Below are 113813 nucleotides of genomic sequence, written 5' to 3'. Positions count from 1 at the left end.
ACCCGATCGACGTGTCTGCATTCCGTCGTCCAGGCGCCGAGATCAAGGAAGGCCTGATCCCGGTCAACATGTTCTACGTGTCTCAGAGCCTGACCGACAATCTGTCGGCCGAAGCCTTCTATCAGCTGGAATGGGACCAGACCGTTGTCGATAACTGCGGCACCTTCTTTTCGCAGCCGGACATTGTCGCCGACGGTTGCAACGACAACCTGCGCGTGCTGAACAAGCGTTCGACTATTCCAGCCGTTGCACTGGGGCCGTTGGCCGCCAACGGCGTCGATGTCAATCAGGAAGGCGTTCTGGTGCGCCGTGGTCCGGATCGCGATGCCCGTGACAGCGGTCAGTGGGGCGCGTCCCTGAAGTACATGTTCGAGCCTCTGGATACCGAGTTCGGCGCGTACTTCATGAACTACCACAGCCGTGCGCCGATCTTCAGCGCAACCGGTGCGCCGCGCTCGGTCTACAACACTGCAGCCGGTCTGCCCGGGCCGTTCGCAGCTCTCGCACCACTGCTGGTGGCGGGCAACTCGAATTACTTTATTGAATACCCTGAGGACATTCGCCTCTACGGCCTGAGCTTCTCTACCACCCTGCCTACCGGTACGGCGTGGAGCGGTGAGATCAGCTATCGCCCGAATGCACCCGTACAACTGAACTCCACCGACATCCTGTTCGCCGGTGTTCGTCCGCTGGGCGGCGCACTGACCAACGCCTCGCTGCTAAATGGCGTTCCTGGTCAGGATCTGCACGGCTATGAGCGCAAGGAAATCACCCAACTGCAGACGACCTTCACGCACTTCTTCGATCAGGTCATGGGCGCCAGCCGTCTGACCCTCGTGGGTGAAGCGGGCATGACCTACGTGGGCGGTCTGGAAAGCCGTTCCGACAAGCGTTATGGCCGGGATCCGGTTTATGGTCCGGGTGAGTTGCCGGCCACTGGCGGTATCAATACCTGCGCCAACATTCTCAACGCCAGCACCATCAATGGTGCAGGGCCGGGTTCGCCGCAGAACAACCGCAGCCGCAATTGCGACAACGACGGCTTCACCACATCGATGTCGTGGGGCTATCGCGGTCGGGCCATCTGGGATTACAACGACGTCTTCGCCGGTGTGAACCTCAAGCCGAACGTAGCCTGGTCCCATGACGTCAGCGGCTACTCGCCTGGCCCTGGCGGCAACTTCGAGGAAGGTCGCAAAGCGGTCAGTCTGGGCGTCGATGCCGAGTACCAGAACACCTACACCGCGAGCCTGGCCTACACCAACTTCTTCGACGGCAAGTACACCACCGTGGATGACCGCGACTTCGTTGCGCTCAGCTTCGGCGTGAACTTCTAAGCACTGCATTTCAGGACGAACGAATTTATGAAAATAACAAAAAGTCTGTTCCACGCCGGTGTTCTGGGTCTGTCGCTGCTGGCGACCGGCGTCATGGCCGCAGTGCCTGCTGGCGAAGCGGACAAGCTGGGCAAGAGCCTGACCCCGATGGGCGCAGAAATGGCGGGTAACGCCGATGGCTCGATCCCGGCCTGGAAGCCGTTGCCGAAGAATGCCGGTGCGGTCGATGCGCGTGGTTTCCTGTCCAACCCTTACGCCAGTGAGCAACCGTTGTTCACCATCACCGCCAAGGATGTCGACAAGTACAAGGACAAACTTGCGCCGGGCCAGTACGCGATGTTCAAGCGCTACCCGGAAACCTTCAAGATGCCGGTCTATCCATCGCATCGCGGCGCTACCGTGCCGGATGAGGTGTTCGCCTCCATCAAGAAAAACGCCACTACCACCACGCTGGTGTCGGGCGGCAACGGTCTGGAAAACTTCGAAACGGCTGTGCCGTTCCCGATTCCTAAAACCGGCGTCGAAGTCATCTGGAACCACATCACCCGCTATCGTGGCGGCAGTGTGACGCGTCTGGTGACCCAGGCCACGCCGCAACCGAACGGCTCGTACAGCCTGGTGTATTTCCAGGATCAGTTCGTGTTCCGCGACAAGATGAAAGACTACGATCCGGCGAACCCAGGCAACATCCTGTTCTACTTCAAGCAGAAAGTGACTGCGCCGGCACGTCTGGCCGGTGGTGTGCTGCTGGTGCACGAAACCCTCGACCAGGTTAAAGAGCCACGTTCGGCGTGGGTCTACAACGCCGGTCAGCGCCGTGTGCGCCGCGCACCGCAAGTGTCCTATGACGGCCCGGGTACTGCGGCGGACGGTCTGCGTACCTCCGACAACCTGGACATGTTCAACGGCGCGCCGGATCGCTACGACTGGAAGCTCGAAGGCAAGAAAGAGATGTACATCGCCTCCGACAGCTACAAGCTCGACGATCCGAAACTGAAATACGCCGACATCATCAAGGCCGGCCACATCAACCAGGATCTGGCGCGTTACGAGCTGCGCCGGGTCTGGCACGTGGTTGCGACCCTGAAGGAAGGTCAGCGCCACATCTACGCCAAACGTGACTTCTATATCGACGAGGACACCTGGCAAGCAGCGGTTATCGACCATTACGACGGTCGTGGTCAGCTGTGGCGTGTGGCCGAGGCGCATGCCGAGAACTACTACGACAAACAAGTGCCGTGGTATGCCCTGGAAACCCTCTACGATCTGCAATCCGGCCGCTACCTGGCGCTGGGCATGAAGAACGAAGAGAAGAGTGCGTATGACTTCGGCTTCACCGCGACCACCAGCGACTTCACCCCGGCCGCTCTGCGTCAGGAAGGTGTTCGTTAAACCGCTGTAAACCCGAGGCCGCATCCTCGTGAAAACGCCCCGACTGGTTCGGGGCGTTTTTTTTTGATCATTTTTGTACCGCCTTGTGTAGGCGCTACCGCAGGCTGTGATCTTTGATCCTGCTTTGGATTCAGAAACATTCTCGTCAAAAGATTGCAGCCTTCGGCAGCGCCTACAGGATTTGGCGTGCAGGTCGTTGTAGCCTTTTTGTAGCCATTTGTAGCAACTACCTTCATAACCGGTTCGTTTAAGGCTAGTCTGCGGACATCTGCAACGCCGCCAACAGCAATTCGAACAAGAGCCGGCCATGACTGATCTGTCCCCACTTCCGGGTCCCGCAAGCGTTGCCGTCGCGGCACTGGACGGGCGTTTTTTTCGCCCGCCGCTGCCTGACGGACACGTATTGCGACCGCGCCTTTGCGAGCGCCTGCAAGCAGGACTCGGTGGGCGGCTGTTGCTGGTCAGCGCCCCCGCAGGCTTCGGCAAGAGTTCGCTGGCCGTGGAGTTTTGCCAAAGTCTGCCGGCGCATTGGCAAAGTCTCTGGCTGGGCCTGAGCCCTCGGGACAGCGACCCCGGTCGCTTTCTCGAGCGCTTGCTCGAAGGCCTGCAAGACTATTTCCCCGAACTGGGCAGCCGCGCGCTCGGCCTGCTGAAGATGCGTCAACGCCACCAGCCGTTTGCCTTTGAAGAATGGCTCGACGGTCTGCTCGACGAGCTGGCGCAGCACCTTGATCCGGCGACACCCTTGTTGCTGGTGCTCGACGACTATCATCTCGCTCAAGGGCCGGTGCTCGACCGTTGCCTGCAGTTTTTCCTCAACCACTTGCCCGAGGGTTTGCTGGTGATGGTCACCAGTCGGCAGCGCCCTGACTGGCACCTGGCGCGCTTGCGACTGTCGCGGCAATTGCTGGAACTGCACGAGCAGGATTTACGCCTGACCCACGACGAAGCCCTGACATTGCTCGATCGCCACAGCACTTCATTGCGCGGCGAAGCGTTGGAAAACCTCATCCAGCGCAGCGAAGGCTGGGTCGCCGGGCTGCGTTTCTGGCTGCTGGCAGCATCCGAAGCCGGCAGTGAAGCCGCATTGCCGCAAGCGCTGAACGGCGGGGAAGGGCTGATCCGCGACTATCTGCTTGAAGAAGTCATCGATTGCCTGCCCATCGAAGTGCAATCGTTTCTCTACGACACCGCACCGCAGGAGCGCTTTTGCAGCGAACTGTGCGATGCCGTGCGCGAAGCCCATGACAGTGCCGAGATCCTGCGTTTCCTGCAGGCGCATCAAGTATTTCTGGTGCCGCTGGATGAACACGGGCACTGGTATCGCTATCACCATTTATTTTCCGACTTGTTGCGCAGTCGCCCGGTTGCACAGGCCATGGTGCCCACCGGAACGCTGCATTTGCGCGCCTGTCGCTGGTTCAATGCTCAGGGTTTACTCGATGAGGCCGTGGAGCAGGCGTTGCGTGCCGGCCACCTCGACGTCGCGGCGAATCTGGTGCAGAACCTGTCGGAGGAGCAACTGCTGGCCGAGCAGAATGTCGGCATGCTGCTGCGCTGGAAAATGGACTTGCCCGACAGCCTGTTGATCAGCACGCCGCGCTTGATCGTGCTGTACAGCTGGGCGCTGGGGCTGGCGTGTCAGCTCGATGCGGCCGAAGAATTGTCCAGCCATCTGAGCCGCTTCCTGCCGGCGCCATCGGCCACGGCGCAAAAGTCGATGCTGGCGCAATGGCTGGCGTTGAGCGGGATCATCGCGCGCGGACGCGGTCATCGCGAGTTGACGCTCAAATACTGCAGCGAAGCGCTCGAAAGTCTGCCGGCCAAGCGCTACGGCCAGCGGCTGATGTGCTTGTCGACGTTATCCAACCTGGCGATTGCCGACGGTGATCTGTGGCGCGCGCGGGGATTGAATCGTGAGTCCCTTGAGTTGGCGCAACGCGTTGGTAACCCGTTATTTGAAGCACTGGCGCATTATGATCGCGCCCGCGTTTTGCAGGCTCGCGGTGAAATTCTGCGTTCGCTCGATGAAGTCCATCAGGGCCTGGAACGGTTGCGCGGACTTTCCCCACAGCGCCTGTATGCCGTGCGCGCGCGGCTGACGTTGTACGAAGGTTTTCTGTTGGCGATGCGCTTGCAGCCGCAGCTCGCACGCGTGCGGTTATTGGCCGGGCTCGGTGAAGCACGGGCCTGTCGCGACATCAGCGTGTTGATCGGTCACTGCGTGATCGCGCGTCTGGATGGCGCCAGCGGTGAGTTCGCCAAAGCCTTCGCCGAACTCGCTGAAGCCGAACGGCTGATGCACATCTGGGACGTGCCGCCGATCTACTATCTGGCGATGATCACCCTGGTCAAATGTGAACTGTGGCTGGCCCAGGGCCGCACCGATCTGGCCGAAGCATGGCTGGCGCGGTTGGGCCAGACTTATACGGGCGAACGTGCGGCGGCGCCTCCGGAATTTCATCCACAACTGCCTTTGCATGTCGAACTGCAACAGGCACTGCTCGATGTGATTCAAGGGCAACCGATGCTCGCCGAAGGGCGCTTGAACGTATTGCACGAAAACGGCCAGCAAACCGGGCGTCAGTTGCTCAGCGTGATGGCGTTGACACAGAAGGTGGCGTTGCTGTTGGCGAGCGGGCGCGAAGCGGAGGCGCGCAAAGCGCTGAATCAGGCGTTGGAGGCAGCGGCCGGGGGCGTGCTGCAACCGTTCGAGGCTTTGGTCAAGGGACACGTGGACTGGTTGCGCGGACAATTGCTGACGTCGCCAACGCTGGCAGGACAGCAATTGCTGCAACACTTTCCGCCAGCCGCGCCCCGTCCGGCCGTGGAATCGAGTGCTACCGAACAGCTCAGCAGTCGCGAACTGGCGGTACTGCGGTTGATTGCTCAGGGCTGCTCGAATCAGGAAATCAGCGAGCAGTTGTTCATCTCGCTGCATACCGTGAAGACTCATGCCAGCCATATCAACAGCAAACTTGGGGTTGAGCGGCGTACGCAGGCAGTGGCGCGGGCTAAAGAGTTGGGGGTGTTGCAGTGACCGCCGTTTGACGCCTCTGGAGCAAGGAGAAACTTGAACCAGAGTTTGTCGTTCACTCTGTTCCGGCAAAGTCCGTGCGTTTTATCGAATTCTCACGCTGGAGAATTGAAATCAGCCCCAAGGCGCAATCATCTGCAGTTTCGCTGGCGATGGACTGTTGCAGGTGCTCGCTCAAAACAGCCTTGAATTTTTTTCCCGGCAACGTTGCATTCCACTCCAGCAGTTTTTGCACTGCCGGTGCGGGAACGCCGCTGGACTTTTGGTAAAGGCTTTCTGCTGTGCCGGCACTCATGATCGCCAAACCCGTCGGCGCTAAGACTGTCCCGCGGTACAGCCTGAGCTTCGATATCGCTTTAGGGTCATTCAGCAACGAGGTGGTATTGGTGAGCTCGTCATTTTCTGGAGGCGAAAGGGTCTCGAGTTGCCCGTCCGGATCAATCAGTGCAATGACGCCGACTCCCAAGTTGCCCGCCATATAGCGACCTTGTGAGTAAGCGACGAACGACAGAGTGCAGGCCAGATCGTTGATCTCGCAGCCGAGCTTAGCGGATTTGCGTCTGAACGCGTCCAGGCAACGATTGATCAGGCGCTGGGCTGCCTTGGCGTTGTGCTTTTCCATGTTCTGCCAAAGGCTTTCAAAGTTTTTGCAGACGTAGGCGAGTGTCGCGGTTACTGCGACTTGGGCGCCGATGTCCGAGCGGGCTCTGGAGCCAGCGCCGTCGGCCAAGGCAATGCATGTCACAGCGTTCGACTCTCTTGCCGCGACGTAGTCCTGGCAAGGTGCTTGAGTTTCCAGATGCGAGCGTCCTGCCACAGACGCGAAAGCGGTTTTACAGGTGAAGTCCAGCGTGAGGTCAGACATGGTGTCCTTAAGGGAAGGCGTCCATAAGAGGGCGCTTTTATCGACGAGCACGTGTTCCATTGGGTAGGGATTGACTACCTGCCGTCTTGTTTAGCAATTGGCTGGGCGCGAGGATAACCTATCGATTTTGCGGATCACAACCGCAGCGGCACGCCTTGGTATCAGGATCAAAATTATGCAAACCCCGAACACAGCCCTTATCCGCGAAACCTTCCCGGTCGGCCCTTTGCAATGCAACTGCACGATCATCGGCGATCCGATCACAAAAAAAGCCATCGTCGTCGACCCGGGTGGCAATCCCGACTTGATCATGGCCCGCCTCGATGCGCTGGGCCTGAAAGTGGTCAGCATCATCCATACCCACGCGCACCTCGATCACTTCCTCGCCTCAGGGCAGATGAAAGAAAAAACCGGCGCGACGCTGCATCTGCACAAGGAAGATCAGTTCCTCTGGGACAACCTCGAGATGCAATGCCAGATGTTCGGCGTGCCCTACGTTCCGGTGCCATCACCGGATCGCTGGTTGTCGGACGATGAGGAGCTGGCTTGCGGTTGCGGGGTGGCACTGCATACGCCGGGTCATACGCCCGGTTCCATGAGCTTTTGGTTTTCCGAGGCTAAGCTGTTGATTGCCGGCGACACACTTTTTCGTCGCGGGGTAGGGCGCACGGATTTATGGGGTGGCGATCAGGCGACCATCGTGCGATCGATCAAGCAACGGCTGTACACCCTGGACGAAGATGCAACGGTGGTTACCGGGCATGGTCCGGATACGCGTCTGGGTGATGAAATGCGCGAAAACCCTTTTGTGCGGGCGTAAATATTTTGTCATGGGTGGGCGGCGGAATTTTTGTCCATTGTCATGATCCAACGCCCGCAGAGGTTTATTGCCAACCGGCCGCTGCACCTCAGAATGCAGAAAAGTAGGAGCTCTTCATGTTCACCAAGCGTCGTTTGATTATTGTCGCTACTGCCGTGGCCTTGTTGTCCGGCTGCGCCTCGCCTAACCCTTATGACAATCAGGGCCAGGCCGACGGCGGCTCCCAAGGCATGAGCAAAACCGCCAAGTACGGCGGCCTCGGCGCTCTGGCCGGTGCACTGGCTGGTGCCGCTATCGGTCACGATAACCGTGGCAAGGGTGCCTTGATTGGTGCTGCCGTGGTGGGTGCTTCGGCGGCCGGTTACGGTTACTACGCCGATCAGCAAGAGAAGAAACTGCGTGCCAGCATGGCCAATACCGGGGTTGAAGTGCAGCGTCAGGGCGATCAGATCAAACTGATCATGCCAGGTAACATCACGTTCGCCACCGATTCGGCGAATATCGCCTCCAGCTTCTATCAGCCATTGAACAATCTCGCCGGCTCCCTGAAGGAGTTCAGCCAGAACCAGATCGAAATCGTCGGCTATACCGACAGCACCGGCAGCCGCCAGCACAATATGGACCTGTCCCAGCGTCGTGCGCAGAGCGTGGCGACCTACCTGACGTCGCAAGGTGTCAGCGGTGCCAACCTGTCGGCCCGTGGCGCCGGTCCGGATAATCCGATTGCCAGCAACGGCGACGTCAATGGTCGGGCACAGAACCGTCGCGTTGAGGTCAACCTGAAGGCGATTCCGGGCCAGCAGTATGGTGCTCAGCAACAGCCGGGCACGGTTCAGCAGTATCCGTAACTGATTGCCTGAATGAAAAAATGCCCGATCCTGTGATCGGGCATTTTTTTGTGGCCGGTGCTGGCTCCATCGCGGGCAAGCCCGCTCCCACAGGGTTATGTGTGGAACACGGATTTTGTGTACACCAAAGAAACCTTTGGGAGCGGGCTTGCCCGCGATGGGGCCGGTGCATTCACCGTAAAATCCTCAGGCACAAAAAAGCCCCCGGACAACGGAATTGTCCGGGGGCTTTTGCTTGTCGCTGCGACTTATTACTTCTTCAAACCATAATGCTCATCAAGCATGCCTGGCGCGTTCGGAGTCTTCGGCGCGTAATCGCGTGGCGGCTCCTGATCGCGCGGTGGCGTCAGACGCTCGCGCGGGGCCTGCACCGATTCAGAGTGCAACGAGGCGAGCAAGCGCTGGCGAGTCTGCTCGTCCAGGGCCAGACGATTGGCACCCTCGGCGAGATGATCCTGCACTTCCTGATAGCTTTGGGTCAGTTTCTTGACCAGCATCGCGGTGCTGTTGAAGTGGGTGACCACTTCGTTTTGATAACTGTCGAAACGCTCCTGGATATCATCCAGTTGACGCTGCGTACGGCTCGGCGCAGCGTTCGGCGCAACGCGCGCGATCAGGAATCCAATGGCGACACCCACAACCAGGGCAAGAGTCGGTAACAACCAAACTAAGAGCGAGTGTTCCACGAGTCCTTCCTCTATAAACGGCTTTGCTTTACGTTAACGGCTCGAACCTGCGCTGTATACCGCGATTCACTCGCAATAGATTGGCACAGACAATTTGCTAGACGAGTCGACCCGATTCGAGGTCACGGAGTTCCTTCCTTGCTGATGCGTGAAACCCCTGTAGTGATTGATGGCCCAGTCGGCCAAATTGAAGCTCTTTACCTGGATAACGAGCAGCCGCGCGGCATCGCGCTGATCTGCCATCCGAACCCGGTGCAGGGCGGCACCATGCTCAACAAGGTCGTCTCGACCCTGCAGCGCACGGCCCGCGACGCCGGTCTGATCACCCTGCGCTTCAATTATCGCGGCGTCGGCGCCAGCGAAGGTAGCCACGACATGGGCACCGGTGAGGTCGACGATGCTCAAGCCGCCGCCGCATGGCTGTTGGAAAAACACCCGAATCTGCCACTGACACTGTTCGGTTTCTCCTTCGGCGGATTTGTTGCAGCAAGTCTCGGCGGCCGTCTCGAAGCCCAGGGCGTGCAACTCAAGCACCTGTTCATGGTTGCGCCGGCGGTGATGCGTCTGGGCGAGCAGGATCAACTGCCAGCGCATGTCGAGTTGACCGTGATCCAGCCGGAAACCGACGAAGTCATCGATCCGCAATTGGTCTATGACTGGTCGGACGAACTCCAGCGCCCCCATGAGCTGCTGAAAGTGGCAGAATGCGGACACTTTTTTCATGGCAAGTTGACCGATCTCAAGGATCTGATCCTGCCGCGTCTCTCGAATTGATTGCAGTCTGACAAGCGATTACCCATGACGAACCGTACCCGCATCCTCACCGGCATCACCACCACCGGCACGCCACACCTTGGCAACTACGCCGGCGCCATCCGTCCGGCGATCCTCGCCAGCCGCGACAGCAATGCCGATTCGTTCTACTTCCTGGCCGACTACCACGCCCTGATCAAATGCGATGACCCGCTGCGCATCCAGCGCTCGCGTCTGGAAATCGCTGCGACCTGGCTGGCCGGTGGCCTGGATGTCGACCGCGTGACCTTCTACCGTCAGTCGGATATCCCGGAAATCCCCGAGCTGACCTGGCTGCTGACCTGCGTCGCCGCCAAGGGCTTGCTCAATCGTGCGCACGCCTACAAGGCCTCGGTGGACAAGAACGTCGAAACCGGTGAAGACCCGGATGCCGGCATCACCATGGGCCTCTACAGCTACCCTGTGCTGATGGCCGCGGACATCCTGATGTTCAACGCGCACAAGGTGCCGGTCGGTCGTGACCAGATCCAGCACGTGGAAATGGCCCGCGACATCGGCCAGCGTTTCAACCACCTGTTTGGTCAGGGCAAAGAATTCTTCACCATGCCTGAAGCACTGATCGAAGAAAGCGTGGCGACGTTGCCTGGCCTCGACGGTCGCAAGATGTCGAAGAGCTACGACAACACCATTCCGTTGTTCTCCAGCGCCAAAGAGATGAAGGACGCGATCTCGCGGATCGTCACTGACTCCAAAGCGCCAGGCGAAGCCAAGGACCCGGACAACTCGCACCTGTTCACTCTGTTTCAGGCCTTCGCTACTCCAGCACAGGCTGACGAATTCCGCAGTGAACTGCTCGGTGGCCTGGGTTGGGGCGAGGCGAAGAACCGCCTGTTCCAGTTGCTCGATAACGAATTGGGCGAGGCGCGCGACAAGTATCACCAGTTGATCGAGCGTCCGGCGGATCTGGAAGACATCCTGCAGATAGGCGCGAAAAAGGCCCGTGCCGTGGCAACGCCGTTCCTCAACGAACTGCGTGAAGCCGTGGGCCTGCGTTCGTTCGTCAATCAGGTTCAGGTGGCTGCGACCACCAAGAAGAAAGCCGTAAAAGCCGCACGTTTCGTCAGTTTCCGCGAGGACGACGGCAGTTTCCGTTTCCGTCTGCTGGCGGCCGATGGCGAGCAATTGCTGCTGTCGCGCAACTTCGCTGATGGCAAAACCGCTGGCCAGGTGACCAAGCAACTGCAATCCGGTCAGTCTCTGGACGTGCGCAGCGAAGACTTGAGCTTCAGCGTGTGGCTGGAAGGCGAGTGCATCGGCGACAGCCCGGCATTCGCTGACAGCACGGCGCGGGACGCGGCCATCGAGGCCCTGCGCATCGCGTTGACCCCGGTACAGGAATAATCAGCGGCTCGGCCCGACCAAGGGCTGATTGCCATTCCCATGGGCCGTCGCTACAGTGACGGCCCGTTTTTGTTGCCTTGCTAACGAATTATGACGCCCCTAGAACGATACCAAGCTGATCTGAAACGCCCGGACTTCTTCCATGACGCCGCGCAGGAAACTGCTGTGCGTCATTTGCAGCGCCTGTACGAGGATCTGATCGCCGCCGATCAGAACAAGCCGGGTCTTTTGAGCAAGCTGTTTGGCAAAAAGGATCAGACGCCGGTCAAGGGTCTGTACTTCTGGGGCGGCGTGGGTCGCGGCAAGACTTACCTGGTCGACACCTTCTTCGAAGCGCTGCCGTTCAAGGAAAAGACCCGCACGCACTTCCACCGCTTCATGAAGCGTGTGCACGAAGAGATGAAAACGCTCGGCGGCGAGAAAAACCCGCTGACCATCATCGCCAAGCGTTTTGCGACTGAGTCGCGGGTCATCTGCTTCGATGAATTCTTTGTCTCCGACATCACTGATGCAATGATCCTCGGCACGCTGATGGAAGAGTTGTTCAAGAACGGCGTGACCCTGGTCGCGACCTCGAACATCGTTCCCGATGGTCTGTACAAGGACGGCCTGCAACGCGCGCGCTTCCTGCCGGCCATTGCGCTGATCAAGCAGCACACCGAAATCGTCAACGTCGACAGCGGCGTCGACTATCGTTTGCGTCACCTCGAGCAGGCGGAACTGTTCCACTATCCGCTCGACGAAGCCGCTCACGAAAGCCTGCGCAAGAGCTTCAAGGCACTGACACCGGAATGCACGGCGGCGGTGGAAAACGACGTGCTGATCATTGAAAATCGCGAGATCCGCGCCCTGCGCACGTGTGATGACGTGGCCTGGTTCGACTTCCGCGAACTGTGCGACGGCCCGCGCAGCCAGAACGACTACATCGAACTGGGCAAAATCTTCCACGCCGTGCTGCTCAGCGGTGTCGAGCAGATGAGCGTCACCACCGACGACATCGCTCGCCGCTTCATCAACATGGTCGACGAGTTCTACGACCGTAACGTGAAGCTGATCATCTCTGCTGAAGTCGAATTGAAGGATCTGTACACCGGCGGGCGCCTGAACTTCGAGTTCCAGCGCACGCTGAGTCGCCTGCTGGAGATGCAGTCGCACGAATTCCTGTCGCGGGCCCATAAGCCTTAAGCAGATCTCGAATTCAGAAAAAGGGCCTGCAATTGCAGGCCCTTTTTTTTGCGCGTTTGGTTAACCGGTTTGATCGAGGTAAGACGCCAGATGCTCTTGCTGTCGGCACCCGACCAGCAGCCAGAGCAAAATCCTCGCTTTGCGCGGGCAGGTGAACCCTGCCATCACAGCACCCTTGCGCTGCAAATCGATTTCGCTGCCCTCAAAGCCGTAGGTTGACCGTGCCGTGGAGCCACAGCCGGTGCGTGTCGCGATGATTACCGGAATGTGTCGGGCGATGGTTTCGATGACTTTGGCCCAGTGTGCGGACACATGTCCGGCACCGAATCCGGCGATCACCAGCCCGTCATAGCCCAGCTCGACGACATTTTCCAGCAGCAGACTGTCCGCAGAGAGCGACGCTTCCAGCAAGGCGATCGTCTGGTTGGTGGTTTGCGGCAGGGGCAAGACCTGACGTGCAACAGGCGGCTGCAAATAACGCACAACGCCTTCCATTAGAATGCCGGCCGGACCGGTCACAGGCGATGCGAACGCGTGCAGCGCCATGGAATCGACTTTGCGCACGGCGCTCGCCCGGTGAATCTGCCCGTGGATAACCACTTGGGCGCCGCGTCCCCGACTGCTTTGCGCCAGTGCGACGCGGCCGGCATCCAACAGGTTTGCCGGGCCATCGGCACCCGCCTGTGCCGCCGAACGCATGGCGCCAGTCAGCACCAGCGGTTCGTCGTGGTCCCACAGATAATCAAAAAAAGTGGCGGATTCCTCTAGCGTGTCCGTGCCTTGAACAATGATGACGCCTGCCGCACCTTGATTGATCTGAAAGTTCGCCCAGCACAACACGCTCAGCAGATATTCGAAATCAAGTGAGGCGCCGGGCAATAGTCCGAGCGTCTCTACAGTCAACTGCGCAAGTGTTTTCAGTTCCGGCACCGTGTTCAGGAGCGCCTCGCCTGACACCGATGGAACGACGCCTTCGCCGCTTTGAAGCGATTGCATGCTGACAGTACCGCCGAGTGCGGCAATCGCCAGTTTGGGCAAGTCCATGTGATACCTCGCAAAGGAAACCGGCGGCTCCTGAATCGAATTCAAGCGCCAGCCGGGAAGGGGGACGTCAGTGGCTTGCCAGCCAGCCGACGAGCGGAAGGATCAGCAGCGTGCTGATGGCCATGGACAACACATTCCCAATGAAACCGTGCATGTGCCCCGGCACTCGTTGCGCAAGGGCGCAAGCCAGCGGTGGGGCGATCAGGGCACCGAGCAATGCGCTTGAGACAATCACTTGCCAGTCGCCGCCGTAGGTCAAAATAGCTGCCGGAACGACTGAGACCAGCGGCACATAGGTCGGGTACCAGCCTCGGGCTATCCATTGTTTGCGCCAGATCAGCACGCCCAGTGCCGAGGTCAATGCCTGGCCCGCCAGTAGTTGTGGCAACAAACCGGTGCCATAGACAGGGCTCATCGGGTTCAGGGTAAACGCCAGCAATGCGCCGACGATCAGCCCGAGACTGGCCCATTCATTGCCGAAAAAAGGCGCTTCGGAGAAGTCCGCCAAGACCCGGCGAATGCTCCAGACCACACCATAATCGGGAGCCTTGGCGGTCACCGGGATGCTGGCCTCCTCGGCGACCTGTTCGGGCGCCGCGGATGTCACCAGACTCGGTATGTAGCGGCAGAGTACGAAGGCGCCGATGCTGGCGATTGCCATGCCCGATACATTGCCGATCACCACGGGCAGGCCGAGGGGGTTGCAGACGTAATTCACAATCAGCATGCACATGGGCGTCACGAAAAGGGCTCCCATGATTGCGCCATTGATCGCGACCTTCCAGCCACCCCCAAACATCAGAACCATGGCCGCGGGCAACGACACAAATGCTGCAAACGTTGGCTGCCAGCTTGTGGCGGTGACGGTCCAGCCCCACACGAGATTGCTCAGTACCAGGCCAAGCAAAGAGCTGGTAACGAGCCACGGCCATAGTCCGCTGCCATAACAGATGGTAAAGCCTTGCCAGGATTTTCCCGTTCGATTCGCCCAGTACCCCAGATAAGCACCTGCCAGAAGGCCAATGGATGCGAACTCGTGTTTATAAAATGCCACCTCACTGATATCTCCCAACACCCAGCGCAGCCAGGCGGTCGGCTCGGGAAGATTCGAGACCATGTGGCCGTAATCCGGCCAGCGTGCTGACCAAAGTGAGTGATTGTTCATCGAGAGCCAGAAAATCAGCGCTGTAGCACTCAGCAGCAACCCAATGATCATGCTGTCGAGCATTGTTCTGGCGGCGACTTGTTTCCGTGGTTTTGCGTGGATAGTTCCCATTGCTTGGCCCCCCGGTTAGCGCGGAAGGCACGGATGCTCGGTGTAGCCGAGCATTCGGTCGTAGACATCGCAGCGACGATCCCGATGGAGGTCGTTCAAGTCATTCCAGATAGGCGCGCTGCGAGCGCTGGTCAGGTCAATATCGGCGTAGAGAATTTCCTGCTGGTCGGCAGATGCCACGCGGCCGATCGGCCAGCCGTTGGTGCCGGCGATCAACGAACATCCAAGGTATCGAGCGCCGCGCTCTTCGCCGATTCGACTCGCCGCCGCGATAAACACATTGTTGACATGCGCGGCGGTCATGGTCAGATACGAGGCCATGCATTTGCCGGCATCATCGAACAACGGTGGCGGAGTCCAGACCCAATTGTTGAGGCTGCAAATGATGTCTGCGCCTTGCTGGCTCAGGATCCTCGGGACCTCGGGAAACCAGATGTCCCAACAGATCAGCAATCCAATGCGACCGATAGGCGTGTCAAAGACCGGGAATCCCGAGTCGCCGGCAGTGAACCAGAGCTTTTCCAGGTTCCAGAGATGAGCCTTGCGGTACTTGCCGATAAACCCGTCAGGTCCCACTAGCACGCCAGTGTTGTAAAGCCTCGATCCCTCGCGCTCGGTCAGCCCGGCTACCAGATAAACCTGATGATGACGGGCGAAATCTTCCCAACTGCCAACACTCGGCCCGTCTGGAACCGCTTCGGCATGGTCAAACGCATCCTGCCGGTTCTGAAAGAAATAACCGGTGTTGGTCAGCTCGGGCAAAACGATAAGGTTTGCACCGTTATTAACCGCTTCCAGCGCCAACTCCAGGCTGGTACTCAAGTTTGCCGCGCGGTTTTGCGTGCCGACCTGCGGATCGAATTGCACGACCGCAACACGAACGGGGCTTGTGGACTCACTCATTTTTCATGACCTCTTATTATTGTTTTCACGCCGTTGAATGGCGGGGTCATAAGAGTCGAGTCGGGAGCAAAGCGTAAGTCGGCGGTTTCCGGTTAAGTTGTAGGCCTTCTCCTAGGAAGCGTAGTCCTGCGTTAACGCAAGGTCCTCGGCCTGCTGCCGGGACCCTTCGTGAACAGTGGATGGCGTGCTCAGAAAGTCAGGTGGCGTGGTGAAAATGCGGGTAGTCATCCATGGTGAAGCCGCCGTTGAAACGCGCATCGGTCTTGTCGCAAATATGAATGACTGCATCGACGGCACCGCGAAAGCAGGGCTCGGTCCAACCGGCATCAACCGAAAATGACTCCCCCGATAGATACAGGCCCGAAGCCTTTGAATAGTCTCGGTTGTATTTCAGCAGGCGGACGGCATCGTGGTAAGTCCCGGGACGGTAAAGCTTGGCGCACCCCAACGAATTTTTATCGGTCATCCAGCGCTGTACGACGGCTTGTTGCAGGCCAATGTACGGGGAAATACGTTGTTGAATATTGCTGGAGTTCATGAGGATTCTGTCCAGTTCTTCTGCGCACTTTGCGATCAGTTCTTTGTCGCTGAAGCAGGAAAGTTTGGTTGCGTCGTCCTCCCAGGTGTAACTCAAAAGAATGCAGTCGTAGCTGTAGTTCTCGTTGTAGCGGTAGGTATAAACGTCATGGATAAAGCTGTCCGTGACAATCGCTTGGGGAATGTTGGTATTGCCCGACAGAAAGGATTTTTTCAGCGGTGCGAAGACCTTGCAGCTGGTTTCCCAGTGCGCGGTTTTGTACGCGTTAATCGTTTCGAACGGCAGCATCTGAGGCGTGAAGTCTTCCAGCTTGACTCGGGTCTCGATCAACCATGAGGGTAGCGTCATGATCACTGAATCAAAGTCATTGAAGTGTTCCTGGGCCAACTCGGGCTGGCTATGTTTGCGGTTGAAATAGACGCGGATTTTTCCGCTGCCGAGTTTTTTCAATCTGCTGACGGCGCAGTCGGTCAACAGGCCTTCACTGCTTTGCTGGCAGTGCTCATAAAACGATTGGGTGGACTCGTCGGGCTTCATGAACATCAGGCATTCACTCAGCGCAGCGAGCCCCAGATAGCGTGGTTTATCAAACTGCAGGCCAGTCGAATCGAAAACCGCATTGCTGTTCACAAGGGGTGAGTCAGGCAGCGGGTCGCCTTGTTCATCCACTCGGCCATGCACTAATTGCAAATGGCTGCTGAAACCAAATATGGCGGTGCGCATAGGATATAACGCGCACACGTCATAGAAGGCTCCCCAGCTACCGTCGCCAATCCCGATGGCATAGAAAATGGCCGACTCCTTTGCCGACATGCCCATCCCGCCAAAGTCACCGGGGGCGTCGCGATTCCAGCGCTGCAAGGCAGGCATGCCAACCAGTTCGCGGAAGGATACGGCGTGGTATTTTTCGACGATAGCGGCCCAGGCGGCTTCCCAGTCCTCGCCCGCGTACATTTCGGCGACATGCCGGGTCATGCGGTCGGCGAAAGCTCTCCACTTGGCGTGCACCGCTTGCAGTTCATCGCTGGGAGGCGGCGTCTGGCCGTCGGTATTTTTCCAGATCAGCATTTGCGGTGCAGCTTCGGTCGCCAGACGGCCCTCGCGCAGGTAAATGCCGGTTGATTTGACCCATTGGCTGCCAGGGTTGGCGAATTCCGACAGCGACAAGTCAAAGGTCTTCGCGTAGTAGGCCATGAGCGATCGACCCTCAGTCGGCAACTCGCCTTCGCGGTTGAACAGAGGCATGCGCATCGCGCCCATTTCAAACGGGGTATGACTCGCGCTGGATTGAGGGCTTCCCGGAACGGTCAGGTGTCTGCCGCCTATGCGGGAGGATTGTTCGATCAGCGTGATATGCCTGAAGCCGCAGCGCAGCAACTCTCGGGCGGCTGTGAGACCGGTGACGCCAGCGCCAATGATGCAGATCCGGTGTTGTGGGTCAGTGGCGCGAGCGATGCCGTTTTTTTGCTCGACCAATGCGCGATAGTCAAAGCACAAGTCAGGAGGATTGGGAAAGCGGGGCTTCCATTTGGATGGCGTTGAGCGTTTTTTGCGAACCTCAACGCCAGCGGCTTGTGATGGGTAGTTGTAACTGGATCCGATGGTCACTGTTCATCTTCCTTGATGCGATGTGCATGTGAAGGAGTCTGTACGGCGAACCTATGTATGGACAGTCGTAAAAAAGGTCGGAAAGCCGATCTGTTTTCGCTGGTTTATGTGGGAAAAAACACGCCAGGAGCCGTCCATGTGAAAGGGCTACTCGCACATGGACGTCTGTCTGATTGTGTTTATGCAGCCTGCTGAAACTGCTGCCGATACTGGTTTGGCGACAATTCGGTGTGCTGGCGGAATAGTCGCGCGAAGAAGCTCGCATCGTCATAACCGACTTCATAACTGATGGTCTTGATGCTCTTGCGGCTGGCGGACAACAAGCCCTTTGCCGTTTCGATGCGCAGGCGTTGCAGATAGTGCAGGGGTTTGTCGCCGGTGGCGGTCTGGAAGCGGCGCATGAAATTGCGGATGCTCATGCCGTGCTCGCGCGCGACGTCCTCGAAACGAAACTTGTCGGCGAAGTGCTCTTCGAGCCAGTGCTGAATCTGCAGGATGATCACGTCCTGATGCAGCTTCTGCCCGCCAAAACCGATGCGGCCCGGCGAGTAGCTGCGCTGCACTTCGTAGAGGATGTCACGCGCTACAGCCTGTGCGACGTTGGCGCCGCAGAAGCGCTCGATCAAGTAGATGTAGAGGTCGCAGGCCGAGGTGGTACCGCCGGCACAGTAGAGATTGTCTGCGTCGGTCAGGTGTTTGTCCTGATTGAGGTAGACCTTCGGGAAGCGCTCGGTGAAAGCGTTGAAAAAACGCCAGTAGGTCGTAGCTTCCTTGCCATCGAGCAGGCCTGCCTCGGCCAGCCAGAACACCCCGGTGGCTTCGCCGCACAGGACGGCACCGCGAGCATGTTGCTCACGCAGCCACGGCAGGACTTGCGGGTAGCGGGTGCACAGCGTGTCGAAATCGTCCCAGAACGCCGGGAGGATGATGATATCGGTATTTTCCAGGCCGCCGTCCACTGGCATGACCACATTACTGAAGCTTTTCACCGGCTTGCCATCGGGGCTGACCAGACGGGTTTCGAACGCCGGAGTCAGGCCTTGGCCCAGTTGTTTGCCGTAACGCAGGCTCGCCACATGGAAGAAGTCCTTGGCTTGCATGAGTGTGTAGGCGAAAACCTGGTCGATCGCCAGGATGCTGACGCGCCGCAAGGGCGTGGAGACGTGCTTGGACATAATTCAACTTTTGTTTTGTTTTTATAAGGGAAAGTGGTCACCAGACGGCTGGATCGTCTTATTTTTTGTCGGATGTGTCCAGTGTCCTCTATCGGAGGGGAGGCTTAGTCTCTGAAGGACACAGCCCTCCAACAAGAAAGAAAGGTGCCGCATGATCCCCAGAACCTTGTTCAGTTCCGAGCACGAATTGTTCCGCGACAGCGTACGAACCTTCCTCGAAAAAGAGGCCGTGCCGTTTCACGGGCAATGGGAGAAACAAGGCCACATCGACCGTAAACTCTGGAACAAGGCAGGGGAGGCGGGGATGCTCTGCTCGCATCTGCCGGAAGAGTACGGTGGCTTGGGGGCGGACTTTCTTTACAGTGCGGTGGTGATCGAAGAGGTTGGGCGATTGGGCCTGACCGGCATCGGTTTTTCGTTACATTCAGACATTGTTGCGCCGTACATCCTGCATTACGGCAGCGAAGCGCTGAAGCATAAATACCTGCCGAAACTGGTGTCGGGCGAGATGGTCACGGCCATTGCCATGACTGAGCCCGGCGCGGGTTCCGACCTGCAAGGCGTCAAGACCACCGCCGTGCTGGACGGTGACGAGTACGTGATCAACGGCTCCAAGACCTTTATCACCAACGGCTTTCTCGCTGATCTGGTGATTGTCGTCGCCAAGACCGATCCAAAGGCCGGCGCCAAGGGCACGAGTCTGTTTCTGGTGGAGGCGAATACGCCGGGCTTCGAGAAGGGCAAACGCCTGGAGAAGGTCGGAATGAAGGCCCAGGATACGTCGGAATTATTCTTCCAGGACGTACGCGTGCCGAAGGAAAATTTACTGGGGCAGGCCGGGGCAGGGTTTGCTTACCTGATGCAGGAATTGCCGCAAGAGCGTTTGACCGTGGCGATTGGTGGTCTCGCTTCGGCAGAAGCAGCGTTGCAATGGACAATCGATTACACCCGTGATCGCAAGGCATTCGGCAAGGCGATTGCCGATTTCCAGAACACCCGCTTCAAACTGGCGGAAATGGCCACGGAAATTCAGATCGGTCGTGTGTTCGTTGATCGCTGTCTTGAGCTGCATCTGCAAGGCAAGCTCGACGTGCCGACGGCGGCGATGGCCAAGTACTGGGGCACTGACCTGCAATGCAAGGTGCTCGATGAATGCGTGCAGTTGCACGGCGGTTACGGGTTCATGTGGGAATACCCGGTGGCTCGGGCGTGGGCGGATGCGCGGGTGCAGCGGATTTATGCCGGCACCAATGAAATCATGAAGGAGATCATTGCGCGGTCGCTTTGAGTTTTGCAGTGAGTTGACAGGCCCCTTCGCGAGCAGGCTCGCTCCCACAGGTACGGTGATCTCCTGTGGGAGCGAGCTTGCTCGCGAAGGCGGTGCATCAGAAGATTACGGCGCAGGGTTCGGATGATCCTTGTGAATCGCCTCGATCCCCGCCAGCACTTCATCCGACAGTTTCAGATCGAAACTGGCGATGTTGCTTTCCAGCTGCTCCAGCGTCGTCGCGCCAATGATGTTGCTGGTGACGAACGGCTGCTGAGTCACGAACGCCAAGGCCATTTGCGCCGGATCCAGACCGTGTTCACGGGCCAGTGCGACATAGCGGCTGCACGCCGCTTCCGATTGCGCGTTGAAATAGCGGCTGAAGCGGCTGTAGAGGCTCAGACGACCTTTTGGTGGGCGCGCGCCACCTTCGTACTTGCCGGACAGGAAACCGAACGCCAGCGGCGAATAGGCGAGCAAGCCGCATTGTTCGCGGATGGCGATTTCTGCCAGGCCAATTTCAAAGCTGCGGTTGAGCAGGTTGTACGGGTTCTGGATCGACACGGCACGCGGCCACCCCCGTGCTTCGGCCAGGGCGAGGAAGCGCATGGTGCCCCACGGCGTTTCGTTGGACAGGCCGATGTGGCGGATTTTGCCGGCCTTCACTTGCTCGTCGAGTGCTTCGAGGGTGTCTTCAAGTGGGGTCAGGTTGGCTTCGATCTTGTGTTTGTAGCCCAGTTGTCCAAAAAAGTTGGTGCTGCGCTCCGGCCAGTGCAGTTGGTAGAGGTCGATGTAATCGGTCTGCAGACGCTTGAGGCTGGCATCCACCGCTTCCGTGATGTGTTGGCGGTTGTGGCGCAGGTTTTTGTCGCGGATGTAGTCGATGGTGTTGCCGGGGCCGGCGATCTTGCTGGCCAGGATCCAGTCGGCGCGATCACCACGGCTTTTGAAGTAATTGCCGATATAACGCTCGGTGGTGGCGTAGGTTTCGGCTTTCGGCGGTACCGGATACATCTCGGCGGTGTCGATGAAATTGATCCCGGCCTCTTTGGCCCGTTCGATCTGGGCGAAGGCTTCAGCTTCAGTGTTTTGCTCGCCCCAGGTCATGGTGCCGAGGCAGATTGCACTCACGTTCAGGTCGGTACGGCCTAGCTGGCGATAGTCCATCGGGTGCTCCTTGGGCAAAACAATCATAAAAGCAGGTTGAAATATTTTTCGCAATCTGCATAATTGCCGACCTCTTTCTGCAGTGGAAGTGATGCGCCGCCGCCGAAGAATCTTGCCGTTGAACGGACGCGCCGACCCGAGCCCCCGAAAGCGTCTGTATCCGGCTGCCTTTGACTTGTCAAAGTACGCACTATTCAGTAAGATCCGCCGTCTAATTTACAGGGCGGCCCCTGAGGCTATAAAGAATGAAAACTTTTACTGCTAAACCAGAAACAGTAAAGCGCGACTGGTTTGTCGTCGACGCTGCTGGTCAGACCCTGGGTCGTCTGGCCACCGAAATCGCGAGCCGTCTGCGTGGCAAGCACAAGCCTGAGTACACTCCTCACGTTGATACCGGCGACTACATCGTCGTAATCAATGCTGAGCAGATTCGTGTTACCGGTGCTAAAACCACTGACAAAATGTACTACTCCCACTCCGGTTTCCCGGGCGGCATCAAGTCGATCAACTTTGAAAAGCTGATCGCTAAAGCCCCTGAGCGCGTGATCGAGACCGCGGTTAAAGGCATGCTGCCTAAAAACCCGCTGGGTCGCGACATGTACCGTAAGCTGAAAGTCTATGCGGGCGCTGCACACCCACATACTGCTCAGCAGCCCCAAGAACTGAAGTTTTAACGGAATAGTACATTATGTCGGCGACTCAAAATTACGGCACTGGCCGTCGCAAGACCGCAACCGCACGCGTTTTCCTGCGTCCGGGTACTGGTAATATCTCCATCAACAACCGTTCGCTGGAAAACTTCTTCGGCCGCGAAACTGCCCGCATGGTAGTTCGTCAGCCGCTGGAGCTGACTGAGACTGTCGAGAAGTTCGACATCTACGTCACCGTGATCGGTGGTGGTGTAAGTGGTCAGGCTGGCGCAATCCGCCACGGCATCACTCGCGCTCTGATGGACTACGACGAAACCCTGCGTGGCGCTCTGCGCAAAGCTGGCTTCGTTACTCGCGACGCCCGTGAAGTTGAACGTAAGAAAGTTGGTCTGCGTAAAGCGCGTAAGCGTCCGCAGTACTCGAAGCGTTAATTCCGCTTCCGCGTTCAAAGAACGCCCGCCTCCTCACGGAAGCGGGCGTTTTTTTATGCCTGCGATTTATCAAAAGAATTGCGCTGTGACAACTTGCCACATTCGTAGAGCCCCTATACTGCAAGGCTTGAGGGTGAGAGCTCCGGGTAATTCCCTTGTCAGAATTGGGGCTTTTCATTACCATTCGGCAAAATTTTTATAAGTAACATTGATTTATTTAGTAGATGCCTGATTTAACAGGCCACAAAAGCTGATGGGAGAGGACTGAATGAGCAATGACGGCGTGAATGCAGGCCGGCGTCGCTTCTTGGTAGCAGCCACATCCGTGGTGGGTGCTGCAGGAGCGGTGGGGGCTGCGGTCCCGTTCGTGGGGTCATGGTTTCCCAGTGCCAAGGCGAAAGCCGCTGGTGCACCGGTGAAAGTGAATGTCAGCAAAATCGAGCCAGGACAGCAGATGATTGCTGAGTGGCGCGGCCAGCCGGTGTTCATTGTCCGCCGTACCGAGGAAATCCTGGGGAATCTTAAAAAGATCGAGGGGCAACTCTCCGATCCGACCTCCAAAAACTCCACGCAACCCACCTATGTCGACCCTGAAGTGCGTTCGATCAAGCCGGAAATTCTCCTGCTGATCGGGATTTGCACACACTTGGGTTGCTCACCGACCTTCCGTCCCGAAGTGGCACCTGCGGATCTGGGTAAAGACTGGGTAGGCGGTTATTTCTGCCCTTGCCACGGTTCCCACTACGATCTGGCTGGCCGCGTCTACAAGTCGCAACCCGCGCCTTTGAACCTGCCAGTTCCCCCGCATTCCTATGAGACCGATGACCTGATTGTCATTGGCGTCGATACGGAGAAAGCGTGATGAGCAAGTTCATGGATTGGGTAGATGCGCGCTTCCCTGCCACAAAAATGTGGGAAGACCATCTCAGCAAGTATTACGCTCCAAAAAACTTCAACTTCTTCTACTTTTTCGGCTCGCTGGCGCTTCTGGTTCTGGTTAACCAGATCGTCACCGGTGTCTGGCTGACGATGAGCTACACCCCATCGGCAGAAGAAGCGTTCGCTTCCGTTGAATACATCATGCGCGACGTCGAGTACGGCTCGATCCTGCGTCTGCTGCACTCCACTGGCGCTTCGGCGTTCTTCATCGTGGTCTATCTGCACATGTTCCGTGGTTTGCTCTACGGTTCGTACCAGAAACCGCGTGAGCTGGTCTGGGTGTTCGGCATGCTGATCTACCTGGCGCTGATGGCCGAAGCCTTCATGGGTTATTTACTGCCGTGGGGTCAGATGTCCTACTGGGGTGCGCAGGTGATCATCTCGCTGTTCGGTGCGATTCCGCTGATCGGCGACGACCTGACCCAGTGGATTCGTGGTGACTATCTGATCTCCGGAATCACCCTGAACCGCTTCTTCGCCTTGCACGTTGTGGCCTTGCCGATCGTGATTCTCGGTCTGGTGGTGCTGCACATTCTGGCGCTGCATGAAGTGGGTTCGAACAACCCTGACGGCGTCGATATCAAGAAGCACAAAGACGAGAACGGCATCCCGCTGGATGGCATTCCTTTCCATCCGTACTACACCGTGAAAGACATTGTCGGTGTTGTGGTGTTCTTGTTCATCTTCTGCTTTATCGTGTTCTTCTTCCCGGAAATGGGTGGCTATTTCCTCGAAAAGCCGAACTTTGAACCGGCCAACCCGTTCAAGACGCCAGAGCACATTGCGCCGGTTTGGTACTTCACGCCGTACTACGCGATCCTGCGGGCGATCCCGGACAAACTCATGGGTGTTATCGCCATGGGTGCGGCCATTGCAGTGCTGTTCGTCTTGCCATGGCTCGATCGCAGTCCGGTCAAGTCGATGCGCTATAAAGGCTGGATGAGCAAAATCTGGCTGGTGGTGTTCTGCATTTCGTTCGTGATCCTCGGCATTCTCGGCGTTCTGGCGCCAACCCCGGGTCGTACGTTGCTATCGCAGGTCTGCACCTTCCTGTACTTCGCCTACTTCATTCTGATGCCGTTCTACACCAGGCTCGAGAAGACCAAACCGGTTCCGGAAAGGGTGACTGGCTGATGAAAAAGTTATTTTTTGCTCTGATTTTTGCTGCTTTGCCTGTCCTGTCTTTCGCGGCACCGCACGGTGGTCCGGAACTGGAAAAAGTCGACATTGACGTCGGCGACAAGGCTGCTCTGCAGGATGGTGCGCGTACCTTTGCCAACTATTGCATGGGTTGCCACAGTGCCAAGTTTCAGCGTTACGAGCGGGTTGCCGATGATCTTGGCGTACCCCACGAACTGATGCTGGAGAAGCTGGTGTTCACTGGCGCCAAGATCGGTGACCACATGAACATCGGCATGCAGCCGGCCGACGCCAAGACCTGGTTCGGCGCAGCGCCGCCGGATCTGACGCTGGTGGCTCGCGTTCGTGGCACTGACTGGCTCTACGGTTACCTGAAGTCGTTCTACGAAGACCCTGCACGTCCATGGGGCGTGAACAACACGGTCTTCCCGAATGTCGGCATGCCTAACGTGCTGGTCGGCCTGCAAGGTCGTCAGGTCGTAGGTTGCAAACAGGTGCAGATCGTCGAGGACGGCAAGAAGCAATATGATCCGCTGACCGGTACGCCTCTGACTCACGAAGCGTGCGATCAACTGACCATCGTGCCGAAATCCGGTGCTCTGAATGAAGAGCAGTTCGATGAGAAGGTCAAGAATCTGGTAACCTTCCTGGCTTACTCGGCTAACCCGGTTAAGCTGCAACATCAGCGCATCGGTACTTACGTTTTGCTGTACCTGGCGTTCTTCTTTGTGTTCGCCTATTTGCTCAAGCGTGAATACTGGAAAGACGTGCACTGATACGCTTCAAGCATTGCTGTTAATCGCGCGCGCCCAAGGGCGCCTCCGACATCGTAGCGCCTGGTAAGCCAGGTGTTGCGGGAGGCGCCCTCTGGGCGCGCGCGTTTTTCCGGTTCCGATAATTTCAACAAGCGAGGAGGATCGCCATGGGCGTGACCAATCGGTTGGCCTGCTACTCCGACCCCGCCGACCACTATTCCCACCGAGTGCGCATCGTGCTTGCAGAGAAGGGTGTCAGCGCCGAAATCATTTATGTGGAAGCTGGTCGCCAGCCGCCTAAACTGATTGAGGTGAACCCTTACGGAAGTCTGCCGACGCTGGTCGATCGTGACCTGGCGTTGTGGGAGTCGACCGTGGTGATGGAGTATTTGGATGAGCGTTACCCGCACCCGCCGTTGCTGCCGGTTTACCCGGTGGCACGTGCCAACAGCCGACTGCTGATTCATCGCATTCAGCGTGACTGGTGTGGTCTAGTGGATCTGATTCTGGATCCTAAAAGCAAGGAGGCCGCGCGCGTCGTGGCGCGCAAGGAATTGCGCGAAAGCCTGACTGGCGTGTCGCCGCTGTTTGCCGACAAGCCGTTTTTCCTCAGTGAGGAACAAAGTCTGGTGGATTGCTGCCTATTGCCAATACTCTGGCGTTTGCCGATTCTGGGTATTGAACTGCCGCGGCCTGCCAAGCCGTTGCTTGATTACATGGAGCGCTCGTTTGCGCGTGAGGCTTTCCAGGCGAGTCTGTCTGGTGTCGAACGCGACATGCGCTAAGGCTTAAGGAGCCGCTATGAACTCCAGTCGACCTTATCTGGTCCGCGCGCTCTACGAGTGGATTGTGGATAACGATTGCACCCCGCACATGCTGGTTAACTCCGAGTATCCAGCCGTGCAGGTGCCGCAGGGTTTCGCCAGTGACGGGCAGATTGTTCTGAACATCTCGCCAAGTGCTGTGCGTCATTTGCACATGGACAACGACGTGGTGACCTTTGAAGGTCGCTTTGGTGGTGTCCCGCACAGTCTGTACGTGCCGATCAGCGCCATCCTGGGCATTTATGCCCGGGAGAACGGTCAGGGCATGGTGTTCGATATCGAGTCGCCGATGGGTGACGAAGACGATATCGAGCAGGACGATGACCAGCCGCCACCGGACAGCGAGCCACCGCGCCCAAGCGGCCGGCCAAGTCTGAAGGTAGTGAAGTAATAAAAAAGGCGATCCGGATGGATCGCCTTTTTTATTGCCTGCTTTAAACCTGTAAGAGCTGCCGAAGGCTGCTCCTACCAGGAAGAAGTCAGTCGATGTACTCGAACAGCTTCACAATCTTCTGCACGCCCGATACGCCCTGCACCAGGTTGGTCGCCTGAGCGGCTTCCTGCTTGGTCAGCAGACCCAGCAGATAGACGATGCCATTCTCGGTCACGACCTTGATGCGCGAGCCGGGGATGCTGGCGTCGGTGAGCATCTGGGTCTTGATCTTGGTGGTCAGCCACGTGTCGTTCTGACGCGCCAGCAGGGAGGAGGGTGGCAGCACTTGCAGCTCGTTGTGCACCTTCTTCACGCGCTGAACGTTGGCAGCGGCCTGTTCGGCCTTGGCCTTGAGGTCTGCGCGCGGTGTCTGGCCAGCCAGCAGCACGACGCCGTTGAAACTGGTGACGACCACGTGCGAGTCGTTGTCCAGCGCCGGGTCGGCCTTGGCCACGTTAACGCCCACTTTGGTTTCGATCAGCGAGTCATCGATCTTGCTGCCGAAGGTGCGAGTGCCGCGGTCGTCATCAATCGGCGCTTCACGGCTGGCATTCACCACCGAAGTGCAGCCGCTGATGCCGAGGCACAGAGTCAAGGCCAGAAGGCCAAGGCGATTAGGGGTCATTCTTCACTCCCGAACAGTTGGCTGTCGATCAGATCGCAAAGGCAATGGATCGCCAGCAAGTGGACTTCTTGAATACGTGCAGTGACGTTGGCCGGTACGCGAATCTCGACGTCCTCGGGCAACAGCAGTGACGCCATGCCGCCGCCATCGCGTCCGGTCAAAGCTACGACAATCATTTCGCGATCATGTGCGGCCTGGATCGCTTGAATAATGTTCGCCGAGTTACCGCTGGTCGAAATCGCCAGCAAAACATCGCCTGGCTGACCGAGTGCACGGATCTGCTTGGAGAACACTTCGTTGTAGCTGTAGTCGTTGGCGATCGAGGTGATCGTCGACGTATCGGTGGTCAGGGCGATGGCCGGCAGGCTCGGGCGCTCGCGCTCGAAGCGGTTGAGCAGTTCCGAGGAGAAATGCTGGGCGTCGCCGGCAGAACCACCGTTGCCGCACGAAAGCATTTTGCCTTCGTTGAGCAGGGCGTTGACCATGATCTGGCTGGCTTGCTCGATGTGCGGTGCAAGTACGTCCATCGCCTGTTGCTTGGTGTCGATACTGGCCTGAAAAAGCTGGCGAATTCGCGATTGCATGTCCATCTGTGTGACCTTAAGTAGCGCGGCTGTTCGGCACATGAATGTGCAGCCCGCAAAGCAAAGAGCAAAAGTTGTCGGGTGGAAATATCCGGGTTGGCGGCAGGCAATCAACTGTCGAAAGCATTCTGCAACCAGTTCAGCTGACTCGGATGGCTGTCGATGGCCACCACGTCGAAGCGGCAGGGGGAATTGGCCCAACGCGACTCGCGCTGAAGAAAATACTGTGCAGCGAAAATCAGTTTCTGCTGCTTGCGCCCATCGATGCTAGCGAGCGCACCACCCCATTGAGTGTTTTTTCTGTAGCGAACTTCAACGAATACTACTGTATCGCCATCAAGCATGACCAGATCAAGCTCGCCGCGTTTACATAACCAGTTCTGCGCCAGCAGGCGCAGCCCCTGATTTTGTAGATGTTCGAGCGCCTGGCGCTCGGCATCCTTACCGCTTTGCGAGCGTGACCTGTCAGGCATTAGCGCTGGGTGTCCGGCAGGCGCTGAACCTGGCCGCTGACGAACTGAGCCCAAGGCAGCTGACGCACAATACGCTGAGTCTGGGTCATGCTGAGGCTGCCCGACTGACCTTCGATGCGGCTGTCCGGCAGGGCTTTGAGTTGGCCCAGACGCGGTGCCAGACGATAGGCATCGGCGCCCATGGCGTACAGGCGCCCAAGGCTGCCGGCGGCTTGTGGCCACTGCGCGGTGACTTGCTGGCGCAGCGGATCGCTGGTTTCCAGCAGCCAAGGCGTTTCGCAGAAGCGGATGCCGTTCATGTCGTTGTACTGGTTCACATCGCCGCTGGCGCTGTAAACGTGCGAGGTCGCATAGACAGGGACGTCACCGGCGTACTGGAAATTCAGGGTCGGCTTGATCTGCTGCGCCTGTTGCGGAGTCGCGGCGAGGAAGATGAATTCGATGTCCTGACGGCGCGATGGCTGAGCGGCAACGTTGGTGCCTGCAGCATTTTGCAGGCTCTTGGCGCGGGCTTCGCTCTGGCGCAGTTGGAACATGTCGGCAATTTGCTGGGCCAGTTGCACTGGCTGGTCGACACGCTCGGTGGCAACGATGCTGCCGCCATTGGCTTGCCAATCCTGGCTGAACGCGCGCAGGACGCGGTCGCCCCATTCGCCTTTCGGCACCATGATCGCGGCGCGTTGCAGGCCGTCGGCGCGGGCGCGGCGGGATACTTCGCGGGCTTCGTCTTCAGCGGCAAGGCCAAACTGGAACAGCTGCGCCGGACCTTGATCGCCTTCGCTGTAGTTCAGTGCGAGGGTGGTGATCGGCAGTTGCGGGCGGGTGCTCAGTTGTTTGACCAGCGTTTTTTCCAGTGGGCCGACGACCAGTTGCACGCCGTCGGCTTGAGCCTTGCGGTAGAACTCGTCCATGGAGGTCAGTTTCGAGCTGTCATAGAACTCGATCGCTGGTGGCTTCTGCCCGGCCTGTTGGGCCTGGTAGTGCGCAGCCATGAAACCTTCTCGCAGTGCTTTGCCGACCGACGCCAGTTGGCCGTCCTGTGGTAGTAGCAGGGCGATTTTGCTCAGCGGCTGGCTGGCCAGTTCCTTGAGCTTGGTCAGCGGCAGCGGCAGATTGATTGCAGCCGGGTGCTTTGGATTCTGCGCGCGCCAGGTATCGATTGCGGCTTGTTGCTGTTCGAGCGTGCCGGCGGTTTTCACGGCCAGCGCCAGACCCATCCAGCCGCCGAGGTCATCGGTGGTGTTCGGTTGCAGTTGATCGGTCGGCAGCGAGGCGATCAAAGTCCAGATCGCTTCATGGTTCTTGCTCGCAGCTTCGTCTTTCAGCATCGGCGCAATGAAGATGCGCTCGCGGGCGGCAGCCAGGGTCTGGCCATCGGCTTCGAGGGCGCGAGCATGAACGGTGCCGGTGCGGACTTGTTGCTCTTCCGGCATTTCACCCAGTTTCTGCAGGCTTGGATGGCTCAGGGCGGTCAGCGCCGCTTTCGGCTGATTACGCGTCATCGCGAGTTCGGCGGACAGTGTATTGGCAAAAATCTGCTGGCCCGGCTTGAGTTGCTCCACCGGCACTTGTTGCAGGATCTGCGCAGACTGCCCGGCATTGCCTTGGCGATAGGCCAGGTCTGCTGCGCTCAGGCGCAACAGGGCGGCTTTTTCCGGGGTTTTAGCCTGGGAAGCCTGTTCGAGCAGTTGCTCGATGCTGGCGTCCGGAGTCCGTGGAAGTTCGCCAAGGCTGGAGGAAGGGGAACTGGCGCAAGCCGCCAAAAGGGCAGCGAGGCAGAGGGCAGTGAACAGCCGCAGGCAAGCGATCATGTAAGTGTTCCTGATACTCGATCAAATTAGCGTGGAATTGTACCCAAGCACTGGCCGGGGCGCGATGTTGCTGGCGTGAATCGGTCAATTTAGCTGAAGTAAATGTTGCGGCGTCGCAGGACTGCGCGCAAAAACCGCAGGCCAGCAGAGGACGTCGCAAGCCTCGTGACGCGTTACAATGCCGGTTTTTACCGATCATGAGGTGTGCGCTTTGACTGCTCCAGGTTCCCTGAATTCCGCTGCCGGCTCGCTTTATGTGGTGGCGACGCCCATCGGCAACCTGGACGACATCAGCGCCCGGGCACTGAAAATCCTCCGTGAAGTGGCGCTGATCGCTGCTGAAGATACGCGTCACTCGCAACGACTGATGCAGCACTTCGGTATTTCGACGCCGTTGGCCGCTTGCCACGAACATAACGAACGAGATGAAGGTAGCCGCTTTATTACCCGTCTGCTGGCGGGAGATAGCGTCGCGCTGATTTCCGACGCGGGCACGCCGCTGATTTCCGATCCGGGCTATCACCTGGTGCGTCAGGCTCGCGCTGCCGGGATCAATGTGGTGCCGGTGCCGGGTGCCTGCGCGTTGATCGCAGCATTGTCGGCAGCGGGCCTGCCGTCTGATCGATTCATCTTCGAAGGTTTCCTGCCGGCCAAGTCGGTTGGGCGCAAGGCGCGACTCGAAGCAGTCAAGGAAGAGCCGCGTACACTGATTTTCTACGAAGCCCCGCACCGCATTCTGGAATGTCTACAGGACATGGAAGCAGTGTTCGGTGGCGAACGGCTGGCACTGCTGGCCCGTGAAATCACCAAGACCTTTGAAACGCTCAAAGGGCTGCCACTGGCTGAATTGCGCGCATTCGTCGAGTCCGACAGCAATCAGCAGCGCGGCGAATGCGTGGTGTTGGTTGCCGGCTGGTCGGCCCCTGAGAGCGAGGACGCGGTCAGCAGCGAAGCCATGCGCATCCTCAATCTGTTGCTCGAAGAGATGCCGCTCAAGCGTGCCGCCGCGCTGGCAGCGCAGATCACCGGTGAGCGTAAAAACGTCCTTTATCAGATCGCGCTGGATAAACAGAAAGACGTGTAAGCCGTCGCCCATAGCGGTCTTGAGGCTTTTAGCGCTTGTTCTTCGCTCGCTCTGCCGTTAACCTTCGCGGCGGAGAGTCGATCGGACAGTCGCTGCCCTCTATGAGAATTAGGGGGGGGAGGAAAGTCCGGGCTCCATAGGGCGAAGTGCCAGGTAATGCCTGGGAGGCGTGAGCCTACGGAAAGTGCCACAGAAAATAACCGCCTAAGCGCTTCGGCGCCGGTAAGGGTGAAAAGGTGCGGTAAGAGCGCACCGCGCGTCTGGCAACAGTTCGTGGCTAGGTAAACCCCACTTGGAGCAAGACCAAATAGGGTCCCAAGGCGTGGCCCGCGCTGGGACCGGGTAGGTTGCTAAAGATGTCCAGTGATGGCCATCGTAGACGAATGACTGTTCAAGACAGAACCCGGCTTACAGATCGACTCTCCACCTTTTTCTTTCCCTGCTTGAATCAATGGCATCGGGGCTGTGTAATATCAGCAGGCCTGCTCTGAAAGTTCGGCAGCGGCAATTGCAGTAATAGCCTTTTCCCACCTTGCTTCAATCAACAGCAGAAGCGCTTTTGTAATACCGAAAAAATCTTACTCTTAACAAATTACTTTAACTTTCGAGCGCAGCTTTCAGTGCTGCATCAAGTTATGGGTCAAAAGTCTCCGTCAGATTCTCGTTACTCCTCCTTTTATGCTCCTAAATCTCCGTTCTGTAAGGCTTTTCCTTTAATCCGCGCCTTGACGGTGTGGTGGCCGCATTCCTATAGTGTGCACAAGTGGCGGAAAGTGGCATGAAGTGGGTTTTTTGAGCTCAAAACGATAAAAATTGGAGAAACGCAGACGTGTTTCGCGGAGCTAACGCTATCAGTCTCGATGCAAAGGGCCGTCTCGCTATGCCGAGCCGGTACCGTGACGAGCTGGATTCGCGTAGTTCCGGCCAATTGATCGTCACCATTGATGCCGTTGATCCGTGTCTTTGTGTCTACCCGCTCGACGAGTGGGAAATTATTGAAACCAAGTTGCGCGCGCTCCCTTCGCTTCGTGAAGAGAACCGCCGCTTGCAGCGTTTATTGATTGGTAATGCCGTCGACCTCGAACTCGATGGCAGTGGTCGTTTTCTGGTTCCACCGCGTCTGCGCGAATACGCAAAGCTTGATAAGAAAGCGATGCTGGTGGGCCAACTGAACAAGTTCCAATTGTGGGACGAGGATGCATGGAACGCGGTATCTGCCGCTGACCTTGCTGCCATTCAACAACCGGGCGCGATGCCTGATGAACTGCGTGATTTGATCCTGTGACTATTGATAGCGGCTTTAACCACATCACCGTACTGCTTGACGAAGCCGTCGAGGCTCTCGCCGTACGTCCTGATGGCTGCTATCTGGACGGTACGTTCGGGCGCGGCGGACACAGTCGGTTGATCCTCAGCCAGCTCGGGCCGGACGGTCGACTCATCGGATTCGACAAGGATCCTCAAGCGATTGCCACCGGGCAAACGCTAGCGGCCGAAGACGGCCGCTTTGTCGTTGTGCAGCGCAGCTTTGCCGAGCTCGGTTCGGAAATCGCCGAGCGCGGTCTGGCCGGCAAGGTCAGCGGTATTCTGCTCGACCTGGGCGTGTCCTCGCCGCAGCTCGATGACGCTGAGCGCGGTTTCAGTTTCCTCAACGACGGTCCGCTGGACATGCGCATGGATCCGTCCCGCGGCATCAGCGCTGCTGAATTCGTCAACACCGCGCCGGCTGAAGAAATCGCCCGGGTGTTCAAGGAATACGGTGAAGAGCGTTTCTCCGGCCGCATGGCACGTGCCGTCGCCGAGCGTCGCGATATCAAACCTTTCGAGCGTACCGCCGATCTGGCCGAAGTGCTCAAGGTTGCCAACCCGGCATGGGAAAAGGGCAAGAATCCGGCCACCCGTGCGTTCCAGGGTTTGCGCATTCACGTCAACAACGAATTGGGCGATCTGGAAGCCGGCCTCGAAGCGGCGCTGGAAGCCCTGGAAGTGGGTGGCCGTCTGGTCGTGATCAGCTTCCATTCGCTGGAAGACCGTATTGTCAAATTGTTCATGCGCAAGCTGGTGAAAGGCGAAGCCGATAACCTGCCGCGCAACCTGCCGGTTCGCCATGTGGCGTTCGAGCCGAAAATCAAAGTCCATGGCAAAGCGCAGACGGCCTCCGACGCCGAACTCAAAGCCAACCCACGTTCCCGTAGCGCCGTCATGCGCGTCGCGGAGAAATTGCGTTGAGCAAGCTTTTCGCCAAGCCACTGCCCGGCGGCAGCTTTTTCATGCTGCTGCTGTTTGTTGCCGTGCTCGTGTCGGCCATCGCGGTGTCTTACAGCGCGCACTGGAACCGCCAGCTGCTCAACAATCTTTACAACGAACTCAGCGTGCGCGACAAGGCGCAGGCCGAGTGGGGCCGCTTGATTCTCGAGCAAAGCACCTGGACCGCACACAGCCGGATCGAAGTGCTGGCCACCGAACAACTGAAAATGCATATCCCTGGCGCGGCTGACGTGAAGATGGTGGCGCCATGATGAAACTTGAAGGCGCACTGTTCCCGTGGCGCTTCCGCCTGATGGTGACGCTGCTCGGTTTGATGGTGGCTGCGATCTGCTGGCGCATCATTGACCTGCAAGTGGTTGACCGTGACTTCCTCAAAGGTCAGGGCGATGCACGCAGTCTTCGTCACATCCCGATTCCTGCTCACCGTGGTCTGATCACCGACCGTAACGGCGAGCCTTTGGCCGTCAGTACCCCGGTGACCACCCTGTGGGCCAACGCCAAGGAAATGCAGACGGCCAAAGAGAAGTGGCCAGCACTGGCCGCCGCGCTGGGTCAGGACCCGAAAGCCCTGACCGAACGCCTTGAGGCGCAGGCCAACAAAGAATTCATTTATCTGGTGCGCGGGCTAACCCCTGAGCAGGGCCAGTCCGTGCTCGACCTGAAAGTGCCGGGCGTTTACGGCATCGAAGAATTCCGCCGGTTCTACCCTGCCGGTGAGGTCACCGCGCACATGGTCGGCTTTACCGACATCGATGATCACGGGCGCGAAGGCGTCGAACTGGCCTATGACGAATGGCTGGCCGGCGTGCCGGGCAAGCGACAAGTCATCAAGGATCGGCGCGGTCGGCTGATCAAGGATGTCCAGGTCACCAAAAACGCCAAGGCCGGCAAGCCCTTGGCGTTGTCCATTGACCTGCGCCTGCAATATCTGGCCAACCGCGAGCTGCGTAACGCGATCATCGAGAACGGCGCCAAGGCTGGCAGCCTGGTGATCGTGGACGTGAAGACCGGCGAGATCCTCGCGATGGTCAACCAGCCGACCTACAACCCGAACAACCGTCGCAACCTGCAACCGGCGATGATGCGTAACCGCGCGATGATCGACGTGTTCGAACCGGGTTCGACCATGAAAGCCATCTCGATGGCCGCCGCGATCGAAACCGGTCGCTGGAAACCGAGCGATACCGTCGAGGTTTACCCAGGCACGCTGCAGATCGGCAAATACACCATCAAGGACGTTTCGAGGTCCGAAGGTCCGGTGCTCGACCTGACCGGCATCCTGATCAATTCCAGTAACGTCGGCATGAGTAAGGTCGCGTTCGATATCGGCGGTGAAACGATTTTCCGCCTGGCGCAGAAAGTCGGTCTCGGCCAGGACACCGGCCTCGGCTTCCCGGGCGAGCGTGTCGGTAACCTGCCGAACTACCGCGAATGGCGCAAGGCAGAGACGGCGACGCTGTCCTACGGTTACGGTATTTCCGTCACTGCGATTCAACTGGTTCACGCCTTCTCGGCGCTGGCCAACAACGGTCGCCTCGCACCACTGACGCTGATCAAAACCGACAAAATGCCGCAAACCACACAAGTGCTGCCGGAAGCTGTCGCGAAAACCATGCAGGGCATGTTGACCCAAGTGATCGAAGCCCCGCGCGGTGTGTTCCGTGCGCAGGTGCCGGCGTATCACGTGGCGGGCAAATCGGGTACGGCGCGCAAGACCTCGGTGGGCACCAAGGGCTACGCCGAAAACTCCTACCGTTCGCTGTTCGCCGGCTTCGGCCCGATGAGCGATCCGCGTTACGCCATCGTTGTGGTGATCGATGAACCAAGCAAGGCCGGTTACTTCGGTGGTCTGGTTTCCGCGCCGGTCTTCAGCCGCGTGATGTCCGGCACCCTGCGCTTGATGAACGTGACCCCGGATAACCTGCCGACCCCACAACAGGCCAACACGACCCCGGTCGTTCCGCTGAAAGCCAATGGAGGGCGCGGCTGATGTCATTAAGTCTGAACAAGATATTCCCCCACGCCGGCCACGATCTCTTGATTCGTGAATTGGCGCTGGATAGCCGTAACGTACGTGCGGGCGACCTGTTCCTCGCGGTGCCGGGCGGCAAATTCGATGGGCGTGCGCACATTGCCGATGCCTTGCAACGTGGCGCCGCTGCTGTGGCCTATGAAGTGGAAGGCGCCACTGTGCTGCCAATCACCGATGTGCCGCTGATTCCGGTCAAGGGCCTGGCAGCGCAGCTGTCGGACATTGCCGGGCGTTTTTACGGTGAGCCAAGCCATCACCTGAACCTGGTGGGGGTGACGGGCACCAACGGTAAAACCAGCGTGACCCAACTGGTTGCGCAGGCGCTGGATCTGCTCGGCCAGCATTGCGGAATTGTCGGCACCCTCGGTTCCGGCTTCTATGGCGCATTGCAAAGCGGCCTGCACACCACGCCGAATCCGATCGCCGTGCAAGCGACTCTGGGCGACCTGAAAAAGGCTGGCGCCAAAGCCGTGGCCATGGAAGTGTCGTCCCACGGTCTGGATCAGGGGCGCGTCACCGCGCTGGCGTTCGACGTCGCCGTGATGACCAACCTGTCCCGCGATCATCTGGATTATCACGGCACTATGGAGGCTTACGCGCAGGCCAAGGCCAAGCTGTTCGCCTGGAATGATCTGAAGTGCCGTGTGGTCAACCTCGACGACGATTTCGGCCGGCAACTGGCCGCCGAAAAACGCGAGTCGCGTTTGATCACCTACAGCCTGCTCGACAGCAGCGCTTACCTGTACTGCCGCGAAGCGCAGTTTGACGATCATGGCGTGCGCGCCACCTTGGTCACGCCGCAGGGCGAGCATCATCTGCGCAGCACGCTGCTCGGCCGTTTCAACCTGAGCAACGTATTGGCAGCCGTTGGCGCCTTGCTCGGCCTGGATTACGCGCTCGACGAAATTCTCAAGGTACTGCCGAAACTCGAAGGCCCGGCCGGACGCATGCAGCGTCTTGGCGGCGGCACTCAGCCGTTGGTGGTGGTCGATTACGCGCACACCCCGGATGCTCTGGAAAAAGTCCTGACGGCTTTGCGCCCGCACGTCAAAGGTCAGTTGCTGTGCCTGTTCGGCTGTGGCGGTGATCGTGATCGCGGCAAGCGTCCGTTGATGGCTGAAGTGGTCGAGCGTCTGGCCGATCAAGTGCTTGTCACCGATGACAATCCGCGCACCGAAGACCCGGCAGTGATTTTCGATGACATCCGCGCCGGTTTCACGGCTGTGGATAAAGTCACCTTCGTCTCCGGTCGTGGTCAGGCAATCGCGCAATTGATTGCCGAGGCTTCGGCGGATGACGTGATCGTTCTGGCCGGTAAAGGTCACGAGGACTATCAGGAAATCAACGGCGAGCGTCATGCCTTCTCCGACCTGGTCGAAGCCGATCACGCGCTGACCGCTTGGGAGGTGGCCCATGCTTAAGGCCCTGACACTCAGCGAGCTGACCAACGCGCTCGATGCACGCCTGATCGGCGCCGATGCCAGTTTCGACGGCGTGAGCATCGACAGCCGCGGGATCAAACCCGGCCAACTGTTTATTGCCCTGACTGGCCCGCGTTTCGACGGTCATGATTATCTGAACGACGTCGCCGGCAAAGGCGCCGTTGCTGCATTGGTCGAGCGCGAAGTCGCCGACAGCACCTTGCCGCAATTGCTGGTCAAGGACACCCGTCAGGCCTTGGGCCAGTTGGGTGCCTTGAACCGTGCCGCGTTCACTCAGCCAGTGGCTGCCGTCACCGGTTCCAGCGGCAAGACCACGGTCAAGGAAATGCTCGCCAGCATCCTGCGTACGCGCGGTCCGGTGCTGGCAACACGCGGCAACCTGAACAACGACCTCGGTGTTCCGCTAACCCTGATCGAGCTCGCGCCGGAACACACCTCCGCCGTGATCGAACTGGGCGCCTCGCGTCTGGGCGAAATCGCCTACACCGTCGGGCTGACCAAGCCGCACGTAGCGATCCTGAACAATGCCGGTACCGCTCACGTTGGTGAGTTCGGTGGCCCGGAAAAAATCGTCGAAGCCAAAGGCGAAATCATCGAAGGGCTGGCGGCCGATGGCATCGCCGTGCTCAACCTCGACGACAAGGCCTTTGGTATCTGGAAGACCCGCGCTGCCGGTCGCAAAGTGCTGACCTTCGCGCTGAGCAACACTCAAGCGGACTTCTACGCCAGCGACCTGAGCACTGATGCACGCGGTTGCCCGGCCTTCAATCTGCACACGCCCGAAGGTAGCGAGCGCGTTCAACTGAACCTGCTCGGCACCCATAACGTTGCCAACGCCATGGCCGCCGCCGCTGCTGCCCACGCTTTGGGTGTGTCGCTGTTCGGCATCGCCACTGGCCTTGGCGCGGTGCAACCGGTCAAGGGCCGCACCGTCGCGCAATTGGCAAAAAACGGCATGCGCGTGATTGATGACACTTACAACGCAAACCCCACCTCGATGTGCGCGGCCGTTGATATACTCGCCGGCTTTTCCGGCCGCACCGTCCTGGTGCTCGGAGATATCGGCGAGTTGGGCGATTGGGCGGAGCAGGGGCACCGCGACGTGGGCGAATACGCCCGGGGCAAGGTTTGCGCGCTGTACGCAGTCGGGCCGAACATGGTTCACGCCGTCAACGCATTCGGTGAGCAGGCGCATCACTTCGGTACACAGGCCGAACTGATCCAGGCCCTGGACGCCGAGCAGGACACAAACACCACCATTTTGATCAAGGGTTCGCGCAGTGCAGCGATGGAAAACATCGTTGCGGCTCTGTGTGGGTCCAGTCTGGAGAAACATTAATGCTGCTGCTGCTAGCGGAGTATCTGCAACAGTTCCACAAAGGCTTCGCGGTCTTTCAGTACCTGACCCTGCGCGGGATCCTCGGTGTGCTGACCGCGCTGGTTTTGTCGCTGTGCTATGGCCCGTGGATGATCCGCACTCTGCAGAACCGTCAGATCGGCCAGTCCGTTCGTAACGACGGTCCGCAATCGCACCTGTCCAAGTCGGGTACCCCGACCATGGGCGGCGCACTGATTCTGTCGTCCATCGGCGTCAGTACTTTGCTCTGGGCTGACCTGAGCAACCGCTATGTCTGGACTGTGTTGCTGGTGACTCTGTTGTTCGGCGCCATCGGCTGGGTCGACGATTACCGCAAAGTCATCGAGAAGAATTCGCGTGGCTTGCCAAGCCGCTGGAAGTATTTCTGGCAGTCGGTGTTTGGTCTGGGCGCGGCGATCTTCCTTTATATGACCGCTTCGACGCCGGTGGAAACCACGCTGATCCTGCCGATGCTCAAGGATTACAGCATTCCGCTGGGCTTCGGCTTCATCGTGCTGACCTATTTCGTGATCGTCGGTTCGAGCAACGCGGTCAACCTCACCGACGGCCTCGACGGTCTGGCGATCATGCCAACCGTGATGGTCGGCGGTGGTCTCGGCATCTTCTGCTACCTGTCGGGTAACGTGAAATTCGCTGAATACCTGTTGATCCCGTATGTGCCGGGCGCAGGTGAACTGATTGTGTTCTGCGGCGCGCTGATCGGTGCCGGTCTGGGTTTCCTCTGGTTCAACACCTATCCGGCCCAAGTCTTCATGGGCGACGTCGGCGCACTGGCGCTGGGTGCTGCACTGGGCACCATCGCGGTGATCGTCCGTCAGGAAATCGTCCTGTTCATCATGGGCGGCGTGTTCGTGATGGAAACCCTGTCGGTGGTCATCCAGGTTGCATCCTTCAAGCTGACCGGTCGCCGCGTATTCCGCATGGCACCGATACACCACCACTTTGAACTCAAGGGCTGGCCCGAGCCGCGCGTGATCGTCCGTTTCTGGATCATCACCGTGATTCTCGTGCTGGTTGGCCTTGCCACCCTGAAGCTGAGGTAGAACGAGTGTCTCTGATCGCTTCTGACCACTTCCGCATCGTTGTCGGCCTCGGCAAGAGCGGCATGTCCCTGGTTCGCTTCCTGGCGAACCGGGGCACGTCGTTTGCCGTGGCCGATACGCGGGAGAATCCACCGGAACTGGCCACGCTCAAGCGTGACTATCCGCACGTGGAAGTGCGTTGTGGCGAGCTGGACGTTGAATTCCTCTGCCGTGCCGACGAGCTCTACGTGAGCCCCGGCCTGGCGCTGGCGACCCCGGCCCTGCAAGCCGCTGCGGCCCGTGGCGTGAAACTGTCCGGTGACATCGAGCTGTTTGCGCGTAACGCGAAGGCGCCGATTGTGGCCATCAGCGGTTCCAACGCGAAAAGCACCGTTACCACCCTGGTCGGCGAGATGGCGGCTGCGGCCGGCAAACGTGTGGCGGTGGGCGGCAATCTCGGTACCCCGGCGCTGGATCTGCTCAGCGACGACGTCGAGTTGTACGTGATGGAGCTGTCGAGCTTTCAGCTGGAAACCACCGATCAGCTCAACGCTGAAGTGGCTACCGTGCTGAACATCAGCGAAGACCACATGGATCGCTACAGTGGTCTGCCGGCGTACCACCTGGCCAAACACCGGATCTTCCGTGGTGCCAAGCAGTTCGTTGTCAACCGTCAGGATGCACTGACCCGTCCACTGATGGGCGAGGGCCAGCCATGCTGGACGTTCGGCCTGACCAAACCTGATTTCAAGGCATTCGGTATCCGCGAAGAAGAGGGCGAGAAGTATCTGGCCTTCGAATTCCAGAACCTGATGCCGGTCCGCGAGCTGAAAATTCGTGGCGCGCACAACCAGTCCAACGCACTGGCCGCGCTGGCACTCGGCCATGCGGTCGGCCTGCCATTCGACGCAATGCTTGCGGCCCTGCGCACCTTCGCCGGCCTCGAACATCGCTGCCAGTGGGTGCGTGATCTGGACGGTGTCGCTTACTACAACGATTCCAAAGCCACCAACGTTGGCGCCTCACTGGCGGCCATCGAAGGCCTGGGTGCGGACATCGACGGCAAGGTCATTCTGATCGCCGGTGGTGATGGCAAAGGTGCCGAGTTCAACGACCTGCGTGATCCGGTGGCAGCCAACTGCCGCGCCGTGATCCTGATGGGCCGCGACTCCGACAAGATCGGCGCGGCCATCGGCGATGGCGTGCCACTGATTCGCGCAACCTCCCTGGTTGATGCTGTCGCGCAATGCCGCGCCGCCGCCCAACCGGGTGATGTGGTGCTGCTGTCGCCGGCCTGTGCCAGTTTCGACATGTTCAAGAATTACGAAGACCGTGGTCACCAGTTCGTCCGCGCCGTGGAGGAATTGGCATGAACCTGAGAAATATCATCAAGCCTTACCCGTCGCCGCTGATTACCGGGCGCGGTATCGATCTCGACTTCCCGATGCTCGCCGGTTGCCTGGCGCTGCTCGGCCTGGGCCTGATCATGATCGCTTCGGCCTCCACCGAAGTGGCAGCCGCGCAGTCGGGCAGTCCGCTGTATTACATGATCCGCCACCTTATCTATGTGGTGCTGGGGTTGGGCGCGTGCATCATCACCATGATGATTCCGATCGCCACCTGGCAACGCCTTGGCTGGTTGATGCTGCTGGGTGCGTTCGGCCTGCTGATCATGGTGATCATCCCGGGGATCGGCCGTGAGGTTAACGGTTCGATGCGCTGGATCGGTTTCAGCTTCTTCAACGTGCAGCCCTCGGAGATCGCCAAGGTATTCGTGGTGATTTACCTCGCCGGATATCTGGTGCGTCGCCAGAAAGAAGTGCGCGAGAGCTGGATGGGTTTCTTCAAGCCGTTCATCGTGCTGCTGCCAATGGCCGGCCTGTTGCTGATGGAGCCGGACTTCGGTGCCACCGTCGTAATGATGGGGGCTGCGGCGGCGATGCTGTTCCTTGGCGGGGTGGGCTTGTTCCGCTTCTCGCTGATGGTGGTGCTGGCGGTCGGGGCCGTGGTCCTGCTGATTCAGATGCAGCCCTACCGGATGGCGCGTCTGACCAACTTCGCCGACCCGTGGGCCGACCAGTTCGGCGCCGGTTATCAGTTGTCGCAAGCGCTGATCGCGTTCGGTCGTGGTGAATGGCTGGGCGTGGGCCTGGGCAACAGCGTGCAAAAGCAGTTTTACCTGCCGGAAGCGCACACCGACTTCGTGTTCTCGGTACTCGCCGAAGAGCTTGGCGCGGTGGGTTCGCTGTGCACCGTGGCCCTGTTCGTCTTCGTGTGTATCCGCGGCATGTACATCGGTCTGTGGGCCGAGAAAGCCAAGCAGTTCTTCGCTGCTTATGTGGCATACGGCCTGTCATTCCTGTGGATTGGTCAGTTCCTGATCAACATCGGTGTGAACGTCGGCCTGCTGCCAACCAAGGGGCTGACCTTGCCGTTCCTCAGTTACGGCGGCAGCTCGCTGGTGATCTGCTGTGCCTGCCTTGGCCTGTTGCTGAGGATCGAGTGGGAGAGTCGAACCCATTTGGGCAGTGAAGAGATGGAATTCCATGAGAGCGACTTCGCCGAGGAGCCGAATCATGGGCGCTAACGTATTGATCATGGCCGGCGGAACCGGCGGCCACGTATTCCCGGCGCTGGCCTGTGCCCGCGAGTTTCAGGCGCGCGGCTACACCGTGCACTGGCTCGGCACGCCACGCGGGATCGAGAACGAACTGGTACCGGCCGCAGGGCTGGAACTGCACCGCATCAACGCCAGTGGCCTGCGCGGCAAGGGCAAGCTGTCGCTGCTCAAGGCGCCGTTCATGCTGCTCAAATCGGTCTGGCAGGCGCGGGCGATCATTCGTCGGCTGCGTCCGGTGTGTGTGGTCGGCTTTGGTGGCTACGTGACCGGCCCCGGCGGTCTCGCGGCGAAACTGGCCGGTGTGCCGGTGATCGTTCACGAGCAAAACGCCGTCGCCGGCACCGCCAATCGGTTGCTGGTGCCGTTCGCCGCCCGAGTGTGTGAAGCGTTCCCCGACACCTTTACTCTGTCGGACAGCCGCCGTACCACCGGTAACCCGGTGCGCAGCGAGCTGTTCCTCGAAACACCGCGACCTGCTCTGGCCGGTCGCAAAGCGCGTTTGCTGATCCTGGGCGGAAGCCTTGGCGCAGAGCCGTTGAACAAGTTGCTGCCTGAAGCGCTGGCGCAAGTCGCTGCCGATTTGCGTCCGGAAGTGTTCCATCAGGCCGGCAAAAACCACGATGAAGTGACTGCAGAGCGCTACCGCGCCGCCGGCGTGGAAGCGCAGGTGCAGCCGTTCATCAAAGACATGGCCCAGGCCTATGGCTGGGCTGACCTGGTGGTGTGCCGTGCAGGCGCGTTGACCATCAGTGAGCTGGCTGCCGCCGGTCTGCCCTCGATGCTGGTGCCTTTGCCCCACGCGATCGACGATCACCAGACCCGCAACGCCGATTATTTGGCCCGTGAAGGCGCTGCCTTCCTGATGCCGCAAAGAACGACTGGTGCCGCGGACCTTGCCGCGCGCCTGACAGAGGTCTTGATGCAACCGCAACGACTCGAAGAAATGGCCCAAGCGGCCCGCCGTCTGGCGAAACCCGATGCCACCCGTAGCGTGGTCGATACCTGTCTGGAGGTGGTCCATGGTTGAGAATCAGAAAGCCATGCCGCAACCGGAAATGCGCCGCATCCGTCGCATCCACTTCGTCGGTATCGGCGGCGTGGGCATGTGCGGCATCGCCGAAGTGTTGTTGAACCTGGGCTATGAAGTGTCCGGTTCCGACCTGAAAGCCTCGCCGGTCACCGAGCGTCTGGAATCGTTCGGCGCCAAGATCTTCATCGGCCACCGTGCCGAGAACGCTGCTGCCGCCGATGTGTTGGTGGTGTCGAGCGCCGTCAACACCTCCAACCCGGAAGTGGCGACTGCACTGGAGCGCCGCATCCCGGTGGTGCCGCGTGCCGAAATGCTGGCTGAGCTGATGCGCTATCGCCACGGCATCGCCGTTGCCGGTACCCACGGTAAAACCACCACGACCAGCCTGATTGCTTCCGTGTTCGCCGCCGGTGGTCTCGATCCGACGTTCGTTATCGGTGGGCGTCTGAACGCTGCCGGCACCAACGCGCAACTCGGCACCAGTCGTTACCTGATCGCCGAAGCCGATGAAAGCGACGCGAGCTTCCTGCACTTGCAGCCGCTGGTGGCCGTGGTCACCAACATCGACGCCGATCACATGGCGACCTACGGCGGTGACTTCAACAAACTGAAGAAAACCTTCGTCGAATTCCTGCACAACCTGCCGTTCTACGGTTTGGCGGTGATGTGCCTGGACGACCCGGTCGTGCGCGAAATCCTGCCACTGGTCAAACGTCCGACCGTGACTTACGGCTTCAGTGAAGATGCCGACATTCGTGCGATCAACGTGCGTCAGCAAGGCATGCAGACCTTCTTCACCGTGCTGCGCCCTGATCGCGAGCCGCTGGATGTATCGGTGAACATGCCGGGTAACCACAACGTGCTCAATTCGCTGGCAACCATCTGCATCGCCACTGACGAGGGCGTCAGCGATGAAGCCATCGTTCAGGGCCTGTCGGGCTTCCAGGGTGTTGGTCGACGTTTCCAGGTCTACGGCGAACTGCCGGTGGACGGCGGCAGCGTGATGCTGGTCGACGACTACGGCCACCATCCGACCGAAGTCGCTGCCGTGATCAAAGCCGTGCGGGGTGGTTGGCCGGAGCGCCGGCTGGTGATGGTTTACCAGCCGCACCGCTACAGCCGCACCCGCGATCTGTACGACGACTTCGTCAATGTACTGGCTGACGCCAACGTGTTGCTGCTGATGGAAGTCTATCCGGCCGGTGAAGAACCGATCCCGGGCGCCGACAGCCGCAAGCTGTGCAACAGCATCCGGCAGCGCGGTGCGCTCGACCCGATCTACATCGAGCGTGGCGTCGATCTGGCGCCGCTGGTCAAGCCGCTGTTGCGCGCCGGCGACATCCTGCTGTGCCAGGGCGCTGGTGATATCGGCGGTCTCGCGCCGAAGCTGTTGAAAAGTGAATTGTTCGCTGGCGCCGTGGCCGCGCCGGTCGAGGGGAAGTTGAAATGACTGCTGCCTACGCCAATCTGTTCTCCACCATCGCGCCGAAAGACTTCGGCCGCGTCGCCGTGCTGTTCGGTGGCTTGAGTGCCGAGCGTGAGGTTTCGTTGAAATCCGGTAACGCCGTGCTCGAGGCGCTGCAGAGCGCTGGCGTGGACGCGTTCGGCATCGACGTCGGCGACGATATTCTGCAGCGTCTGCTGAGCGAAAAAATCGACCGCGCCTTCATCATTCTCCACGGTCGTGGCGGTGAAGACGGCTCCATGCAGGGCCTGCTCGAGGTCGCCGGCATTCCATACACCGGCAGCGGCATTCTGGCTTCGGCACTGGCGATGGACAAACTGCGCACCAAGCAGGTCTGGCACAGCCTCGGGATTCCGACGCCGCGTCACGCCGTGCTGTGCAGCGAAGCCGATTGTATTTCGGCAGCGACGGAACTGGGCTTCCCTTTGATCGTCAAACCGGCGCATGAAGGTTCAAGTATCGGGATGGCCAAAGTGAGTTCTGCGTCCGAGTTGATCGACGCATGGAAAGCGGCCAGTACCTACGATTCGCAAGTGTTGGTCGAGCAATGGATTCAAGGTCCGGAGTTCACCATCGCCACCCTGCGTGACCAGGTGTTGCCTCCAATCGCCCTGGGTACACCGCACACGTTCTACGACTACGACGCCAAGTACATCGCCAACGATACCCAGTACCGCATTCCGTGCGGGCTGGATGCCGCCAAGGAAAAAGAACTCATGGATCTCACGGCCAAGGCCTGTGAGGCGCTGGGTATCGCCGGTTGGGGCAGGGCAGATGTGATGCAGGACGCCGACGGGCAGTTCTGGTTCCTGGAAGTGAACACCGCACCGGGCATGACCGATCACAGTCTGGTGCCGATGGCGGCCCGTGCTGCCGGTCTGGATTTCCAGCAACTGGTACTGGCCATTCTGGCTGCCAGCGTAGAAGAGGCGCGAGGTTAAGACGATGCAAGGCGCACAGCTCAGACATCAGCCACCCGCACCCGGCCGCAAGCCGGTGCCGCGGGGTGCCAGCCGAATGGTGGCCAAAGAGCCGATGTCCGCGCGCCTGCCAAAAGCCAACTTCGGTTTTGTGAAAAGCCTGTTCTGGCCAGTGCTGCTGGTGGTGCTCGGGTTCGGTACTTACGAAGGTGCGCAGCGGTTGCTGCCTTACGCCGACCGGCCGATCGCCAAAATCGCGGTGCAGGGCGACCTGAGCTACATCAGCCAGCAAGCGGTGCAGCAGCGAATCGCCCCGTTCGTCGCGTCGAGCTTCTTCACCATCGACCTGGCCAGCATGCGCAAAGAGCTTGAGCAAATGCCCTGGATTGCCCACGCCGAAGTGCGTCGGGTGTGGCCGGATCAAGTGGTGATCCGCCTCGAAGAGCAACTGCCGATAGCGCGTTGGGGCGACGAGTCATTGCTCAACAACCAGGGCCAGGCGTTTACGCCCAGGGAGCTGGCGAACTACGAACACCTGCCACAACTGTTCGGCCCACAACGGGCTCAGCTGCAAGTGATGCAGCAATACCAGGTGCTGAGCCAGATGCTCCGGCCTATGGGCTTCTCGATTGCACGCCTTGAATTGCGTGAGCGAGGTAGCTGGTTCCTGACCACCGGTGCCGGCAGTTCCGGCCCCGGCATCGAGTTGCTGCTGGGACGCGGCAACCTCGTGGAAAAGATGCGCCGCTTTATCGCCATCTATGACAAGACGCTTAAAGAACAGATTACGAACATTGCGCGCATCGATCTGCGCTACGCCAACGGCCTTGCTGTTGGCTGGCGGGAACCAGTAGCGCCGACGGCAGCCCAACCCGCTGTCGCAAAGAATTAAGAAGAGGCAGGACCCATGGCAAACGTGCAAAGCGGCAAAATGATCGTCGGTCTGGATATCGGCACCTCCAAGGTGGTGGCGCTGGTAGGCGAGGTCTCGGACGACGGCACGCTGGAAATCGTCGGTATCGGTACACATCCGTCCCGCGGCCTGAAAAAAGGCGTGGTGGTGAATATCGAGTCCACCGTGCAATCGATCCAGCGCGCGATCGAAGAAGCCCAACTGATGGCGGGCTGCCGCATTCACTCGGCGTTCGTCGGCGTGGCGGGTAATCACATCCGCAGCCTGAACTCCCACGGCATCGTTGCGATTCGTGATCGCGAAGTCAGCTCGGCCGACCTTGAGCGTGTGCTCGACGCCGCCCAGGCTGTGGCGATCCCGGCTGATCAGCGTGTGCTGCATACCCTGCCGCAAGATTACGTGATCGATAACCAGGAAGGCGTTCGCGAACCTCTGGGCATGTCCGGCGTACGTCTGGAAGCCAAGGTTCACGTGGTCACCTGCGCCGTCAACGCCGCACAGAACATTGAAAAATGCGTGCGCCGCTGCGGTCTGGAAATCGACGACATCATTCTGGAGCAACTGGCGTCCGCGTATTCGGTGCTGACCGATGACGAGAAAGAGCTGGGCGTGTGCCTGGTCGACATCGGCGGCGGTACCACCGACATCGCGATCTTCACCGAGGGCGCTATCCGCCACACGGCCGTGATCCCGATTGCCGGTGATCAGGTGACCAACGACATCGCCATGGCGTTGCGCACCCCGACCCAGTACGCCGAAGAGATCAAGATCCGTTACGCCTGCGCCCTGGCCAAACTGGCTGGCGCCGGCGAAACCATCAAAGTGCCAAGCGTTGGCGACCGTCCCCCGCGTGAACTGTCGCGTCAGGCCCTGGCCGAAGTGGTCGAGCCGCGTTACGACGAACTGTTCACCCTGATCCAGGCCGAACTGCGCCGCAGCGGCTACGAAGACCTGATCCCGGCCGGCATCGTCCTGACCGGCGGTACGTCGAAGATGGAAGGCGCCACCGAGCTGGCCGAAGAAATCTTCCACATGCCGGTACGCCTCGGTGTCCCGCATGGTGTGAAAGGTCTGGATGACGTGGTGCGCAACCCGATTTATTCCACTGGCGTTGGCTTGTTGATGTACGGCCTGCAAAAGCAGTCCGACGGAGTGTCGTTCTCCGGCATCGGCAGCCGCGACAGCTACAGCAGCGAAGAGCCTCAGGCGCCGCTGCTCGACCGACTGAAAAAGTGGGTCCAGGGCAATTTTTAAAAGCAGCGCGAAGCGACAAGCTTCAAGCGGCAAGCAACAGCAGTAGATACACCGCAACAAACAGCAGTAGGCGAAAAAACTAGAGAATGTAAGGAGAGGGAAAATGTTCGAACTCGTAGACAACATCCCCGCAAGCCCGGTAATCAAAGTTATCGGTGTTGGCGGTGGCGGCGGCAACGCTGTCAATCACATGGTCAAGAGCAACATCGAAGGCGTTGAATTCATCTGCGCCAACACTGATGCTCAAGCGCTGAAATCCATCGGCGCGCGGACCATCCTGCAACTGGGCACCGGCGTGACCAAAGGTCTCGGCGCTGGCGCCAACCCTGAAGTAGGTCGTCAGGCCGCTCTCGAAGACCGTGAGCGCATTGCCGAAGTCCTGCAGGGCACAAACATGGTGTTCATCACCACGGGCATGGGCGGTGGTACCGGTACCGGTGCTGCGCCGATCATCGCCGAAGTGGCCAAGGAAATGGGCATTCTGACCGTTGCGGTCGTGACTCGTCCGTTCCCGTTCGAAGGCCGCAAGCGCATGCAGATCGCCGACGAAGGTATCCGTCTGCTGTCGGAAAGCGTTGACTCGTTGATCACCATTCCCAACGAGAAGCTGCTGACCATCCTCGGTAAAGACGCGAGCCTGCTGTCGGCTTTTGCCAAGGCCGACGATGTACTGGCCGGTGCCGTTCGCGGTATCTCCGACATCATCAAGCGTCCGGGCATGATCAACGTCGACTTCGCCGACGTACGTACCGTGATGAGCGAAATGGGCATGGCGATGATGGGCACTGGCTGCGCCAGCGGTCCTAACCGTGCACGTGAAGCCACCGAAGCGGCGATTCGCAACCCGCTGCTCGAAGACGTGAACCTGCAAGGCGCACGCGGCATTCTGGTGAACATCACCGCCGGTCCTGACCTGTCCCTGGGTGAGTACTCCGACGTGGGTAGCATCATCGAAGCCTTCGCATCCGAACACGCCATGGTCAAGGTCGGTACCGTTATCGATCCGGACATGCGTGACGAGCTGCACGTCACCGTCGTTGCCACCGGTCTGGGCGCGAAAATCGAGAAGCCTGTCAAGGTCATCGACAACACCGTTCACACGTCCATGGCAGCTTCTCAGGTTCAGCAACCGGCTCCGTCCCGTCAGGAAGCACCTGCGGTGAACTACCGTGATCTGGACCGTCCGACCGTCATGCGCAACCAGGCTCAGGCCGGTGCTGCGGCTGCCGCGAAGATGAATCCGCAAGATGACCTGGACTACCTGGACATCCCGGCTTTCCTGCGTCGTCAGGCCGATTGATGGAATGTATCAGGGCTATGAAGGTGATTGGTGTTCAGCAAAGGCTCGGTCTGCTATTATCGCCAGCCTTTGTTGATACCAGTTCGCAATTTGCGCTGAAGCGGCCCAAGCCATGATTAAACAACGCACACTGAAAAATATTATCCGTGCCACAGGTGTAGGCCTGCACTCCGGTGAGAAGGTCTATCTGACCCTCAAGCCTGCGCCTGTCGACACTGGCATTGTGTTTTGTCGCGCTGACCTCGACCCTGTGGTGCAGATTCCTGCCCGCGCGGAAAACGTCGGTGAAACCACTATGTCGACGACGCTGGTAAACGGCGACGTCAAAGTGGACACGGTAGAGCACTTGCTCTCGGCCATGGCTGGCCTGGGCATCGATAACGCCTACGTCGAGCTCTCCGCGTCCGAAGTCCCGATCATGGATGGCAGCGCTGGACCCTTCGTATTCCTGATTCAATCGGCTGGCCTGGAAGAACAGGACGCCGCCAAGAAATTCATCCGCATCCTGCGTGAAGTGACAGTGGAAGACGGCGACAAGCGCGCCACTTTCGTCCCTTTCGAAGGGTTCAAGGTGAGCTTCGAGATCGATTTCGATCACCCGGTTTTCCGGGACCGCACCCAAAGTGCAAGCGTGGATTTTTCCAGCACTTCGTTCGTAAAAGAAGTCAGCCGCGCCCGTACTTTCGGTTTCATGAGTGATATCGAGTACCTGCGCAAGCACAACCTCGCACTCGGCGGCAGCGTTGAAAACGCAATCGTGGTCGATGCCGATGGCGTACTGAACGAAGACGGCCTTCGCTATGAAGACGAATTCGTGAAGCACAAAATCCTCGATGCCATTGGCGATCTGTACCTGCTGGGCAATAGCCTGATTGGTGAGTTCAAGGGCTTCAAGTCCGGTCATGCACTGAACAACCAGCTGCTGCGCAAATTGATTGAGCAGACAGATGCCTGGGAAGTGGTGACGTTCGAAGACGCCAGTACCGCACCAATCTCTTACATGCGCCCTGTTGCGGCGGTGTAAGTAAAAAACCTCTCTAGTTTTTTGAAGGCCATCCTCGGATGGCCTTTTTTTATGCCTGGTGTTTTTGTGTTGCCTGAGCTGACCTCATCGCTGGCAAGCCAGCTCCCACAAGGATTTGTGGTGTGCCGGAAATTTGTATCTCATCCATAAACCTGTGGAAGCTGGCAAGCCAGCTCCCACAAGGATTTGAGGTGTGCTAGAGATTTGTGTTTCATCCATAAACCTGTGGGAGCTGGCTTGCCAGCGATGGGGCCGGTAAGGGCAAAGCATTAATCAGGCAGCCACCACCACCCGATTGCGCCCACCTTCCTTGGCCTGATACAACGCCTTGTCCGCCGCGAACAGCAACTGCTCCAGCGTCATCTCGCTCGCCGTCGTCCACGAAGCGATGCCGATACTCACCGTCATCGGCGACTCAGCCCCTGCGACCAACGGCAATTGTTCCACCGCCACCCGAATATGCTCGGCAATCTGCTGCGCACCCGCACTGTCGGTCTCGGCAAGAATCACCGAAAACTCCTCGCCGCCGTAACGCGCCACCAGGTCCGTCGGTCGTCGCACATTCGCCGTGATCACTTTGGCCAATTCGCGCAATGCCCGATCCCCTGCCTGATGCCCATGCCGGTCGTTGAACGCCTTGAAGTGATCGGCGTCGATCATCATCACCGACAGCGGTTTGCCCGAGCGCTGGGCACGAAACCATTCATGGCGTAGCGACTGATCGAGCATCCGTCGGTTGGCCACCCCGGTAAGCGCATCGGTGGCGGCCAATTGCGCCAGTTCGTGTTCGGCGCGGTGACGCAGGCGCAGTTCACGGACAAGCAGCCAGGTCAGCCAGAGCAGGCCTAGGCACAGCACGCCGGTGGCGCCACTGATCAGTATTGCGGTGCGGCGCCAGGCGGCGAATACCTCGTCGCTGGACAACGCGACGATCACCGTCAGCGGCAGGTTACCGACCCGCGAATAGGTGTAGAGCCGCTGCTGATAATCCATGCTCGACGTGCTGGTAAAACTGCCGTTGCCACTTCTGTCGTTCAGAATCCGCACCACATTGGGTCGATTGCCGAAACTTTTACCGACGGAGTCGCTTTGCAGGTACGGCTTCTGCGCCAGCAACACGCCATCGTTGTCGATGATGTTCAGTGTGCTGCCATTGCCGATGTCGAGGCTGTTGAATAATTGGTCGAAATAATCGAGCTTCAACGATGCCACGGCCACGCCGACGAACTCGCCGGTGTCCGAGGAAATACGTCGACTGAAGCTGAGGCGCCATTGATTGGCCTCGTCGCAGTCGCAACGGGTCTTGAACGGCCGGCTGATAAACATGCCGACATCGCGGTTGAAAGCATGGGCGAGAAAGTAATCGCGGTCAGCGAAGTTGCCCGGCTTCGGCACGAGCTGCGATGAGTCGGCAACCACATTGCCGAGCTTGTCGAGCAACAGGATATCGCCCTTGAAGCGTGCAGTGGCCGAGCGGTCGAACAGCGCCAGATGGAGGATCTGCGGGGGCAGGTCACGCAGGTCATCACGCTGCGACGTGGCGATCAGGCCTTGCAGCGTCAGGTCGTACAACTCGACGGTGCGCAGTACGTCGGCGTCGATCAACTGGGCGATGGTGGCGGCGCTGCGGGTGCCTGACTCCTGAGCGCTGGCGTGCTCACGAATCAACAGGAACGTGACAATGCACACGATCGCGATCACGCTCAGCAGGCTGCCGAAAATCAATAGCCGCTCGGGGCGTCCGGTCTTGCCCGCAACAGGTGGGGTACGGCTCGCGATCATGGTGGGGTTATCGGTTGGGGAGTCTTATAAGCGTAGTAGGACATACACAGCAGCCAAAGCCAGAAACGATTCCCAATGTGGGAGCGAGCCTGCTCGCGAAAGCGATGTGTCATTCAACCGGATGTCGATTGGAAGACCGCTTTCGCGAGCAGGCTCGCTCCCACAGTGTGCATCATTAAATTCTAGACTGTGTTTGTCGCGCCGATCTTAGAAGACGTTGATCGGGTAGTCGACGATCACGCGGTATTCATCGGTGTCCGAATCAATTACGCCATAACCGTTGCCAACGCGATGGGTGGCCCACTGCAGGCGCACCGCCAGGTCTTTCGCCTGACCGCTTTGTACGACGTACTTCAAATCGAGATCGCGTTCCCAATGCTTGGCGTTGCGGCCGTCGGCGCTGTACCAATTGGAATACCCCACGCTGCTCGGGTCAGCCTTGGTCAAGTCAACCATCCCCCGCGAGTAGGACACTGCCGAGGTCAGCCCCGGTACGCCGACACCGGCAAAGTCGTAGGCGTACTTGAGTTTCCACGAACGCTCGTTCGGGCCGTTGAAGTCCGAGTATTGCTGGGAGTTGTCGAGGTAAACGCTGTCGCCCTGGCTGATGTAGTCGAATGGCGTGTTGCCGTTGACCCGTTGGTAAGCGGCGGTGACGCTATGGCTGCCGATGCCGACAGTGAAATGCAGGCTGTAGGTGTTGTTGTCGATGTTGCCGAGCAGCGCATCGCCGGTGTCCTGGGTGTGATAGAAGTGCAGGCCCGGGTTGAGGCTGACCAGGTCATTCAACTGCCAGGTGTAATCCAGGTCGTAGTAATACTGGTTCCAGATGTCCTTGAGCTCGGACGCATACAGGCTGCTGGTCAAGCCTTCGACACCGCTCCAGGCCACACCGGCCCAGTTCAGGTGTCGGCTTTCGTCACCCTCGGCCAGCGTGCCGTACGAAGTGCCGATGCGCTGGTGACCACTTTGGTTGTAAGGCTTGGTGAAACTGGCCTGGCCACCTTCGATCAACCAGCCATCGAAACTGTGGTTGGTCAGGCTGACGCCACGGAACGTCTGCGGCAGCATGCGCGTGTCGCCGCCGGCAATCACCGGGTTGGTGAGGAACAAGTCACCAGCCTTCAATTCGGTGTCGAACGCACGCATTTTCAAAGTACCGCCGGCTGTCGAAAACGAGCCTGGTGCCTTGCCGTTGCCATCGCTGATCGGCAGGATGCTGGAGCCATCCGTGCCGCCACCGCCGTCGAGTTTCAGCCCGAGCATGGCGTGGGCATCAATGCCAAAGCCGACTGTGCCTTGGGTGTAGCCCGACTGGAATACCCCGAGAAAACCCTGGCCCCACTCGATGTTGTCGTCCGCCTTCTGCAGGCGGTTGCGATTCATGTAGTAGTTGCGGGCGTTGAGGTTGAGGCTCGAGCCTTCGATAAAACCTTCTGGCGCGGGCTCGTCAGCGTGAACGGTGGGGGCAATCGTTGCGGCAATTGCAATGAACAGTGGAGTGAAACGGACTGGGTAACGCACGTGCGGTAAAGCTCCTTGGGTCAACGGCACCTCAATGTTCCGAGGCGCGAAATGTTTCTTGTTGTAAAAGACGCACCAAACAGCTTTCAGACCACAACGAAAAAAGGCCGCTGAAAGGCAGCGGCCTGGAATGACGACGGTTGAACGGGAAGAGCCAAACAACCGCGTCGAGGGAAACGTAGCGATGTGCGACTCAGCTGTCTTTTTCGGAGGCTTGAGCCTGGGTTGCTGCAGCCTGAGGCGTCTGCGTCGCGTCTTTGGCCTTGGCCATCATTTCTGTCTGATGCTGATCGTACGCCTGGGCCCGAGCGCTGTTGTGCGCAACGAACGCCTGGGACTCTTCAGCCATCGCCATCGGCGACAGGATCAATGAGGACAAAACGAAAGCGCTGGCAATACCCATACTGTTGGACATCTTGAAAACCTTCTTGCTTGGCAAGTGCTGTTTGGTGCGGGCAAAGATAAGGTTGCCGGGGCTTGGGAAACAGCGTGATTTTCATAAATGACTATTGCGCAGTAGGTAAAAATTGAAGATTGCGGTGAGGCCAAGAGCTATCCCCTCAGCCCAGCCCTCTCCACCAAGGGGGGCGAGGGGGAAAGGGAGCAGATCGGGGGCTTTTCAAACCGGCAAACAAATCCCAAAGGTATTCATCCCCCGATCACTGCGCACAAACACATCCCCGCCATGCATCAGCGCAATCGCTTTCACGATCGCCAGTCCCAATCCATGGTTATTCCCACTGTTGCTGCGCGAAGCATCCACCCGATAAAAGCGCTCGAACAACCGTGGCAGATGCTCGCTGGCAATCGGCGAACCGGGGTTGGTTACGCCGATGCTGACTAGATGTTCTTCTACCTCAATTCGCACCACGATCACCTGACCCGGCCCGGTGTGTTGCACTGCGTTGCTCAATAGATTGATCAACGCCCGACGCAAATGCGCGACCTCTATCTGCACCTGCGCATCGCCGCTGACCTGCACCTGAACCTGCGCGTCTTCGAGAATGAAATCCAGATACTCCAGCGTGGTTGCCACTTCATCGGCCAACGATGCCGACGTCAGTTTGTTCGCCTTGTTGCCCTGATCCGCACTGGCCAGAAATAACATGTCGTTGATGATCGAACGCAGTCGCTCCAGCTCTTCGAGGTTGGATTGCAGCACTTCGAAGTAATGTTCGGCTGAACGTCCGCGCGTCAATGCCACCTGGGTCTGGCCGATGAGATTGGTCAGCGGCGAACGCAGTTCGTGCGCCACGTCGGCGTTGAACGACTCCAGTCGCGAATAGGCCATTTCGACCCGCTCCAGCGTCGAGTTGAACGAGTCGACGAACTGTTCCAGCTCCGGTGGCAATGGCGACAATCGCAAGCGACCGGCTCGCAGCGGCGGGGTCAGGCGTTGGGCTTCGTGGGACAGTTTGATCAGCGGCTTGAGGCCGATCCGCGCCACCCAATACCCCAGCGCCGAGGCCAGCAGCACGCCGACAATCGCCAGGCTGATCAAGGCGATCAGCAACTGATGCTGGGTCTGGTGAAAGGTCTCGGTATCGATGCCGATCATAAAGCGCAGCGGCGGACGCTGATCCTTGGCCGGCAATTCAGTCAACAGCACTTTCAGTGGATAAGTACGGTCCGGCAGCTGCAAGTCATGCATCCCCAGCGGCCCTTGGGCGAAGGCGCGGATCCGTGAGTCCGGCGTACCGTATTCGTAACCCGGATCACCACTCACCACCCAGAAACGAATGCGCTTGTCCTCTTCGCCGAGCAGTTTCAACTTGGCGTTGATCTTCACCCAATGCTCCGGGGTACCGAAGCGATTGAGTGCCGATTCGAGCACGCTGTACCGCGCATCCAGCTCGGCTTCCGGTAACAAGCCCAAACCTTTATCGACCTGCTGATACAGCGCGCCGCCGATCAACAGAAACACCAGCAGCGCCACCAGCGTGAACATGCCGCTCAGGCGCAGGGCTATCGAGTTACTGGACACCACGACTCTCCAGCACATAACCCATGCCACGAATGGTGTGCAGCAGTTTCTCGTCGAATGGCCCGTCGAGCTTGGCGCGCAGGCGTTTGATCGCCACCTCGACGACGTTGGCATCGCTGTCGAAATTGATGTCCCAGACCATTTCGGCGATGGCGGTTTTCGAGAGGATTTCACCTTGGCGGCGGGCGAGGACACTGAGCAACGAGAACTCCTTGGCGGTCAGGTCCAGGCGCGTGCCGGCGCGAGTCGCCTTGCGGCTGATCAGGTCTATCCACAGGTCGGCGATGCTCACCTGCACCGGCTCATGCCCGCCACTGCGCCGGGTCAGCGCTTGCAGACGCGCGACCAGTTCGAGGAAGGAAAACGGTTTGCCGAGGTAATCGTCGGCACCGTCGCGCAAGCCCTTGATCCGGTCTTCAACCCGCTCGCGGGCGGTGAGCATGATCACCGGGGTTTGCTTGCGCGCACGCAATGCGCGCAGCACGCCGAAGCCGTCGAGGCCCGGCAACATGACGTCGAGGACGATCACCGCGTAGTCGCTTTCCAGCGCCAGGTGCAGGCCTTCGACGCCGTCGCGGGCCAGGTCCACGGTGTAACCCTGTTCCGTCAGGCCGCGGTGCAGATAGTCCGCGGTTTTATCCTCGTCTTCGATAATCAGAACGCGCATGACCCGCCTCAGTCTGTGGTCGCCAACGCCGGTACGGGCGCAGGTTTGGGTCTATGGAAAAGTCGCTCAAGCCACAAGTATATGACCGGCGTGGTAAACAGCGTCAGCATCTGGCTGACCAGCAAGCCGCCCACTACCGCGATCCCCAGCGGTTGGCGCAGTTCGGCGCCGGTGCCGTAGCCGAGCATCAGCGGCAAGGCACCGAGCAGCGCGGCGAGAGTGGTCATGATGATTGGCCGGAACCGAGTGATGCACGCTTCGAAAATCGCATCCTCTGGTGACATCCCGCGTTGACGTTGGGCTTCGAGGGCGAAGTCGATCATCAGGATGCCGTTCTTCTTCACAATGCCGATCAGCAAGACCAGCCCGATCAGCGCCATGATCGAAAAATCCTGGCCGCAGATCCACAACATCATCACCGCGCCCAAACCCGCTGCCGGCAAGGTCGAAATGATCGTCAGCGGATGCACGAAGCTCTCATAAAGCACACCGAGAATGATGTACACCGCCACCAGCGCCGCGAGAATCAGCCACGGCTGACTGGCCAGCGAACTCTGGAACGCCTGCGCCGCACCCTGGAAGTCGCCGCTGATCGCGGTCGGCATGCCGATTTCGGCCTTGGCCTGATTGAGCAGAATCACCGCATCGCCCAGCGCCACGCCGGGCGCCAGGTTGAACGACATGTTGGCGGCCGGAAACATGCCGTCATGGGCAATCGACAGTGGGCCAATGGTCGGTGCATCGAATCTGGCCAGCGCCGACAGCGGCACCATTTCCCCGCTCAGCGGCGAGCGCAGGTAGAAATAGTTGAGGCTTTCGGCCTTGCCGCGCTGCTTGGTGTCCAGCTCCAGAATCACGTTGTACTGGTTGACCTGAGTCTGGAACTCGTTGATCTGGCGTTGGCCGAACGCATCGTAGAGCGCCTCGTCGACATCACTGGCAGTCAGACCGAAACGCGCTGCCGCGCTGCGGTCGATGCTGATGTGAGTGATGCTGCCGCCCAGTTGCAGGTCGTTGGAAATGTCGCGAAACGCCGGGTTGCTGCGCAGTTTTTCGGTCAGGCGCTGGGTCCAGGTGGCGAGGGTCGCGCCGTCGTTGCTCTTGAGTACGTATTGGTACTGCGCGCGACTTGGGCCGGAGCTGAGGTTGATGTCCTGGCCGGCACGCAGGTAGAGCACGATGCCGGGGACTTTCATCAGTTGCGGACGAATCCGGTCGATGAACTGGCTGGCGCTGACGTCACGGTCGCCGCGTTTCTTCAGGGCGATCCAGAAGCGCCCGTTGGCGATGGTCTGGTTACTGCCGGAAACACCCACCGAGTGGGAAAACGCCTGCACCGCCGGGTCGGCGGCGACGATTTCGGCCATGGCCAAGTGTTTTTTCACCATGTCGCCGTAGGAAATGTCCGCAGCGGCTTCAGTCGTACCGAGCACGAAGCCAGTGTCCTGCACCGGGAAGAAACCCTTGGGGATAAAGATGTAGCCGGCGACGGCCAATGCGAGGGACAAGCCGAACACGCCGATCATCAATTTCTGGTGGGCGAGGGCGCGGCGCAGGCCTTTCTCGTACCAGCCAAGCAAGCGTTCACTAAAGCCCGGTTTCGCGTGGGCGTGATGTACCGGTTTGCGCATGAACAGCGCCGCAAGGGTCGGCGCCAACGTCAGCGAAACCACCACGGAAATCATGATGGTCGAGGTCGCGGTCAGGGCAAACTCCTTGAACAGTCGCCCGACCACGCCGCCCATGAACAACAGCGGAATAAACGCCGCCACCAGCGAGAAACTGATCGAGACCACGGTGAAGCCGATCTCGCCTGCGCCTTTGATCGCCGCCTCGCGCATATCGTCGCCGGCCTCCAGGTGCCGGTGAATGTTTTCCACCACCACAATCGCATCGTCGACCACAAATCCCACGGCCACCACGATGGCTACCAGCGTCAGGTTGTTCAGGCTGAAGCCGAGGATATACATCAGTGCGAAGCTGGCGATCAGCGACACACCGAGCACTGCCGAGACAATCAACGTCGCCGACAACTGACGCAAAAACAGCGCCATCACCGCCACCACCAGCAGGATCGCGATCAACAAAGTGATCTCGACCTCGTGCAGCGAGGCGCGGATGGTCTGAGTGCGGTCGATCAGAACGTCGACCTGCACAGAGGCCGGCAGCATGGCTTCGAGGCCGGGCAGGGCGGCTTGAATCCGGTCCACGGTTTCGACGATGTTGGCGCCCGGCTGGCGCGAGATCACCAGGTTTACCCCCGGTCGATCTCCCGCCCACGCTTGCACATAATCATCTTCCGAACCGTTAACAACGTTGGCGACATCTCTTAGGTGAACCGGGGCGCCGTCCTTGTAGGAAACGATGAGTTGGCTGTATTCCTCGGGATGGAATAACTGGTCGTTGGTCGACAGCGTGGAAATACTCGACTCGCCGTACAGCGCACCTTTGGCCAGGTTGAGGCTGGTTTGCTGAATCGCCAGACGAATGTCGGCGAGGGTCAGACCGATGGCCGCGAGTTTATCCGCCGAAGCCTGAACGCGAATCGCCGGACGTTGCTGACCGGTAATGTTGATTTGGCCTACACCGTCGATCTGACTGATCTGACGGGACAGCAGGGTTTCCACCAGATCGCTGAGCTCGGTGCCAGGCATCTGCGTCGAGCTGACACTCAGGATCAGCACAGGACTGTCGGCCGGGTTGACCTTCCTCCAGGTCGGCAGCGTCGGCATGTCCTTGGGCAGCTTGCCGGCGGCGGTGTTGATCGCCGCCTGAACTTCCTGCGCGGCCGTGTCGATGCTTTTGTCGAGGCTGAACTGCAGGGTCAGCAGGGTTGAGCCCAAGGCACTGCTGGAAGTCATCTGGGTCATGCCGGGAATGGCGCTGAATTGCACCTCCAGCGGCGTGGCCACGGACGAGGCCATGGTATCGGGGTTGGCGCCGGGCAATTTCGCGGACACCTGAATCGTAGGAAATTCCGCTTCCGGCAGTGGGGCAATTGGCAAACGCGGGAAGGCAATGATGCCGACCAGCACCAGTGCGAGGGTCAGCAAAATGGTCGCCACCGGGTGATCAATGCACCACGTCGAAATCCCTTTGTGCGCCTTCATGGTTTCGGCTCCGCCTGCACTACTTGCGGTGGCTCGGTCATGACTTGCACCGTCGAGCCGGGTTTGAGCCGCGACTGGCCATCGGTTACCAGCACGTCACCGGCCTTCACATCTTTGATGATGTCCTGACCGCTGCCCTGATAAACCATCTGCACTTGCACGGCTTCAACCTTGTCGCCGTTCACTCGGTAAACGAAGTGTTGGTCGAGACCGCGTTGTACGACGGTGGGCGGTACGACCAGCGCATTTTTGTCGAGGGCCGTCTGAATTTTTACCGTCACCAGCAGGCCCGGCCAGAGCTTCTGGCTGGCATTGGCGAATTCGGCTTTGGCGCGGATGGTGCCGGTGTTGGCGTTGATCTGGTTGTCGATCAGGGTCAGGTGACCTTCGCCGAGCAGGTTACCGGTTTCGCCGTCGGTGTCGGCGCCGATGTAAGCCTTGACCTGTGCGTGTTGCGGGTCGTTGATCAGGCCTTGCAGGGTCGGCAGCATTTGTTGTGGCAGGGAGAACTCCACGGCAATCGGGTCGATCTGGGTAACGGTGAACAGGCCTTGGGTGTCGGTCATGCGCAGGAAGTTGCCCTCATCGACTGTGCGAATACCGACACGGCCAGTGACCGGGGAGCGAATCTGCGTGTAGGAAAGTTGTACCTGCGCTGCATCAATCGACGCTTGATTGCCTTGGGCACTGGCCTTCAGTTGGTTGACCAAGGCCTGTTGCTGGTCGTAGGTCTGCTTGGAAACCCCGTCATCGACGCTGAGCAGTTTGTAGCGTTTGAGGTTGACCTGGGCGACTTGCAGTTGGGCCTGACTCTCGCCGAGTTGGGCGCGGGCCTGGTCGAGGCTGGCGCGGATCGAGCGGTCGTCGATGGTGGCGAGCAAGTCGCCTGCTTTGACCAGTTGACCTTCTTTGACGAGGATTTTGGTGAGGGTACCGTCGATTTGGGGGCGTATGACCACGCTGTGCAGGGACAGCACCGAGCCGATGCCGCTGGTGTAGCGGGGGACGTCTTTTTCGCTGACGGCGATCACTCGCACCGGGATGGCGGTAGGGGTGGCGAGTTTGGTAGGGGCAGGTCGGGTTGCAAACCACAGGCCTGCGGCAGCCAGGGCGATCAATAGGGTGGCTAGCAGGGCTTTGTGCTTTTGGATTCGCATGCTTTTTGGGCGCCGAGGTTTGGAGTTTGGGCAGATTGGGTAGGTTATAAACCAGTGTGGGGGTCAGGAGGGTGACGGCTAGCTGTCCTGGCTGTCAGTTTCGGACTTACGTGGATAGCCGTTCCTGAGCGAAGCCTGCCGATGCGCGTTTCTGATCAGGATCAAGGGCTGCAGCCGGGCTTGCGCTGATCCTGTTGAGCGGTGGGGGGGGGGGTGAAGGGGCTTGGTCATTTCTTAATCTGAACTCCCGTTCACCGTTCTAAAGATCCGCTCCCGCCAGCGGATACAAGTTGTATACCCCAGCCATTATCGTTGCGGGTCTCTTCGGGAGTGTCTTGCAATGAACCTCAAAACTGTCATCTCCAGTGTGCTTGTTTTACTTCCGCTAACGGTCTGCGCCGCGCCTCAGCCCCTCTCGGGCGAGATCCGTTTCACCGGGCAAATCGTCGATTCCGGATGTGAAGTCGGGCGAGTGGGTGCGCTGGTGACCAGCGAGTCCCGGCAGATCGAACTCAAGCCAGGGGTGAAGGTTGATGTAGACACTTACCGCAACGCTTGCAGCCGTGGGGCGTTGCCGTTTTCGATGACCTATGAGCCGCTGAAAACCTCCACCGACAATGGCATCGTGACCATCAATTACCTGTAAGCCGTTCGGCGTGCGGTGCAAATCTTCAGGTGCCGAGCCACGGCGCGCAGGTATACTGCGCGCCTTCGCGGCTCACTTACCGGGCGCGACTTTTTGTTTTGCGGAGCTTTCATGACTTCCCCGATCCAACCGCCGGTTGACGACGCTGTGAGCGATGTCCCGGCCGATATGGCCGACGCCAGCGATTCCAAAGCCGAGATCCCGGCATTCAAGTTCCCGTTCAAACCGGGCGAATTGGCAGGCGCCAAAGGCTCCAACCAGCCGTGGTACAAGAACGGCGCCAAGAACGGCCACACCAAGAGCCCAGGCATGGCGCCGCCGGGCACCCGTCGTTCGATGGGCAAGCGCTGAGTTTTCCTTCGGGGAATTGCATTTGGTTGCGCGGGTTTTTGAGGGCGGCGACAGATTTGGGATTGTGGTCGCCTTCACTGGCCCCATCGCTGACAAGCCAGCTCCCACAGGTTTTCCGGTTGTTCACTTAGTTGATGTACGACGCAAGACCCTGTGGGAGCTGGCTTGCCAGCGATGGGGCCCGAACAGCCACTCGAGTATCTGTATCAAGCCGCCCGCAACGAAATAAACGCGTAGGTCAGCGCCGGCTCCGTCACCACCCGCGCCCCCGCCGCCCGCACTTGCCCGGCCACATCATCCCCGGACAAATGAAACAGCCATTCACTGGCCACTTCACCCAGTGGCTGCGCGTTCACCTGGTCAATTACCTTCGCAAAAGCGTCCATATTCGGCAAATACGCGGTAAACCCGTCGCCCTTGAGCGCGGTGGTCCGGATGCCCAGCGCAGCGCAGATGGCATCCTTTGTCCGAATGTCATCACGATCAGCCTGACGCGAACGCTGGATCAGCTCGATCAGTTCCTGATCGACCAGCTCGCCACCGACGATCAACACCGGCCCCTGTTCCCACGACTCTGGCGGGCAATCCTTGGCGGCAGGATTGAGCGGAATGTGCGGATTGATCTCCGCCGGATAAATCCGACACACCAACGGTCGACGCTCGTAGATGCGGCACAGCTTGTCATCGTCAAGATTCCGACAAGGTCCGACATTGTACGCGGCGAAAGTGATGGCCACGTGCACCGCCGATTCACCGCTGCGCACCGCGACCGACCGCCGTTCGGCATGTTCACGCTGCTGCGCCGGCAAGCCTAGACCGTTGCCGAGAAAAGCCTCTACCAGCACGATCACCTGACCACCGTCAGCCGCCCACATGCGGGCTTCGGCGAGGGTCAGGGGGACATGGTGGTCGGTGCAGCACTTGCCGCAGCCTACGCAGGAAAACGTCGTATTCATTGAACGATCAATCTTCAATCAGGTGTGAATCAGCGACGTAAAGCCGCCATGGGATCACCGATCGAAGCAAGTTATGCGCCATTCATTGGGTTTTAGCAGTCGGGCGGATCGAGTCCCATTCGGTGACGAATGCGGTTTTCGATTTTTTGTTGTACAGGCACAGCTCGGTGCCTTGTTGGCCTTTCATGTGCTTCTGCGGGTACTGGCCTTGCAGCAGCACGGCGGTGTAGCCGACGCGGTCGTCGAATTGCGCGGCATTGCCGACTGGTTTGGCGTTCTTCAAACCGCTGGCTTTGGTGCAACTGGCGAGCACGGTTTTGTCGTAGGCGGCCCAGGCGTCAGGGCTGGACGCGTGGGCGTTGGAGGCGAGGGCGGTGAGGCAGATGAAGCTCAGGGTAGTCGCTTTCATGGTTTTGGCACCCTTGTAGTGGCAAGGGTTGGAGTATGCCTGAGAGCGAAAAGTTGTCTTTGAGGCCGCCATCGCTGGCAAGCCAGCTCCCACAGGTATTGTGAGCGGCGCCCATCTCTGTGGGAGCTGGCTTGCCAGCGATGACGCACGATCAGGTTGGCACCAACTCCCGGCGGACTACGTACATTCCGGCACTTTCATACAATCGCTGTGCCCGCAGGTTGTCTTCCAACACTTTCAAATCGACAAACCCTTCGCGCCGTTGCTGAAAAACCTTGAATGCATTCAACAGCAATGCCCGGCCCAATCCTCGACCCTGGGCGCGCGGATGCACCACCAGATTCTTGATGTACGCACTCGTCCAGCACTGCGCCACACCAACGACACCCTCGGCATCAATGGCAATGAAACACAGAGCCGGGTCATATTCCGGGTCGCGTTCAAACCGTCGCTGCCAAACCTCCAGCGCCGGTACCCGGCCACCACCTTCGCGGTGACCGAGTTGCATCAAGTCATGCACGGCGCCGGCCAGTTCCGGGCGATAGGTGCTGATTTCAATGCCCTGCGGCCAGACGACATCCGGCACGTCTGCACTCAGATCGCGCCGCAGCAAAAAGCAGTAAATCTCGCCCAAGAGTCAATAACCGTTGGCCGCGACGTGTTTGGCCGCTTCGATCAGACGTTGGGTCAGCTCCGGCGAGGAGAACTTCGTCAGCACTGCGTTGGCCCCGGCCAGTCGTGCCTTTTCGCTGTTCATCGCGCTGTCGAGCGAGGTGTGCAGCAGCACGTAGAGATGGGCGAAATCCGGGGTCTCGCGCAGGGTGCGGGTGAAGGCGTAGCCGTCCATCTCGGACATTTCGATGTCGGAGACGATCAGGTTGATCTGCTGGGCGGTGCCCTGCAAATCAAGCAGGCAGTCGATGGCTTCCTTGGCGCTGCGTGCGGTGTGGCATTGCAGGCCGAGATTGCGCAGGGTGTGCACCGATTGTTGCAGCGCCACCTGACTGTCGTCGACCACCAGAATCCGCGCGTTGCCGAGGACGTCGGCGTCTTCCATGGTCAGGTCGGTCGGGGCCATTTCGATTTGCGCCGGAGCGATGCTGTGGATGACTTTTTCGATGTCCAGCACCTGCACCAGCGTGCCGTCCACCGAGGTCACACCCGTGATGTAGGCGCGCGGTCCGCCGGAGCCGAATGGCGGTGGTTTGATGTCGGTGGTCAGGCAGTGGACGATTTTGCTCACCGCTTGAACGTGCAGGCCCTGTTTGGAGCGGCTGACGTCAGTGACGATCAGACAGCCACCGTTGGGGTCTTCCAGCGGTCGCTCGCCGATGGCGCGGCTGAGGTCGATGACCGACAGCGCGGCGCCGCGCAGGGTGGCGATGCCTTTGACGTGCGGATGCGACTCCGGCAGCTTGGTCAGCGGCGGGCAGGGAATGATTTCACTGACTTTCAGCAGGTTGATCGCCATCAGCTTGCCGCTGCGCAAGGTAAACAGCAGAAGCGAAAGTGAATCTGCGCGGGCTTTGTTGGAAGACATAAAAACCTTCTGTGGAAAAAGGTGATGGGCGAGGGTGGAAATCGCCAGAAACTATTGATGCCGGGTTATCGGCGCTAATGGGGTGGGCTTTAGGTCAGTTGTCGGGTGGCGTTGCGTTCCAAAGCCAAAGCCCCTCACCCCAGCCCTCTCCCCGAGGGAGAGGGGGCCGACCGAGGTGTCTTGCGCAATGCATCGACCTGAAAGACCCAGTCGATTATGGATTCAGCACTGCACGTTCACGTCGGCGTAGCTCTCCAATATCCCCCAATCAGTCCCCTCTCCCTCCGGGAGAGGGTTAGGGTGAGGGGGCTTTTAGCTTTTCATGCCCAACCGCTTGGCCATCCGTCCCAGATTCGCCCGATCAAGCCCCAACTCCCGCGCCGCACTCGCCCAATTATCCTGATGACGTTCCAGCGCCGCAGTGATCAACTGCCGCTGGTACGCCTCGGTAGCACTGCGCAAATCCCCGCTGATCAATGGTACCGACGCCACTACCGCAGCAAGCGGTTCAGGCAAGTTATCCACAACCTCACGCGGCAAATCGAGATCCGCCGCACTCAAACTGAGAATCTTCGGCCGCACCTTGCAGTTGCCCAAGGCCTTCAACGCGCTGCGCCCGATCAAGTGTTCCAGTTCGCGCACGTTGCCTGGCCAAGTGTAGGCGAGGAGGGCTTCCTGGGCGTCACTGTTCAGTCGCAGGCTATTAAGGCCCATGCGCGAACGGTTCTGTTCGAGGAAGAAGCCGCTGAGCAGCAACACATCACGTCCACGATCACGCAAGGCCGGCACCCGTAGCGGGTAAACGCTCAGGCGGTGGTAAAAGTCGGCACGGTAGCGACCGCTGCGCACTTCTTCGGCCAGATCGCGGTTGGTCGCAGCGATCAGGCGCACGTCGACCTGATGCTCCTTGTCCGAGCCTAAACGTTGTAACTGGCCGCTCTGCAGCACGCGCAACAGTTTGGCCTGAACGGTCAGCGACAATTCGCCCACCTCATCGAGAAACAGCGTGCCGCCATTGGCCAGTTCAAATTTGCCGCGGCGGTCGCTGGTAGCGCCGGTGAAGGCGCCGCGTACGTGGCCGAACAACTCGCTTTCCACCAACGTGTCGGGCAGTGCCGCGCAGTTGAGGCTGATGATCGGTTTGTCGGCGCGGGCTGAGGCAGCGTGGATCGCCTGAGCCACCAACTCCTTGCCAACCCCGGTTTCGCCGGTGATCAACACGGTCAGGTCGCTACCGCCGACCAGGTTGATCTCTTCCACGAGGCGCTTGTGCGTCTTGCTCTGGCCGATCATTTCGCGGTTCTGCTGACCGCTGGCCTGCCGGTAAATCTCGGCGCGCTGGTGCTCGTCTTCGACCCGGATCGCCAGACGCTCGATGCGTTCGGCGGCGTTGACCGTGGCCGAGGCAAGGCTGGCGAAGGCTTGCAATACGTCCAGTTCGATCGGCTCGAAGCGTTCCGGATCGAGTGCGTCGAGGGTGATCAGGCCCCAGAGTTTTTCATCGACAAACAGTGGACAGCCGAGGCAGTCGTGAACTTCCAGGTGATCGTCGAGGCCGTCGATCAAACCGTCGTAAGGGTCGGGCAAGTCGCTGTCGGCGGCAAACCGGGTCGGCCCGGACCCTGCCAGCAACACCTCAAAGCGCGGGTGCTCACTGACCTTGAAGCGGCGGCCGAGGGTGTCTGTACTCAAGCCATCCACCGCCAATGGCACCAGCGATTCACCGTCGAGGCGCAACAACGCGGCGGCATCGCAGGGCAGCAGGGCGCGCATGGCTTCGAGCAGTCGACGATAACGCTCACCCTCCGGTAATTCGCGGGAGAGGTCGGAGACCAGCGGCAGTAGAGCGGTCAGCAAGGATTTGGCAATCATGGTCGTGTAGTCAAAGAGACAAGATGTAGTCGGAGTGACTATAAAGAGCGTTGGGTCGAATTGACTACATATTTTTTAACATGCTGATTTATATGGATAAATAAGTTGGCACGGAAACTGATAACTCTAGGGTAACTTTTCCAGAAAGCTCAGGAGTCACCCTTATGCTTAGCGTCCAGGATCGTGCCATCGTCAAATCCACCGTGCCTTTGCTGGAAAGCGGCGGTGAGGCGCTGATCACGCACTTCTACCGCATGATGCTCTCCGAATACCCGCAAGTGCGCCCATTGTTCAACCAGGCGCATCAGGCCAGCGGCGACCAGCCGCGTGCGTTGGCCAACGGTGTGTTGATGTACGCCCGCCACATTGATCAGCTCGACCAGTTGGGCGATCTGGTGGCGAAGATCATCAACAAGCACGTCGCCTTGCAGATCCTGCCGGAGCACTACCCGATTGTCGGTGCCTGCCTGTTGCGCGCCATCTCTGAAGTGCTCGGCGAAGAGATCGCCACGCCAGAAGTGATGAGTGCCTGGGGCGCGGCGTACGGTCAACTCGCCGACATCCTGATCGGCGCCGAAACCGCCATTTATGACCAGAAAGAGCAAGCCGTCGGTGGCTGGCGCGGGGCGCGCGAATTCGTCGTTGCGGCCAAGGTCGAAGAGAGCGCGGAAATCACTTCCTTCTACTTTGAGCCTGCGGACAAAGGCCCGATTCTGGCGGCCGAGCCGGGTCAGTACATCGGCATGAAGTTGGTGCTGGATGGCGAAGAAATCCGCCGCAACTATTCGCTGTCGGCGCTGGCGAATAAAGGTCAGTACCGTATCAGCGTCAAACGCGAACCGGGTGGCCGTGCGTCCAATCACTTGCACGATCAGTTGCATGTCGGCGCGAGCATTCAGCTGTTCCCGCCATCGGGCGAGTTCACACTGGCTGCCAGCGACAAACCACTGGTGCTGATCAGCGGCGGCGTCGGCATTACTCCGACGTTGGCGATGCTCGAAGCGGCGCTGGAAACCGAGCGCCCGGTGCACTTCATCCACTGCGCGCGCAATGGCAGTGTGCATGCGTTCCGCGACTGGATCGACGGCCTGGCTGCGCGTCATCCGCAACTCAAGCGTTTCTATTGCTACGCCGAAGACGACGGCGTGAGCCCGGCAGCGGACAAGGTCGGGATACTGAGCCAGGAGTTGCTCGCTCAATGGCTGCCGGAGCAGCGCGATGTCGACGCCTACTTCCTTGGGCCGAAAGGTTTCATGAGTGCGATCAAGCGGCATCTGAAAGCGCTGGGTGTGCCGGAGAAACAGAGCCGGTATGAGTTCTTCGGGCCGGCTGCTGCCTTGGAATAAATAGCCCAGACCGAGTAGTCCGTATCGCGGGCAAGCCCGCTTCCACAGGTTTTATGGCGTACGCAAAATTCATGTACGACGCTGGACGTGTGGGAGCGGGCTTGCCCGTGATCGCCGTTACACGGTTCCGTTCTGAAAAAACCCTTTGAATTAATGGTTCCTTAACCGCTTTATCGTTTATTTCTCCGGTGTAGACTTGCGACAACTTTCAGTCGCCAGACGGCTGAACCATGGACATATAAGGGAAACGCGATGAGCGAGGAAACAATTCGATTGGGACGTGAGCGGCGCTTTCTGGTGCTGCTGGGCATCATCTGCCTGGCGTTGATCGGTGGTGCGCTGTACATGCAGATCGTGCTCGGCGAGGCGCCGTGCCCACTTTGCATCCTGCAGCGTTATGCGTTGCTGCTGATCGCGCTGTTCGCCTTTATCGGTGCAGCCACGCGCACCCGGCGCAGCATCACCGTATTCGAAGTACTGGTGGTGATCTGTGCGATTGCCGGGGCGGCAGTCGCCGGGCATCACGTGTACACCCAGTTCTATCCGGCGATCAGCTGTGGCATCGATGTGTTGCAGCCTATTGTTGATGATTTGCCGCTGGCGAAGATCTTCCCGCTGGGCTTCCAGGTCGACGGTTTCTGCTCGACGCCGTACCCGCCGATCCTCGGTCTGTCGCTGGCGCAATGGGCGCTGGTAGCGTTCGTACTGGTGGTGATCCTGGTTCCGCTGCTGGCCTCGCGTAATCGAAAAGCACTGCGCTGAGTCAACTATTGCGCGTTATTGCCGATACAGAAAACGCCCCGATTTGCGGTTCAGCAGATCGGGGCGTTTTGCATTTCAGAGTGTTTGTGAAAACACCGTGACGAACGGCAAGGAAGGGTGTGGCAGGTGTGCGACATGTTGTCACACAGGCGGTGTCGCAAGCCGATCCACCTACCCGGATTGGCGCACTGTTACAAAAAAGGATTGGTCTGTTTCGGTGTTTTTGGGCTTTTGAACGCGTGTGCCAGATCAGGCAGTTTTAACAAGCGCGGGCAAATGGCCAGAAGCCTTGGGGTATCGGGCTTTGCGCCGATCCAGCCCTCGGAAAAAGCCTTCAGAGCTGTCTGAACTGAGGCGGATACACCTACAAATTTTGGCGTTTTTGTTGAGAATCTATTTCGATAACATGCGGCACTTTTGCAAAAATGGCGATGGATTGTTGCTTGAACGGATAAAAATTATTTCGGGATAAGACATGGTGTATAGGGCGCTACCTATCTACAATCGCCCGCACTGAATTCCCGGCGCTGTTCAGCCTTTATTAAGGAGGCGAGCAGGAAGTCGGGTGTCGAGCAGGCTGTGAGGCTTTCAAGACACCCAGGTGTCGGTGCCTTCCAACTTTCCGCACCAAATGGAATTGGTCTGTAACAAGGCCTTTGACCACGAATTCGAATAAGAACTTACCGCTGTCCCAGGTTTTGTCGAGCGTCTGACGCGCGACGGGCGGCCCTTATTCAATCCAAAGAAAATGCCAACCCTTGGCAGGGTGAAGTGTTGGCGATCAAAACCCAACTGCATTGCGCAAGCTGCTTTAGAGGTCGTGAGATGAGTAAAAACAGGTACCCCAGATTACTAGGCCTAGTGCCGCTGCTCGGCACGTTGTTGCTGGGAGGCTGCAACATGACCCTGCTCAATCCAACGGGCCAGGTCGGCCTGGAACAGCGCAACCTGATCATCACCGCGACCCTGCTGATGCTGTTGGTCGTTGTGCCGGTTATCGTCATGACCTTCCTGTTCGCCTGGAAGTATCGCGCCTCCAACAAAGACGCCATCTACACGCCGAAATGGTCGCACTCGACCAAGATCGAAGTGGCCGTCTGGACCATTCCGGTTCTGATCATCATCGCGCTGGGTTACATCACCTACATTTCGACCCACGAACTGGACCCGTATCGTCCAATCGAATCCGACGTCAAGCCGATCACCATCGAAGTGGTTGCGCTGGACTGGAAGTGGCTGTTCATCTACCCGGAACAAGGCATTGCCACGGTCAACAAGATCGTGTTCCCGGCGCACACGCCAATCAACTTCCGGATCACCTCCGACGCCGTGATGAACTCCTTCTTCATCCCGGGCCTGGGCGGCCAGATCTACGCGATGGCGGGCATGCAGACCAAACTGCACCTGATCGCTGACCGCAACGCTGAAATGGACGGTATCTCCGCCAACTACAGCGGCGCAGGTTTCACCGGCATGAAGTTCAAAGCCATCTCGACAACTCAGGAAGATTTCGACGCCTGGGTAAGTGAAGTCAAGAAGTCACCTAAACAGCTTGATCAAGCTGAATACGCAGCCCTTGCCAAACCGAGCCAGAACAATCCAGTCGAGCTCTACTCCTCGGTCACGCCGAACCAGTTCCAGATCATCGTCGACAAGTACGAAGGTATGAAGCCGGGCAAGCCGCTGAAGCACGAGAAGAAAGAGAAAGAAGTGGCGGCCACGGAAATTGACTCGAGTTCGCATTCAGCTGCCGGGGCAGAGGAGTAAACAATGTTTGGTAAATTAAGTTGGGAAGCGGTTCCTTTCCACGAGCCGATCGTGATGGTGACCATCGCCATGATCGCGCTGGGTGGTCTGGCACTGTTCGCTGCAATCACTTACTTCAAGAAGTGGACTTACTTGTGGACCGAGTGGTTGACCTCGGTTGACCACAAGAAAATCGGCGTGATGTACATCATCGTCGCCATGGTCATGCTGCTGCGCGGTTTTGCCGACGCCATCATGATGCGTACCCAGTTGGCCATGGCCACCGAGGGTTCGCCTGGCTACCTGCCACCTGAACACTATGACCAGATCTTCACCGCTCACGGTGTGATCATGATCATCTTCATGGCGATGCCATTCTTCACCGGCCTGATGAACCTTGCAGTGCCGCTGCAGATCGGCGCGCGTGACGTTGCCTTCCCGTTCCTGAACTCCCTGAGCTTCTGGCTGCTGGTATCCGGCGTTGTGCTGATCAACCTGTCGCTGGGCGTTGGCGAATTCGCCAAGACCGGTTGGGTTGCTTATCCACCGCTGTCGGGCCTGCAATACAGTCCGGGCGTGGGGATGGATTACTACATCTGGGCGCTACAGTTATCCGGGTTGGGTACAACGCTGACGGGGGTTAACTTCCTCGCCACCGTGCTGAAAATGCGTACCCCTGGCATGAAACTGATGGACATGCCGATCTTCACCTGGACCTGCACCTGGGCAAACGTTCTGATCGTGGCTTCGTTCCCGATCCTGACCGCTACCCTGGCACTGCTGACCCTTGACCGTTACATGGATTTCCACATTTTCACCAATGAACTTGGTGGCAATCCAATGATGTACGTCAACCTGTTCTGGGCGTGGGGCCACCCTGAGGTATACATCCTGATCCTGCCGGCATTCGGCATTTTCTCGGAAGTCATCTCGGCCTTCACCGGCAAGAAACTGTTCGGCCACCACTCGATGATCTACGCCTCGGGCGCGATCTCGGTACTGGGCTTCATGGTTTGGCTGCACCACTTCTTCACCATGGGTTCGGGTGCAAGCGTCAACGCCTTCTTCGGTCTGGCGACGATGCTGATTTCCATCCCGACGGGTGTGAAGCTATTCAACTGGCTGTTCACCATTTACCAGGGCCGTCTGCGCTTCACCAGCCAGGTGCTGTGGACGCTGGGCTTCATGGTGACCTTCGCCATCGGCGGCATGACTGGCGTACTGCTGGCCATCCCGGGTGCTGACTTCGTTCTGCACAACAGCCTGTTCGTGATCGCTCACTTCCACAACGTGATCATCGGCGGCGCGGTATTCGGTTACATCGCAGGTTTCGCGTTCTACTTCCCGAAAGCGTTCGGCTTCAAGCTGCACGAAGGCTGGGGTAAAGCAGCGTTCTGGTTCTGGATCTCGGGCTTCTTCGTCGCGTTCATGCCGCTCTATGCACTGGGCTTCATGGGCATGACCCGTCGTCTGAACGCCACCACCAACCCTGAGTGGGTACCGTACCTGTACGTTGCCATGTTCGGTGCGGTAATGATCGCTGTCGGTATCGCCTGCCAACTGATCCAGCTGTACGTCAGTGTGCGTGACCGCAACAAGCCAGAGAACATGTGCGAACACGGCGACCCGTGGAATGCACACACCCTGGAATGGTCGACCTCGTCGCCACCGCCGTTCTACAACTTCGCTGTGCTGCCTAAGGCTGACTGCATCGACCCGTTCACTGAAGCCAAGGAAGACGGTACCGCGTACCAGCGTCCGGCCAAGTACGAGCCGATCCACATGCCGAACAACACCGCCACTGGCGTTGTGATGGGCGCGCTGTTGACCGTCTTCGGTTTTGCCATGATCTGGCACATCTGGTGGCTGGCAATCGCGAGCCTGGTAGGCACTGTCGTCTACTTCGTGATCCACGCTGCACGTGACGACCAGGGCTATATGGTTCCGGTTGAAACGATCGAGCGCATCGAAGCCGAGCAGCACAAGCGTCTGGTTGCGGCAGGGAAAATCCCGGCCGGTGCCACCCGTGTTGAAACCTCGTTGGAACAGGCTTAAACCATGTCGAATTTAGTGACCAATGCTGGACACGCCCATGGCGAACATGGGCACGATGACCATCACCACGATTCGGGCGAGATGACCGTATACGGTTTCTGGCTCTACCTGATGACCGACTGCATCTTGTTTGCGTCGATCTTCGCGGTATACGCGGTACTGGTAAACAACGTTGCCGGTGGCCCGTCGGGCCACGACATCTTCGAACTGCCATACGTGCTGGGCGAAACCGCTCTGCTGTTGTTCAGTTCGATCACCTACGGCTTCGCCATGCTGGCGTTGTACAAAGGCAAGAAGCAGCAGGTCCTGGGCTGGTTGTTCATGACCTTCCTGCTCGGTGCTGGCTTCATCGCCATGGAGATCAACGAGTTCCACCTGCTGATCTCCGAGGGCTTCGGTCCTAGCCGTTCGGGCTTCCTGTCCGCGTTCTTCACCCTGGTCGGTACCCACGGTCTGCACGTATCCGCAGGTCTGATCTGGATGGGCATCATGATGTACCAGGTCAACAAGCACGGCCTGACGGCGACCAACAAGACCCGTCTGAGCTGCCTGAGCCTGTTCTGGCACTTCCTGGACGTGGTGTGGATCTGCGTATTCACCGTTGTTTACCTGATGGGGACTCTGTAATGGCTAACGCACACTCCCATGACAGCCATGATGCTGGCCACGGCAGCGCCAAGTCGTACGCCATTGGCTTCATTCTGTCGGTAATCCTGACTGTCATTCCGTTCGGCCTGGTGATGTACCCGACCTTGCCGAAGATGACGACACTGGCAATTGTCATGCTGTTCGCAGTGATCCAGGTGATTGTTCACCTGTATTACTTCCTGCACCTGGACCGTTCCATTGCTCAGCGTAACAACGTGATTGCGTTCGTCTTCACGGCCATCGTGATCGTGCTGCTGGTTGGCCTGTCGCTGTGGATCATGTTCAGCATTCACACGTACATGATGGCGAAGTGAGGTAGACCCGATGTCGCTCAAGCACTTTATCCAAATCACCAAACCGGGGATCATTTTCGGTAACGTGCTTTCTGTGGCAGGCGGGTTCTTCCTGGCCTCGAAAGGGCATGTCGATCTGGCGGTGTTTCTGGCAGCCATGATCGGCACCTCCCTGGTTGTAGCCTCCGGTTGCGTGTTCAACAACTGCATCGACCGCGACATCGACCTGAAGATGGAACGCACCAAGAACCGGGTGCTGGTCCAGGGCTTGATCTCCCTGAAACTGGCCCTGATCTACGCGACCATCCTTGGTGTTCTCGGCGTTGCATTGTTGTACAAGGTGGCCAATCCGTTGGCCGCCCTGTTCGCGGTAATCGGCTTCGTGATCTACGTCGGCTTCTACAGCCTGTACCTCAAGCGCAAGTCGGTTCACGGCACGCTGGTGGGCAGTCTGTCGGGCGCCATGCCGCCAGTGATCGGTTACGTCGCTGTAACCAACAGCTTCGACATGGCCGCGCTGGTTCTGCTGGTGATGTTCAGCCTGTGGCAGATGCCGCATTCCTACGCCATCGCGATCTTCCGCTTCAACGATTACCTGGCCGCATCGATTCCGGTGTTGCCAGTGAAGCGCGGGATTAAAGTGGCCAAGAAGCACATCCTGCTCTACATCCTGGCGTTCCTCGTGGCGACCTTGATGCTGACCTTCAGCGGCTACGCCGGCATGAGCTACTTGGCCGTCGCCGCCGCGATGGGCATGTACTGGCTGTACATGGCCTGGACCGGCTACAAGGCAGTCGATGACACTGTCTGGGCACGCAAGCTGTTCGTGTTCTCGATCTTCACCATCACTGCGTTGAGCGTCATGATGTCCCTGGACTTCAAGGTGCCGAGCGAGTTGTTGCTGACGTACGCGCCGTAAGTTTCAGGTTGTACAAGAAGCCCCGCCATCGAGAGATGTGCGGGGTTTTTTGTTGGCTGAATTTCGGTGATTGAGGCGCCATCAATCGCGAGCAGGGGTCACCTCGACGCGATGCCTTTGTAGGAGCTGCGGCACGCTGCGATCTTTTGATCCTGGTCTTTAAAACTACAATCAAAATCAAAAGATCGCAGCGTGCCGCAGCTCCTACAGGGTTGAGTTGCGGTATCGGAGTAAACCCCCTAGATTCGGATCCAACCATGACAGTGATAGCGCCATACCATTTCACGGGTGCTCAACTGTTCTTCATGCACCGATAACGAGGCTGGGCGAAATGACTGAGAGGATGACCTGCGACGAACGCTTCATTGCCCTGGCACAAGAGCTGAACTACGACATCCACGGTGAGAACACCGCCGGCGGTAACTACGCACCGCTGATCCGTCATCACGATGAGCTGTACATCAGCGGCATGGTGCCACGTACCCACGGCAAGATTCAGTACCCCGGTCGGGTTGGCCTGGAGTTGACGCTCAAGGACGCACAGGCCGCCGCGAGCATCAGCGCGATGCGGTGTCTGGCGCTGATCGTCGATGCGGTCGGTTCGCTGGACAAGATCCGGGCGCTGTTGCGGGTCACGGTGTACGTGAAGTCCACGCCTGACTTTGTTGACCTGAGTGAAGTGGCCAACGGTGCGTCGGATGTGTTCAGCCATGTGCTCGGCGATGCTGGCCGGCACACGCGCACCACGGTGGGTGTCTATCAGTTGCCGAAGAATGCGGCGATTGAAGTCGACATGATTGCGGCATTGCACTCGGGCGCATAATCCTCGCGCCGGAAAACAAAAAGCCCCGCCTGATCACTCAGTGCGGGGCTTTTTCGTCAGCGTGGCCGGATTACTGCGCGGCGATGCTGTAGCCATCAAATGCGGTCCGCTGCTGCAGGGCCGTGATGATGTTCTTGCGGTTGACGGCCTGTTCGGTGCCGGCATTGTCGACGAAGGTTTCGCTATCGATTTCGGCTTCCTCACCCTCACCGACGAAGGTGAAACCAAGGAACTCCAGCGCTTCACGGTCAACATTCAGGCGCGAGCGTGGCGTGCGCAATGGCAGGGTCACGCTGCTGCCATCCTTGCTGATGGTGAAGATTTCGACTTCTTTCTTCGCACGTGCCGCTTTGCTCTTGCCGCCGCTCGGGTTGCTGATCGCCTGATGGGTCTGGTTCAGTACTTTGAGCGCCAGGCCGTAAACGATTTCCTGGAAAGCCGGATCATCCTTGAAGCTAGAGAGGATGCGGCCGATCGAGAACTTGCTGCTCAGGTCTTCGAGGGCGGCGATATCGGCAGCCTCGGCATCCTTGAGGCTCTTGAGTTCGCCCATCAGTTCGTAGGCCTTGTCGTCATCGAAGCGGTCGTGCGCCTCTCGGATCGCGGTGCGCAGTTCACGGATCTGATCGCTCTCGCGGGTCGACTGGAACGCGTCCAGTACCATCTCACTGATGATTTTGGCTTGTGGCAGGTGTTGTGAAAGATTGATGGAGTTTTCGTATTCCGCTTTGGACGATTCGGTGACTACGGATTCAGCGGTGTTGAAATCGGACATTGAAATTTCACTACTTTTTAACTTGAGTGGAGATGAGCAAGCACGGGGCTTTTTCAGGTCGACTAATTTAGGGGAGCGGGGCGACGTTGTCACGGAGCAACGGGCTGGCGGTATAGGTTTTTTAGCGGGCACCGAGCGCATGCCCTATTTCAAGCGTGGTCGTTCCATGGCAATCACTGAGATCTCAAAACCCAGGCCGGTAAAAAACGCCTCTGCACCTTCACGGCCAGCCCGCAGCACCCAAGTGATGTCCGGGTTGTCGCCCATGATGTGCTCGACCAATGACCGGCCAATCCCACGGCGTCGATGTTGCCCGTCCACCACGACCATCGACAGGTAACCATTGGACAAACCATCGGTGATGCCACGAGCGAAGCCGATGATCTGTTCGCCTTCCAACGCGACGGCAGTGCGCTGGGAATTTCTGACAAGTTGCGCGAAATACTCGCTGGAACCTGTCCGGTGTTCCCAGCCATTTTGCCCAAGGAATCGTCGAACCGACTCCGCCTCTGCTGGCAGCATGTCGCGTACGTTCGGGTTGTTGTTCATATGTGGGGCGACTCCTTGTCGGTGATCATTCGAGGTCAGGTTAATGGTTCTCTGAATCAGGATCTGCCCCAGGCTGTCATCGCAAACTCGACGAAACGTCTGAGCTTGGGCAGTCGATACCGATCCGGGGCGTATAACAGGTGCAATGGACGGCTGGGCGGCTGGTAGTCGGGGATTACTGTGACCAGTCTGCCATCGCGCAGGTCCTGTTCCACCAGTGCATCGGGCAGCATCACGATGCCCATGCCGGTGCGTGCGGCCTGATGCAAACCGGCGGAGCTGTTGATCAACATCGGGCCACTGACATCGACCATGATTTCGCCGTCCGGGCCGCTGAGGCGCCAGCGCTTTTCCACCGATTGCCAGTCATCGCCGGTGGGGTAGGCGAAGGACAGGCAGTCATGCTGTTGCAGGTCTTGCGGCGTCAGCGGCATGCCGCGCCGTGCCACATAGTCCGGCGACGCGCAGACCGTCAGGGTGTAATCGATCAATGGCCGCGCGATCAGGTTGGACTGCTCGAAGTTGCCCAGCCGAAAAGCGACGTCGAGCCCGTTTTCGAGCAGGTCCGGACGGCTGTTGGTCAGCACCACATCGAGTTTGACCTTTGGCCATTGCAGGGAAAACTCACTGAGCGCCGGGGCCATGCGTTCAACGCCGAAGGTCAGCGGTGCGGTGATGCGCAAGATGCCGCGAGGTTCGTCCAGCGCCTGTTCGGCGAGGCGTTCGGAATCGGCCAGCAGGCCCAGCACCTCGAGGCAGCGCTGGTAGTAGACGCTGCCGAACTCGGTCAGTCGTTGGCGGCGGGTGGTGCGCTGCAGCAGTTGCACGCCAAGCCGTTGCTCCAGCGCTCGCAGATGATTGCCTACCATCGTCGTCGACATTTCGCACTGCAACGCGGCCGCCGTCATGCTCCCCGCTTCGACGACCTTGACGTAGACGTTCATCGACTGAAACAAATCCATTATCAAGCCCAGCTTATAAATGATTGAAGTTTTGCCGAGTTTATCCAGTTCTGGTGGCTAACCATACTGCAAACACACCGACCTTCACTGGAGTTTGAAGTCATGACCGCCGCCCTGATGAACACCTACCAACCACTGGCCCTGAGCTTCACCAAGGGCTTGGGCACTCGACTGTGGGATCAGGCTGGCCGCGAGTATCTGGATGCGGTCGCCGGGGTCGCCGTGACCAACGTCGGCCACTCGCACCCGCGGATCGTGGCGGCCATCAGCGAGCAGGCCGGACTGCTGCTACACACTTCAAATCTGTACAGCATCGACTGGCAGCAGCAATTGGCAAAACGGTTGACCGAACTGTCGGGGATGGAGCGCGCGTTCTTCAACAATTCCGGGGCCGAGGCCAATGAAACTGCACTGAAACTGGCGCGGCTCTACGGCTGGCGCAAAGGGATCGAGCAACCGCTGGTGGTGGTGATGGCCAACGCGTTTCATGGCCGCACGCTCGGCACGCTGTCTGCCAGCGACGGGCCGGCGGTGCGTTCGAGCTTCAGTGAACTGCCGGGTGATTTCGTCAAAGTCCCGTTCGGTGATCTCGCCGCAATCGAGCAGGTTCAGCGCAAGCACGGCGAGCGGATCGTGGCGATTCTGGTCGAACCGATTCAGGGCGAAAGCGGCGTGCAACTGGCGCCGTCCGGTTACCTGAAAGCCCTGCGCGAGATCTGTAATCGGCATGCCTGGTTGCTGATGCTTGACGAGATCCAGACCGGCATCGGCCGCACTGGCCAGTGGTTTGCGTTTCAGCACGAGGGTTTCGTCCCGGACGTCATGACATTGGCCAAAGGACTCGGCAACGGCGTGCCGATCGGCGCGTGTCTGGCGCGGGGCAGGGCGGCGGATCTGTTTACACCGGGCAGTCATGGCAGCACGTTTGGCGGTAATCCATTGGCCTGTCGGGTTGGCTGCACCGTGCTGGATATCATCGAAGAGCAAGGCCTGCTGGAGAACGCCCAAGTGCAGGGTGAGCGCCTGTTGACGCGGCTACGCGCAGAGTTGGCGGACGACCCCAATGTGCTGGCGATTCGAGGGCAGGGATTGATGATCGGCATCGAACTGAAACAGCCGATTCGGGATCTGACACTGATCGCGGCGCGGGATCATGGCCTGCTGATCAACGTCACGCGCGGCAAGACGATACGGCTGCTGCCACCTCTGACGATTGATGAGCGGGAGGTGGGGATGATTGTTCGGGGTGTTGGGCGGGCTGTGACTTCGATTTGATAGCTACGCGATAACCCTGTGGGAGCGAGCTTGCTCGCGATAGCGCATTGTCAGGCGACATTCATTTTGAATGATCGATCGCAATCGCGAGCAGACTCGCTCCTACATGGGAAAGGTGCATAGCTCTACTTCGGATAGTCCGCCAAATCCGGCGCCAGCATTCGCGTTTGGGGCGCGCCGTTCGAGTTGTGCTGAATGATCTCTCGCGGCTGTCCCTGTTCATTGAAAAACACCTGACCGATCCCCGCCGAATTCCATAATCGTTCGCCGGCTTCAGCATGTTCTGGCGTGTACGGCACGATGCGCATAAGCCTGCGTTTGGTAAACCAGTTCAGCGGTGAGCGGGGTGAGTAGAGCCAGCGGTTGAGGCGATCAAACCACTCCAGCAGCGTAGGCGGGAACTCGTTCTTGATGCCGCTGCTGGTGATCTGCCAGATTCGCGGGCCGGCCTTGCGGTGTCGGATAAGTACTTCGTAGACGAAGGAATAATGCACATCGCCGGACAGCACCACGTAGTTTCCGGGCGTGCGCGAGTGTCGGAAAATGTTCAGGATCACCTGCGCGGCGCCCCGGTGGGCCATCCAGTTTTCGGCATCGACCAGCAGTGGAAAACCGCACCAGCTAAAGATCTTTTGCACGGTTTCAATCAGCTTCACACCGAAGATCGGCGCGGGTGAAACGATGATCGCCGACGGGTGATCGAGCAACTCCTGCTGCAGTTCGCTCAACGCTTCCCAGTCGAGCAGTCCTGAGGGTTGCTTGAGCGCCATTTCGCTGCGCCAGCGTCGGGTCCGGGTGTCGATAACCACCAGCGCCGGGCTGGTTGGCAGCACGAAATGCCAGTGTTGAAAGCGCAGCAGCTCATCAATCAGATCATCCTGCACCGGGCTGTCGAGGTAATGGTCATCGCCGCTGGCAATCAGACGTCGAGTCTTCACCAGCACATCCTTGAACGCGTCCGGGTTATTGCCCCAGCCTTGGCACAACATGTAGGCGATCAACGCATTGCCGATGATGCGTTTGGAGAACGGATGGCCGTAGGCCGTTTCCTCCCATTGCGCAGAAAGATTCCAGTCATCGGTGATGTCGTGATCGTCAAAAATCATCAGGCTCGGCAGATGCGCCAGCGCCCGGGCGACGTTGCCCAGCCCTGCCTTGAAAGCATCAATACGCGTCTGTTCGAGGGTATAGCGCTTGAGGCGCTCGGGTGTCAGCGTTGGCGCTGTCGGATTGATCAACGTCCAAGCCACCGGCGACCACACCAGCAAATACATCGCCATGACTTCGGCAAAGGTCACCAGATGATTGTCAGCGCTGCTGCTGGTGAAAATCGGCTTACGCGCACCGCCGAAAAATCGCTCGCGCAATGTCTCGTTGCTCTCAAGTGCCGGTAATAAATCCGCACGATGGTAGTAGCTTGCCGGATGGTTATAGAGCTTGGCGCTGTCGCTGACCACTGCGCCTTCGAGGTGTTCGTCGAACAGGCCGAGGCGTCCGATCAAGGCATGAATCGCTCGTAGCGTCGGCCCGGCGACGTCATCGGCGTAGACCTGATCACCACTCATCATGAGCAGCGCCGGGCGCTGTTGCGGGTCGGTTTCGGCGGCCAGCAGGTGGTCGACGCAGAGCAAACCATCCACCGCCGGATGGTGCGGCTTGCGGCAAGAACCGTGGAGCAACTGGTCGATCCGCGAACGCACCACGAAATTTGGGCACCTGGCGTCGCCATACAACAGATGCGGCGCCCAATCGGCGATGCACGCGTCGCCATCAATCAACACGTCGTAATCGACAAACTCGTCGAGGGGCAGGGCGTTTTCGAGGCTGACATCAATGAGATGAACGAATGCGCGAGTGCCTACGGGAATGACCGTGCATTTCTCGGCATCCAGAAGAATGTCTCCTACACCTTGCACGCGCAAAGTCAGCGACAGTTGGCGCGTGCCAACCAGCCACAGCACCAGTCGCTTGGGCTCCAGCCGTCGCAACAACGGGCCGGCTAAAACGGGTGGCAGCGGGATCAGTTCATCAAGTGTTGGAGACATCCGGGGACAAGACTCAAGGCGCACGGCCGGCGATGATAGCGCAGCCGGCGCCTTGAACGCTTAAGCGAGGCTTAAGAGTCGGCTTTTTGCAGTTTCAGACCCAGCAGACGCCATTCGGCAGGCGTCGCGTCAACTCTTGGCTGCTCCTGCACGGAGCAATCGAAACGGTAGGTGACATCGTCGCCGGTCATGTTGCGAGCGATGACGGTGTTGCTGAAGGTGTAAACCTGATCCTTGAAACGGTGGCTGACGAGGCTTTTGCTGTCAGCAAAGCGAGCCGACGCGGGGAAGCGCAACGTGCCGGTCACGAACGGGCTGCACATGACATACGCGAGCATCGACTTGTCGGCTTGTGCGTCACTGCGAAACTTTTTGCTCAACGCCGCGAGGGCTTTGCGCCCCTGGTCGTCACTCTGGTCCAGCACGGTTTGTACCGCCATCGACTTCGGCGCTCGGCTGGCGTAGTTCGGCAGCAAGGCAGAGTCGGCGGGCGAAGGTTTGTCATCCGGTTCGATGGCGGCAAACACCGGCGCATCTTTCAGGGCAGCGGGAGGGGTGACTGATTCGGCTTCGGGCAACAGCGAAGTGGGTTCGGCCTCCTGCGTCTGCACGGTTTCGTAATCATGTGAAGAAGGAAACAGTGACAAGGTGATCGACAACACCACCATGGCCACAATAAAACCGCCGGCCGCGCCAACAATGTTGCCGTAGAAAATATTCCAGCTGCCACGGTTCTTGACCACCCAGCGCCACATGAAACCCCAGGCCGCGAAAAACGCCAGAAAACGCAAAAACTCCATTTGATCCTTTCCTTAAACCTGCAAAAACGCTCAAGGCAGCACGCTTCGAGCACGCTGCAATAATGGGCAGCAAGATAACAAAATAGAAGCGTCGCGCTTCTTGCTCATCGAGCTGATCAGTTACCGGTCAGTTCGAAGCGCAGGTCCAGCAACTTCCAGTCGTCAAAACCTTCGTTCATGGTTGGCAAAGCCTGCAGGGTGCATTCGTAACGATAGGTCAGATAGTTTCGCGCAGAGTCCTGGATCTTCATCAGACTTGTGCTGGTATAGATCTGGTCTATGTAACGCTGAGTCGAGAGAGCCTTATCGTCGGCAAACAGGGCGAGTTCCGGCTGACGCAGAACGCTGCGTAAAAACGGCTCGCACATCTGGAACGCGATCAGTCTTTTGTTGGCGTCCGGCCCGCCAATGAGCCCTTTTCGCAGCTGCGCATGAGCCAGAGTCTGTTGCGCAGTCATCCCTTGAACCGTCGCCAGTTCAGAACGGGTTGTCGGTATTTCATTGAGATAGTTTTCCACCAGGCCAGACTTGAGCGGTTCTGGCGTAGCAGCAGGCGCAGCAGCGACATACTCGGACAATGCATCCCGGGGCGACGTGTTGGCAGAACCCGCAGGGCCTGACTTTCCTTGCATGGTCAACTCCAGCAGGCGCCATTGGTCATCCTTGATCCCGTTGCCGGAGACGAACTGCACTGCGCAGTCATAGCCGAGACTGACCATCGTGCCTTCCATGTTTTCGCCACTGATCCTGCTCATGACGAGGTAGGTCTGGGATTTGTAGCGGTCGAATCGAAAGTCCTCAGTCTCGTCGAAGGAGGCGGAATCCGGAATGCGCAGCGTGGATTTTGCCGCTGACCGACAGATCAGGCCCGCCAGGCTTCCGTTGACCCCTTTGGCCATATCTGCGCTGGCTCGCCATTGCTCGTATTGGCTGCTCCACTGTGGATCGAGACTGGCGGAAAGCAGCGGTGTAGAGAGCCGTGGATAGCGCGGGCTGTCGGTGGGCAGCAACGGCGATGTCGGAGCGGATGTACGACTGACCGGAGAGCGTGGGACAAAAGATCTGAGCTGGCTTTCGTTCGCGATTTGCGGCTGAGTGTCGCTGGATGTCGCGGGGGTAGATTTTTCGGGCAGAAGTCCGTCGACGATAACGAACACCACGGCTGCCACGATAAACCCGGCAATCAGGCCGGCGAAGTGGCCAAAGAATACCGGCCAGTTTCCACGATTCTTGACGACCCAAACCCACATCCCTGCCCATACCAGCAAAAACATCACGATCAACGCTGTTTCCATCCCATCCATATCCTTTCTTTAATTCGTGTCAGCTCACTAAGCAGATCCGCTTTTGCGGGCGGCAAGATAGCAAAACAATTACGCCTCAGTTCACGTGTTGGGAAAATAATTCACAGCAAGAAACAGCAGGGTCGCCATGCCGGCGGCAAACCCACACACCGCGCCCAGCAACTGACGTGCAATCGGATGTTCGGGTTGACGGCGATTGGCAATCCACAACCATACCCCCGCCAGAACGCCCGCGCTTGTGGTGAGCACCACCAAGCTGCGATCCAGGTTTGGTGTCGCCATCGACGTTCCAATGACTGCGTCGTAAATCAGCGTGAACACAATGCCGGTTACCACGCTACTTCCAGCGCCAGCAAGGTTGCCAAGTAGCAAGTTCCACTCACCCCGTTGCTTCACCACCCACAACCAGGTTCCGGCCATCACTAGCAAGCACAACAAAGCATCCATTGGTTTATTCCCGAGTGCGCGATAACGGAGGCGGTTGACAGGCCTCCAGCGAGAGTGGACGGCAAGATATCAAAATAGTAGCTTTGCGCCACTTTCTTCAAACACGTAACGGACTACACATGCCGATTGTTTCTGCTACCCCGCGCCTGCTCGGCGCGTTCCTTCTCGCCATCGTCATGACCCCGGCGCTTGCCGACCGAGATGAAACCCCGGAGGTTGGCTGGAAGGAATACCTCTCCGATTGTGAGCGTTTTCAGCAAGTAGTGAACAACGTTCAAAACGGGACCATGACTGCCAGGGCGGCGATGGTCCGCATCGATAGCTTGAAGCGAACTGTTTTCGTCCATCGGGAGCACCTCGCCCAGGCAAGCCTTGCCTCTCCCGATTATGCCCGTTGCGAAAACGTCATTGCCCAGGCGACCGAGATCTGGAACAAGGAACATGACGTCCAGGACAAAGAGATTCAACAGCAATACTTCAAGGCTCAGGCCGAGCACGAGAAGTCCCCGGAATACGAGCGCGCCCTCGCTATGGGCTTTAGCGACGTCGGCGGAATCGGCAAGCTCAAAGAACTGGCCGAGGAATCGGAAACGGATGGCGAAGCGTATCTGAAGACCTTGATGATTACGGTCGACTGGGGTTGCGGCCGACATTTCCGTGCCGTGAGATACGTCAAACCCTATGTGATCTACACCGCCCACCCTGATGAGGGCAGCTGCGCCGTCTATAAAGAGGTCGCGGTGCTCGGCGGAGAGAGGGTGGAGAGGGGCGAGACCATCGATCAGGACGCGATTTTTCAATACGTGGGATGGAAGACGCTGGAAGGGCCAGGTGGGTTTCCCGTCGACATTCGAGTCGTAAAAGTGCGGCAGTAATCAGCAGAGCTGTTTCTTCAGATTGCGCATCTGATTACAGAATGTCTTTCAAATAACCCTTGAGCGCGAGGAGCGGCTGATCGAGCTGCTCCAGCGATTGCGCCTGGCTGAAATCGGCTGACAACTTGTGCAGCTCACGCCCCAACGGTTTCTCGACACCGCCCAAGGCGTCCATTGCCAGACCAAGACACTCGTTCATCTTCAACTGAATGGTCTCGACATCACCCCGCCGCACCAGCAACTCGAAAATATCCTTCTGGTAATCACCCATGACCATGTCGTCCCGCAAAATCGGGCTCAGGCCTTCTTCCTCGTAAGCGAGCTTGAGGGAGAAGAGGGCGACTGTTTCCAGTGACGTTTCCATGGGGTGCCTTTTGCGATGTCCTTCGTAACAAGAGATGAGGGTTCTGGGGGCAGCCAACGCTGCGCCGGGGACGGGCGCGATTATACGTATCCGACTGCATTCGGGGGAGTGATCAACAACGATACCGCTCACTTCAGTAAAGCCAGGACTCGAGAGTGGTGACGCTGCATTCAAAGCAGTTCTGATAAATTCTCCATCGCTAAAATCGCTGACAGGGAGTCATGTATGGCAAAACCATTCGCACAAATAACCAAACCCAAAACGCGGCAGTTGCGACCATCGGCACTGCAACGATGAAAAAGTTACTGATCGGGGCGGCGCTCGTGATGGGGGCTATTCTCTACAGCGGCTACTATCAAGCCCTTGAAGACGGTGACATTGAAACCATTCTGTTTATCAAAAAGCATCCGACGTGGCAGATGAGGTTTCACAACATCCACGCCAACGACGGGGAGATCAGGCAAGTGGAACGGCTTACGGACGAGGAGCGAAAAATGATCATCGATTACTGTCGGTATCGACTGGGGCTCGATACGGCGCTGAGAACACAGGATGATGTTGAGAGATGCAGAATTAAATAGCCCCGTTCGATAAGGGCTACGGGTACAGGCCCGGTCGAATGGGAATCTGAATTGTGCCCCCACAAACTCGACGTTAACTGTTGAACGCAAGCGGAGTTACGACCATGGAATACGACGACAAGCTGATGGAGGATGCCGTGCTCGCCCTGTTGGCAGCCTTAAGTTCAGATGACGGCAATGCCTGGAAAGGCTTCGACTTCGTGATCATGAACCGATTGCATGAGCAGGGTTTCATCAGTAATCCGGTGAACAGGAACAAGTCGATCTGGTTGACAGATGAAGGCATGCAGCGAGGTCGGAAGATAGCTGAGCGGTTGTTTGGGGCGAGTGGTCAATCCGTGCCAGCGCCCAACCTTGAGACGTGATCTCATGCTGCGGCCAGGCTGCTTGTATCTGAAAATCATTTAGCCGAAGGCTACCGGTTTTCTACAGACGAAAAAAAAGGCCTTGCCTAGGCAAGACCTTTCTTGATTTTGGTGTCCGAGGGAGACTGTAGTGTTCCAGTAAACTCAAGCCCTACAGAGAGGTTTGCTATTTCGGGATACATGTAGGGATACATGTAGGGATACATGGTCTCTTTTGCTGGGCTTAGTATGAATAGTCCATAGGGTGCCATGCAAACCTTTCGATAGACCAAGCGTCGTTTGAACTGGAGGCTGTGAGGCCCGGTTTATAAGGGGACGACCTGCCGTGGTTTGGTTAGGCACACACGTGGGCATACAGGGTGCATCGCGCCGCTTACTTTGTCGCTCTCTGAAACGCCCGGTCGTTAGCCTCCGTGACGAACGATTGTGGGCGTGTCCTGGTGATTCTCGAGCACGGCATATCCTCCTTTCTTCGTAACAAGAGAAATAGGCTGTGAGGATTCGCCCCCATCAATGGAAATGCGGACCTCCAGACTCTGATCCTCGAAAGAGCGAAGTTCTTGTATCAACTGTGCGACGGTTTTGCCGCGACCGATCCATTCTGGGGTCATACATATTCCAACTGAAGGTATGCGCTGCTGGGGAAATCAGCTATTGAGTGAAGGCGTTACCGGGGCTTGCAGGATTAAGTAGGAAAAACCCCATGGTCCTCGGCCCACTTTCCGTACGCACTCGCACCCATATTCACAAAATCTGGGAAAACGCCGACCTCGACGGATTGAAAAAAGGCGAGGCAATGACTCCAGTCGGAGTCGCTCGGATCGTCCACGGCCCAGCACTCGTAACCCAACGACTTCCAGTCAAGCTTAGGGTCTGAGTTGGATGCCCGCAGGAGTTCCTCAGCAATACGCTCTGCCCATGCAATTGCTTTACCTGCAGTGGAGGCCGCGACGTAAATACCTGTGGATGACTCGCAGTCTTCAATGATGCCTTTTTGAAACAAGGCCCACCGTTCTGGCTCGTGGTAGGTGAATCCTACGAGGAATTTATTCATGTTCAATCCTTGTGGTTCTGTCGCTGGCAGCAACGTTACCGTGCTTTCGCGGACCTCAGTAATCGGGTAAATCTGGAAATCGCGAGATGTATGTCATCTTGGGTATCTCCGTCCCACTCCTCAACCGTTTCCAGCTCTGCACGTAACCTGGCAATACGCTGTTCGATCTCTTCGATCTCGGGGGCGCCACATTGCTTAGCGATTGCCTGCCAACCGTCATCAGAGATTTTTTCCTGAAAGGATGAGCCGGACAGGGCGTCTGCGATTAGCTTCTGGAGGTTACTCATCTGAGATCTCGGGTGGGTTACAGAAAAAGGCGGTGGGGACCCTGACGATATCCTGAGGATACGGGGTCGGAAACCCGCGACATCTTGCTAGCGACAGACATCCCACCTTACTGAAATTTCAACGTTGAAATTGAAAGGATCCTGACGAAAAAGTGGCATCGTTACCGCGATGGTAAAGATGCCCCTTTTTGTTGCTGATTGGCAGAGAACGGCCAAAGGCGGACACTTCGGTCTGGTTTGCGTCGGAAAATAAGTCGAGATTATTAGAATGCCGGTTGAGTGCAAAAGATGCGGTCAAGGTTCAGTCCAAGCTATGCGTATCCGCTCTACGAATATCTTGCTGTGGGTCTGCGAGGAATGTGAAGCGACCTGGAAAAGACAAGAGGAAGTCAACGTCGGTAAGTTTGAAGACTACGGAACGCTAATGAGGGGGATCGGGCGCAGTATTTTGTGGTCGGAGCTAGTGCCTCAGTAAAAAGCGCGCAAAATTCGCTTTACACTTTCTGTGAACCGTCCGCTTGGGGTTGTGGATTCAACTGGTCGACGCAACAGATTGGCTAAGGACTTAACACGTCAATGAATCGATTGCGCCGGATGGTTTACTCGGGAATTCCGGTCACCGTATGCACTACGCGCATTGCACAAGGAGGTCGGGTCCCTTCTGGGTGCAACTGTTCGCATTTCTTCAGCAGCGGATAGGCATCGGCAAACTTCATGGCCGCCACCTGCTCAGCGTGTTGCTGCGAAACAAAGCAGTGCTCGAACCGATAGGCCGCATACACCTCGGGTAGCAGAGCCGGATGATCGTAAACCTCGTCGACGATATTGTTTAACAGCTGGGACATCTGCCCGTTGAGCCCTGGCGACATCCTGGTGAGCAGATCATCCTTAGCGACACCGGCGTGTCTGGCCTCGATGACCTGCTTCGATGCGCCGATAGACGCCTGCATCCCCTCTGGGAACGGACAACTAGACGCCCCCAATGCCGAGGCCGAAGCCATACAACTCAGTAAAGTGAAAACAGCGGCCATCCTTGTCATGGAACTCCCTCGTTTAAAGTCGGCATTGTCGAAAAGACGTTGAGGATCTTAACCGATGCCAGCTCAGACCGCTGCTATGGGTCGTTCTCTACCGGTCATGTCGACGGCTCGTACTGGTCAAATCCGATGCAAATGACTGGTCAGGTCGAATGCAAATGGGTGGGCAAGTCTGTGCAATTACCCAATTGCACTGGTGAACTGTGAGTTCACCCGGTTCACCTGTTCACTAAGATGGGTACCTTTTCGCTAGCACAGTCCCGCGGGTTCCCGGTCGCGATGCCGTCCATATGCACAGCCACGCTGCTGTTCGAGCAGTCAGTCTGCTTGGTGTATGTCGCAGCGCGTTCAGAAAGTCGCCAAGCTCAGGCTCCAACAAATGAGGGTGCTGTTGAGTTTTCGGTGCTTGAGCTGCGATATCGCGGAGCCGGCTTCCCGGGTCGTTCTCGGTTAAGCCTAAACCGATGGCTCGACCGAATATCTGATTGACCCAGGTGCGACACTTTTCCGCTACGTTGTGGGCGTCCCGCGCTTCTATGGATGCTTGCAGGTCCGCGCAATCTGTACGGGTTATTTCGTCGAGAGGTTTGTCTCCGAGCGCTGGAAGAATGTCCTTGTCGAGGTACGTGCGAATCTTATTGAGTGTGGACGGAGCCAGACCCTTTTCTTCTTTCGCCTTTAACCAAGCGTCAGCAGCCGCTCGGAAGGTTCGAGTTTTAGCTGCATCTATTGCCGCTTTAGCTGATCGCTTTTGTTCGAGGGGGTCAGCACCACTGCTCACTACTTTGCGTAGTTCGGCAGCTTTGTCTCTCGCTAGCGCGCCGCTTACCTCTGGGTAACCCCCAAGCCCCATCCACGCCCAATTACCCGCCGGGCGTTTATAGCGGAGCTGCCAGGATTTACCTCCATCAGGTTTGACCCTGAAGTAGAGGCCATTTCCATCCAGCTCTCGGTATTCCTTTGATTCCGGCTCCAGTCCCGCGAGTGTGGTATCTGCGAGAGGCCGACGCTTGATATCTGCGCGCTTCATCCTTGTATCCCAAAGTTCGGTACTTTTCTCGGGATACAAGTAGGGATACAGGGATACAACGGATAAGGATGGACAGGGGTAGACAGGCAGGCACAAAAAAACCGGCCAAGTGGCCGGTTTCTTTGGGTCTGAGAGACTGGTAGAGACTCTCAGATACAGCTATATGGTGCCCCGAGGGAGACTCGAACTCCCACTCCTTTCGAAAACGGATTTTGAATCCGCCGCGTCTACCAATTCCGCCATCAGGGCTCAATGGCGGCGAAGTATAGAGATGAGATTACCGTTGGTCAATCACGTTTCATGGTCAATTTTCGATATTTCCGCTAGACTTTCGGCCCCTGCTAGACGAACCCCATCATGCGCGTTGCTGACTTTACCTTCGAACTCCCTGATTCGCTGATCGCCCGCCACCCTTTGGCCGAGCGTCGCGGTAGTCGCCTGTTGACCCTTGATGGGGTCAGCGGTGCTCTGGCACACCGTCAATTCACTGATTTGCTTGAGCATTTGCGCTCGGGCGATTTGATGGTGTTCAACAATACCCGGGTGATTCCGGCGCGGCTGTTCGGGCAGAAAGCGTCCGGTGGCAAGCTGGAAATACTCATCGAACGGGTACTCGATACGCATCGCGTACTGGCGCATGTGCGTTCAAGCAAGTCGCCGAAGCCGGGTTCGAAGATTCTCATCGACGGCGGTGGCGAAGCCGAGATGCTCGCGCGTCACGACGCGTTGTTCGAGTTGGGCTTTGACGAAGAAGTGTTGCCGCTGCTTGATCGCGTCGGGCACATGCCGTTGCCTCCTTATATAGACCGCCCGGATGAAGGCTCGGATCGCGAGCGTTATCAGACGGTGTATGCCGAGCGCCTGGGCGCGGTGGCGGCGCCGACGGCGGGGCTGCATTTCGATCAGGCCTTGATGGAGGCGATTGCCGCCAAAGGCGTCGAGACCACATTCGTCACGTTGCACGTTGGCGCCGGTACATTCCAGCCAGTGCGCGTCGAAAAGCTTGAAGATCACCACATGCACACCGAGTGGCTGGAAGTCGGCCAGGACGTGGTCGATGCAGTCGCCGCGTGTCGTGCTCGCGGTGGTCGAGTGATTGCCGTGGGCACCACCAGCGTGCGTTCGCTGGAGAGTGCGGCGCGCGATGGCGTGCTCAAGCCGTTCAGTGGCGACACCGATATCTTTATCTTCCCGGGCCGACCGTTCCATGTGGTCGATGCTCTGGTGACCAATTTCCATTTGCCTGAATCCACGCTGTTGATGCTGGTTTCGGCCTTCGCCGGTTATCCCGAAACCATGGCCGCCTATAAGGCTGCCGTCGAAAACGGTTACCGCTTTTTCAGCTACGGTGATGCGATGTTCATCACCCGAAATCCCGCGCCGACTGCCCCTAGTGAATCGGACCCAGAGGAAACAGTATGAGTCGCACCTGTCGTATGTCGTTCGAGCTGCTTGCCACCGATGGCAAGGCCCGTCGTGGTCGTCTGACCTTCCCGCGTGGCACCGTCGAGACTCCGGCCTTCATGCCGGTCGGTACTTACGGCACGGTCAAGGGCATGTTGCCGCGTGACATCGTCGCCACCGGCGCGGAAATGATCCTGGGTAACACCTTTCACCTGTGGCTGCGTCCTGGCACCCAAGTGATCAAGGAGCACGGCGACCTGCACGATTTCATGCAGTGGAAGGGCCCGATCCTGACCGACTCCGGTGGCTTCCAGGTGTTCAGCCTCGGCGCCATGCGCAAGATCAAGGAAGAGGGCGTGACCTTTGCCTCTCCGGTCGACGGCGCGAAAGTGTTCATGGGGCCGGAAGAGTCGATGCAGGTTCAGCGCGATCTCGGTTCCGATGTCGTGATGATTTTCGACGAATGCACGCCGTACCCGGCTGACGAAGATGTCGCCCGTGTGTCGATGGAGCTGTCGTTGCGCTGGGCTCAGCGTTCGAAGAATGCTCACGGCGAGAATACCGCTGCACTGTTCGGCATCGTCCAGGGCGGCATGCACCAGGATCTGCGCATGCGCTCGCTTGAAGGTCTCGACAAGATCGGCTTTGATGGCCTGGCCATTGGCGGTCTGTCGGTGGGCGAACCGAAGCACGAGATGATCAAGGTGCTCGATTATCTGCCGGGCATGATGCCGGCTGACAAACCTCGTTACCTTATGGGCGTTGGCAAACCGGAAGATCTGGTTGAGGGTGTGCGCCGCGGTGTGGACATGTTCGATTGCGTGATGCCAACCCGTAATGCCCGCAACGGGCATCTGTTCATTGATACAGGCGTGCTGAAGATCCGTAACGCGTTCCATCGCCATGATGAATCGCCGCTCGATCCGACCTGCGATTGCTATACCTGCCAGAACTTCTCCCGCGCTTATCTGCATCACCTGGACAAGTGCGGCGAAATGCTGGGAAGCATGCTCAATACCATCCATAACTTGCGCCATTATCAGGTGCTGATGGCTGGTTTGCGCGAGGCTATTCAACAGGGTACATTGGCCGCCTTTGTCGATGCCTTCTACGCCAAACGCGGGCTCCCCGTTCCGCCTTTGGACTGAGTTTTCTGACCCCAAGATTCAACATTTGCAACTGGAGTGCTAAATGAGCTTTTTTATCTCTAACGCCATGGCTGACGCTGCTGCACCGGCTGCTGCAGGCCCAATGGGCGGCGGCTTCGAGTGGATTTTCCTGGTCGGCTTCCTGGTCATCTTCTACCTGATGATCTGGCGCCCACAGGCCAAGCGCGCCAAAGAGCAGAAAAACCTGCTGAGCAGCCTGCAGAAGGGCGACGAAGTGGTCACCACCGGCGGCATCGCCGGCAAGATCACCAAAGTGGCCGATGACTTCGTGGTTCTGGAAGTTTCCGACACCGTGGAAATGAAGTTCCAGAAAGGCGCCATCGCCGCCACGCTGCCAAAAGGCACGCTGAAAGCGATCTAAGGTTCCAACTTCTACTCAATCGACGGGGCGCGCAAGGCGCCCCGCGTTCATAACGGGCGGCGTGATGCTGAACAAATACCCTCTGTGGAAATACATTCTGATCCTGGCGGTGCTGGCGGTCGGTCTGATTTATTCCGCTCCCAATCTTTATCCTGATGACCCGGCCATTCAGGTCAGCGGCGCCAGCACGGCACTGCAGGTCAATCAGGCCGATCTGGATCGCGTAAGCACCGCGCTGAAAGAATCCGGGATCAACGTCAAGGCTGCCACGCTGGCGGCGAACGGCAAGGGCGGTCTGATCCGTCTGACCAAGGCTGAAGATCAGCTGCCGGCCAAAGACGTTGTGCGCAAGGCATTGGGTGATGACTACGTCGTCGCGCTGAACCTGGCACAGACCACCCCGCAATGGCTGCGCAACCTGGGCGCGCACCCGATGAAGCTGGGTCTGGACTTGTCCGGTGGTGTGCACTTCCTGCTGGAAGTGGACATGGATAAAGCCCTCGATGCACGCCTGAAAGTCTACGAAGGCGACGTCAAGAGCCTGCTGCGCAAAGAGAAGCTGCGTTATCGCAGTCTGCCGCAGCTCAATGGTGCCATTCAGCTGGGCTTCAGCGATGAAGATTCCCGCGAACAGGCCCGTGCGCTGATCCGCAAGAACTTCAACGATTTCGACATTGTTCCGGCCGACCTCAATGGTCAACCGGTGCTGCGTCTGGCGATGACCCCGGCCAAGCTGGCGGAAATCCGTGAATACTCCATCAAGCAGAACTTGACCACGGTACGTAACCGCGTCAACGAGCTGGGTGTTGCTGAACCGATCGTCCAGCGTCAGGGCGCCAACCGCATCGTGGTTGAGCTGCCGGGCGTGCAGGACACTGCCGAAGCCAAGCGTATTCTCGGCAAGACGGCCAACCTTGAGTTCCGTCTGGCTGCAGAGCCTGGCGCTTCGAAAGCCACTTCCGAAACTTTCGAGTTCCGTGAAGGCAATCGTCCTTCGGCGCAGATCGAGCGCGGCCTGATCATCACGGGTGACCAGGTAACCGACGCCAAGGCTGGTTTCGGCGAGCACGGCACGCCTGAAGTGAACATCCGTCTGGATGGTCACGGTGGCGAGCTGATGAGCCGTGCGACCCGCAGCAACGTCGGTCGCAGCATGGCTGTGATCTTCATTGAGCAGCGTCCGGTCACCACTTACACCAAGCAAATGGTGAATGGCGTCGAAAAAGACGTCGCGGTGCAGACGTTCAAGGAAGAGAAGAAGATCATCAGCCTGGCGACCATCCAGTCGCCGCTGGGTGCTCAGTTCCGTATCACTGGCCTGAACGGTCAGGGTGAGTCGTCCGAGCTGGCGCTGCTGCTGCGTGCCGGCGGTCTGGCGGCTCCAATGTACTTCGCTGAAGAGCGCACAATCGGCCCGAGCCTGGGTGCTGACAACATCACCAAGGGTATCGATGCGTCGTTGTGGGGCATGTTGTTCGTGTCTCTGTTCATCATCGCGATCTATCGCTTCTTCGGCATCATCGCCACTGTCGCTCTGTCGGTGAACATGGTGTTGCTGCTGGCGCTGATGTCGCTGCTGGGTGCAACGCTGACCCTGCCGGGTATCGCCGGTATCGTCTTGACCATGGGTATGGCGGTCGACGCCAACGTGCTGATCTTCTCGCGGATACGTGAAGAGATCGCCGCGGGCATGTCCGTGCAGCGCGCAATCAACGAAGGCTTCGGCCGGGCATTCACCGCGATTCTCGACGCCAACCTGACCACTCTGTTGGTCGGCGGGATTCTCTTTGCGATGGGCACAGGCCCGGTCAAAGGTTTCGCAGTGACCATGTCCCTCGGGATCTTTACCTCGATGTTCACGGCCATCATGGTGACCCGCGCAATGGTCAACCTGATCTTCGGCGGACGTGACTTCAAGAAGTTGTGGATTTAAGGGGCTGCCATGTTACGTACAATCAACTTCATGGGCGTTCGCAACTTCGCGTTCGGCGTCACAGTATTCCTCACCCTGCTGGCTATGTTCAGTGTCGTCACCAAGGGCATGAACTGGGGTCTGGACTTCACCGGCGGTACGCTCATCGAGCTGACCTACGAGCGTCCGGCCGATGTCACCAAGGTGCGCGAGCAGCTGGTGAGTTCGGGTTACCACGAAGCCATCGTGCAGAGCTTCGGTGCGACGACTGATCTGCTGGTGCGGATGCCGGGTGAAGACCCGCAGCTGGGCCATCAGGTCGCGGAGGCGCTGCTGAAGGTTGGCGGCGACAACCCGGCGATGGTCAAGCGTGTCGAGTTCGTCGGCCCGCAGGTCGGTGAAGAGCTGCGCGACCAGGGTGGCCTCGGCATGCTGCTGGCGCTCGGCGGCATCCTGATCTACCTGGCTTTCCGCTTTCAGTGGAAATTCGCGGTCGGCGCTATCGTTTCGCTGATCCACGACGTGATCGTGACCATCGGTATCCTGTCGTTCTTCCAGATCACTTTCGATCTGACAGTACTGGCAGCGGTGCTGGCGATCATCGGTTACTCGCTGAACGACACCATTGTGGTATTCGACCGGGTTCGTGAGAACTTCCGTGTACTGCGCAAGGCAACGCTGATCGAGAACATCAACATCTCGACCACCCAGACCCTGCTGCGCACCATGGCGACGTCGATTTCGACCTTGCTGGCGATCGCTGCGCTGCTGTTCTTTGGTGGCGACAACCTGTTCGGCTTCTCGATTGCCCTGTTCATCGGTGTTCTGGCGGGTACTTACTCGTCGATCTACATCGCTAACGTGGTGCTGATCTGGCTGAACCTGACGACCGAAGACCTGATTCCACCGGCTAACACCGAGAAGGAAGTCGACGACCGTCCATAAACGGCCATCGTTTTTCCAGTAGTCAGCCAAAAAAGGCGCGAGTTGAACTCGCGCCTTTTTTTATGCTCCAAGGCTGGGAGAAGCGCGGGCCCGTCCCGCATGTGATGGTCAGGAGGTTCATGTGAACAAGTCGTTGCTGGTTGGTGCGGTATTGGGTGCTGTCGGTGTGACTGCCGGGGGTGCTGTTGCCACCTACAGCCTGGTTAAAAGCGGCCCTGAGTATGCGCAAGTATTAGCCGTTGAACCGGTCAAGACACAGATCAAGACGCCACGTGAAGTGTGCAAGGACGTAGCAGTGACCCGGCAGGCGCCGGTCAAGGATCAACACCAGATTCTCGGTACCGCCATCGGTGCCGTAGCGGGTGGCTTGCTGGGTAACCAGATCGGCGGCGGCAACGGCAAGAAGATTGCCACTGTGGCCGGCGCGGTCGGTGGCGGTTATGCCGGTAACAAGGTTCAGGAAGGTATGCAGGGTCGTGACACCTACACCACGACACAGACTCGCTGTAACACCGTAAACGACATCAGTGACAAGGTTGTCGGTTACGACGTGCGTTACTCGCTGGATGGCAAGGAAGGCAAAGTGCGTATGGATCGTGATCCGGGCAACCAGATTCCGGTCGACAAGGAAGGCAAACTGGTCCTGTCGCAGAATGAGCCAGGTCAGTAACGGCCTGGTCGTTTAAAGAGAAGCACCCTTCGGGGTGCTTTTTTTGTGCCCGTATTCTTGTCAGCCGACGGATCTGTCGGTGATCACCTGATACCCAATGTAGGAGCTGTCGAAGGCTGCGATCTTTTGATCCTGTTTTTAAAAACCAGAATCAAAAGATCGCAGCCTTCGGCAGCTCCTACAGGGGGAATGTTGAATTTCAGGCATAAAAAAGCACCCCGAAGGGTGCTTTTTTCATTTCGCGAAAAGCTTAGCGCTTCAGCGAAGCCGGTAGGTGCGGCTGGATCGCCGTCAGCACTGCCTTGAAGCATTTGGTGTTGCCGGCAACGATGTGGCCTTTTTCAAGGAAGTCGTGACCACCGGTGAAGTCGCTCACCAGGCCGCCAGCTTCTTGAATCAGCAGGGCGCCTGCAGCCATGTCCCACTCGGACAGGCCCGACTCCCAGAATGCATCGAAACGACCGGCAGCCACATAAGCCAGGTCGAGGCTTGCCGAGCCAGCACGGCGGATGCCGGCGGTCTGGCCAACCAGAGCGCGGAACATGCCCAGGTAGTTCTCGAGGTTGTCCATCTGGTCGTCACGGAACGGGAAGCCAGTGCCCAACAGGGCGCCGTCGAGGCTGGTGCGACCGCTGACGCGCAGGCGGCGACCGTTCAGTTGAGCGCCGCGACCACGGCTGGCGGTGAATTCTTCCTGGCGAACCGGGTCCAGAACAACAGCGTGTTCCAGGCGACCGCGATATTTGCAGGCGATGCTGACAGCGAAGTGAGGAATGCCACGCAGGAAGTTGGTGGTGCCGTCCAGCGGATCAATGATCCACAGGTATTCTTCGCCTTCGATACCGGTACCGGCGTGCATGCCGGTCTCTTCGCCACGGATCGAGTGGTTCGGGTAAGCCTTGCGCAGCGCGTCGATGATTTTCTGCTCGGCGGCGCGGTCCACCTCGGATACATAATCCTTGGCGTCTTTTTCGTCGACCTTGATGGTATCCAGGCGCTCGATGGAGCGGAAGATCAGTTCACTGGCGCTGCGGGCGGCGCGCAGCGCGATATTCAGCATGGGCTGCATGGATGTGTCACCTAAGGTTGTTAAAGAAAGCCGCGCATTCTATCAGAACTTTTCTTCAGGTGAAGGTCGCTGTTCGCTTTCATAGCTTAACGGTAGGCTGTTCTGTAAGATTTGCACCCCTTTCCTGTGTCCGAGAGCGCCTCCCTTGCTGCAGAACATTCGTGTCGTCCTGGTCAATACCAGCCACCCCGGCAACATCGGCGGGGCCGCGCGCGCCATGAAAAACATGGGTCTGTCGCGCTTGGTGCTGGTCGAGCCGCGCCTGTTTCCGCACCACGAGGCCGATGCTCGCGCCTCCGGTGCCGGTGACATCCTTGAAAATGCCCAAGTCGTCGCCACTCTTGAAGATGCCTTGGTCGGTTGCAATCTGGTGCTTGGCACCAGTGCTCGTGACCGCCGTATCCCCTGGCCGCTGCTGGATCCGCGCGAATGCGGAACCAAAGTGGTTGAGGAGGCCGGGCAAGGCGCGGAAATCGCTTTGGTGTTCGGTCGTGAAGATTCCGGCCTGACCAATGACGAGCTGCAGCGATGTCACTTTCACGTGCATATCCCCTCCGATCCTGAGTTCAGTTCGCTGAATCTGGGGGCGGCGGTGCAGGTGTTGAGCTATGAAGTGCGTATGGCCTGGCTGGCGGCACAAGGTCAGCCGAGCAAGATCGAGAAAGAAGAAGTGGCCTCGGTGAAAAGCGCCGAGCTGGCGACCATGGATGAGCTTGAGCGATTCTATGAGCATCTGGAGCAGACGCTGGTCGCTATCGAATTCCTCGATCCGGAAAAACCGCGGCACTTGATGGCGCGCCTGCGCCGGTTGTACGGACGCAGCTCGGTCAGCCGGGCGGAAATGAATATATTGCGTGGCATCCTCACGGAAACCCAAAAAGCGGCCCGTGGTGAGCTTCTAAAGCGGAAGGACTGAATGATGTTTGAGCGTTTGCGTGAAGATATCCAGAGCGTATTCCATCGAGACCCGGCGGCGCGTAACGCTTTTGAAGTCCTGACCTGCTACCCCGGCATGCACGCCATCTGGATTCATCGATTGGCAGGCATGCTCTGGCGCAATGAGCTGAAATGGCTGGCGCGATTGGTGTCGAACTTCGGTCGCTGGTTGACCGGGATCGAAATTCATCCGGGCGCCAAGGTCGGTCGGCGTTTTTTCATCGATCACGGTATGGGGATCGTCATTGGCGAAACCGCCGAGATTGGTGATGACGTGACCATTTATCAGGGTGTGACCCTGGGTGGCACGAGCTGGAACAAAGGCAAGCGTCACCCGACACTGGGCGACGGCGTTGTCGTGGGCGCTGGCGCCAAGGTGCTCGGCCCGTTCACGGTCGGTGCCGGTGCCAAGGTCGGCTCCAACGCGGTGGTGACCAAAGAAGTACCGCCGGGCGCTACAGTCGTGGGCATTCCGGGTCGAATCATCGTCAAATCCGATGAGGAGCAGGACGCCAAGCGCAAGGCCATGGCCGAGAAGATCGGTTTCGATGCCTATGGTGTCAGCGAAGACATGCCCGACCCGGTGGCGCGCGCCATCGGTCAGTTGCTCGACCACCTGCAAGCGGTGGACGGGCGGCTGGAAGGTATGTGCGGCGCATTGAAGGATCTGGGCAGTAATTACTGTGCGAAAGATCTGCCTGAGCTGCGCGAAGAAGACTTCGCCTGCGTGAAGGGCAAGGATCAGAGTCAGGCCAGCTAAACCGCACCGCTGCTGTCGCGAGCAGGCTCGCTCCCACGGGGGATTGCATTCCAGTGTGGGAGCGAGCCTGCTCGCGAAGAACGGTAACGCGGTACCTCTGGCTGTTAACGGCCTGCCTTTGCTATGATGCGCGCGCTCTTTCGCGGGTAAACCCGACTAAAGCACTAGGTCTTATAGTTGACTTAAATACTCGGGAATTGCATACTCGCCCCATTCTGAACTCCGTGGTAATTGTCCATGCGACTGACTACAAAAGGCCGATACGCCGTGACCGCCATGCTTGATCTGGCGTTGCACGCGCAGCACGGGCCGGTGTCCCTGGCCGATATCTCCGAGCGCCAAGGCATTTCCCTGTCCTATCTCGAACAGCTTTTTGCCAAGCTGCGCCGCAGTAACCTGGTTTCCAGCGTTCGCGGTCCGGGTGGTGGCTACCAGTTGTCCCGCGACATGCAGGGCATTCAGGTCGCCCAGGTGATCGACGCGGTGAACGAATCGGTCGATGCCACCAAGTGCGGGGGGCAGGGTGATTGCCATTCCGGCGACACTTGCCTGACACATCATCTGTGGTGCGATCTGAGCCTGCAGATTCACGAATTTCTAAGTGGTATCAGCTTGGCTGATCTTGTGACTCGCCGTGAGGTGCAAGAAGTAGCCCAGCGTCAGGACCAGCGCCGTTGCAACAGCAAGGCGCAACGCCTGGACAAGATTGAAGCGTCCGCCGTCGAATGACAGCCGTAGAGCCAGCGGCACGCCAGCCCTGATTTAGGAGATAGTCCATGAAATTGCCGATTTACCTTGATTACTCTGCGACCACACCGGTCGATCCGCGCGTTGCGCAAAAAATGAGTGAATGCCTGCTGGTCGACGGAAACTTCGGTAACCCGGCGTCCCGTTCCCACGTGTTCGGCTGGAAAGCTGAAGAGTCCGTCGAAAACGCCCGTCGTCAGGTGGCCGATCTGGTCAATGCCGACCCGCGTGAAATCGTCTGGACCTCCGGCGCCACCGAGTCCAACAACCTGGCGATCAAAGGTGCGGCACATTTCTACGCCTCCAAGGGCAAACACCTGATCACCACCAAGATTGAGCACAAGGCTGTCCTCGACACCATGCGCCAACTGGAGCGTGAAGGTTTCGAAGTGACCTACCTCGAGCCGCAGACCGATGGTCTGGTGACTCCGGCAATGATCGAAGCCGCGCTGCGTGAAGACACCATTCTTGTGTCGGCGATGCATGTGAACAACGAAATCGGCACCATCAACGACATCGAAGCCATCGGCGAGATGCTTCGCGCCAAAGGCATCCTGTTCCACGTTGACGCTGCTCAGTCCACCGGCAAGGTCGACATCGATCTGTCGAAACTGAAAGTCGACATGATGTCGTTCTCTGCCCACAAGACCTACGGCCCTAAAGGCATCGGCGCGCTGTACGTGAGCCGCAAGCCGCGTGTGCGCATCGAAGCGACCATGCACGGCGGCGGTCATGAGCGCGGCATGCGTTCCGGTACTCTGGCGACCCACCAGATCGTCGGCATGGGCGAAGCGTTCCGTGTGGCCAAGGAAGACATGGCTGCTGAAAACGTGCGCATCAAAGCCCTGAGCGACCGCTTCTACAAGCAGGTCGAGCATCTGGAAGAGCTGTATGTCAACGGCAGCCTGACTGCCCGCGTTCCGCACAACCTGAACCTGAGCTTCAACTACGTTGAGGGCGAGTCGCTGATCATGGCGCTCAAGGATCTGGCGGTTTCGTCCGGTTCGGCGTGCACCTCGGCATCGCTTGAGCCTTCGTACGTACTGCGCGCCCTGGGCCGCAACGACGAACTGGCACACAGCTCGATCCGCTTCACCTTCGGCCGTTTCACCACCGAAGAAGAAATCGACTACGCCGCGCAGAAAGTCTGCGAGGCCGTTACCAAGCTGCGCACTTTGTCGCCGCTGTGGGACATGTACAAAGACGGCGTCGATATCTCGAAGATCGAGTGGGCGGCACACTAAATATAGAAGCCGCCAGATACAGATCCTGTAGCGACGCGGCGACTGACGCAGCGCAGCTACAGGGCCTCAAGAGCGGCCCTGATGAGTGAGGATTAGAACCATGGCTTACAGCGAAAAGGTCATCGACCACTACGAAAACCCGCGTAACGTCGGCAAGATGAATGCCGAAGACCCGGATGTCGGCACTGGCATGGTTGGCGCACCAGCGTGCGGCGACGTGATGCGTCTGCAGATCAAGGTCAACGATCAGGGCATCATCGAAGATGCCAAGTTCAAGACCTACGGCTGCGGTTCGGCAATCGCCTCCAGCTCCCTCGCTACCGAGTGGATGAAGGGCAAGACCCTGGACGAAGCGGAAACCATCAAGAACACCCAGCTGGCCGAAGAACTGGCCCTGCCGCCAGTGAAGATTCACTGCTCGGTACTCGCTGAAGACGCTATCAAGGCGGCTGTTCGCGATTACAAGCAGAAGAAAGGCTTGATCTGACTTTCAGGATTTGGCGACGAGTAAGGAGTCACCGATGGCTATCAGCATGACAGAAGCGGCTGCTCGACACGTGCGGCGCTCCCTCGACGGGCGCGGCAAGGGTGAAGGGATTCGTCTGGGTGTTCGCACCACAGGTTGTTCCGGCCTTGCCTACGTGCTGGAGTTTGTCGACGAGGTGGTTGCAGAGGATCAGGTGTTCGAAAGTCACGGCGAAAAAGTGATTATCGACCCGAAAAGCCTGGCTTACCTGGACGGCACCGAGCTCGATTTCGTCAAGGAAGGGTTGAACGAAGGCTTCAAGTTCAACAACCCCAACGTACGCGGTGAGTGTGGCTGCGGCGAAAGCTTCAACATCTGAGGCTTGTCGTGGGTACTCCTTGTCATTTCGCTTTATTCGAGCTGCAACCGAGCTTCCGTCTGGATCTCGAGCAGTTGGCCACACGCTACCGTGAGTTGGCGCGTGGTGTTCATCCTGACCGCTTTGCCGATGCTTCCGAGCGCGAGCAGCGGTTGGCGCTTGAGCAATCTGCCGGCCTCAACGAGGCTTATCAGGTGCTCAAGAGCCCGCCCCAGCGTGCGCGCTACCTGCTGAAGGTCAGTGGGCATGAAGTGCCGATGGAAGTCACGGTCCATGATCCCGAGTTTCTTTTGCAGCAGATGCAATGGCGCGAAGAGCTCGAAGACCTCCAGGACAGTGCCGATCTCGACGGCGTCGCGGTGTTCAAGCGTCGCTTGAAAGTGGCCCAGGAAGAACTCAACGAAAGTTTTGCAGCCTGTTGGGACGATGCAGCGCAACGTGATCAGGCCGAACGCCTGATGCGGCGCATGCAGTTCCTCGACAAGCTGACCTACGAAGTGCGCCAGTTAGAAGAGCGCCTCGACGATTAACCCAGTGCCGCTCCGGTCGCACGCCTGATATACAGATAAGTCCTGATCACGATGGCCCTACTGCAGATCGCCGAACCCGGCCAAAGTCCTCAACCGCACCAGCGTCGCCTGGCTGTGGGGATCGACTTGGGTACTACCAATTCGCTGGTCGCTGCGTTGCGCAGTGGTCTTTCCGAGCCGCTGGCCGACGCAAACGGGCAGGTCATCCTGCCGTCTGCCGTGCGTTACCACTCCGACCGTGTCGAAGTCGGCGAGTCGGCCAAACTGGCTGCCGCTTCCGATCCTTTGAACACTGTGCTGTCGGTCAAGCGCTTGATGGGTCGTGGTCTTTCCGACGTCAAGCAATTGGGCGAGCAACTGCCATACCGCTTTGTCGGCGGCGAATCGCACATGCCGTTCATCGATACCGTGCAGGGCCCGAAAAGCCCGGTCGAAGTCTCCGCCGAAATCCTCAAAGTGTTGCGCCAGCGTGCTGAAGCGACCTTGGGTGGCGAACTGGTTGGCGCGGTGATCACCGTTCCGGCGTATTTCGACGATGCTCAGCGCCAGGCCACCAAGGATGCGGCCCAATTGGCCGGTCTGAACGTGCTGCGCCTGCTCAATGAGCCGACCGCGGCCGCTGTGGCTTACGGTCTGGATCAGCACGCCGAAGGCCTGGTCGCGATCTATGACCTGGGCGGCGGCACTTTCGATATATCGATTCTGCGTCTGACTGGCGGTGTGTTTGAAGTTCTCGCCACTGGCGGCGATAGCGCGCTGGGCGGCGATGATTTCGATCATGCGATTGCCAGCTGGATCATCGAGAGCGCGGGCCTGTCCGCCGATCTCGATCCAGGCGCGCAACGTAATCTGCTGCAAACCGCTTGCGCGGCCAAAGAAGCCCTGACCGATGTGGCCAGTGTTGAAGTTGCCTATGGCGACTGGAAAGCACAGCTGACCCGCGAAGCCTTCGATGCGCTGATCGAGCCGATGGTCTCGCGCAGCCTGAAAGCCTGCCGCCGTGCTGTTCGTGATTCCGGCATCGAGCTGGAAGACGTGCATGCCGTGGTCATGGTCGGCGGTTCGACTCGCGTCCCGCGCGTTCGCGAAGCGGTTGCCGAAGCCTTTGGTCGTGAGCCGTTGACCGAAATCGACCCGGATCAAGTGGTGGCCATCGGTGCCGCGATCCAGGCCGATACGTTGGCCGGCAACAAACGCGATGGCGGCGAACTGCTGCTGCTCGACGTGATTCCGCTGTCCCTGGGGCTGGAAACCATGGGCGGTCTGATGGAGAAGGTGATTCCGCGCAACACCACCATCCCCGTCGCCCGTGCTCAGGACTTCACCACTTATAAAGATGGCCAGTCGGCAATGGCGATTCACGTGCTGCAAGGCGAGCGTGAGTTGATCAGTGACTGCCGCTCGCTGGCGCGTTTCGAATTGCGTGGCATTCCAGCGATGGTCGCGGGTGCGGCGAAGATTCGCGTGACCTTCCAGGTCGACGCTGACGGTCTGCTCAGCGTTTCCGCCCGCGAACTCGGTTCGGGCGTTGAGGCGAGCATTCAGGTCAAGCCTTCCTACGGTCTGACCGACGGCGAAATCGCCAAGATGCTCAAGGACTCGTTCCGGCACGCCAATGACGACAAGGTCGCTCGCGTTCTGCGTGAACAGCAAGTCGATGCCCAGCGTCTGATCGAAGCCGTGCAGGGTGCTCTTGAGGTGGATGGCGAGCGTTTGCTTGACGCCGAAGAGCGCATGGTTATCGACCTGCAATTGCAGGAACTGGCCGAACTGATGAAAGGTACCGATGGTTACGCCATCGAGCAGCAGACCAAGCGTCTGTCGCAAGTGACCGATGCTTTTGCTGCCCGCCGCATGGATTTGACGGTGAAAGCCGCTCTGTCAGGGCGCAATCTGAATGAAATCGAGGATATCTGATGCCGCAGGTCATTTTTCTGCCCCACGACAAGTTCTGCCCTGAGGGTATGGTGGTCGAGGCTGCGCCCGGCACATCGATTCTTGAACTGGCCCACGAACACCACATCGAGATGGAAAGTGCTTGTGGCGGCGTCTGCGCCTGCACCACTTGTCACTGCATCATTCGCGAGGGTTTCGACTCGATGGAAGAGGCTGACGAGCTGGAAGAAGACTTCCTTGATCGTGCCTGGGGTCTGGAAGCGCAATCGCGACTGGCCTGTCAGGCTATCGTGGGTGAGGAAGACATCACCGTCGAGATTCCGAAATATTCGCTTAACCATGCGGCCGAAGCGCCGCACTGACTGGTAAGACTGTCATGAGCTACGGTTGGAATGATGTTCAACGTATTGCAGAAGAACTGGCCGAGGCCCACCCCGGTATCGATCCGTATTCTGTAGGTTTCGTCCGTCTGCAGCAGATGATCATGAATCTGCCTGACTTTGATGACACCTCTGGTCGCGTTGGCGAGAAAGTACTGGAAGCGGTTCAGACGCTCTGGGCCGAAGAATTGGACTGATCGTCCTCGCAGGTTAGGCAATACCCAAGAACCCGCGTATAATTCGCGGGTTTAATTTTTCACAAATTACCGTTTCTGGAGTTACACCATGGCTGTTCAACGCACTTTCTCCATCATCAAGCCTGACGCTGTTGCAAAAAACGTCATCGGCGAAATCACCACTCGTTTCGAAAAAGCCGGCCTGCGCGTTGTAGCTTCGAAACTGAAGCAGCTGTCCAAAGCTGAAGCTGAAGGCTTCTACGCTGAGCACAGCGCTCGTGGTTTCTTCGGCGACCTGGTTTCCTTCATGATCTCCGGTCCTGTTGTTGTTCAGGTTCTGGAAGGCGAAAACGCTATCGCTCTGAACCGTGAGCTGATGGGCGCTACCAACCCTAAAGAAGCTGCTGCCGGTACCATCCGCGCTGATTTCGCTGATTCCATCGACGCCAACGCTGTTCACGGTTCGGACTCCGAAGCCGCAGCTGCTCGTGAAATCTCGTACTTCTTCGCAGCTACTGAAGTAACCACTCGCTAAGCATTGGCTTAAGAGTGAAGGTGAATCCATGACTACATCGACTGTTAAAACCAACCTGCTGGGTCTGACCCAGCCGGAAATGGAAAAATTCTTCGACTCAATCGGGGAGAAGCGTTTCCGTGCCGGTCAGGTAATGAAATGGATTCACCACTTTGGCGTCGATGATTTCGACGCCATGACGAACGTCAGCAAGGCCTTGCGCGACAAGCTCAAGGTTATTGCCGAGGTCCGTGGTCCCGAAGTTGTCAGCGAGGACATCTCCACCGACGGCACCCGTAAGTGGGTAGTGCGCGTGGCGTCCGGCAGCTGTGTCGAGACCGTATACATTCCCCAGGGCAAACGCGGCACGTTGTGCGTTTCGTCCCAGGCAGGCTGTGCCCTGGACTGCAGTTTCTGCTCCACCGGCAAGCAAGGCTTCAATAGCAACCTCACCGCCGCCGAAGTCATCGGTCAGGTGTGGATTGCCAACAAATCTTTCGGCAGCGTCCCGGCGACCGTCGACCGTGCCATCACCAACGTGGTGATGATGGGCATGGGTGAGCCGCTGCTGAACTTCGACAACGTCGTCGCCGCCATGCATCTGATGATGGATGACCTCGGCTACGGGATCTCCAAGCGCCGCGTGACCCTGTCCACGTCGGGTGTGGTGCCGATGATCGATGAGCTGTCCAAGCACATCGACGTATCCCTGGCGTTGTCCCTGCACGCACCGAATGACGCATTGCGTAACCAATTGGTGCCGATCAACAAGAAATATCCGCTTAAGATGCTGCTCGAGTCGTGCCAGCGCTACATGTCGTCCCTGGGCGAGAAGCGCGTGCTGACCATCGAGTACACCTTGCTCAAGGACATCAACGACAAAGTCGAACATGCCGTTGAGATGGTCGAGTTGCTGAAAGACATTCCATGCAAGATCAATCTGATTCCGTTCAACCCGTTCCCGCACTCCGGGTACGAGCGGCCTAGCAACAACGCTATCCGCCGGTTCCAGGATCAACTGCATCAGGCAGGCTTCAACGTCACTGTGCGCACCACCCGTGGTGAAGACATCGACGCGGCTTGTGGACAATTGGTAGGGCAGGTGCTGGATCGCACCCGTCGCAGCGAACGTTACATTGCCGTGCGGGAATTGAACGCCGACGGCGATCTGGCGCAGAACGCCGCGAATACAAACTAAGAGAGGATCTCTATGTCCCTGCGCTTTGCGCTGCTGTTGCTGTTGGCCAGCCTGAGTGCTGGCTGTGTCCTGTCGGGTGACTACAACCCGATGAAGACCAGCAAGGGCCGCGATGAAGCGCGAGCCGCTTATGTGCAGTTGGGGCTGGGGTATTTGCAGCAGGGCATGACCGAGCGCGCCAAGGTGCCGCTGAAAAAGGCCCTTGACCTGGACAGCTCTGACCCGGACGCCAATGCTGCGCTCGGACTGGTATTCCAGGCCGAGATGGAGCCTGCACTTGCTGACGAACACTTCCGCAAGGCCTTGTCTTCACGTCCCGCCGATGCCCGCACCCTCAACAACTACGGCAGTTTTCTCTACGAAGAGCAGCGTTACAAGGAAGCCTACGAGCGTTTTGAACAGGCCGCCGCCGATACCCTGTATCCTGAGCGCTCGCGCGTATTCGAGAGCCTCGGCATGACGGCGGCAAAGCTCGGCCAGCGTGATCTGGCGCAGCAGCAACTGGAAAAAGCCCTGCGGTTGCATCGTCAACAACCGCGCGCATTGCTGGAAATGGCTGAGTTGTCCTTCGAAGACAGGCATTATGTGCCCGCACGTGACTATTACGACCGTTTCAGCCTGCTAACCGAACAAAATGCACGTAGTCTATTGCTCGGCGTTCGGCTGGCGAAAGTGTTTGAAGATCGCGACAAGGCAGCCAGTTATGGCCTGCAATTAAAACGACTCTATCCCGGTACGCCGGAATATCAGCAATACCTGTCGGAGCAATGATGAAAGCGGCGCATCCCGAAGTTGTAGCAGCGAATCGCGTTAACCCCGGTGAGACCTTGCGCCAGGCCCGCGAAAGCAATGGCTGGTCGCTGGCCGAAGTGGCCCTCAAGCTCAACCTCACCGTGACGTCCCTGAGCAATCTTGAAGCCGGCGCTTTCGACAAGCTGCCGGGGCACACCTTCGCTCGCGGCTATATTCGCGCCTATGCCAAGTTGCTCGGCATGGACCAGACCGCTCTGGTTCAGCAATTTGACCAGTCCACCGGCACCGATTCCCAGGGCAGCAACGTGCATGCGCTGGGTCGTATCGAAGAGCCGGTGCGGGTTTCCCACACCATTTTGCGCATCGTCAGCCTGCTGTTGCTGATCGCGGTCATCGGTGGCGGTTTCGTCTGGTGGCAGGATCAGACTTCGCAGCGCACCAAAGACCTGACCAGCCTCGCCCCTGAGCACGTCGAAGTCGAAGGCGCCGACGGCACCACGCAGATTCACCCGATTGACGAGCCGGAAGACCAGGCCGTTGCCGAAGGTCAGGCCGAAGGCACGACTGATTTGGCGTTGCCGCAATCGGAAACCACCGCTGAATCCACTGGCGCCGAGCCTGCTGCTCCGGCAACCGCTCCAGCAGCACCGGCCGCGACGCCAACTGCACCGGTTCACACGCCGGCTCCGGTTGTCGCTGCGCCGGCCACGCCGACAGCGAATGCTCCGGCTACTCCTGCGCCGACCGTTGCCGCTCCGGTGGCTCCTGCGACGCCAGCGCCAACCGCGCAAGCGGCTGCGCCAGTTGCGGGTCAAGGTCAGGTTTCTGTGCAATTCGTTGCTGATTGCTGGACGCAAGTCGCCGATGGCACCGGCAAGATTCTGTTCAGTGGCCTCAAGCGTAAAGGCGATAGCCTGTCTGTTGCCGGCAAACCACCGTTTGCCGTACGACTGGGCTATGCCCGTGGCGCACAGGTCAGCTACAACGGCCAGTCGGTCGATATCGCTCCGTTCACCAGTGGCGAGACTGCTCGCCTGAAGTTGGGTCAATAAGTCATGCACGGCGAATCTCCAATCAAACGTCGCGTTTCGCGCAAGATCTGGGTCGGCAACGTACCGGTAGGCGGCGATGCGCCTATCGCTGTGCAGAGCATGACCAACAGCGACACCAATGACGTAGCCGCCACCGTTGCGCAAATCAATCGCCTGGAAGCGGCCGGCGTCGACATCGTTCGCGTTTCGGTGCCGGACATGGACGCCGCCGAGGCATTCGGCAAGATCAAGCAATTGGTCAAGGTGCCGCTGGTTGCCGACATTCACTTCGACTACAAGATCGCTCTGCGCGTAGCCGAACTGGGTGTGGACTGCCTGCGTATCAACCCGGGCAACATCGGTCGCGAAGATCGCGTGCGTGCAGTGGTTGATGCCGCTCGTGACCGCGGTATCCCGATTCGCATCGGCGTCAACGCCGGCTCGCTGGAAAAAGACCTGCAAAAGAAATACGGCGAGCCCACTCCGGCGGCGCTGGTCGAATCGGCCCTGCGCCACGTTGAGCACCTCGAACGCCTGAATTTCCAGGACTTCAAAGTCAGTGTGAAGGCCTCCGACGTGTTCATGGCCGTCGAAGCCTACCGCTTGCTGGCGAAAGAAATCGTCCAGCCGCTGCACCTGGGCATCACCGAAGCGGGTGGATTGCGTTCTGGCACGGTGAAATCCGCCGTGGGCCTAGGTATGCTGCTCGCCGAGGGGATTGGCGATACTATCCGCATCTCGCTGGCGGCCGACCCGGTCGAGGAAGTGAAGGTCGGTTACGACATTCTCAAGTCTTTGCATTTGCGTTCCCGTGGCATCAACTTCATCGCCTGCCCGAGCTGCTCGCGGCAGAACTTCGATGTGGTCAAGACCATGAACGAGCTGGAAGGGCGCCTTGAAGACCTGCTGGTGCCGCTGGATGTCGCGGTGATCGGTTGTGTGGTCAACGGCCCCGGCGAAGCCAAGGAAGCCCACATCGGCTTGACCGGCGGCACGCCAAACCTGATTTACATCGACGGCAAGCCGGCGCAGAAACTGACGAATGAAAATCTGGTGGATCACCTGGAAAAGCTGATCCGCCAGAAAGCGGCCGAAAAGGTCGAAGCTGACGCAGCGGTTATCGCGCGCGGCTGAGCCTACAGAGCCGAACGAATTTAAGGATTTAAAGTGAGCAAGTCATTGCAAGCCATTCGTGGCATGAACGACATCCTGCCCGAACAGACCCCGCTGTGGCGTTATTTCGAGGGCACTGTTGCGCGTCTGCTGGATAACTACGGTTACAAGCAGATCCGCATGCCGATCGTCGAGTTCACCGAGCTGTTCAAACGCTCGATCGGTGAAGTGACCGACATCGTCGAAAAAGAGATGTACACCTTCGAAGACCGCAACGGCGACTCCCTGACCCTGCGTCCGGAAGGCACCGCGGCGTGCGTACGTGCTGTGCTTGAGCACGGCATCACGGGCGGTGGCCAGGTGCAGAAACTCTGGTACATCGGGCCGATGTTCCGCCACGAGCGTCCGCAGAAAGGCCGCTATCGCCAGTTCCACCAGATCGGTCTGGAGGTGTTCAACCTCGACGGTCCGGACATCGACGCCGAGCTGATCACCATGACCTGGCGCCTGTGGGGCGAGTTGGGCATCCGTGATGCGGTCAAACTCGAACTCAACAGCCTCGGCACCAGCGAGTCCCGTGGTCGCTACCGTGAAGCACTGGTCGAGTATCTCTCGGCGCATCACGACAAGCTCGACGAAGACAGCCAGCGTCGCCTGAAAACCAACCCGCTGCGCGTGCTCGACACCAAAAATGCCGACACCCAGGCCGTGCTGGTCGATGCGCCGAAAATGGCCGACTACCTGGACGACGAGTCCCGTGCACACTTTGAAGGCTTGAAGGCCCGTCTGGATGCCGTCGGCATTCCGTACGTGCTCAACCCGAAGCTGGTACGCGGCCTCGATTACTACAGCAAAACCGTTTTCGAATGGGTCACCGACAAGCTCGGCGCCCAGGGCACTGTTTGCGCGGGCGGTCGTTACGATGGCCTGGTCGAGCAGATGGGCGGCAAGCCGACCACCGGCGTTGGTTTCGCCATGGGCATCGAACGTCTGGTGCTGATGCTCGAGACCCTCGAGCAGATCCCGGAAGAAATTTCCCGTCAGGTCGACGTCTACCTCTGCGCCTTCGGTGAAGAAGCCGAGCTGGCCGGTCTGGCTTTGGCCGAGCGTGTACGTGATCAGCTTCCAAACCTGCGTCTGCAAGTCAATGCCGGCGCTGGCAGCTTCAAAAGCCAGTTCAAGAAGGCCGACAAGAGCGGTGCGCTGTACGCACTGATCCTCGGTGACGACGAAATGGCCCAGCAAGTGGTAGGTTTCAAACCCCTGCGTGGCCAGGGCGAACAACAAAGCATTGCCTGGGATGCGCTTGCCGCTCACCTGGCCACCTGCGTCGTGCAGGGTTGAAGCTGTCCTAACAGCCGATTTAGCGATTAAGGAGTATTGGGGTGTCGAGTACCGAAGACGAACAGTTGGCGGATTTGAAGGACTGGTGGACACGCAACGGCAAACCTCTGGTCACCGGCGGCCTGTTGGCGCTGGTTATCGTGTTCGGCTGGCAGGCTTATCACAAATATCAGGACAACCAGTCGCAAGGCGCCTCGGTGCTCTATCAGCAACTGCTGGAAACCACGCTGACGCCTGACGGCAAGCCTGATGCTGCCCGCGTTGCGGATCTGGCTGGCAAGCTCAAGAGTGAATTCGGCGGCACTGCCTATGCGCAGTACGGCAGCCTGTTCGTGGCCAAGGTTGCAGTCGACAGCGGCAAGCTGGACGACGCCGCGACCGAACTCAAAACCATCGTCGACAAACCGGCCAATCCGGCGCTGGGCGAAATCGCCCGTCAGCGTCTGGCGCAGGTGCTGGGCGCGCAGGACAAGGCGGATGACGCTCTGAAACTGCTCGACGGCGACGCCGACACGGCGTTCCTGGCCACTCGCGAAGAACTCAAGGGCGACCTGCTGGTGAAGCTGGGCCGTACCGACGACGCGAACAAGGCGTATCAAAAAGCCAAGGCGGCACTGTCGGATGAAGCGGCGGTCGGTGGCCTTCAAATCAAGCTCGACGACCTGGCTAAAGGGGATGCGTGACGTGATCCGTTGGAAGCATGCAGCATTGCTGGCTCTGGCCATTTTGGCCGCGGGTTGCAGCAGCAACAGCAAAAAAGAATTGCCACCGGCCGAGCTGACCGACTTCAAAGAAGAAGTGGTTCTGCAAAAGCAGTGGAGTCGTTCGATCGGTGACGGTCAGGGCGAAACCTACAACATGCTGGTACCGGCGATCGACGGTGACACCATCTACGCGGCCGATGTGACCGGCGTGGTAATGGCCATGGATCGCAGCAACGGCGACGTGAAGTGGGATCAGGATCTTGAACTGCCTGTCTCCGGCGCCGTTGGCGTCGGTTACGGTCTGGTTCTGATTGGCACGCTGCGTGGCGAAGTCGTCGCTCTGGACACCATCAACGGTGAAGAGAAGTGGCGTGCTCGCGTCAACAGCGAAGTCCTCGCGCCGCCGGCCAACAACGGCGACGTTGTAGTGGTGCAGACTCAGGACGATCGTTTGATCGGTCTGGATGCTTCCACCGGTACTCAGCGCTGGGTGTATGACAGCACTCCAGCCGTGCTGACCCTGCGCGGCACCAGCGCACCGCTCGTGACCAACCGCCTCGCGGTGGCTGGCCTGTCGACCGGTAAAGTTGTCGCCCTGGATATTTCCAATGGCGTTCCGGTGTGGGAACAACGCATCGCGATTCCACAGGGCCGTTCGGAACTGGAGCGCGTGGTCGACATCGACGGCGGTCTGCTGCTGTCCGGCGGCACGCTGTACGTTGCCAGCTATCAGGGTCGCGTTGCGGCACTGGATCTGGAAAGCGGTCGTCAATTGTGGCAGCGCGATGCGTCGAGCTACGCCGGTATTGCTCAAGGTTTCGGCAGCGTTTACGTGAGCCTGTCTTCGGGCACCGTTGAAGGCGTCGACGAGCGTTCTACCACGGCTTTGTGGAGCAACGATTCGCTGGCTCGCCGCCAGCTGTCGGCTCCGGAAGTGTTCTCCAGCTATGTTGCAGTAGGTGACCTGGAAGGTTATCTGCATTTGCTGAGTCAGGTTGACGGTCGTTTCGTCGGCCGTGAGCGCATCGACAGCGACGGCCTGCGTGCCCGTCCGCTGGTGGTGGGGGACACGATTTATGTGTATGGCAACAGCGGCAAACTGGAAGCCCTGACCATCAAGTAACAACTATGCTTGGGGATAACACCCCAGGCAGCTTCACTTGTGGGAGTGAACCTGTTCACCCCGCAGTGTTGCCCCGAGCACCAGCCGCTGCCTCGCAGCGGCTTTTGTATTTTCTGAAATAACGAAGTGGAGAGCCGCATGGTTCCCGTAATCGCCCTGGTGGGCCGACCGAACGTCGGCAAGTCCACCTTGTTCAACCGCCTGACCAGGACTCGCGACGCCATCGTCGGCGACTTGTCCGGTCTGACCCGTGATCGCCAGTACGGTGAGGCCAAGTGGCAAGGGCGTTCCTACATTCTGGTCGACACCGGTGGTATCTCCGGTGACGAGCACGGTATGGACGAAAAAATGGCCGAGCAGTCGCTGCTGGCCATTGAAGAAGCAGATGTTGTGCTGTTCCTGGTAGATGCCAAGGCCGGTTTCACCGCCGCCGACCAGATGATCGCCGAACACCTGCGCAAACGTAACAAGTGTTCCTACGTGGTTGCCAACAAGGTCGACAATATCGACCCGGAAATGGCCCGCGCTGAATTTGCTCCGTTGGGCATGGGCCACGCGATTCCTATCGCCGGTGCTCACGGCCGTGGCATCACTCAGATGCTGGAAATCGCCCTGGGTGAGTTCCCGAGAGACGAAGAAGAGCCGGAAGACGGCGAAGAAGAAGTCGTTGCCGAAGGCGAGGAAGCCAAGCGCATTCCTGGCCCGAGCGAAAAAGACGGCATCAAGATCGCCATCATCGGTCGTCCGAACGTTGGCAAGTCGACTCTGGTTAACCGCATGCTCGGTGAAGACCGGGTAATCGTTTATGACCAGCCCGGCACCACCCGCGACAGTATCTACATCCCGTTCGAACGGAATGAAGAGAAGTACACGCTGATCGACACCGCTGGTGTGCGCAAGCGCGGCAAGATTCACGAAGAAGTCGAAAAATTCTCCGTGGTCAAAACCCTGCAGGCGATCAAAGACGCCAACGTGGTGATCTTCGTGATGGACGCCCGCGAAGGTGTGGTCGATCACGACCTCAACCTGCTGGGCTTCGCCATCGAGTCGGGTCGTGCGCTGGTGATCGCGATCAACAAGTGGGACGGCATGACGCCGAGCGAGCGCGACTTCGTGAAAGTCGAACTTCAGCGTCGCCTGTTCTTCGTTGATTACGCCGACATCCACTTCATCTCGGCACTGCACGGCACTGGCGTGGGCAACCTCTACGCTTCCGTACAGAACTCGTTCAAGTCGGCGGTCACCCGCTGGCCGACCAACCGTCTGACCCAGATTCTGGAAGACGCGGTTGGCGAACACGCGCCACCGATGGTCAACAACCGCCGGATCAAGCTGCGTTACGCCCACTTGGGTGGTGCGAACCCGCCGATCATCGTGATCCACGGTAACCAGATCGAGAAAGTGCCGAAGTCGTACGTGCGCTATCTGGAAAACACTTACCGCCGTGTGCTGAAGCTGGTCGGTACGCCGATCCGCATCGAGTTCAAGGGCGGCGAGAACCCGTACGAAGGCAACAAAAACACCCTGACCGACCGCCAGGTCAACAGGAAGCGTCGGATGATGTCGCACAGCAAGAAAGCCGACAAGAAACGCCGCGACAAAAAATAAAGCAGCTGCCAGTTTTTAGCTGCAAGCTTCAAGTAAAAGCAAAAAGGGCTCTTTTCAGAGCCCTTTTTTGTGTCCGACAGTTTGATGCTTGAAACTTGCGGCTTACAGCTTGAAACTTGCAGCTCACCTGCAAGGGGCTACCGATGATCACCAGTAAGCTGCCGAATGTCGGCATCACGATTTTCACGCAGATGTCTCAGCTCGCGGCGCAGACCGGCGCCATCAACCTGTCCCAGGGTTTTCCTGATTTCGACGGCCCGCAGTCTCTGCGCGATGCGGTAGGTCGACACATTGCCAGTGGTCATAACCAGTATTCGCCGATGACCGGCCTGCCAGCACTGCGCGAGCAGATCGCGGCGAAGATCGCCCGCAGCTACGGCGTGAAGGTGGATGCCGAACATGAAGTGACCGTGACGCCCGGCGCGACACAGGCGATCTTCTGTGCAATTCAGGTTATCCACAGCGGCGACGAAGTCATCGTGTTTGACCCGTGCTACGACAGTTACGACCCCGCGACGCAATTGGCTGGCGGTCGCTGCGTGCATGTGCAACTGAGCCCCGACGATTTCTCCATCGATTTCGACAAGCTTGCCGCCGCCCTGAGCCCGCGCACGCGAATGATTGTCCTCAACACCCCACACAACCCGAGTGGTGCGCTGATCAGCCGCGCTGAGCTGGATCAATTGGCGGCGTTGATTCGCGATCGCGACATCTACTTGATCAGCGATGAAGTCTACGAACACCTGGTGTTCGACGGTGTGCCGCATGTCAGCGTGCTGGCTCATGAAGAGCTGTATCAGCGCGCCTTCGTGGTCAGTTCGTTCGGCAAGACGTACCACGTTACTGGCTGGAAAACCGGTTACGTCGTCGCACCGCCGGCCCTGACGGCTGAACTGCGTAAAGTGCATCAGTACGTCAGTTTCTGCGGCGTCACGCCGCTGCAATACGCCTTGGCCGATTACATGGCCGAGCACCCGGAGCATGTCGAAGAGCTGCCGGCGTTTTATCAGGCCAAGCGCGATCTGTTCTGTGATCTGCTGGCACCGTCGCGATTCACCTTTAACCGGGTTGCCGGCACCTATTTCCAGCTGGTCGATTACTCGCAGATTCGACCTGACCTGAACGACGTCGAGATGGCCCTGTGGATGACCCGCGAGCACGGCGTGGCGAGTATTCCGATCTCGGTGTTCTATCAGAGCCCACCTGAAGGCCAGCGCCTCGTGCGCCTGTGCTTTGCCAAACGCGAGGAGACGCTGCGCGAAGCGGCGACAAAACTATGCGTGATCTGAGTACATTACCTGACCTTAATCTGGCGCTGATCC

General features: G+C 58.6%; 110 protein-coding genes, 1 tRNA gene, 1 other RNA gene and 1 pseudogene (2 of these 113 running past the window's edge). 75 read left to right on the top strand and 38 right to left on the bottom strand.

Annotation, left to right across the window (positions count from 1 at the left end; translation table 11 throughout):
* The 3 genes from AB4P97_RS18505 to AB4P97_RS18495 all read left to right on the top strand — a co-directional run.
* Positions 1-1337, top strand: partial view of a DUF1302 domain-containing protein gene (locus AB4P97_RS18505; protein ID WP_042561014.1) — the 3' portion only. The gene continues 553 nt to the left of window position 1, outside the view; only the last 1337 of its 1890 coding nucleotides appear in the window; its start codon lies off the left edge, out of view; it ends in the stop codon at positions 1335-1337.
* Between the two features lie 27 nt (positions 1338-1364).
* Positions 1365-2729, top strand: coding sequence for a DUF1329 domain-containing protein (locus AB4P97_RS18500; protein WP_042561013.1), 1365 nt, complete (start codon positions 1365-1367; stop codon positions 2727-2729).
* A 307-nt stretch (positions 2730-3036) separates the two neighbouring features.
* Positions 3037-5769, top strand: coding sequence for a LuxR C-terminal-related transcriptional regulator (locus AB4P97_RS18495; protein ID WP_042561012.1), 2733 nt, complete (start codon positions 3037-3039; stop codon positions 5767-5769).
* Positions 5770-5821: 52 nt separating this feature from the next.
* Here the strand turns inward: AB4P97_RS18495 and AB4P97_RS18490 are convergent, their stop codons facing one another.
* Positions 5822-6631, bottom strand: coding sequence for a PP2C family serine/threonine-protein phosphatase (locus AB4P97_RS18490; RefSeq protein WP_042562199.1), 810 nt, complete (start codon positions 6629-6631; stop codon positions 5822-5824).
* A gap of 175 nt (positions 6632-6806) precedes the next feature.
* Here AB4P97_RS18490 and AB4P97_RS18485 point away from each other — a divergent pair, with 175 nt between their 5' ends.
* Positions 6807-7451 (top strand): MBL fold metallo-hydrolase, encoded by a 645-nt coding sequence (locus tag AB4P97_RS18485; RefSeq protein ID WP_042561011.1) that lies wholly within the window; start codon positions 6807-6809, stop codon positions 7449-7451.
* Between the two features lie 116 nt (positions 7452-7567).
* Positions 7568-8299 carry an OmpA family protein gene (locus AB4P97_RS18480; RefSeq protein ID WP_042561010.1) on the top strand — a complete coding sequence of 244 codons (732 nt, stop codon included), beginning with the start codon at positions 7568-7570 and terminating at the stop codon, positions 8297-8299.
* Positions 8300-8550: 251 nt separating this feature from the next.
* On the opposite strand, the gene AB4P97_RS18475 is transcribed toward AB4P97_RS18480, so the two are convergent.
* Positions 8551-8985: a YhcB family protein gene (locus tag AB4P97_RS18475; protein WP_042561009.1), complete on the bottom strand. Its 435-nt coding sequence runs from the start codon at positions 8983-8985 to the stop codon at positions 8551-8553.
* Between the two features lie 144 nt (positions 8986-9129).
* Between AB4P97_RS18475 and AB4P97_RS18470 the strand changes: the two genes are divergently transcribed.
* The 3 genes from AB4P97_RS18470 (at position 9130) to zapE (ending at position 12324) form a co-directional block, all read left to right on the top strand.
* Entirely contained in the window at positions 9130-9759 is a 630-nt protein-coding gene (locus AB4P97_RS18470; protein WP_042562198.1) for an alpha/beta hydrolase, read from the top strand.
* Positions 9760-9783: 24 nt separating this feature from the next.
* A complete protein-coding gene (locus AB4P97_RS18465; RefSeq protein WP_042561008.1) occupies positions 9784-11139 on the top strand; it encodes a tryptophan--tRNA ligase in 1356 nt (451 codons plus the stop codon).
* 90 nt (positions 11140-11229) lie between these two features.
* Positions 11230-12324, top strand: coding sequence for a cell division protein ZapE (gene zapE, locus AB4P97_RS18460; RefSeq protein ID WP_042561007.1), 1095 nt, complete (start codon positions 11230-11232; stop codon positions 12322-12324).
* A gap of 60 nt (positions 12325-12384) precedes the next feature.
* Here zapE and AB4P97_RS18455 read toward each other — a convergent pair whose 3' ends face one another.
* The 5 genes from AB4P97_RS18455 to AB4P97_RS18435 all read right to left on the bottom strand — a co-directional run bounded on the left by AB4P97_RS18455 (position 12385) and on the right by AB4P97_RS18435 (position 18769).
* Complete coding sequence (locus AB4P97_RS18455; protein ID WP_042561006.1) at positions 12385-13368, bottom strand: asparaginase; 984 nt, start codon at positions 13366-13368, stop codon at positions 12385-12387.
* Positions 13369-13435: 67 nt separating this feature from the next.
* Positions 13436-14644 carry a hypothetical protein gene (locus AB4P97_RS18450; RefSeq protein WP_395601445.1) on the bottom strand — a complete coding sequence of 403 codons (1209 nt, stop codon included), beginning with the start codon at positions 14642-14644 and terminating at the stop codon, positions 13436-13438.
* A 15-nt stretch (positions 14645-14659) separates the two neighbouring features.
* Positions 14660-15547, bottom strand: coding sequence for a nitrilase family protein (locus AB4P97_RS18445; RefSeq protein ID WP_261735996.1), 888 nt, complete (start codon positions 15545-15547; stop codon positions 14660-14662).
* A 196-nt stretch (positions 15548-15743) separates the two neighbouring features.
* Positions 15744-17693, bottom strand: coding sequence for an FAD-dependent oxidoreductase (locus AB4P97_RS18440; protein ID WP_395601444.1), 1950 nt, complete (start codon positions 17691-17693; stop codon positions 15744-15746).
* A gap of 179 nt (positions 17694-17872) precedes the next feature.
* Positions 17873-18769: a GlxA family transcriptional regulator gene (locus tag AB4P97_RS18435; RefSeq protein WP_196304183.1), complete on the bottom strand. Its 897-nt coding sequence runs from the start codon at positions 18767-18769 to the stop codon at positions 17873-17875.
* A 250-nt stretch (positions 18770-19019) separates the two neighbouring features.
* Here AB4P97_RS18435 and AB4P97_RS18430 point away from each other — a divergent pair, with 250 nt between their 5' ends.
* Positions 19020-20156, top strand: a complete 1137-nt coding sequence (locus tag AB4P97_RS18430; protein WP_042561001.1) for an acyl-CoA dehydrogenase family protein — start codon at positions 19020-19022, stop codon at positions 20154-20156.
* 105 nt (positions 20157-20261) lie between these two features.
* Here AB4P97_RS18430 and AB4P97_RS18425 read toward each other — a convergent pair whose 3' ends face one another.
* Complete coding sequence (locus tag AB4P97_RS18425) at positions 20262-21302, bottom strand: NADP(H)-dependent aldo-keto reductase (RefSeq protein ID WP_395601443.1); 1041 nt, start codon at positions 21300-21302, stop codon at positions 20262-20264.
* Between the two features lie 245 nt (positions 21303-21547).
* Here AB4P97_RS18425 and rplM point away from each other — a divergent pair, with 245 nt between their 5' ends.
* From rplM to AB4P97_RS18390, 7 genes are all read left to right on the top strand, one after another.
* Positions 21548-21976, top strand: coding sequence for a 50S ribosomal protein L13 (rplM, locus tag AB4P97_RS18420; RefSeq protein WP_007917032.1), 429 nt, complete (start codon positions 21548-21550; stop codon positions 21974-21976).
* A gap of 14 nt (positions 21977-21990) precedes the next feature.
* A complete protein-coding gene (rpsI, locus tag AB4P97_RS18415; protein ID WP_008080273.1) occupies positions 21991-22383 on the top strand; it encodes a 30S ribosomal protein S9 in 393 nt (130 codons plus the stop codon).
* A 268-nt stretch (positions 22384-22651) separates the two neighbouring features.
* Positions 22652-23245: a ubiquinol-cytochrome c reductase iron-sulfur subunit gene (gene petA, locus AB4P97_RS18410; protein ID WP_007917031.1), complete on the top strand. Its 594-nt coding sequence runs from the start codon at positions 22652-22654 to the stop codon at positions 23243-23245.
* A complete protein-coding gene (locus AB4P97_RS18405) occupies positions 23245-24456 on the top strand; it encodes a cytochrome bc complex cytochrome b subunit (protein ID WP_042561000.1) in 1212 nt (403 codons plus the stop codon). Before petA ends, AB4P97_RS18405 begins: the two co-directional genes overlap by 1 nt.
* Positions 24456-25238: a cytochrome c1 gene (locus AB4P97_RS18400; RefSeq protein ID WP_047303099.1), complete on the top strand. Its 783-nt coding sequence runs from the start codon at positions 24456-24458 to the stop codon at positions 25236-25238. The genes AB4P97_RS18405 and AB4P97_RS18400 overlap by 1 nt, the downstream gene beginning before the upstream one ends.
* A 146-nt stretch (positions 25239-25384) precedes the next feature.
* Complete coding sequence (locus AB4P97_RS18395; RefSeq protein WP_047303097.1) at positions 25385-26002, top strand: glutathione S-transferase N-terminal domain-containing protein; 618 nt, start codon at positions 25385-25387, stop codon at positions 26000-26002.
* A 16-nt stretch (positions 26003-26018) separates the two neighbouring features.
* Positions 26019-26432 (top strand): ClpXP protease specificity-enhancing factor, encoded by a 414-nt coding sequence (locus AB4P97_RS18390; protein WP_042560997.1) that lies wholly within the window; start codon positions 26019-26021, stop codon positions 26430-26432.
* An 88-nt stretch (positions 26433-26520) separates the two neighbouring features.
* Here AB4P97_RS18390 and AB4P97_RS18385 read toward each other — a convergent pair whose 3' ends face one another.
* The 4 genes from AB4P97_RS18385 to AB4P97_RS18370 form a co-directional block, all read right to left on the bottom strand.
* The gene (locus tag AB4P97_RS18385) at positions 26521-27099 is read right to left on the bottom strand and encodes a BON domain-containing protein (protein ID WP_042560996.1); all 579 of its coding nucleotides are present in this window, start codon (positions 27097-27099) and stop codon (positions 26521-26523) included.
* Positions 27096-27689, bottom strand: a complete 594-nt coding sequence (locus AB4P97_RS18380; RefSeq protein ID WP_008082788.1) for a phosphoheptose isomerase — start codon at positions 27687-27689, stop codon at positions 27096-27098. The genes AB4P97_RS18385 and AB4P97_RS18380 overlap by 4 nt, the downstream gene beginning before the upstream one ends.
* A gap of 104 nt (positions 27690-27793) precedes the next feature.
* Positions 27794-28156 (bottom strand): YraN family protein, encoded by a 363-nt coding sequence (locus tag AB4P97_RS18375; RefSeq protein WP_150592666.1) that lies wholly within the window; start codon positions 28154-28156, stop codon positions 27794-27796.
* Positions 28156-29967: a penicillin-binding protein activator gene (locus AB4P97_RS18370; RefSeq protein WP_042560994.1), complete on the bottom strand. Its 1812-nt coding sequence runs from the start codon at positions 29965-29967 to the stop codon at positions 28156-28158. Before AB4P97_RS18370 ends, AB4P97_RS18375 begins: the two co-directional genes overlap by 1 nt.
* A 178-nt stretch (positions 29968-30145) precedes the next feature.
* On the opposite strand from AB4P97_RS18370, the gene rsmI reads away from it, so the two are divergent.
* The 18 genes from rsmI to lpxC all read left to right on the top strand — a co-directional run bounded on the left by rsmI (position 30146) and on the right by lpxC (position 49719).
* Positions 30146-31051: a 16S rRNA (cytidine(1402)-2'-O)-methyltransferase gene (gene rsmI / locus AB4P97_RS18365; protein ID WP_395601442.1), complete on the top strand. Its 906-nt coding sequence runs from the start codon at positions 30146-30148 to the stop codon at positions 31049-31051.
* Between the two features lie 73 nt (positions 31052-31124).
* An RNA gene (gene rnpB / locus AB4P97_RS18360) (RNase P RNA component class A) lies at positions 31125-31478 on the top strand.
* A gap of 402 nt (positions 31479-31880) precedes the next feature.
* Positions 31881-32336, top strand: a complete 456-nt coding sequence (gene mraZ / locus AB4P97_RS18355) for a division/cell wall cluster transcriptional repressor MraZ (protein ID WP_042560992.1) — start codon at positions 31881-31883, stop codon at positions 32334-32336.
* Complete coding sequence (gene rsmH, locus AB4P97_RS18350; protein WP_390896372.1) at positions 32333-33280, top strand: 16S rRNA (cytosine(1402)-N(4))-methyltransferase RsmH; 948 nt, start codon at positions 32333-32335, stop codon at positions 33278-33280. The genes mraZ and rsmH overlap by 4 nt, the downstream gene beginning before the upstream one ends.
* Complete coding sequence (gene ftsL, locus AB4P97_RS18345; protein WP_042560990.1) at positions 33277-33570, top strand: cell division protein FtsL; 294 nt, start codon at positions 33277-33279, stop codon at positions 33568-33570. The genes rsmH and ftsL overlap by 4 nt, the downstream gene beginning before the upstream one ends.
* Entirely contained in the window at positions 33570-35309 is a 1740-nt protein-coding gene (locus AB4P97_RS18340; protein ID WP_181818547.1) for a penicillin-binding protein 2, read from the top strand. The genes ftsL and AB4P97_RS18340 overlap by 1 nt, the downstream gene beginning before the upstream one ends.
* Positions 35309-36772, top strand: a complete 1464-nt coding sequence (locus tag AB4P97_RS18335) for a UDP-N-acetylmuramoyl-L-alanyl-D-glutamate--2,6-diaminopimelate ligase (protein WP_261735993.1) — start codon at positions 35309-35311, stop codon at positions 36770-36772. The genes AB4P97_RS18340 and AB4P97_RS18335 overlap by 1 nt, the downstream gene beginning before the upstream one ends.
* Positions 36765-38132, top strand: a complete 1368-nt coding sequence (gene murF / locus AB4P97_RS18330) for a UDP-N-acetylmuramoyl-tripeptide--D-alanyl-D-alanine ligase (protein WP_395601441.1) — start codon at positions 36765-36767, stop codon at positions 38130-38132. The genes AB4P97_RS18335 and murF overlap by 8 nt, the downstream gene beginning before the upstream one ends.
* Positions 38132-39214, top strand: a complete 1083-nt coding sequence (gene mraY / locus AB4P97_RS18325) for a phospho-N-acetylmuramoyl-pentapeptide-transferase (protein ID WP_047303084.1) — start codon at positions 38132-38134, stop codon at positions 39212-39214. Before murF ends, mraY begins: the two co-directional genes overlap by 1 nt.
* 5 nt (positions 39215-39219) lie before the next feature.
* The gene (gene murD / locus AB4P97_RS18320; protein WP_395601440.1) at positions 39220-40566 is read left to right on the top strand and encodes a UDP-N-acetylmuramoyl-L-alanine--D-glutamate ligase; all 1347 of its coding nucleotides are present in this window, start codon (positions 39220-39222) and stop codon (positions 40564-40566) included.
* Entirely contained in the window at positions 40563-41780 is a 1218-nt protein-coding gene (ftsW, locus tag AB4P97_RS18315; protein WP_047303079.1) for a putative lipid II flippase FtsW, read from the top strand. Before murD ends, ftsW begins: the two co-directional genes overlap by 4 nt.
* A complete protein-coding gene (murG, locus tag AB4P97_RS18310; RefSeq protein ID WP_115148181.1) occupies positions 41770-42840 on the top strand; it encodes an undecaprenyldiphospho-muramoylpentapeptide beta-N-acetylglucosaminyltransferase in 1071 nt (356 codons plus the stop codon). The genes ftsW and murG overlap by 11 nt, the downstream gene beginning before the upstream one ends.
* Positions 42833-44293: a UDP-N-acetylmuramate--L-alanine ligase gene (murC, locus tag AB4P97_RS18305; RefSeq protein WP_042560981.1), complete on the top strand. Its 1461-nt coding sequence runs from the start codon at positions 42833-42835 to the stop codon at positions 44291-44293. Before murG ends, murC begins: the two co-directional genes overlap by 8 nt.
* Complete coding sequence (locus AB4P97_RS18300; RefSeq protein ID WP_115148182.1) at positions 44290-45249, top strand: D-alanine--D-alanine ligase; 960 nt, start codon at positions 44290-44292, stop codon at positions 45247-45249. Before murC ends, AB4P97_RS18300 begins: the two co-directional genes overlap by 4 nt.
* Before the next feature lie 4 nt (positions 45250-45253).
* Entirely contained in the window at positions 45254-46120 is an 867-nt protein-coding gene (locus AB4P97_RS18295; RefSeq protein WP_047303073.1) for a cell division protein FtsQ/DivIB, read from the top strand.
* Between the two features lie 15 nt (positions 46121-46135).
* Complete coding sequence (gene ftsA, locus AB4P97_RS18290) at positions 46136-47395, top strand: cell division protein FtsA (RefSeq protein ID WP_047303071.1); 1260 nt, start codon at positions 46136-46138, stop codon at positions 47393-47395.
* Positions 47396-47498: 103 nt separating this feature from the next.
* Complete coding sequence (gene ftsZ / locus AB4P97_RS18285; protein ID WP_042560977.1) at positions 47499-48695, top strand: cell division protein FtsZ; 1197 nt, start codon at positions 47499-47501, stop codon at positions 48693-48695.
* Between the two features lie 112 nt (positions 48696-48807).
* A complete protein-coding gene (lpxC, locus tag AB4P97_RS18280) occupies positions 48808-49719 on the top strand; it encodes a UDP-3-O-acyl-N-acetylglucosamine deacetylase (protein ID WP_007939852.1) in 912 nt (303 codons plus the stop codon).
* Positions 49720-49992: 273 nt separating this feature from the next.
* Here lpxC and AB4P97_RS18275 read toward each other — a convergent pair whose 3' ends face one another.
* The 7 genes from AB4P97_RS18275 to AB4P97_RS18245 all read right to left on the bottom strand — a co-directional run bounded on the left by AB4P97_RS18275 (position 49993) and on the right by AB4P97_RS18245 (position 59943).
* Positions 49993-51501: a sensor domain-containing diguanylate cyclase gene (locus AB4P97_RS18275; protein WP_395601439.1), complete on the bottom strand. Its 1509-nt coding sequence runs from the start codon at positions 51499-51501 to the stop codon at positions 49993-49995.
* A 207-nt stretch (positions 51502-51708) separates the two neighbouring features.
* Complete coding sequence (locus tag AB4P97_RS18270) at positions 51709-53025, bottom strand: OprD family porin (protein WP_395601438.1); 1317 nt, start codon at positions 53023-53025, stop codon at positions 51709-51711.
* Positions 53026-53218: 193 nt separating this feature from the next.
* Entirely contained in the window at positions 53219-53440 is a 222-nt protein-coding gene (locus tag AB4P97_RS18265; RefSeq protein ID WP_042560974.1) for a hypothetical protein, read from the bottom strand.
* Positions 53441-53644: 204 nt separating this feature from the next.
* Entirely contained in the window at positions 53645-55009 is a 1365-nt protein-coding gene (locus tag AB4P97_RS18260; RefSeq protein ID WP_395601437.1) for a heavy metal sensor histidine kinase, read from the bottom strand.
* Positions 54999-55676: a heavy metal response regulator transcription factor gene (locus AB4P97_RS18255; protein WP_042560972.1), complete on the bottom strand. Its 678-nt coding sequence runs from the start codon at positions 55674-55676 to the stop codon at positions 54999-55001. Before AB4P97_RS18255 ends, AB4P97_RS18260 begins: the two co-directional genes overlap by 11 nt.
* A gap of 8 nt (positions 55677-55684) precedes the next feature.
* On the bottom strand, positions 55685-58786 hold the full coding sequence (locus AB4P97_RS18250) for a multidrug efflux RND transporter permease subunit (protein ID WP_395601436.1): 3102 nt from the start codon (positions 58784-58786) through the stop codon (positions 55685-55687).
* Positions 58783-59943: an efflux RND transporter periplasmic adaptor subunit gene (locus AB4P97_RS18245; protein ID WP_395601435.1), complete on the bottom strand. Its 1161-nt coding sequence runs from the start codon at positions 59941-59943 to the stop codon at positions 58783-58785. Before AB4P97_RS18245 ends, AB4P97_RS18250 begins: the two co-directional genes overlap by 4 nt.
* 340 nt (positions 59944-60283) lie before the next feature.
* On the opposite strand from AB4P97_RS18245, the gene AB4P97_RS18240 reads away from it, so the two are divergent.
* A complete protein-coding gene (locus tag AB4P97_RS18240) occupies positions 60284-60589 on the top strand; it encodes a type 1 fimbrial protein (RefSeq protein ID WP_042560969.1) in 306 nt (101 codons plus the stop codon).
* A gap of 111 nt (positions 60590-60700) precedes the next feature.
* A complete protein-coding gene (locus AB4P97_RS18235; protein WP_047303058.1) occupies positions 60701-60940 on the top strand; it encodes a hypothetical protein in 240 nt (79 codons plus the stop codon).
* 206 nt (positions 60941-61146) lie between these two features.
* Here AB4P97_RS18235 and AB4P97_RS18230 read toward each other — a convergent pair whose 3' ends face one another.
* The 5 genes from AB4P97_RS18230 to norR form a co-directional block, all read right to left on the bottom strand.
* Entirely contained in the window at positions 61147-61896 is a 750-nt protein-coding gene (locus AB4P97_RS18230) for a YkgJ family cysteine cluster protein (RefSeq protein WP_395601434.1), read from the bottom strand.
* A gap of 82 nt (positions 61897-61978) precedes the next feature.
* Positions 61979-62305 carry a hypothetical protein gene (locus tag AB4P97_RS18225; RefSeq protein ID WP_150592683.1) on the bottom strand — a complete coding sequence of 109 codons (327 nt, stop codon included), beginning with the start codon at positions 62303-62305 and terminating at the stop codon, positions 61979-61981.
* A 151-nt stretch (positions 62306-62456) separates the two neighbouring features.
* Positions 62457-62939, bottom strand: coding sequence for a GNAT family N-acetyltransferase (locus AB4P97_RS18220; protein ID WP_395601433.1), 483 nt, complete (start codon positions 62937-62939; stop codon positions 62457-62459).
* 3 nt (positions 62940-62942) lie between these two features.
* Complete coding sequence (locus tag AB4P97_RS18215; protein WP_042560964.1) at positions 62943-63845, bottom strand: chemotaxis protein CheV; 903 nt, start codon at positions 63843-63845, stop codon at positions 62943-62945.
* A 312-nt stretch (positions 63846-64157) separates the two neighbouring features.
* Positions 64158-65717 (bottom strand): nitric oxide reductase transcriptional regulator NorR, encoded by a 1560-nt coding sequence (norR, locus tag AB4P97_RS18210; RefSeq protein ID WP_115147736.1) that lies wholly within the window; start codon positions 65715-65717, stop codon positions 64158-64160.
* A gap of 164 nt (positions 65718-65881) precedes the next feature.
* Here norR and hmpA point away from each other — a divergent pair, with 164 nt between their 5' ends.
* From hmpA to AB4P97_RS18170, 8 genes are all read left to right on the top strand, one after another.
* The gene (gene hmpA / locus AB4P97_RS18205; RefSeq protein WP_042560962.1) at positions 65882-67063 is read left to right on the top strand and encodes an NO-inducible flavohemoprotein; all 1182 of its coding nucleotides are present in this window, start codon (positions 65882-65884) and stop codon (positions 67061-67063) included.
* A gap of 252 nt (positions 67064-67315) precedes the next feature.
* Positions 67316-67825 carry a disulfide bond formation protein B gene (locus AB4P97_RS18200; RefSeq protein WP_042560961.1) on the top strand — a complete coding sequence of 170 codons (510 nt, stop codon included), beginning with the start codon at positions 67316-67318 and terminating at the stop codon, positions 67823-67825.
* Between the two features lie 825 nt (positions 67826-68650).
* Positions 68651-69592, top strand: coding sequence for a ubiquinol oxidase subunit II (gene cyoA, locus AB4P97_RS18195; protein WP_042560960.1), 942 nt, complete (start codon positions 68651-68653; stop codon positions 69590-69592).
* Between the two features lie 3 nt (positions 69593-69595).
* Positions 69596-71626 (top strand): cytochrome o ubiquinol oxidase subunit I, encoded by a 2031-nt coding sequence (gene cyoB, locus AB4P97_RS18190; protein ID WP_273877878.1) that lies wholly within the window; start codon positions 69596-69598, stop codon positions 71624-71626.
* A 3-nt stretch (positions 71627-71629) separates the two neighbouring features.
* On the top strand, positions 71630-72253 hold the full coding sequence (gene cyoC, locus AB4P97_RS18185; RefSeq protein WP_042560958.1) for a cytochrome o ubiquinol oxidase subunit III: 624 nt from the start codon (positions 71630-71632) through the stop codon (positions 72251-72253).
* Positions 72253-72588 (top strand): cytochrome o ubiquinol oxidase subunit IV, encoded by a 336-nt coding sequence (gene cyoD / locus AB4P97_RS18180; RefSeq protein ID WP_042560957.1) that lies wholly within the window; start codon positions 72253-72255, stop codon positions 72586-72588. The genes cyoC and cyoD overlap by 1 nt, the downstream gene beginning before the upstream one ends.
* Positions 72589-72598: 10 nt before the next feature.
* Positions 72599-73486, top strand: a complete 888-nt coding sequence (gene cyoE / locus AB4P97_RS18175) for a heme o synthase (RefSeq protein WP_042560956.1) — start codon at positions 72599-72601, stop codon at positions 73484-73486.
* A gap of 331 nt (positions 73487-73817) precedes the next feature.
* Positions 73818-74309, top strand: a complete 492-nt coding sequence (locus AB4P97_RS18170) for a RidA family protein (protein ID WP_042560955.1) — start codon at positions 73818-73820, stop codon at positions 74307-74309.
* A 70-nt stretch (positions 74310-74379) separates the two neighbouring features.
* Here the strand turns inward: AB4P97_RS18170 and AB4P97_RS18165 are convergent, their stop codons facing one another.
* The 3 genes from AB4P97_RS18165 to AB4P97_RS18155 all read right to left on the bottom strand — a co-directional run bounded on the left by AB4P97_RS18165 (position 74380) and on the right by AB4P97_RS18155 (position 76595).
* Entirely contained in the window at positions 74380-75084 is a 705-nt protein-coding gene (locus tag AB4P97_RS18165) for a hypothetical protein (RefSeq protein ID WP_042560954.1), read from the bottom strand.
* A 144-nt stretch (positions 75085-75228) separates the two neighbouring features.
* Positions 75229-75633 carry a GNAT family N-acetyltransferase gene (locus tag AB4P97_RS18160; protein ID WP_395601432.1) on the bottom strand — a complete coding sequence of 135 codons (405 nt, stop codon included), beginning with the start codon at positions 75631-75633 and terminating at the stop codon, positions 75229-75231.
* 56 nt (positions 75634-75689) lie between these two features.
* Positions 75690-76595: a LysR family transcriptional regulator gene (locus AB4P97_RS18155; RefSeq protein WP_047303045.1), complete on the bottom strand. Its 906-nt coding sequence runs from the start codon at positions 76593-76595 to the stop codon at positions 75690-75692.
* Positions 76596-76697: 102 nt separating this feature from the next.
* On the opposite strand from AB4P97_RS18155, the gene AB4P97_RS18150 reads away from it, so the two are divergent.
* Positions 76698-77870: an aspartate aminotransferase family protein gene (locus AB4P97_RS18150; protein ID WP_395601431.1), complete on the top strand. Its 1173-nt coding sequence runs from the start codon at positions 76698-76700 to the stop codon at positions 77868-77870.
* A gap of 125 nt (positions 77871-77995) precedes the next feature.
* On the opposite strand, the gene AB4P97_RS18145 is transcribed toward AB4P97_RS18150, so the two are convergent.
* From AB4P97_RS18145 to AB4P97_RS18130, 4 genes are all read right to left on the bottom strand, one after another.
* Positions 77996-79915 carry an alkaline phosphatase D family protein gene (locus tag AB4P97_RS18145; protein WP_395601430.1) on the bottom strand — a complete coding sequence of 640 codons (1920 nt, stop codon included), beginning with the start codon at positions 79913-79915 and terminating at the stop codon, positions 77996-77998.
* Between the two features lie 71 nt (positions 79916-79986).
* On the bottom strand, positions 79987-80715 hold the full coding sequence (locus AB4P97_RS18140; protein ID WP_042560950.1) for a hypothetical protein: 729 nt from the start codon (positions 80713-80715) through the stop codon (positions 79987-79989).
* Between the two features lie 116 nt (positions 80716-80831).
* Positions 80832-82010, bottom strand: coding sequence for a hypothetical protein (locus tag AB4P97_RS18135; protein ID WP_395601429.1), 1179 nt, complete (start codon positions 82008-82010; stop codon positions 80832-80834).
* Positions 82011-82100: 90 nt separating this feature from the next.
* Positions 82101-82466: a hypothetical protein gene (locus AB4P97_RS18130; protein WP_042560948.1), complete on the bottom strand. Its 366-nt coding sequence runs from the start codon at positions 82464-82466 to the stop codon at positions 82101-82103.
* Positions 82467-82585: 119 nt separating this feature from the next.
* On the opposite strand from AB4P97_RS18130, the gene AB4P97_RS18125 reads away from it, so the two are divergent.
* Complete coding sequence (locus AB4P97_RS18125; RefSeq protein ID WP_042560947.1) at positions 82586-83341, top strand: hypothetical protein; 756 nt, start codon at positions 82586-82588, stop codon at positions 83339-83341.
* Between the two features lie 34 nt (positions 83342-83375).
* Here AB4P97_RS18125 and AB4P97_RS18120 read toward each other — a convergent pair whose 3' ends face one another.
* Positions 83376-83705: a hypothetical protein gene (locus AB4P97_RS18120; protein WP_042560946.1), complete on the bottom strand. Its 330-nt coding sequence runs from the start codon at positions 83703-83705 to the stop codon at positions 83376-83378.
* Between the two features lie 293 nt (positions 83706-83998).
* On the opposite strand from AB4P97_RS18120, the gene AB4P97_RS18115 reads away from it, so the two are divergent.
* Positions 83999-84286, top strand: coding sequence for a hypothetical protein (locus AB4P97_RS18115; protein ID WP_042562197.1), 288 nt, complete (start codon positions 83999-84001; stop codon positions 84284-84286).
* A gap of 104 nt (positions 84287-84390) precedes the next feature.
* Positions 84391-84651 carry a DUF6429 family protein gene (locus AB4P97_RS18110; protein WP_395601428.1) on the top strand — a complete coding sequence of 87 codons (261 nt, stop codon included), beginning with the start codon at positions 84391-84393 and terminating at the stop codon, positions 84649-84651.
* Between the two features lie 685 nt (positions 84652-85336).
* Here the strand turns inward: AB4P97_RS18110 and AB4P97_RS18105 are convergent.
* The 5 genes and pseudogenes from AB4P97_RS18105 to AB4P97_RS18085 form a co-directional block, all read right to left on the bottom strand.
* Positions 85337-85705: a hypothetical protein gene (locus tag AB4P97_RS18105; RefSeq protein ID WP_042560943.1), complete on the bottom strand. Its 369-nt coding sequence runs from the start codon at positions 85703-85705 to the stop codon at positions 85337-85339.
* Positions 85706-85740: 35 nt separating this feature from the next.
* Complete coding sequence (locus tag AB4P97_RS18100; RefSeq protein WP_042560942.1) at positions 85741-85992, bottom strand: hypothetical protein; 252 nt, start codon at positions 85990-85992, stop codon at positions 85741-85743.
* A 599-nt stretch (positions 85993-86591) separates the two neighbouring features.
* Entirely contained in the window at positions 86592-87032 is a 441-nt protein-coding gene (locus AB4P97_RS18095; protein WP_042560940.1) for a hypothetical protein, read from the bottom strand.
* A 265-nt stretch (positions 87033-87297) separates the two neighbouring features.
* Positions 87298-88059 (bottom strand): annotated as a pseudogene (locus AB4P97_RS18090) (tyrosine-type recombinase/integrase); the annotation flags it as partial.
* 164 nt (positions 88060-88223) lie between these two features.
* Positions 88224-88308 (bottom strand) — tRNA-Leu (locus AB4P97_RS18085).
* A gap of 108 nt (positions 88309-88416) precedes the next feature.
* Between AB4P97_RS18085 and queA the strand changes: the two genes are divergently transcribed.
* The 6 genes from queA (at position 88417) to AB4P97_RS18055 (ending at position 94520) form a co-directional block, all read left to right on the top strand.
* Positions 88417-89481: a tRNA preQ1(34) S-adenosylmethionine ribosyltransferase-isomerase QueA gene (gene queA, locus AB4P97_RS18080; RefSeq protein ID WP_047303017.1), complete on the top strand. Its 1065-nt coding sequence runs from the start codon at positions 88417-88419 to the stop codon at positions 89479-89481.
* 14 nt (positions 89482-89495) lie between these two features.
* A complete protein-coding gene (tgt, locus tag AB4P97_RS18075) occupies positions 89496-90611 on the top strand; it encodes a tRNA guanosine(34) transglycosylase Tgt (RefSeq protein WP_162184604.1) in 1116 nt (371 codons plus the stop codon).
* A 43-nt stretch (positions 90612-90654) separates the two neighbouring features.
* A complete protein-coding gene (yajC, locus tag AB4P97_RS18070; RefSeq protein ID WP_007916913.1) occupies positions 90655-90993 on the top strand; it encodes a preprotein translocase subunit YajC in 339 nt (112 codons plus the stop codon).
* Between the two features lie 64 nt (positions 90994-91057).
* A complete protein-coding gene (gene secD, locus AB4P97_RS18065) occupies positions 91058-92926 on the top strand; it encodes a protein translocase subunit SecD (protein WP_042560937.1) in 1869 nt (622 codons plus the stop codon).
* A gap of 9 nt (positions 92927-92935) precedes the next feature.
* The gene (gene secF, locus AB4P97_RS18060; RefSeq protein WP_042560936.1) at positions 92936-93850 is read left to right on the top strand and encodes a protein translocase subunit SecF; all 915 of its coding nucleotides are present in this window, start codon (positions 92936-92938) and stop codon (positions 93848-93850) included.
* A gap of 121 nt (positions 93851-93971) precedes the next feature.
* Positions 93972-94520 carry a glycine zipper 2TM domain-containing protein gene (locus tag AB4P97_RS18055; protein ID WP_042560935.1) on the top strand — a complete coding sequence of 183 codons (549 nt, stop codon included), beginning with the start codon at positions 93972-93974 and terminating at the stop codon, positions 94518-94520.
* A gap of 250 nt (positions 94521-94770) precedes the next feature.
* Here AB4P97_RS18055 and suhB read toward each other — a convergent pair whose 3' ends face one another.
* Positions 94771-95589, bottom strand: coding sequence for an inositol-phosphate phosphatase (suhB, locus tag AB4P97_RS18050; protein ID WP_008084666.1), 819 nt, complete (start codon positions 95587-95589; stop codon positions 94771-94773).
* A gap of 145 nt (positions 95590-95734) precedes the next feature.
* Here suhB and trmJ point away from each other — a divergent pair, with 145 nt between their 5' ends.
* The 21 genes from trmJ to AB4P97_RS17945 form a co-directional block, all read left to right on the top strand.
* Complete coding sequence (gene trmJ / locus AB4P97_RS18045) at positions 95735-96505, top strand: tRNA (cytosine(32)/uridine(32)-2'-O)-methyltransferase TrmJ (protein ID WP_008084663.1); 771 nt, start codon at positions 95735-95737, stop codon at positions 96503-96505.
* Between the two features lie 3 nt (positions 96506-96508).
* Entirely contained in the window at positions 96509-97285 is a 777-nt protein-coding gene (gene cysE / locus AB4P97_RS18040) for a serine O-acetyltransferase (protein ID WP_025109222.1), read from the top strand.
* A gap of 237 nt (positions 97286-97522) precedes the next feature.
* Positions 97523-98014, top strand: coding sequence for a Fe-S cluster assembly transcriptional regulator IscR (iscR, locus tag AB4P97_RS18035; RefSeq protein WP_042560933.1), 492 nt, complete (start codon positions 97523-97525; stop codon positions 98012-98014).
* Positions 98015-98061: 47 nt separating this feature from the next.
* Complete coding sequence (locus AB4P97_RS18030) at positions 98062-99276, top strand: IscS subfamily cysteine desulfurase (protein WP_047303011.1); 1215 nt, start codon at positions 98062-98064, stop codon at positions 99274-99276.
* Between the two features lie 100 nt (positions 99277-99376).
* Positions 99377-99763: a Fe-S cluster assembly scaffold IscU gene (iscU, locus tag AB4P97_RS18025; protein WP_042560931.1), complete on the top strand. Its 387-nt coding sequence runs from the start codon at positions 99377-99379 to the stop codon at positions 99761-99763.
* Between the two features lie 34 nt (positions 99764-99797).
* Positions 99798-100121 carry an iron-sulfur cluster assembly protein IscA gene (gene iscA, locus AB4P97_RS18020; protein ID WP_003227904.1) on the top strand — a complete coding sequence of 108 codons (324 nt, stop codon included), beginning with the start codon at positions 99798-99800 and terminating at the stop codon, positions 100119-100121.
* An 8-nt stretch (positions 100122-100129) separates the two neighbouring features.
* Positions 100130-100651, top strand: coding sequence for a co-chaperone HscB (gene hscB, locus AB4P97_RS18015; RefSeq protein WP_042560930.1), 522 nt, complete (start codon positions 100130-100132; stop codon positions 100649-100651).
* A 51-nt stretch (positions 100652-100702) separates the two neighbouring features.
* Positions 100703-102568: a Fe-S protein assembly chaperone HscA gene (gene hscA, locus AB4P97_RS18010; protein ID WP_261735970.1), complete on the top strand. Its 1866-nt coding sequence runs from the start codon at positions 100703-100705 to the stop codon at positions 102566-102568.
* Positions 102568-102909, top strand: coding sequence for an ISC system 2Fe-2S type ferredoxin (fdx, locus tag AB4P97_RS18005; RefSeq protein ID WP_042560928.1), 342 nt, complete (start codon positions 102568-102570; stop codon positions 102907-102909). The genes hscA and fdx overlap by 1 nt, the downstream gene beginning before the upstream one ends.
* A 14-nt stretch (positions 102910-102923) precedes the next feature.
* Entirely contained in the window at positions 102924-103124 is a 201-nt protein-coding gene (iscX, locus tag AB4P97_RS18000; RefSeq protein WP_042560927.1) for a Fe-S cluster assembly protein IscX, read from the top strand.
* A gap of 88 nt (positions 103125-103212) precedes the next feature.
* On the top strand, positions 103213-103638 hold the full coding sequence (gene ndk, locus AB4P97_RS17995; protein WP_042560926.1) for a nucleoside-diphosphate kinase: 426 nt from the start codon (positions 103213-103215) through the stop codon (positions 103636-103638).
* 28 nt (positions 103639-103666) lie between these two features.
* Complete coding sequence (gene rlmN / locus AB4P97_RS17990) at positions 103667-104815, top strand: 23S rRNA (adenine(2503)-C(2))-methyltransferase RlmN (protein WP_042560925.1); 1149 nt, start codon at positions 103667-103669, stop codon at positions 104813-104815.
* A gap of 12 nt (positions 104816-104827) precedes the next feature.
* The gene (gene pilW, locus AB4P97_RS17985) at positions 104828-105586 is read left to right on the top strand and encodes a type IV pilus biogenesis/stability protein PilW (protein ID WP_395601427.1); all 759 of its coding nucleotides are present in this window, start codon (positions 104828-104830) and stop codon (positions 105584-105586) included.
* On the top strand, positions 105586-106620 hold the full coding sequence (locus AB4P97_RS17980; protein WP_200616971.1) for a RodZ family helix-turn-helix domain-containing protein: 1035 nt from the start codon (positions 105586-105588) through the stop codon (positions 106618-106620). Before pilW ends, AB4P97_RS17980 begins: the two co-directional genes overlap by 1 nt.
* A gap of 3 nt (positions 106621-106623) precedes the next feature.
* Complete coding sequence (gene ispG, locus AB4P97_RS17975; RefSeq protein WP_042560922.1) at positions 106624-107733, top strand: flavodoxin-dependent (E)-4-hydroxy-3-methylbut-2-enyl-diphosphate synthase; 1110 nt, start codon at positions 106624-106626, stop codon at positions 107731-107733.
* Between the two features lie 33 nt (positions 107734-107766).
* Positions 107767-109056: a histidine--tRNA ligase gene (gene hisS, locus AB4P97_RS17970; protein ID WP_016984369.1), complete on the top strand. Its 1290-nt coding sequence runs from the start codon at positions 107767-107769 to the stop codon at positions 109054-109056.
* Between the two features lie 41 nt (positions 109057-109097).
* A complete protein-coding gene (locus AB4P97_RS17965; RefSeq protein ID WP_042560920.1) occupies positions 109098-109739 on the top strand; it encodes a tetratricopeptide repeat protein in 642 nt (213 codons plus the stop codon).
* On the top strand, positions 109732-110883 hold the full coding sequence (gene bamB, locus AB4P97_RS17960; protein ID WP_042560919.1) for an outer membrane protein assembly factor BamB: 1152 nt from the start codon (positions 109732-109734) through the stop codon (positions 110881-110883). The genes AB4P97_RS17965 and bamB overlap by 8 nt, the downstream gene beginning before the upstream one ends.
* A gap of 138 nt (positions 110884-111021) precedes the next feature.
* Positions 111022-112491, top strand: coding sequence for a ribosome biogenesis GTPase Der (gene der, locus AB4P97_RS17955; RefSeq protein WP_042560918.1), 1470 nt, complete (start codon positions 111022-111024; stop codon positions 112489-112491).
* Between the two features lie 143 nt (positions 112492-112634).
* The gene (locus tag AB4P97_RS17950) at positions 112635-113780 is read left to right on the top strand and encodes a pyridoxal phosphate-dependent aminotransferase (protein WP_395601426.1); all 1146 of its coding nucleotides are present in this window, start codon (positions 112635-112637) and stop codon (positions 113778-113780) included.
* Positions 113768-113813, top strand: partial view of an amidohydrolase gene (locus AB4P97_RS17945; RefSeq protein WP_395601425.1) — the 5' end (the start) only. The gene runs 746 nt beyond the window's last position; the window shows 46 of its 792 coding nt (coding positions 1-46); the start codon lies at positions 113768-113770; its stop codon lies off the right edge, out of view. Before AB4P97_RS17950 ends, AB4P97_RS17945 begins: the two co-directional genes overlap by 13 nt.

The sequence above is a fragment of the Pseudomonas sp. A1230 genome, from assembly GCF_044218825.1.
Taxonomy (GTDB): Bacteria; Pseudomonadota; Gammaproteobacteria; order Pseudomonadales; family Pseudomonadaceae; genus Aquipseudomonas; species Aquipseudomonas iridis.
This window is presented reverse-complemented; position numbering and strand designations above follow the sequence as displayed.

Excerpts from the sequence above, each read along its gene's own strand:
- AB4P97_RS18500 (WP_042561013.1), top strand. The coding sequence starts at position 1,365 with ATGAAAATAACAAAAAGTCTGTTCCACGCCGGTGTTCTGGGTCTGTCG.
- AB4P97_RS18495 (WP_042561012.1), top strand. The coding sequence starts at position 3,037 with ATGACTGATCTGTCCCCACTTCCGGGTCCCGCAAGCGTTGCCGTCGCG.
- AB4P97_RS18490 (WP_042562199.1), bottom strand. The coding sequence starts at position 6,631 with ATGTCTGACCTCACGCTGGACTTCACCTGTAAAACCGCTTTCGCGTCT.
- AB4P97_RS18485 (WP_042561011.1), top strand. The coding sequence starts at position 6,807 with ATGCAAACCCCGAACACAGCCCTTATCCGCGAAACCTTCCCGGTCGGC.
- AB4P97_RS18480 (WP_042561010.1), top strand. The coding sequence starts at position 7,568 with ATGTTCACCAAGCGTCGTTTGATTATTGTCGCTACTGCCGTGGCCTTG.
- AB4P97_RS18470 (WP_042562198.1), top strand. The coding sequence starts at position 9,130 with ATGCGTGAAACCCCTGTAGTGATTGATGGCCCAGTCGGCCAAATTGAA.
- AB4P97_RS18465 (WP_042561008.1), top strand. The coding sequence starts at position 9,784 with ATGACGAACCGTACCCGCATCCTCACCGGCATCACCACCACCGGCACG.
- zapE (WP_042561007.1), top strand. The coding sequence starts at position 11,230 with ATGACGCCCCTAGAACGATACCAAGCTGATCTGAAACGCCCGGACTTC.
- AB4P97_RS18455 (WP_042561006.1), bottom strand. The coding sequence starts at position 13,368 with ATGGACTTGCCCAAACTGGCGATTGCCGCACTCGGCGGTACTGTCAGC.
- AB4P97_RS18450 (WP_395601445.1), bottom strand. The coding sequence starts at position 14,644 with ATGGGAACTATCCACGCAAAACCACGGAAACAAGTCGCCGCCAGAACA.
- AB4P97_RS18445 (WP_261735996.1), bottom strand. The coding sequence starts at position 15,547 with ATGAGTGAGTCCACAAGCCCCGTTCGTGTTGCGGTCGTGCAATTCGAT.
- AB4P97_RS18430 (WP_042561001.1), top strand. The coding sequence starts at position 19,020 with ATGATCCCCAGAACCTTGTTCAGTTCCGAGCACGAATTGTTCCGCGAC.
- AB4P97_RS18425 (WP_395601443.1), bottom strand. The coding sequence starts at position 21,302 with ATGGACTATCGCCAGCTAGGCCGTACCGACCTGAACGTGAGTGCAATC.
- rplM (WP_007917032.1), top strand. The coding sequence starts at position 21,548 with ATGAAAACTTTTACTGCTAAACCAGAAACAGTAAAGCGCGACTGGTTT.
- rpsI (WP_008080273.1), top strand. The coding sequence starts at position 21,991 with ATGTCGGCGACTCAAAATTACGGCACTGGCCGTCGCAAGACCGCAACC.
- petA (WP_007917031.1), top strand. The coding sequence starts at position 22,652 with ATGAGCAATGACGGCGTGAATGCAGGCCGGCGTCGCTTCTTGGTAGCA.
- AB4P97_RS18405 (WP_042561000.1), top strand. The coding sequence starts at position 23,245 with ATGAGCAAGTTCATGGATTGGGTAGATGCGCGCTTCCCTGCCACAAAA.
- AB4P97_RS18400 (WP_047303099.1), top strand. The coding sequence starts at position 24,456 with ATGAAAAAGTTATTTTTTGCTCTGATTTTTGCTGCTTTGCCTGTCCTG.
- AB4P97_RS18395 (WP_047303097.1), top strand. The coding sequence starts at position 25,385 with ATGGGCGTGACCAATCGGTTGGCCTGCTACTCCGACCCCGCCGACCAC.
- AB4P97_RS18390 (WP_042560997.1), top strand. The coding sequence starts at position 26,019 with ATGAACTCCAGTCGACCTTATCTGGTCCGCGCGCTCTACGAGTGGATT.
- AB4P97_RS18385 (WP_042560996.1), bottom strand. The coding sequence starts at position 27,099 with ATGACCCCTAATCGCCTTGGCCTTCTGGCCTTGACTCTGTGCCTCGGC.
- AB4P97_RS18380 (WP_008082788.1), bottom strand. The coding sequence starts at position 27,689 with ATGGACATGCAATCGCGAATTCGCCAGCTTTTTCAGGCCAGTATCGAC.
- AB4P97_RS18375 (WP_150592666.1), bottom strand. The coding sequence starts at position 28,156 with ATGCCTGACAGGTCACGCTCGCAAAGCGGTAAGGATGCCGAGCGCCAG.
- AB4P97_RS18370 (WP_042560994.1), bottom strand. The coding sequence starts at position 29,967 with ATGATCGCTTGCCTGCGGCTGTTCACTGCCCTCTGCCTCGCTGCCCTT.
- rsmI (WP_395601442.1), top strand. The coding sequence starts at position 30,146 with ATGCCGGTTTTTACCGATCATGAGGTGTGCGCTTTGACTGCTCCAGGT.
- AB4P97_RS18340 (WP_181818547.1), top strand. The coding sequence starts at position 33,570 with ATGAAACTTGAAGGCGCACTGTTCCCGTGGCGCTTCCGCCTGATGGTG.
- AB4P97_RS18335 (WP_261735993.1), top strand. The coding sequence starts at position 35,309 with ATGTCATTAAGTCTGAACAAGATATTCCCCCACGCCGGCCACGATCTC.
- murF (WP_395601441.1), top strand. The coding sequence starts at position 36,765 with ATGCTTAAGGCCCTGACACTCAGCGAGCTGACCAACGCGCTCGATGCA.
- mraY (WP_047303084.1), top strand. The coding sequence starts at position 38,132 with ATGCTGCTGCTGCTAGCGGAGTATCTGCAACAGTTCCACAAAGGCTTC.
- ftsW (WP_047303079.1), top strand. The coding sequence starts at position 40,563 with ATGAACCTGAGAAATATCATCAAGCCTTACCCGTCGCCGCTGATTACC.
- murG (WP_115148181.1), top strand. The coding sequence starts at position 41,770 with ATGGGCGCTAACGTATTGATCATGGCCGGCGGAACCGGCGGCCACGTA.
- murC (WP_042560981.1), top strand. The coding sequence starts at position 42,833 with ATGGTTGAGAATCAGAAAGCCATGCCGCAACCGGAAATGCGCCGCATC.
- AB4P97_RS18300 (WP_115148182.1), top strand. The coding sequence starts at position 44,290 with ATGACTGCTGCCTACGCCAATCTGTTCTCCACCATCGCGCCGAAAGAC.
- AB4P97_RS18295 (WP_047303073.1), top strand. The coding sequence starts at position 45,254 with ATGCAAGGCGCACAGCTCAGACATCAGCCACCCGCACCCGGCCGCAAG.
- ftsA (WP_047303071.1), top strand. The coding sequence starts at position 46,136 with ATGGCAAACGTGCAAAGCGGCAAAATGATCGTCGGTCTGGATATCGGC.
- ftsZ (WP_042560977.1), top strand. The coding sequence starts at position 47,499 with ATGTTCGAACTCGTAGACAACATCCCCGCAAGCCCGGTAATCAAAGTT.
- lpxC (WP_007939852.1), top strand. The coding sequence starts at position 48,808 with ATGATTAAACAACGCACACTGAAAAATATTATCCGTGCCACAGGTGTA.
- AB4P97_RS18275 (WP_395601439.1), bottom strand. The coding sequence starts at position 51,501 with ATGATCGCGAGCCGTACCCCACCTGTTGCGGGCAAGACCGGACGCCCC.
- AB4P97_RS18265 (WP_042560974.1), bottom strand. The coding sequence starts at position 53,440 with ATGTCCAACAGTATGGGTATTGCCAGCGCTTTCGTTTTGTCCTCATTG.
- AB4P97_RS18255 (WP_042560972.1), bottom strand. The coding sequence starts at position 55,676 with ATGCGCGTTCTGATTATCGAAGACGAGGATAAAACCGCGGACTATCTG.
- AB4P97_RS18250 (WP_395601436.1), bottom strand. The coding sequence starts at position 58,786 with ATGAAGGCGCACAAAGGGATTTCGACGTGGTGCATTGATCACCCGGTG.
- AB4P97_RS18245 (WP_395601435.1), bottom strand. The coding sequence starts at position 59,943 with ATGCGAATCCAAAAGCACAAAGCCCTGCTAGCCACCCTATTGATCGCC.
- AB4P97_RS18240 (WP_042560969.1), top strand. The coding sequence starts at position 60,284 with ATGAACCTCAAAACTGTCATCTCCAGTGTGCTTGTTTTACTTCCGCTA.
- AB4P97_RS18235 (WP_047303058.1), top strand. The coding sequence starts at position 60,701 with ATGACTTCCCCGATCCAACCGCCGGTTGACGACGCTGTGAGCGATGTC.
- AB4P97_RS18230 (WP_395601434.1), bottom strand. The coding sequence starts at position 61,896 with ATGAATACGACGTTTTCCTGCGTAGGCTGCGGCAAGTGCTGCACCGAC.
- AB4P97_RS18225 (WP_150592683.1), bottom strand. The coding sequence starts at position 62,305 with ATGAAAGCGACTACCCTGAGCTTCATCTGCCTCACCGCCCTCGCCTCC.
- AB4P97_RS18215 (WP_042560964.1), bottom strand. The coding sequence starts at position 63,845 with ATGTCTTCCAACAAAGCCCGCGCAGATTCACTTTCGCTTCTGCTGTTT.
- norR (WP_115147736.1), bottom strand. The coding sequence starts at position 65,717 with ATGATTGCCAAATCCTTGCTGACCGCTCTACTGCCGCTGGTCTCCGAC.
- hmpA (WP_042560962.1), top strand. The coding sequence starts at position 65,882 with ATGCTTAGCGTCCAGGATCGTGCCATCGTCAAATCCACCGTGCCTTTG.
- AB4P97_RS18200 (WP_042560961.1), top strand. The coding sequence starts at position 67,316 with ATGAGCGAGGAAACAATTCGATTGGGACGTGAGCGGCGCTTTCTGGTG.
- cyoA (WP_042560960.1), top strand. The coding sequence starts at position 68,651 with ATGAGTAAAAACAGGTACCCCAGATTACTAGGCCTAGTGCCGCTGCTC.
- cyoB (WP_273877878.1), top strand. The coding sequence starts at position 69,596 with ATGTTTGGTAAATTAAGTTGGGAAGCGGTTCCTTTCCACGAGCCGATC.
- cyoC (WP_042560958.1), top strand. The coding sequence starts at position 71,630 with ATGTCGAATTTAGTGACCAATGCTGGACACGCCCATGGCGAACATGGG.
- cyoD (WP_042560957.1), top strand. The coding sequence starts at position 72,253 with ATGGCTAACGCACACTCCCATGACAGCCATGATGCTGGCCACGGCAGC.
- cyoE (WP_042560956.1), top strand. The coding sequence starts at position 72,599 with ATGTCGCTCAAGCACTTTATCCAAATCACCAAACCGGGGATCATTTTC.
- AB4P97_RS18170 (WP_042560955.1), top strand. The coding sequence starts at position 73,818 with ATGACTGAGAGGATGACCTGCGACGAACGCTTCATTGCCCTGGCACAA.
- AB4P97_RS18165 (WP_042560954.1), bottom strand. The coding sequence starts at position 75,084 with ATGTCCGATTTCAACACCGCTGAATCCGTAGTCACCGAATCGTCCAAA.
- AB4P97_RS18160 (WP_395601432.1), bottom strand. The coding sequence starts at position 75,633 with ATGAACAACAACCCGAACGTACGCGACATGCTGCCAGCAGAGGCGGAG.
- AB4P97_RS18155 (WP_047303045.1), bottom strand. The coding sequence starts at position 76,595 with ATGGATTTGTTTCAGTCGATGAACGTCTACGTCAAGGTCGTCGAAGCG.
- AB4P97_RS18150 (WP_395601431.1), top strand. The coding sequence starts at position 76,698 with ATGACCGCCGCCCTGATGAACACCTACCAACCACTGGCCCTGAGCTTC.
- AB4P97_RS18145 (WP_395601430.1), bottom strand. The coding sequence starts at position 79,915 with ATGTCTCCAACACTTGATGAACTGATCCCGCTGCCACCCGTTTTAGCC.
- AB4P97_RS18140 (WP_042560950.1), bottom strand. The coding sequence starts at position 80,715 with ATGGAGTTTTTGCGTTTTCTGGCGTTTTTCGCGGCCTGGGGTTTCATG.
- AB4P97_RS18135 (WP_395601429.1), bottom strand. The coding sequence starts at position 82,010 with ATGGAAACAGCGTTGATCGTGATGTTTTTGCTGGTATGGGCAGGGATG.
- AB4P97_RS18130 (WP_042560948.1), bottom strand. The coding sequence starts at position 82,466 with ATGGATGCTTTGTTGTGCTTGCTAGTGATGGCCGGAACCTGGTTGTGG.
- AB4P97_RS18125 (WP_042560947.1), top strand. The coding sequence starts at position 82,586 with ATGCCGATTGTTTCTGCTACCCCGCGCCTGCTCGGCGCGTTCCTTCTC.
- AB4P97_RS18120 (WP_042560946.1), bottom strand. The coding sequence starts at position 83,705 with ATGGAAACGTCACTGGAAACAGTCGCCCTCTTCTCCCTCAAGCTCGCT.
- AB4P97_RS18115 (WP_042562197.1), top strand. The coding sequence starts at position 83,999 with ATGAAAAAGTTACTGATCGGGGCGGCGCTCGTGATGGGGGCTATTCTC.
- AB4P97_RS18110 (WP_395601428.1), top strand. The coding sequence starts at position 84,391 with ATGGAATACGACGACAAGCTGATGGAGGATGCCGTGCTCGCCCTGTTG.
- AB4P97_RS18105 (WP_042560943.1), bottom strand. The coding sequence starts at position 85,705 with ATGAATAAATTCCTCGTAGGATTCACCTACCACGAGCCAGAACGGTGG.
- AB4P97_RS18100 (WP_042560942.1), bottom strand. The coding sequence starts at position 85,992 with ATGAGTAACCTCCAGAAGCTAATCGCAGACGCCCTGTCCGGCTCATCC.
- AB4P97_RS18095 (WP_042560940.1), bottom strand. The coding sequence starts at position 87,032 with ATGACAAGGATGGCCGCTGTTTTCACTTTACTGAGTTGTATGGCTTCG.
- queA (WP_047303017.1), top strand. The coding sequence starts at position 88,417 with ATGCGCGTTGCTGACTTTACCTTCGAACTCCCTGATTCGCTGATCGCC.
- tgt (WP_162184604.1), top strand. The coding sequence starts at position 89,496 with ATGTCGTTCGAGCTGCTTGCCACCGATGGCAAGGCCCGTCGTGGTCGT.
- yajC (WP_007916913.1), top strand. The coding sequence starts at position 90,655 with ATGAGCTTTTTTATCTCTAACGCCATGGCTGACGCTGCTGCACCGGCT.
- secD (WP_042560937.1), top strand. The coding sequence starts at position 91,058 with ATGCTGAACAAATACCCTCTGTGGAAATACATTCTGATCCTGGCGGTG.
- secF (WP_042560936.1), top strand. The coding sequence starts at position 92,936 with ATGTTACGTACAATCAACTTCATGGGCGTTCGCAACTTCGCGTTCGGC.
- suhB (WP_008084666.1), bottom strand. The coding sequence starts at position 95,589 with ATGCAGCCCATGCTGAATATCGCGCTGCGCGCCGCCCGCAGCGCCAGT.
- cysE (WP_025109222.1), top strand. The coding sequence starts at position 96,509 with ATGTTTGAGCGTTTGCGTGAAGATATCCAGAGCGTATTCCATCGAGAC.
- iscR (WP_042560933.1), top strand. The coding sequence starts at position 97,523 with ATGCGACTGACTACAAAAGGCCGATACGCCGTGACCGCCATGCTTGAT.
- AB4P97_RS18030 (WP_047303011.1), top strand. The coding sequence starts at position 98,062 with ATGAAATTGCCGATTTACCTTGATTACTCTGCGACCACACCGGTCGAT.
- iscU (WP_042560931.1), top strand. The coding sequence starts at position 99,377 with ATGGCTTACAGCGAAAAGGTCATCGACCACTACGAAAACCCGCGTAAC.
- iscA (WP_003227904.1), top strand. The coding sequence starts at position 99,798 with ATGGCTATCAGCATGACAGAAGCGGCTGCTCGACACGTGCGGCGCTCC.
- hscA (WP_261735970.1), top strand. The coding sequence starts at position 100,703 with ATGGCCCTACTGCAGATCGCCGAACCCGGCCAAAGTCCTCAACCGCAC.
- fdx (WP_042560928.1), top strand. The coding sequence starts at position 102,568 with ATGCCGCAGGTCATTTTTCTGCCCCACGACAAGTTCTGCCCTGAGGGT.
- iscX (WP_042560927.1), top strand. The coding sequence starts at position 102,924 with ATGAGCTACGGTTGGAATGATGTTCAACGTATTGCAGAAGAACTGGCC.
- ndk (WP_042560926.1), top strand. The coding sequence starts at position 103,213 with ATGGCTGTTCAACGCACTTTCTCCATCATCAAGCCTGACGCTGTTGCA.
- rlmN (WP_042560925.1), top strand. The coding sequence starts at position 103,667 with ATGACTACATCGACTGTTAAAACCAACCTGCTGGGTCTGACCCAGCCG.
- pilW (WP_395601427.1), top strand. The coding sequence starts at position 104,828 with ATGTCCCTGCGCTTTGCGCTGCTGTTGCTGTTGGCCAGCCTGAGTGCT.
- AB4P97_RS17980 (WP_200616971.1), top strand. The coding sequence starts at position 105,586 with ATGAAAGCGGCGCATCCCGAAGTTGTAGCAGCGAATCGCGTTAACCCC.
- ispG (WP_042560922.1), top strand. The coding sequence starts at position 106,624 with ATGCACGGCGAATCTCCAATCAAACGTCGCGTTTCGCGCAAGATCTGG.
- bamB (WP_042560919.1), top strand. The coding sequence starts at position 109,732 with ATGCGTGACGTGATCCGTTGGAAGCATGCAGCATTGCTGGCTCTGGCC.
- der (WP_042560918.1), top strand. The coding sequence starts at position 111,022 with ATGGTTCCCGTAATCGCCCTGGTGGGCCGACCGAACGTCGGCAAGTCC.
- AB4P97_RS17950 (WP_395601426.1), top strand. The coding sequence starts at position 112,635 with ATGATCACCAGTAAGCTGCCGAATGTCGGCATCACGATTTTCACGCAG.